Annotated in this window: 87 protein-coding genes (1 of these 87 cut by a window edge); 39 read left to right on the top strand and 48 right to left on the bottom strand. The window is 74.0% G+C overall.

The genetic code is table 11. The features are described 5' to 3' along the window. Positions 1 to 290 precede the first annotated feature (290 nt). The 4 genes from ACIA5F_RS15620 to ACIA5F_RS15605 form a co-directional block, all read right to left on the bottom strand. Positions 291 to 1,814 carry an aldehyde dehydrogenase family protein gene (locus tag ACIA5F_RS15620; protein WP_399353061.1) on the bottom strand — a complete coding sequence of 508 codons (1,524 nt, stop codon included), beginning with the start codon at positions 1,812 to 1,814 and terminating at the stop codon, positions 291 to 293. Positions 1,815 to 1,869: 55 nt separating this feature from the next. Next, positions 1,870 to 3,156 carry a GAF domain-containing protein gene (locus ACIA5F_RS15615; RefSeq protein ID WP_399353059.1) on the bottom strand — a complete coding sequence of 429 codons (1,287 nt, stop codon included), beginning with the start codon at positions 3,154 to 3,156 and terminating at the stop codon, positions 1,870 to 1,872. A gap of 199 nt (positions 3,157 to 3,355) precedes the next feature. Beyond that, complete coding sequence (locus ACIA5F_RS15610; protein WP_399353057.1) at positions 3,356 to 4,699, bottom strand: SWF or SNF family helicase; 1,344 nt, start codon at positions 4,697 to 4,699, stop codon at positions 3,356 to 3,358. Then, positions 4,696 to 7,824, bottom strand: a complete 3,129-nt coding sequence (locus ACIA5F_RS15605) for a DEAD/DEAH box helicase (RefSeq protein WP_399353055.1) — start codon at positions 7,822 to 7,824, stop codon at positions 4,696 to 4,698. The genes ACIA5F_RS15610 and ACIA5F_RS15605 overlap by 4 nt, the downstream gene beginning before the upstream one ends. 239 nt (positions 7,825 to 8,063) lie before the next feature. Here ACIA5F_RS15605 and ACIA5F_RS15600 point away from each other — a divergent pair, with 239 nt between their 5' ends. Further along, on the top strand, positions 8,064 to 8,978 hold the full coding sequence (locus ACIA5F_RS15600; RefSeq protein WP_399353053.1) for an oxygenase MpaB family protein: 915 nt from the start codon (positions 8,064 to 8,066) through the stop codon (positions 8,976 to 8,978). 69 nt (positions 8,979 to 9,047) lie between these two features. Here the strand turns inward: ACIA5F_RS15600 and ACIA5F_RS15595 are convergent, their stop codons facing one another. Next, positions 9,048 to 9,647, bottom strand: coding sequence for a class I SAM-dependent methyltransferase (locus tag ACIA5F_RS15595; RefSeq protein ID WP_399353052.1), 600 nt, complete (start codon positions 9,645 to 9,647; stop codon positions 9,048 to 9,050). A gap of 461 nt (positions 9,648 to 10,108) precedes the next feature. On the opposite strand from ACIA5F_RS15595, the gene ACIA5F_RS15590 reads away from it, so the two are divergent. Continuing rightward, positions 10,109 to 10,819: a GTP-binding protein gene (locus tag ACIA5F_RS15590; RefSeq protein ID WP_399353050.1), complete on the top strand. Its 711-nt coding sequence runs from the start codon at positions 10,109 to 10,111 to the stop codon at positions 10,817 to 10,819. A 61-nt stretch (positions 10,820 to 10,880) separates the two neighbouring features. Here the strand turns inward: ACIA5F_RS15590 and ACIA5F_RS15585 are convergent, their stop codons facing one another. Then, positions 10,881 to 11,309: a PPOX class F420-dependent oxidoreductase gene (locus ACIA5F_RS15585; protein WP_399353048.1), complete on the bottom strand. Its 429-nt coding sequence runs from the start codon at positions 11,307 to 11,309 to the stop codon at positions 10,881 to 10,883. A 107-nt stretch (positions 11,310 to 11,416) separates the two neighbouring features. Here ACIA5F_RS15585 and ACIA5F_RS15580 point away from each other — a divergent pair, with 107 nt between their 5' ends. Then, the gene (locus tag ACIA5F_RS15580; RefSeq protein ID WP_399353046.1) at positions 11,417 to 11,815 is read left to right on the top strand and encodes a roadblock/LC7 domain-containing protein; all 399 of its coding nucleotides are present in this window, start codon (positions 11,417 to 11,419) and stop codon (positions 11,813 to 11,815) included. Between the two features lie 116 nt (positions 11,816 to 11,931). Then, positions 11,932 to 12,813 carry a DUF6397 family protein gene (locus ACIA5F_RS15575; RefSeq protein WP_399353044.1) on the top strand — a complete coding sequence of 294 codons (882 nt, stop codon included), beginning with the start codon at positions 11,932 to 11,934 and terminating at the stop codon, positions 12,811 to 12,813. Here ACIA5F_RS15575 and ACIA5F_RS15570 read toward each other — a convergent pair. The 3 genes from ACIA5F_RS15570 to ACIA5F_RS15560 are packed head-to-tail and all read right to left on the bottom strand — an operon-like array spanning position 12,777 to position 16,698. Beyond that, complete coding sequence (locus ACIA5F_RS15570; protein ID WP_399353042.1) at positions 12,777 to 13,178, bottom strand: YchJ family protein; 402 nt, start codon at positions 13,176 to 13,178, stop codon at positions 12,777 to 12,779. The genes ACIA5F_RS15575 and ACIA5F_RS15570 overlap by 37 nt on opposite strands. Positions 13,179 to 13,187: 9 nt before the next feature. Further along, the gene (locus ACIA5F_RS15565) at positions 13,188 to 14,123 is read right to left on the bottom strand and encodes an acyl-CoA thioesterase (RefSeq protein WP_399353040.1); all 936 of its coding nucleotides are present in this window, start codon (positions 14,121 to 14,123) and stop codon (positions 13,188 to 13,190) included. A gap of 52 nt (positions 14,124 to 14,175) precedes the next feature. Then, the gene (locus ACIA5F_RS15560; RefSeq protein WP_399353038.1) at positions 14,176 to 16,698 is read right to left on the bottom strand and encodes a DEAD/DEAH box helicase; all 2,523 of its coding nucleotides are present in this window, start codon (positions 16,696 to 16,698) and stop codon (positions 14,176 to 14,178) included. A gap of 145 nt (positions 16,699 to 16,843) precedes the next feature. Here ACIA5F_RS15560 and ACIA5F_RS15555 point away from each other — a divergent pair, with 145 nt between their 5' ends. After that, on the top strand, positions 16,844 to 17,635 hold the full coding sequence (locus ACIA5F_RS15555; protein ID WP_399353036.1) for a metal-dependent hydrolase: 792 nt from the start codon (positions 16,844 to 16,846) through the stop codon (positions 17,633 to 17,635). 141 nt (positions 17,636 to 17,776) lie between these two features. Here the strand turns inward: ACIA5F_RS15555 and ACIA5F_RS15550 are convergent, their stop codons facing one another. From ACIA5F_RS15550 to ACIA5F_RS15535, 4 genes are all read right to left on the bottom strand, one after another. Continuing rightward, positions 17,777 to 19,558: an ABC transporter ATP-binding protein gene (locus ACIA5F_RS15550; RefSeq protein WP_399353034.1), complete on the bottom strand. Its 1,782-nt coding sequence runs from the start codon at positions 19,556 to 19,558 to the stop codon at positions 17,777 to 17,779. Then, the gene (locus tag ACIA5F_RS15545; RefSeq protein ID WP_399353031.1) at positions 19,555 to 21,417 is read right to left on the bottom strand and encodes an ABC transporter ATP-binding protein; all 1,863 of its coding nucleotides are present in this window, start codon (positions 21,415 to 21,417) and stop codon (positions 19,555 to 19,557) included. The genes ACIA5F_RS15550 and ACIA5F_RS15545 overlap by 4 nt, the downstream gene beginning before the upstream one ends. 88 nt (positions 21,418 to 21,505) lie before the next feature. Continuing rightward, complete coding sequence (locus tag ACIA5F_RS15540; protein WP_399353029.1) at positions 21,506 to 24,442, bottom strand: FAD-binding and (Fe-S)-binding domain-containing protein; 2,937 nt, start codon at positions 24,440 to 24,442, stop codon at positions 21,506 to 21,508. 42 nt (positions 24,443 to 24,484) lie between these two features. Then, the gene (locus tag ACIA5F_RS15535; protein WP_399353027.1) at positions 24,485 to 24,940 is read right to left on the bottom strand and encodes a MarR family winged helix-turn-helix transcriptional regulator; all 456 of its coding nucleotides are present in this window, start codon (positions 24,938 to 24,940) and stop codon (positions 24,485 to 24,487) included. 95 nt (positions 24,941 to 25,035) lie between these two features. Between ACIA5F_RS15535 and ACIA5F_RS15530 the strand changes: the two genes are divergently transcribed. Continuing rightward, on the top strand, positions 25,036 to 26,898 hold the full coding sequence (locus tag ACIA5F_RS15530; RefSeq protein ID WP_399353025.1) for an ABC transporter ATP-binding protein: 1,863 nt from the start codon (positions 25,036 to 25,038) through the stop codon (positions 26,896 to 26,898). Positions 26,899 to 27,057: 159 nt separating this feature from the next. Here the strand turns inward: ACIA5F_RS15530 and ACIA5F_RS15525 are convergent, their stop codons facing one another. The 3 genes from ACIA5F_RS15525 to ACIA5F_RS15515 all read right to left on the bottom strand — a co-directional run bounded on the left by ACIA5F_RS15525 (position 27,058) and on the right by ACIA5F_RS15515 (position 29,008). Next, positions 27,058 to 28,131 carry an NAD(P)-binding domain-containing protein gene (locus tag ACIA5F_RS15525; protein ID WP_399353081.1) on the bottom strand — a complete coding sequence of 358 codons (1,074 nt, stop codon included), beginning with the start codon at positions 28,129 to 28,131 and terminating at the stop codon, positions 27,058 to 27,060. Positions 28,132 to 28,206: 75 nt separating this feature from the next. After that, positions 28,207 to 28,704, bottom strand: a complete 498-nt coding sequence (locus ACIA5F_RS15520; protein ID WP_399353023.1) for a hypothetical protein — start codon at positions 28,702 to 28,704, stop codon at positions 28,207 to 28,209. Between the two features lie 13 nt (positions 28,705 to 28,717). Then, positions 28,718 to 29,008 (bottom strand): hypothetical protein, encoded by a 291-nt coding sequence (locus tag ACIA5F_RS15515; RefSeq protein ID WP_399353021.1) that lies wholly within the window; start codon positions 29,006 to 29,008, stop codon positions 28,718 to 28,720. A 428-nt stretch (positions 29,009 to 29,436) separates the two neighbouring features. Between ACIA5F_RS15515 and ACIA5F_RS15510 the strand changes: the two genes are divergently transcribed. The 4 genes from ACIA5F_RS15510 (at position 29,437) to ACIA5F_RS15495 (ending at position 33,622) form a co-directional block, all read left to right on the top strand. Next, positions 29,437 to 31,101, top strand: coding sequence for an SDR family oxidoreductase (locus ACIA5F_RS15510; RefSeq protein WP_399353019.1), 1,665 nt, complete (start codon positions 29,437 to 29,439; stop codon positions 31,099 to 31,101). Positions 31,102 to 31,168: 67 nt separating this feature from the next. Then, positions 31,169 to 32,545 carry a cryptochrome/photolyase family protein gene (locus ACIA5F_RS15505; RefSeq protein WP_399353017.1) on the top strand — a complete coding sequence of 459 codons (1,377 nt, stop codon included), beginning with the start codon at positions 31,169 to 31,171 and terminating at the stop codon, positions 32,543 to 32,545. Positions 32,546 to 32,618: 73 nt separating this feature from the next. Continuing rightward, a complete protein-coding gene (locus ACIA5F_RS15500) occupies positions 32,619 to 33,032 on the top strand; it encodes a MerR family transcriptional regulator (protein ID WP_399353015.1) in 414 nt (137 codons plus the stop codon). Continuing rightward, positions 33,029 to 33,622 carry a histidine phosphatase family protein gene (locus ACIA5F_RS15495; protein WP_399353013.1) on the top strand — a complete coding sequence of 198 codons (594 nt, stop codon included), beginning with the start codon at positions 33,029 to 33,031 and terminating at the stop codon, positions 33,620 to 33,622. Before ACIA5F_RS15500 ends, ACIA5F_RS15495 begins: the two co-directional genes overlap by 4 nt. A gap of 61 nt (positions 33,623 to 33,683) precedes the next feature. Here the strand turns inward: ACIA5F_RS15495 and ACIA5F_RS15490 are convergent, their stop codons facing one another. From ACIA5F_RS15490 to ACIA5F_RS15455, 8 genes are all read right to left on the bottom strand, one after another. Then, positions 33,684 to 35,372, bottom strand: a complete 1,689-nt coding sequence (locus ACIA5F_RS15490; RefSeq protein ID WP_399353012.1) for a glycosyltransferase family 39 protein — start codon at positions 35,370 to 35,372, stop codon at positions 33,684 to 33,686. Beyond that, positions 35,372 to 36,382: a glycoside hydrolase family 26 protein gene (locus ACIA5F_RS15485; RefSeq protein WP_399353010.1), complete on the bottom strand. Its 1,011-nt coding sequence runs from the start codon at positions 36,380 to 36,382 to the stop codon at positions 35,372 to 35,374. Before ACIA5F_RS15485 ends, ACIA5F_RS15490 begins: the two co-directional genes overlap by 1 nt. After that, complete coding sequence (locus tag ACIA5F_RS15480) at positions 36,379 to 37,959, bottom strand: glycosyltransferase family 2 protein (RefSeq protein ID WP_399353008.1); 1,581 nt, start codon at positions 37,957 to 37,959, stop codon at positions 36,379 to 36,381. The genes ACIA5F_RS15485 and ACIA5F_RS15480 overlap by 4 nt, the downstream gene beginning before the upstream one ends. Positions 37,960 to 38,342: 383 nt before the next feature. Next, a complete protein-coding gene (locus tag ACIA5F_RS15475) occupies positions 38,343 to 39,902 on the bottom strand; it encodes an NlpC/P60 family protein (protein ID WP_399353006.1) in 1,560 nt (519 codons plus the stop codon). Between the two features lie 533 nt (positions 39,903 to 40,435). Next, positions 40,436 to 41,890, bottom strand: coding sequence for a hypothetical protein (locus tag ACIA5F_RS15470; RefSeq protein ID WP_399353004.1), 1,455 nt, complete (start codon positions 41,888 to 41,890; stop codon positions 40,436 to 40,438). 78 nt (positions 41,891 to 41,968) lie between these two features. Continuing rightward, on the bottom strand, positions 41,969 to 43,525 hold the full coding sequence (locus ACIA5F_RS15465) for a CHAP domain-containing protein (RefSeq protein ID WP_399353002.1): 1,557 nt from the start codon (positions 43,523 to 43,525) through the stop codon (positions 41,969 to 41,971). A 57-nt stretch (positions 43,526 to 43,582) separates the two neighbouring features. Continuing rightward, a complete protein-coding gene (locus ACIA5F_RS15460; RefSeq protein WP_399353000.1) occupies positions 43,583 to 43,855 on the bottom strand; it encodes a hypothetical protein in 273 nt (90 codons plus the stop codon). Between the two features lie 7 nt (positions 43,856 to 43,862). After that, the gene (locus ACIA5F_RS15455; protein ID WP_399352998.1) at positions 43,863 to 44,039 is read right to left on the bottom strand and encodes a hypothetical protein; all 177 of its coding nucleotides are present in this window, start codon (positions 44,037 to 44,039) and stop codon (positions 43,863 to 43,865) included. Positions 44,040 to 44,322: 283 nt separating this feature from the next. Here ACIA5F_RS15455 and ACIA5F_RS15450 point away from each other — a divergent pair, with 283 nt between their 5' ends. Both ACIA5F_RS15450 and ACIA5F_RS15445 read left to right on the top strand, forming a co-directional pair. Beyond that, entirely contained in the window at positions 44,323 to 45,309 is a 987-nt protein-coding gene (locus ACIA5F_RS15450) for a LuxR C-terminal-related transcriptional regulator (protein ID WP_399352996.1), read from the top strand. Between the two features lie 697 nt (positions 45,310 to 46,006). Next, on the top strand, positions 46,007 to 47,497 hold the full coding sequence (locus ACIA5F_RS15445; protein ID WP_399353079.1) for an FUSC family protein: 1,491 nt from the start codon (positions 46,007 to 46,009) through the stop codon (positions 47,495 to 47,497). On the opposite strand, the gene ACIA5F_RS15440 is transcribed toward ACIA5F_RS15445, so the two are convergent. Then, the gene (locus ACIA5F_RS15440; RefSeq protein WP_399352994.1) at positions 47,487 to 49,814 is read right to left on the bottom strand and encodes a HelD family protein; all 2,328 of its coding nucleotides are present in this window, start codon (positions 49,812 to 49,814) and stop codon (positions 47,487 to 47,489) included. The genes ACIA5F_RS15445 and ACIA5F_RS15440 overlap by 11 nt on opposite strands. A 386-nt stretch (positions 49,815 to 50,200) precedes the next feature. On the opposite strand from ACIA5F_RS15440, the gene ACIA5F_RS15435 reads away from it, so the two are divergent. After that, positions 50,201 to 51,367, top strand: coding sequence for a nitric oxide synthase oxygenase (locus tag ACIA5F_RS15435; RefSeq protein WP_399352992.1), 1,167 nt, complete (start codon positions 50,201 to 50,203; stop codon positions 51,365 to 51,367). A 55-nt stretch (positions 51,368 to 51,422) separates the two neighbouring features. Further along, the gene (locus tag ACIA5F_RS15430; protein WP_399352990.1) at positions 51,423 to 52,490 is read left to right on the top strand and encodes a lactonase family protein; all 1,068 of its coding nucleotides are present in this window, start codon (positions 51,423 to 51,425) and stop codon (positions 52,488 to 52,490) included. 84 nt (positions 52,491 to 52,574) lie between these two features. On the opposite strand, the gene ACIA5F_RS15425 is transcribed toward ACIA5F_RS15430, so the two are convergent. Both ACIA5F_RS15425 and ACIA5F_RS15420 read right to left on the bottom strand, forming a co-directional pair. Next, positions 52,575 to 53,492, bottom strand: coding sequence for a sirohydrochlorin chelatase (locus tag ACIA5F_RS15425; RefSeq protein ID WP_399352988.1), 918 nt, complete (start codon positions 53,490 to 53,492; stop codon positions 52,575 to 52,577). 96 nt (positions 53,493 to 53,588) lie between these two features. Beyond that, a complete protein-coding gene (locus tag ACIA5F_RS15420) occupies positions 53,589 to 54,275 on the bottom strand; it encodes a uracil-DNA glycosylase (protein ID WP_399352986.1) in 687 nt (228 codons plus the stop codon). A 154-nt stretch (positions 54,276 to 54,429) separates the two neighbouring features. On the opposite strand from ACIA5F_RS15420, the gene ACIA5F_RS15415 reads away from it, so the two are divergent. The 3 genes from ACIA5F_RS15415 to ACIA5F_RS15405 all read left to right on the top strand — a co-directional run bounded on the left by ACIA5F_RS15415 (position 54,430) and on the right by ACIA5F_RS15405 (position 56,816). Then, positions 54,430 to 55,536 (top strand): NADH:flavin oxidoreductase/NADH oxidase, encoded by a 1,107-nt coding sequence (locus ACIA5F_RS15415; RefSeq protein WP_399352984.1) that lies wholly within the window; start codon positions 54,430 to 54,432, stop codon positions 55,534 to 55,536. Between the two features lie 120 nt (positions 55,537 to 55,656). Beyond that, a complete protein-coding gene (locus ACIA5F_RS15410; RefSeq protein ID WP_399352983.1) occupies positions 55,657 to 56,028 on the top strand; it encodes an ArsR/SmtB family transcription factor in 372 nt (123 codons plus the stop codon). A gap of 206 nt (positions 56,029 to 56,234) precedes the next feature. After that, on the top strand, positions 56,235 to 56,816 hold the full coding sequence (locus tag ACIA5F_RS15405) for an RICIN domain-containing protein (protein ID WP_399352981.1): 582 nt from the start codon (positions 56,235 to 56,237) through the stop codon (positions 56,814 to 56,816). A 64-nt stretch (positions 56,817 to 56,880) separates the two neighbouring features. Here ACIA5F_RS15405 and ACIA5F_RS15400 read toward each other — a convergent pair whose 3' ends face one another. Next, positions 56,881 to 58,287, bottom strand: a complete 1,407-nt coding sequence (locus tag ACIA5F_RS15400; RefSeq protein ID WP_399352979.1) for an FAD-dependent oxidoreductase — start codon at positions 58,285 to 58,287, stop codon at positions 56,881 to 56,883. 52 nt (positions 58,288 to 58,339) lie between these two features. Beyond that, entirely contained in the window at positions 58,340 to 59,008 is a 669-nt protein-coding gene (locus ACIA5F_RS15395) for a DUF305 domain-containing protein (RefSeq protein ID WP_399352977.1), read from the bottom strand. A gap of 73 nt (positions 59,009 to 59,081) precedes the next feature. Here ACIA5F_RS15395 and ACIA5F_RS15390 point away from each other — a divergent pair, with 73 nt between their 5' ends. Further along, a complete protein-coding gene (locus tag ACIA5F_RS15390) occupies positions 59,082 to 60,569 on the top strand; it encodes an LVIVD repeat-containing protein (protein WP_399352975.1) in 1,488 nt (495 codons plus the stop codon). A 24-nt stretch (positions 60,570 to 60,593) separates the two neighbouring features. On the opposite strand, the gene ACIA5F_RS15385 is transcribed toward ACIA5F_RS15390, so the two are convergent. The 4 genes from ACIA5F_RS15385 to ACIA5F_RS15370 all read right to left on the bottom strand — a co-directional run bounded on the left by ACIA5F_RS15385 (position 60,594) and on the right by ACIA5F_RS15370 (position 63,630). Then, complete coding sequence (locus tag ACIA5F_RS15385) at positions 60,594 to 61,226, bottom strand: TetR/AcrR family transcriptional regulator (protein WP_399352973.1); 633 nt, start codon at positions 61,224 to 61,226, stop codon at positions 60,594 to 60,596. A 102-nt stretch (positions 61,227 to 61,328) separates the two neighbouring features. Then, positions 61,329 to 61,976, bottom strand: coding sequence for a phosphatase PAP2 family protein (locus tag ACIA5F_RS15380; RefSeq protein ID WP_399352972.1), 648 nt, complete (start codon positions 61,974 to 61,976; stop codon positions 61,329 to 61,331). Positions 61,977 to 62,020: 44 nt separating this feature from the next. Further along, positions 62,021 to 62,959 carry a M56 family metallopeptidase gene (locus tag ACIA5F_RS15375; RefSeq protein WP_399352970.1) on the bottom strand — a complete coding sequence of 313 codons (939 nt, stop codon included), beginning with the start codon at positions 62,957 to 62,959 and terminating at the stop codon, positions 62,021 to 62,023. Between the two features lie 80 nt (positions 62,960 to 63,039). Next, entirely contained in the window at positions 63,040 to 63,630 is a 591-nt protein-coding gene (locus ACIA5F_RS15370; RefSeq protein WP_399352968.1) for a DUF5134 domain-containing protein, read from the bottom strand. 126 nt (positions 63,631 to 63,756) lie between these two features. Between ACIA5F_RS15370 and ACIA5F_RS15365 the strand changes: the two genes are divergently transcribed. After that, positions 63,757 to 64,296 (top strand): GNAT family N-acetyltransferase, encoded by a 540-nt coding sequence (locus tag ACIA5F_RS15365; protein ID WP_399352966.1) that lies wholly within the window; start codon positions 63,757 to 63,759, stop codon positions 64,294 to 64,296. A gap of 24 nt (positions 64,297 to 64,320) precedes the next feature. Here the strand turns inward: ACIA5F_RS15365 and ACIA5F_RS15360 are convergent, their stop codons facing one another. Continuing rightward, positions 64,321 to 65,013, bottom strand: coding sequence for a glycerophosphodiester phosphodiesterase (locus ACIA5F_RS15360; RefSeq protein ID WP_399352964.1), 693 nt, complete (start codon positions 65,011 to 65,013; stop codon positions 64,321 to 64,323). Positions 65,014 to 65,417: 404 nt separating this feature from the next. Here ACIA5F_RS15360 and ACIA5F_RS15355 point away from each other — a divergent pair, with 404 nt between their 5' ends. From ACIA5F_RS15355 to ACIA5F_RS15345, 3 genes are read left to right on the top strand one after another with little or no spacing between them, the layout of a single operon-like run. After that, the gene (locus ACIA5F_RS15355; RefSeq protein ID WP_399352962.1) at positions 65,418 to 66,833 is read left to right on the top strand and encodes a DUF6421 family protein; all 1,416 of its coding nucleotides are present in this window, start codon (positions 65,418 to 65,420) and stop codon (positions 66,831 to 66,833) included. A 26-nt stretch (positions 66,834 to 66,859) separates the two neighbouring features. Next, positions 66,860 to 67,621 carry an SDR family NAD(P)-dependent oxidoreductase gene (locus ACIA5F_RS15350; RefSeq protein ID WP_399352960.1) on the top strand — a complete coding sequence of 254 codons (762 nt, stop codon included), beginning with the start codon at positions 66,860 to 66,862 and terminating at the stop codon, positions 67,619 to 67,621. After that, positions 67,600 to 68,712, top strand: coding sequence for a threonine aldolase family protein (locus tag ACIA5F_RS15345; protein ID WP_399352958.1), 1,113 nt, complete (start codon positions 67,600 to 67,602; stop codon positions 68,710 to 68,712). Before ACIA5F_RS15350 ends, ACIA5F_RS15345 begins: the two co-directional genes overlap by 22 nt. Positions 68,713 to 68,964: 252 nt before the next feature. Here ACIA5F_RS15345 and ACIA5F_RS15340 read toward each other — a convergent pair whose 3' ends face one another. Next, on the bottom strand, positions 68,965 to 69,687 hold the full coding sequence (locus tag ACIA5F_RS15340; RefSeq protein WP_399352956.1) for a lysophospholipid acyltransferase family protein: 723 nt from the start codon (positions 69,685 to 69,687) through the stop codon (positions 68,965 to 68,967). A gap of 289 nt (positions 69,688 to 69,976) precedes the next feature. Between ACIA5F_RS15340 and ACIA5F_RS15335 the strand changes: the two genes are divergently transcribed. The 5 genes from ACIA5F_RS15335 to ACIA5F_RS15315 all read left to right on the top strand — a co-directional run bounded on the left by ACIA5F_RS15335 (position 69,977) and on the right by ACIA5F_RS15315 (position 74,570). Further along, entirely contained in the window at positions 69,977 to 70,276 is a 300-nt protein-coding gene (locus ACIA5F_RS15335; protein ID WP_399353077.1) for a TlpA family protein disulfide reductase, read from the top strand. A gap of 285 nt (positions 70,277 to 70,561) precedes the next feature. Further along, complete coding sequence (locus tag ACIA5F_RS15330) at positions 70,562 to 71,092, top strand: flavin reductase family protein (RefSeq protein ID WP_399352954.1); 531 nt, start codon at positions 70,562 to 70,564, stop codon at positions 71,090 to 71,092. A gap of 200 nt (positions 71,093 to 71,292) precedes the next feature. Further along, positions 71,293 to 72,078, top strand: a complete 786-nt coding sequence (locus tag ACIA5F_RS15325) for an electron transfer flavoprotein subunit beta/FixA family protein (RefSeq protein ID WP_399352952.1) — start codon at positions 71,293 to 71,295, stop codon at positions 72,076 to 72,078. A gap of 57 nt (positions 72,079 to 72,135) precedes the next feature. Next, positions 72,136 to 73,110, top strand: coding sequence for an electron transfer flavoprotein subunit alpha/FixB family protein (locus ACIA5F_RS15320; protein WP_399352951.1), 975 nt, complete (start codon positions 72,136 to 72,138; stop codon positions 73,108 to 73,110). A gap of 161 nt (positions 73,111 to 73,271) precedes the next feature. Further along, positions 73,272 to 74,570 (top strand): DUF6986 family protein, encoded by a 1,299-nt coding sequence (locus ACIA5F_RS15315; RefSeq protein WP_399352949.1) that lies wholly within the window; start codon positions 73,272 to 73,274, stop codon positions 74,568 to 74,570. A gap of 65 nt (positions 74,571 to 74,635) precedes the next feature. Here the strand turns inward: ACIA5F_RS15315 and ACIA5F_RS15310 are convergent, their stop codons facing one another. Further along, positions 74,636 to 75,622, bottom strand: a complete 987-nt coding sequence (locus ACIA5F_RS15310; RefSeq protein ID WP_399353075.1) for a LacI family DNA-binding transcriptional regulator — start codon at positions 75,620 to 75,622, stop codon at positions 74,636 to 74,638. A gap of 196 nt (positions 75,623 to 75,818) precedes the next feature. On the opposite strand from ACIA5F_RS15310, the gene ACIA5F_RS15305 reads away from it, so the two are divergent. Then, on the top strand, positions 75,819 to 76,856 hold the full coding sequence (locus tag ACIA5F_RS15305; protein ID WP_399352947.1) for an NUDIX domain-containing protein: 1,038 nt from the start codon (positions 75,819 to 75,821) through the stop codon (positions 76,854 to 76,856). A gap of 142 nt (positions 76,857 to 76,998) precedes the next feature. Here ACIA5F_RS15305 and ACIA5F_RS15300 read toward each other — a convergent pair whose 3' ends face one another. Further along, complete coding sequence (locus ACIA5F_RS15300; RefSeq protein ID WP_399353073.1) at positions 76,999 to 77,700, bottom strand: MBL fold metallo-hydrolase; 702 nt, start codon at positions 77,698 to 77,700, stop codon at positions 76,999 to 77,001. Positions 77,701 to 77,848: 148 nt separating this feature from the next. Then, on the bottom strand, positions 77,849 to 79,213 hold the full coding sequence (locus ACIA5F_RS15295) for a dipeptidase (RefSeq protein WP_399352945.1): 1,365 nt from the start codon (positions 79,211 to 79,213) through the stop codon (positions 77,849 to 77,851). Positions 79,214 to 79,468: 255 nt separating this feature from the next. Between ACIA5F_RS15295 and ACIA5F_RS15290 the strand changes: the two genes are divergently transcribed. Both ACIA5F_RS15290 and ACIA5F_RS15285 read left to right on the top strand, forming a co-directional pair. Beyond that, positions 79,469 to 80,689, top strand: a complete 1,221-nt coding sequence (locus ACIA5F_RS15290; RefSeq protein WP_399353071.1) for a geranylgeranyl reductase family protein — start codon at positions 79,469 to 79,471, stop codon at positions 80,687 to 80,689. A gap of 231 nt (positions 80,690 to 80,920) precedes the next feature. Continuing rightward, positions 80,921 to 81,916 (top strand): spherulation-specific family 4 protein, encoded by a 996-nt coding sequence (locus ACIA5F_RS15285; RefSeq protein WP_399352943.1) that lies wholly within the window; start codon positions 80,921 to 80,923, stop codon positions 81,914 to 81,916. 81 nt (positions 81,917 to 81,997) lie between these two features. On the opposite strand, the gene ACIA5F_RS15280 is transcribed toward ACIA5F_RS15285, so the two are convergent. Next, positions 81,998 to 82,762, bottom strand: coding sequence for a maleylpyruvate isomerase family mycothiol-dependent enzyme (locus ACIA5F_RS15280; protein ID WP_399352941.1), 765 nt, complete (start codon positions 82,760 to 82,762; stop codon positions 81,998 to 82,000). A 36-nt stretch (positions 82,763 to 82,798) separates the two neighbouring features. Here ACIA5F_RS15280 and ACIA5F_RS15275 point away from each other — a divergent pair, with 36 nt between their 5' ends. Next, entirely contained in the window at positions 82,799 to 83,500 is a 702-nt protein-coding gene (locus tag ACIA5F_RS15275) for an alpha-ketoglutarate-dependent dioxygenase AlkB family protein (protein ID WP_399352939.1), read from the top strand. Between the two features lie 111 nt (positions 83,501 to 83,611). Then, positions 83,612 to 84,865 (top strand): ROK family protein, encoded by a 1,254-nt coding sequence (locus ACIA5F_RS15270; protein ID WP_399352937.1) that lies wholly within the window; start codon positions 83,612 to 83,614, stop codon positions 84,863 to 84,865. Between the two features lie 108 nt (positions 84,866 to 84,973). Here ACIA5F_RS15270 and ACIA5F_RS15265 read toward each other — a convergent pair whose 3' ends face one another. Further along, positions 84,974 to 85,513: an ATP-binding protein gene (locus ACIA5F_RS15265; RefSeq protein WP_399352935.1), complete on the bottom strand. Its 540-nt coding sequence runs from the start codon at positions 85,511 to 85,513 to the stop codon at positions 84,974 to 84,976. Positions 85,514 to 85,711: 198 nt separating this feature from the next. On the opposite strand from ACIA5F_RS15265, the gene ACIA5F_RS15260 reads away from it, so the two are divergent. Together ACIA5F_RS15260 and ACIA5F_RS15255 are read left to right on the top strand one after the other, a co-directional pair. Then, positions 85,712 to 86,839, top strand: a complete 1,128-nt coding sequence (locus tag ACIA5F_RS15260; protein WP_399352933.1) for a PLP-dependent cysteine synthase family protein — start codon at positions 85,712 to 85,714, stop codon at positions 86,837 to 86,839. 341 nt (positions 86,840 to 87,180) lie between these two features. Continuing rightward, complete coding sequence (locus tag ACIA5F_RS15255) at positions 87,181 to 89,772, top strand: hypothetical protein (protein ID WP_399352931.1); 2,592 nt, start codon at positions 87,181 to 87,183, stop codon at positions 89,770 to 89,772. On the opposite strand, the gene ACIA5F_RS15250 is transcribed toward ACIA5F_RS15255, so the two are convergent. From ACIA5F_RS15250 to ACIA5F_RS15230, 5 genes are all read right to left on the bottom strand, one after another. Beyond that, positions 89,714 to 92,218, bottom strand: coding sequence for a right-handed parallel beta-helix repeat-containing protein (locus ACIA5F_RS15250; RefSeq protein ID WP_399352929.1), 2,505 nt, complete (start codon positions 92,216 to 92,218; stop codon positions 89,714 to 89,716). The two genes, ACIA5F_RS15255 and ACIA5F_RS15250, sit on opposite strands and share 59 nt — an antisense overlap. Positions 92,219 to 92,350: 132 nt before the next feature. Further along, positions 92,351 to 92,935: a hypothetical protein gene (locus ACIA5F_RS15245; protein ID WP_399352927.1), complete on the bottom strand. Its 585-nt coding sequence runs from the start codon at positions 92,933 to 92,935 to the stop codon at positions 92,351 to 92,353. 290 nt (positions 92,936 to 93,225) lie between these two features. Then, the gene (locus ACIA5F_RS15240; RefSeq protein WP_399352925.1) at positions 93,226 to 94,050 is read right to left on the bottom strand and encodes an MOSC domain-containing protein; all 825 of its coding nucleotides are present in this window, start codon (positions 94,048 to 94,050) and stop codon (positions 93,226 to 93,228) included. Between the two features lie 71 nt (positions 94,051 to 94,121). Beyond that, complete coding sequence (locus tag ACIA5F_RS15235; RefSeq protein ID WP_399352923.1) at positions 94,122 to 94,676, bottom strand: DUF6643 family protein; 555 nt, start codon at positions 94,674 to 94,676, stop codon at positions 94,122 to 94,124. 263 nt (positions 94,677 to 94,939) lie between these two features. Beyond that, complete coding sequence (locus tag ACIA5F_RS15230) at positions 94,940 to 96,139, bottom strand: glycosyltransferase (protein ID WP_399352921.1); 1,200 nt, start codon at positions 96,137 to 96,139, stop codon at positions 94,940 to 94,942. A gap of 353 nt (positions 96,140 to 96,492) precedes the next feature. On the opposite strand from ACIA5F_RS15230, the gene ACIA5F_RS15225 reads away from it, so the two are divergent. From ACIA5F_RS15225 to ACIA5F_RS15210, 4 genes are all read left to right on the top strand, one after another. Continuing rightward, positions 96,493 to 97,284: a glutamate racemase gene (locus ACIA5F_RS15225; RefSeq protein WP_399352919.1), complete on the top strand. Its 792-nt coding sequence runs from the start codon at positions 96,493 to 96,495 to the stop codon at positions 97,282 to 97,284. A 160-nt stretch (positions 97,285 to 97,444) separates the two neighbouring features. Continuing rightward, entirely contained in the window at positions 97,445 to 97,960 is a 516-nt protein-coding gene (locus ACIA5F_RS15220) for a hypothetical protein (RefSeq protein WP_399352917.1), read from the top strand. An 84-nt stretch (positions 97,961 to 98,044) separates the two neighbouring features. After that, positions 98,045 to 99,685, top strand: a complete 1,641-nt coding sequence (lnt, locus tag ACIA5F_RS15215; protein ID WP_399352915.1) for an apolipoprotein N-acyltransferase — start codon at positions 98,045 to 98,047, stop codon at positions 99,683 to 99,685. A 35-nt stretch (positions 99,686 to 99,720) separates the two neighbouring features. Then, a complete protein-coding gene (locus tag ACIA5F_RS15210; RefSeq protein WP_399352913.1) occupies positions 99,721 to 100,233 on the top strand; it encodes an NUDIX hydrolase in 513 nt (170 codons plus the stop codon). Between the two features lie 15 nt (positions 100,234 to 100,248). On the opposite strand, the gene ACIA5F_RS15205 is transcribed toward ACIA5F_RS15210, so the two are convergent. After that, positions 100,249 to 101,730: a hypothetical protein gene (locus tag ACIA5F_RS15205; protein WP_399352911.1), complete on the bottom strand. Its 1,482-nt coding sequence runs from the start codon at positions 101,728 to 101,730 to the stop codon at positions 100,249 to 100,251. Between the two features lie 321 nt (positions 101,731 to 102,051). Here ACIA5F_RS15205 and ACIA5F_RS15200 point away from each other — a divergent pair, with 321 nt between their 5' ends. Continuing rightward, the gene (locus ACIA5F_RS15200; RefSeq protein ID WP_399352910.1) at positions 102,052 to 102,387 is read left to right on the top strand and encodes a DUF6191 domain-containing protein; all 336 of its coding nucleotides are present in this window, start codon (positions 102,052 to 102,054) and stop codon (positions 102,385 to 102,387) included. A gap of 72 nt (positions 102,388 to 102,459) precedes the next feature. Here ACIA5F_RS15200 and ACIA5F_RS15195 read toward each other — a convergent pair whose 3' ends face one another. Next, a complete protein-coding gene (locus ACIA5F_RS15195) occupies positions 102,460 to 103,713 on the bottom strand; it encodes a Tm-1-like ATP-binding domain-containing protein (RefSeq protein WP_399352908.1) in 1,254 nt (417 codons plus the stop codon). 48 nt (positions 103,714 to 103,761) lie between these two features. Continuing rightward, positions 103,762 to 103,833, bottom strand: the final stretch of a protein-coding gene (locus ACIA5F_RS15190) for an NUDIX domain-containing protein (RefSeq protein WP_399352906.1). Its footprint extends 402 nt past the window's final position; only the last 72 of its 474 coding nucleotides appear in the window; its start codon lies off the right edge, out of view; it ends in the stop codon at positions 103,762 to 103,764.

Raw genomic sequence — 103,833 nt, 5'->3', positions numbered from 1 at the left:
CCCGCCCCCCCGCCCCCCCCCGCCCCCCCCCCCCCCCCCCCCCCCCCCCCCCCCCCCCCCCGCCCCCCCCCCCCGCCCCCCGCCCCCAAAGCCGACGATGAAGCCGAAGTCACCCATCCCCGCAAAGCCCAGTGCCGCCTCCCGGCCACCGGAGGGGACCTGCTGAACCTCAAGGGCGGCGCGGGTGGGAGAACCGGGAGCGACACTGAATTTCGACCCGCCGCGCAGAAGTGCGCCACTGAGGGCGCCTGACAGGGAACCCCCCTGGTCAGGCGCCTTCTTCTGGACTCCTAGAAGAAGCCCAGCTTCTTCGGCGAGTACGAGACCAGCAAGTTCTTCGTCTGCTGGTAGTGCTCCAGCATCATCTTGTGGGTCTCGCGGCCGATGCCGGACTGCTTGTAGCCGCCGAAGGCGGCGTGTGCCGGGTAGGCGTGGTAGCAGTTCGTCCAGACGCGCCCGGCCTGGATGGCGCGGCCCGCGCGGTAGGCCGTGTTGATGTCACGGGTCCAGACGCCCGCCCCCAGGCCGTACGCCGTGTCGTTGGCGATCCGCACGGCGTCGTCGAAGTCCTGGAAGGAGGTCACGGAGACGACCGGCCCGAAGATCTCCTCCTGGAAGATCCGCATGCGGTTGTCGCCCTCGAAGATGGTCGGCTCCACGTAGAACCCGCCCGCCAGCTCGCCCTCCAGTTCCTGCCGGTTGCCGCCGGTCAGGACCTTCGCGCCCTCCTGACGGCCGATCTCCACGTACGACAGGACCTTCTTCAGCTGCTCCTCGGACGCCTGCGCGCCGATCATCGTGGCCGTGTCCAACGGGTGGCCCGGCACGATCAGTTCGGTGCGGGCGACGGCCGCGTCGAGGAAGTCGCCGTACCGGCCGCGCTCGATCAGGGCGCGCGACGGGCTCGTACACACCTCGCCCTGGTTGAGGGCGAACATGGTGAACCCCTCCAGGGCCTTGTCGCGCAGGTCGTCGTCGGCCGTCCAGATGTCGTCGAAGAACAGGTTCGGGCTCTTGCCGCCCAGCTCCAGGGAGACCGGCTTGAGGTGCTCCGCCGCGTACTGCATGATCAGCCGGCCGGTGCTGGTCTCCCCGGTGAAGGCGATCTTCGCCACGCGCGGGCTGGAGGCGAGCGGCTTGCCGGCCTCCTCGCCGAAACCGTTGACGATGTTCACGACCCCCGGCGGCAGCAGGTCCGCCACCAGGCTCAGCCAGTAGTGGATCGACACCGGGGTCTGCTCCGCGGGCTTGAGCACCACCGTGTTCCCGGCCGCCAGCGCCGGGGCCAGCTTCCACGCCGCCATCAGGATCGGGAAGTTCCACGGGATGATCTGCCCGACCACACCCAGCGGCTCGTGGAAGTGGTAGGCCACGGTGTCGTCGTCCAGCTGGCTCAGCGCCCCCTCCTGGGCGCGCAGGGCGCCCGCGAAGTAGCGGAACTGGTCGACGGCCAGGGGCATGTCGGCCGCCAGGGTCTCCCGGACCGGCTTGCCGTTCTCCCAGGTCTCCGCGACCGCGAGGGCCTCCAGGTGCTGTTCCATCCGGTCCGCGACGCGCAACAGGATCGTCGACCGCTCGGTCACCGAGGTACGGCCCCAGGCGGGCGCCGCGGCGTGGGCCGCGTCCAGGGCCCGCTCCACGTCCTCGGCCGTCCCGCGCGCGACCTCGGTGAAGGTCTCGCCGGTGACGGGGGAGGGGTTGGCGAAGTACCGGCCACGGGCGGGTTCGACGTACTCGCCGCCGATGAAGTGTCCGTAGCGGGACGCGTACGACATGAGCGCCCCCTCGGTTCCGGGCGCAGCGTAACGGGCCATGGTGTTCTCCCCTTGCCGGGCGCCGCCCTCCGTCGGGCAGCGCTCGGGGGGAAGGCTAGGAGCGGACAGGTTGCGAAGACGTTGCACGCCCCCCGCCGAGTTCACGGTCGAGGGCGCGTACGCGGGCCAGCGCGGCCGGACGGGAATCCGGCGGCAGCGCCGCCGCCAGCGCCCGCCACACCTGCGGGTCGTCCGCGCCCCACGGGCTGCACACCCAGTCGGCCAGCATCCCGGGGTCCGCGCGGGCGATCACGGCGGCCCGCGCCTGGTCCTCGATCCGGCGCCGCAGCCGGACGATGCCGGGCGCGGTGGAGGAGGGCAGCAGCGGCCCGGCGTACCGGCCGAGCGCGGCCGAGATGGCTCCCGCCGCCAGGTGCCGGGTCACGGCGGTGAAATCGGCGTCCAGCGGAACGGCCGTACGGTACGGGCGCGAGAGCGGGGCCCGGGGACCCAGCAGGCCGCGGAGCCGGGACAGTTCGGCGCGCAGGGTGACCGGTGACACCGACTCGTCCTCGTACAGGGCGACCGCCAGCTCCTCGCCCGACAGCCCTTCGGGACGGTGCGCGAGCAGGGCCATGATCTCGCTGTGCCGCCGCCCGAGACGGATGCCCGGGCCGCCGCCGAGCAGCAGCGCCTCGTCCTGACCGAGGGCGCGCAGGCTCTCCCCGGCCACCGTGGGACCGGGGTCCCGTAACGCCAGCTCGGCCTCGGCCGCCCTGGCCACCGCCTGGACGAAGGCCAGGGAGCGCGGATGGGCGAGGCCGTCGCCGCCCGTGATGTCGACCGCGCCCAGCAGCCGGCCCGTCCGGGGGTCCCGCACCGGGGCCGCCGCGCAGGTCCACGGGTGCATCCGGCGGCTGAAGTGCTCGGCCCCGAAGACCTGGACGGGCGCGCCGACCGCGACCGCCGTGCCGGGCGCGTTGGTCCCCATCGCCGTCTCCGCCCAGCGCGCGCCCGGGACGAAGCCGAGCCGCTCCGCCCGCCGCAGGGTGGCCGGTTCGCCCTCCACCCAGAGCAGGCTGCCCCGGGCGTCGCAGACCGCCAGCAGGTGCGCCCCGTGCGCGGCGAACGCCCCGACCAGGTCACGGAAGACCGGGAGGACCCGGGCCAGCGGGTGCTGCTCGCGGTAGGACCGCAGTTCCGCCTCCGCCAGTTCCACGCGGGGCGCGCACTCCGGGCTGACCCGGGCCCGGGCACACCGCCGCCAGGACTTCGCGATCACGGCCCGGACCGGCGCCTCGACCCGCCCGTCCCGGGTGAACGCGGCATGGGCCCGCCGCAGTTCGCGTATGCGTTCGAGGGGATCGGTCCCGCCCGGCAGTGTCACCGAAGGACCGGCCATGTCACCCTCCCGTGGTGCGGTGGTACGCGGAGCGCCCCCATGGTCGTCCTGCTCCGGGCCCCCCGCAAGCGGTACGTCGGCCAGTCCGCGCCGAAACCCCGTCAGCCGGGCGGCCCCGCCCCCTGGAACGCCGCCGGGCCGCCCCCGACCCGGCGGCCCCGCACGGTGGCGGGGCCGACAGCTCCGACAGCTCCGGCGACTACGGCGGCTCCGGCAGCGCCGTCGCCGGGTCCGCGGCCGAGGGGCCCGCCGGGAGCCACCGGCCGTCCTCCCGGCGGTACGGCCACCAGCGCCCCTCCCGGCCCAGCCGCAGCTGACGGCCGGTGTCCGGCTCCGTCCAGCGGGCGCGGACCCGGCGGAACACCGGAGCCTCCTCGTCCGCCCAGGCCGCCGCGAGCGCCGCCCGCGCCCGGGTCAGCGTCGCCCGGTCCGGCGTCCAGTCGTCGTCCAGTGCCGCGAGGCCCGGGGCCTCGCCGTACTCCCAGGCCCGCACCGCCAGGGCCAGCCCGGCCCGGTCCCGGCCGGTGGCCGCCGCCAGCCGGGACCGTACCCGCAGGTGGCAGGCGCGCGCCGCGAGCCGGACGGCGTCCTCGGCGGCCGTGAGCGGGGCCGGCAGGGCGTGGTCGGCATGGCCCGGAGCCAGCGCCCGCGCCAGCAGCCCGTACGCCTCGGCCGCCGCGGCCTGTGCCAGGAACTCCACCGCGTCCACGTCGAGTCCGGCCTCGGCCCCGCCCTCGGTGTCCAGCGTCGGCGGCTGCCCCACCGCCTCCGGCAGCCGGGGCGGTCCGGGCAGCGCGGGCAGGGCGCCCTGGGCCGCGTACACCGCCTCCGCCGGGACGCCCACGTCGTCCGGTTCCCGCGGTTCCCGCGGTTCCCGCGGTTCCCGCGCCCGCGCCGCGCTGTGCTCCTCCAGCTCCTCCACCAGCCGCCGCCGCGCGCGTCCGCGCAGCAGCAGGAGGACGAAGGGGTCGTGGTCCAGCAGCCGGGCCACCTGGTAGCAGAGCGCCGCGGAGTGCGGGCAGTGGTCCCACTCGCCGCAGTCGCAGCGCGGGTCGAGTTCCCCGACGCCGGGCAGCAGTTCCACCCCGGCGGCCGAGGCGTCCTCGGCCAGCTCCGGCGGCACCTCCCGGTCCAGGAGCGCCGCGATGTACCCGGACTCGGCCGCCGCCAGCCCCAGCAGCCGGTCCCACTGCGCGTCCGTGAACTCCTGCACCAGCACGTCCGTCCGGTGCGCCGTGCCGTCCCGGTCGCGCACCACCGCGGTGAGCCCGCCGGGCCGCACCGAGACCGCGCCGACCGCGCCCGACCGCGCGTACCGGCGGCCCTGCCGGACCTGTTCGCCGTCGAGCGCGCTCTCCTCCAGGGCGCGCAGCCAGGCGTGACCCCACCAGGTACCGGCGAAGCCGCGGCCGGGGGCGGGCGGGAGCGCCGGGAAGGTCCGCTCGTACGGCTCGTGCCCCTCGTGCCGTTCGTTCCCCCCGTGCTCCTCGTGCTCCTCGTACGGCCCGTGTTCCTCTTCCCCGTACGGCTCGTGGGCGTTCACGCGCCGCTCCCCGGGGCGGGCCGGAACGCGACGAGTGCGGCCAGTTCGGCATCGGTGAGTTCGCTCAACGCGCCCTCGCCGCCGGAGAGGACGGCGTCCGCCAGGGCCCGTTTGCGTGCCAGCAGCCGCGCGATCCGCTCCTCGACCGTGCCCTCGGTGATCAGACGGTGGACCTGGACGGGCCGGGTCTGGCCGATCCGGTAGGCACGGTCGGTGGCCTGCTCCTCGACGGCCGGGTTCCACCAGCGGTCGTAGTGGACGACATGGCCGGCCCGGGTGAGGTTGAGACCGGTGCCCGCCGCCCGCAGGGAGAGGAGGAGCACGGGGACCTCGCCCGCCTGGAACCGGTCCACCAGCTCCTGACGGCGCGGCACCGGGGTGCCGCCGTGCAGGAGCCGCGAGGCGATCCCCCGGGCGGCGAGGTGCTTCTCCAGGATGCGGGCCATGGCCACGTACTGGGTGAAGACGAGCACCGAACCGCCTTCGGCGAGGATCGTGCCGAGCAGCTCGTCCAGCAGCTCCAGCTTGCCCGAACGCACGCCGGCGACCCCCTTGACCCCGTGCGCGCCCAGGAACTGGGCCGGATGGTTGCAGATCTGCTTGAGGGAGGTCAGCAGCTTGATCACCAGACCGCGCCGCGCCATCCCGTCCGCCTCCGTGACGGCGGCGAGGGTCTCGCGGACGACGGCCTCGTACAGCCCGGCCTGCTCGCGGCTGAGGGCGACGGCATGGTCGGTCTCGGTCTTGGGCGGGAGCTCGGGCACGATGCCCGGGTCGGACTTGGTGCGGCGCAGCAGGAAGGGCCGTACGAGCGCCGCCAGCCGGGCCGCCGCCAGCGGGTCACGGCCGCTCTCGACCGGTTCGGCGTAGCGGGCGCGGAAGGTGCCGTGGCGGCCGAGGAGGCCGGGCGTGGTCCAGTCCAGGAGGGCCCACAGCTCGGAGAGGTCGTTCTCCACGGGGGTGCCGGTGAGGGCCACCCGGGCCGCCGCCGGGATCGTGCGCAGGGCCTTGGCGGTGGCGGAGCGCGCGTTCTTGACGTGCTGGGCCTCGTCGGCGACGACCATCCCCCAGCCCCCGGAGGCGCCGGTGAACGCGGCGAGCGCGGGGGCGTCCAGGCGCATCGTGCCGTAGGTGGTCAGGACGAAGCCGCCGGTGAGCCCCGTGAGATCGCGGCCGGGGCCGTGGAAGCGGCGCACGGGGGTGCCGGGCGCGAACCGCTCGATCTCCCGCTGCCAGTTGCCCAGCAGCGAGGCCGGGCACACCACCAGGGTCGGCCCGGCGCCGGGGTTCTCGCGCACCCGGTGCAGGTGGAGCGCGATGAGGGTGACGGTCTTGCCGAGGCCCATGTCGTCGGCGAGGCAGGCGCCGAGACCGAGCGAGGTCATCCGGGCCAGCCAGCGCAGACCGCGCACCTGGTAGTCGCGCAGCGTGGCCCGCAGCGCGGGCGGCACCTCCAGGACACCGGCCCGCCACGGGCCGTCCGGACCGCCGGGGCCGTCCGTGCCGTCCGGGTGGTCCGTGCGGCCGGGCTGTCCGGGTGTCTCCGGGTCGGCCGTGAGCAGGGTGCGCAGCCGCTCCAGCCCACCGGTGGCCGTGACGTCGACCCGCGCGCCGTCGATCTCGGCCGACCCGGTGAGCACGGCCGCCAGGGCGTCGGCGGCCGGGATCTCACGGCCCTGCCGGGCGCGGGCCCGGCGGGCCTCGGCCGGGTCGATCAGGACCCACCGGTCGCGCAGCCGGACCAGGGGGCGGTGGGCCTCGGCGAGCCGGTCGAGCTCGGCGGCGGTGAGGTCGCCCTGGTCGCCGAGGGCGAAGCGCCAGTCGAAGGAGAGGAGGGAGCCGGGGGAGAGCAGCCCGGAACCGGACACCGGGCCGCCGTTCCCGCTACTCCCGTCGGTCCCACTGTTCTTGTTGCTCCCACTGCTCCCACTGCTCCCACTGCTCCCACTGCTCCCACTGCTCCCGCCGATGACGGCGCGGGCGGTGAGGGCCGGGGTGAGGCCGCGCGGCCAGTGCACCTGGACCCCGTCGGAGGCCAGGGCGCGGGCGGCCCGCCCGAGCAGTTCCGTGACGTCCTCGTCGGCGAGAGCGACGGCGTCCGGGACGGCCGCGCCCAGCAGCGGGGTGAGCGGGGGCCAGATCCGGGCGGCCCGGCGCAGGGCGCGCAGGGCGTCCAGCCGGGCCCCCGGCGGGAAGGCGGAGGAGGCGGCTCCGGAACCGGCCCAGACATCGGCGGCATCCGCGACGAGGGCGGCGTCGGCCAGGCTGTGCAGCTGGAGGACGGCACGGAAGGCCGGTGTGCCCCCCGGCCCGCGCCCGTGCCCGACCTCCTGCCCGTCCCCGGTCCCCTGCCCGTCCCGGGCCCCCTGGTCGGGCACGACGTCGCACTCGACCCGCAGGGAGATCCGTACGCCCGCGTCGTGCCCGGCGGCGACCTCGGCGGACCACTCGCGCAGCTCGGGCCGGAGCCGGGCCGCGCGACCGGCGAAGGCGCCGCCACCGGTGGCGGCGGGCGCGGCGGGGGAGCGCGGCAGCGTATCGGCGACGGCGTCGAGGAAGGCGCGCAGCAGCGGCTCCGGTACGGGCAGCCGGGGCGGACCGGCCGGGGTGAGGGGGACGCGGCGGGCCCCGGGCGGCATGGCCGCCGCCAGCTCCCGCACCGCCTCCAGGTCGGCGGCCTCCAGCGGGCCGAGCCGCCAGGCGTCATGGCCGCCGGGGCTCAGACCGGGCAGCAACAGCCCCCGGGCCACGCACCGCAGGGCCAGCAGCGCGGCGGCCCCCCAGAAGGCCGCCGGGGGCACGGGGGCGCCGGGTGCGGCGGCCGTCGCGGTGGCCGCGCGGGCCCGGGTGAGCAACGGCAGGGCCTCGCGGACGGAGAGCACGAGCGCGGTCACGGTGACCCGGCGCAGGTCGGGGGCGAGGACGGAGAGTTCCTCGACGGCGCCGGTGGCGGCGGTTTCCGTCGGGGTGCCGCGTCCGGGGCCGGCGCCGGGGCCGGGGCCGGGTCCCGTGGTGGTGGGAGGGCTGCCGTCCGGTTGCCAGAAGGCGATCCGGCCGTCGCGGGCGGGGTCGGCGGGAAGAAAGACGGCGGAGCAGTCGATGAGACCGGAGATCTCGGGGAGCACGCGTTCCTCAACCTTGACTACTTGGACGAGGTGGCCGAGATTATCCCACCGGGGTTGTCCGAAGACCGCTGTTCAAGTGTGACGCGGGTCACTTTCTGGGATGTCCGGGTCTCAAGGGGGCGCTGCGGTGCGGTGCGGGGCGAGGGGGCGCAAGGGGGTGCGAGGGGGTGCCAGGAGAGAGATTTCCAAGTCCGCTACCGAACCGTAGAGTTGGGTACCCGCCACAGAAGGGACGCCCGGTGCAGCGTTATGACCGGCTCAGGGAGATCCTCCGCCTCGATCCCGACAGGGACTTCCTCACCATCTACCGGCTGACCGCCACCTACGAGTTCCCCTGGGACTTCACCCGCGCCCTGGAACTCGCCCTGTTCCGGACGTACGCCGTGCCGAGCATCGGCCGTCTGCTGGCCGAGACCGCCGAGTTCACCGAACGCGCCCAGAAGCGCTACGACGACACCGCGCTGCTCCTCGACGCGGTCGTCGAGCACGGTTTCGAGAGCGACACCGCCCGCACCGCGATCCGCCGCGTCAACCAGATGCACCGCAGCTACGACATCGGCAACGAGGACATGCGCTACGTCCTGTGCACCTTCGTGGTCGTACCCGCGCGCTGGCTGGACTCCTACGGCTGGCGCCCGCTGACCCACCACGAACGCCGGGCCGCCGCGCACTACTACGCCACCCTCGGCCGTCACCTGGGCATCACGGACATCCCCGGTTCCTTCGAGGAGTTCGAAGCCACGCTCGATGCCTACGAGAAGGACCACTTCGGCTGGGACGAGGGCGGTCGCGCGGTCGCCGACTCCACCATCGGCCTGATGGCCTCCTGGTACCCGGCGCCGCTCGCCCCCGCCGTCCGCGCCGCGAGCCTCGCCCTCCTCGACGAGCCGCTGCTGGACGCCTTCCGGTACGAGTCGCCGCGCCCCCAGGTGCGCAGGCTGGTCCGCGGCGCCCTGCGGCTGAGGGGCCGCGCGGTACGGCTGCTGCCCCCGCGAAGAGCCCCGCACTACGCCCGCCAGAACCCGGAGATCAAGGGCTACCCCGGCGGCTACGACGTGGGCGAACTCGGCACGTTCCCGGTGCCCGGCACCGGCGGCTGCCCCGTCCCCCGGCCCCGCCGGCCCGCCGGGGCCGGGGCCCAGCCCCCGGCCTGACCCGCCCCCCGCAGGCCCCACCCGCAGGCCCCGGGCGCGGGGCCTGGGCAATGCGGTGGTGAGGGCGGGTCAGGAGTGACGTACCGCCAGGGCCATGAAGCGGTCGTCCTCGTCGGCGTACGAGGTCATCTCCCAGCCCGAACCGGCCAGCAGCGGGCCGAGGACGGGCTCGGCCCGCAGGTCCTGCGGGGTCAGGACGCGGCCCTGGCGCACGGCCAGGGCGGCCCGGCCGATCGGATGGAAGAGGGCGAGGCGGCCACCGGGGCGGACCACCCGGGCCAGTTCGCGCAGGTTCGGCCCCGGGGAGGGCAGGTGGGTGACGAGTCCGGCGGTGAACACCGCGTCCAGCGACCCGTCGCGCAGCGGCAGCCGTGCCACGTCCGCCAGCAGCAGCGCGCCTTCGGCGGCCCGTCCGGCGCGTCGCGCGGCGGCCAGCATCTGCGGGGTGAGATCGGCGCCGAGCACCGTCCCGGAAGGACCGACGGCCGCCCGCAACGGGGCCAGGGCCCGCCCGGTACCGCAGCCCGCGTCGAGCACGCGGTCCCCGGACCGCAGCCCGAGTCCGGCCACGGCGGTGCCGAAGGCGGGCCCGTCGTCGGGGAACTTGCGGTCCCAGCCGGCGGCGCGCGCCCCGAAGAACTCCTGCACGTGTGTGTGGTCCTCGCTCATGCGCCCATGATCTCCCACCCGTCGGAGGCTGCGGAATGTGCGCAAGATGGCACGTGCGGTGATCTCAGGCGGGCGCGTATCTGTCACAATCCGGCAGTTTCCATAGGTTTTGTGATGCGCCCCGCCCGCGCACCCTCTCGCGGACTAGCCTCCGGTGGCCATGGGACACCTGGACCACGCGCCCGCGGCCGGCCGCCGCGCTGCCACGGACGGAGGCACCGCGTGGCGCTGCCCCCTGCCGCGCCACGCCCTGCCCGCGTCCGCCGCGCTGCTGTCCCGGCCGGAGCGCACCGCGTCCCGCCCACCGGCCGGCCCGGCCGCACGTACCGCCCGCCCCGCTTGCCGGACGGACGGACTCCGCGTGAAGTCATCGAAGGATTGCGAGCGCTGTGATGTCACCGCACGACGACGGACCGGCTGCTGGCCCGGCCCCGCAACCGGTATCGGTATCGGTACCCGGCATGGAACCGGAGCCGTCCCCCGACCCGTATCGGGGTCGGGCCGCGGGCCAGGACCCCGGCCCGGAGGGGCTCGACCCCGGCCTGGACCTGGACCTGGACCTGGACCCGGAGGACGAAGCGGAACTCTCCGCGCTCGCACTGAAGATCCTGGTGGCCGGGGGCTTCGGGGTGGGCAAGACCACGCTGGTGGGCGCGGTGAGCGAGATCCGGCCGCTGCGGACCGAGGAACTGCTCAGCGAGGCGGGCGAGCTGATCGACGACACGGGCGGGGTCGCGCAGAAGACGACGACGACCGTGGCCATGGACTTCGGGCGGATCACCATCCGGTCCGGGCTCTCGCTCTACCTGTTCGGAACGCCGGGGCAGGACCGTTTCTGGTTCCTCTGGGACGAGCTGTCCCACGGGGCGCTGGGCGCGGTGGTGCTCGCCGACACACGGCGGCTGGAGGACTGCTTCCCGGCGGTGGACTACTTCGAGCACCGGCGGATTCCGTTCGTGGTGGCCGTCAACTGCTTCACGGACGCCCGGCGGTACGGGGTGCACGAGGTGTCGCTCGCACTGGACCTGGACCAGGCGACGCCCGTGGTGCTCTGTGACGCGCGGGACCGGGATTCGGGTAAGGAAGTGCTGATCAGACTGGTCGAACACGCCGGACGGGTACAGACCGCCCGGCTGCTGGAGTCGGTGGGTCCGCAGGCGGACACCGCGTGAACGGGCGGGTCCGGCGCGGCGGCCGTCGCGCCGGACCCGCGAGACGGTCCCCGATCGACGGTCAGCCGGCCAGGCCCGCCGCCGAGATCACCTTGTCGATCGGGACCCGCACGAGGAGCTCGCCGGGGACGGCGTTGCGGCGGCCGAAGTCCGCCGCGCGCTCCTCACCCATGTAACGGGCCCCGATCCTGGTCGCCCAGGTGAGCATCGCGCCCAGGTCCTCGCTGATCTCGGCGCGGCCCTGGAGCACGACGAACGAGAACGGTGGCCGTTCGTCGTCCACGCACAGGGCGACCCGGCCGTCACGGGCCAGATTTCGCCCCTTGACGGTTGCCCTGCCGGTGTTGAAGACGAAGGAGTCGCCGTCGAGAACGAACCAGATGGGAGCGATGTGCGGGCTCCCGTCCTCGCGGACGGTGGAGAGTTTTCCGGTGCGGGTGGAGTGGGAGACGAACGCCCGCCACTCCTCTTGAGTCATCTTCTTCGCCATGGGGACATCCTCCTTGCCCGAAAGCCGCTGGTGGGGAAGGCTTGCGGGACGACTACGCGGGGTGGGGCGCGGCCACGTCGGCGCGCGCCAACGGGGAGGGGCTCGGTATGGCACTGGACAAGCAGCTCGACTGGCTGCTGGACGACCTGACGCGCCGGGTCCAGCAGGTCCGGCATGCGGTGGTGCTCTCCAACGACGGCCTGGTGACGGGCGCGAGTGCCGGGCTGGAGAGGGCGGACGCGGAGCACCTGGCGGCCGTCGCGGCCGGTCTGCAGAGCCTGGCGAAGGGGTCGGGACGGCACTTCCGGGCCGGTGAGGTGCGCCAGACCATGGTCGAGTACGACGAGGGAGCCCTCTTCGTGATGGCGGCGGGCGCGGGCAGTTGCCTGTGCGTCCTGAGCGCCTCCGAGGCCGACATGAGTCACGTGGCGTACGAGATGACGCTGCTGGTCAACCGGGTCGGCGAGCACCTGGGCGTCACGGAGCGGCGGATCACCGGAGGCTGAGGCCGAGGGGCCGCGTGGGGGGCGGCCCGCGAAGTTGTCCACAGGTCTCGCGGAGTGTCGTTGCGGTGAGTTACTTTCTTCACACAGAGTAATCGTCGCTCGTGGGGGAGACCGTGATGATGCAGAGGGGAACCGCGCTGCGGGACGGCGCGGGTGTCGGCGCCGATGTGCGTGAGGGTGCGGGTGTGGGCGCCGGTCCGGGTGCTGGCCTCGCCGCTGGTGCTGAGGCGGGTGCGGGTGCGCCGGTGAGCGGCGCGGGGGCCGCCGGGGAGCTGGGGCTGAGCCGGAGCGAGTTCGCCCGTGCCGTCCAGCTGGGGCTCGTACGCGCCGGACCACGCCCGCCCGGCGGGGCGGCCCGCTACACCCGGGCGGAACTGGACCGGGTCAGGGCGGCCGGGGGTTTTCCGGAGACGCTGCGCGCGCGGGTCGAGACCGTGGCGGGAGCGGAGACCGCCGCCGGGGTGATGGGGATCAGCCCGAGCCGGTTCACCCGGCTCGCGCGCTGCGGGCACGTCGCCCCGGTCGGCTACCGGATCAACCGGTACCGGGCCGTGGTCTGGCTCTACCTGGCCCTGGAACTGAAGGAGTTCGCCGCCCGGGAGCCCGGGATACTGCGGGGGGTCGCGCCTCTGGCGGACCAGGCGGTGATGGCGGCCAAGGAGGACCTGCGCCCGTCCATGTGGCGCGGGCGCCATGTGGGACTGCTGCTGAGGCGGACCACCGCCCCCTGGGAGCACGCCGCGGTGCTCGCCTCGGTCCTCCCCGAGGAAGAGGTCAGGAGGGCCGTACCCGATCCGGCGGAGCGGATCGTGCTGGCCGCCCTCGCCCCGCCCCTGCCGTACGGGCACCCGCAGATCCCGGCCGCCGCGGCCGTGGCGGCCCGCCTGCTGCGGGCACAGTCACCGCAGGAGATCCGCCGCTACCGGGGCGGCCTGGCCTTCGCCCTGGCCGGGGCGCGGGGTCAGTCGAAGTCGACGGGGGAGAGGGGGCCGACGTAGAGCCAGGCCCCGTTCTCCCGGGAGAAGTCGCTGTGCTCACGCAGTGAACCGGTGTGCCCGCCCTCCCGGTAATGGGCCCGGAACTCCACCGAGCCCCGCGTCTCGAACAGCCCGCCGCGCTCGGTGGCCAGGATCTCCAGCCGGTCCCAGCGCTGCCCGGGATCGAGGTCGAGCCGGTCCGGGCGGGTCGAGGGGTGCCAGGACCGCAGCAGGTAGGCGGTGTCGCCGACGGCGAAGGCACTGAACCGCGAGCGCATCAGCAGCTCGGCGGTGGGCGCCTGCCGGGCACCGGAGTGGAACCGGCCGCAGCACTCGGGGTAGGCGGCGGGCAGACCGCAAGGGCAGGGGAGGGACGGGGCGGGCATGGTCGGGACTCAGCTCCTGGAGGCCGGCTCGGTCGGCATGGACGACTTGGGCGGCATGGGCGGCATGGGCGACTTGGGCGGATAGGGGCGGAAGAGGCCCTCCTGGACCACCGAGACCAGCAGCCTGCCCTCCAGGTCGTAGATGCGGCCCCGGGCCAGCCCCCGCCCACCGTGGGCGATGGGCGCCTCCTGGTCGTACAGGAACCACTCGTCCGCCCGGAACGGCCGGTGGAACCACATGGCGTGGTCGAGCGAGGCCATGTCGAAGCCGCGCATCCCCCACAGGGGTTCCACGGGGATGCGCACCGCGTCGAGGAGGGTCATGTCACTGGCATAGGTGAGGGCGCAGGTGTGCACGAGCGGGTCGTCCCCGAGGGGACCGACCGCGCGCATCCACACCGCGCTGCGGGGATCGGCGTCCTCGAACTCCTCGGGAGTCCAGCGGAGCCGGTCCACGTACCGGATGTCGAAGGGCTGGCGGCGGGCCATCCGCTCCAGCGCCTCGGGCAGGGCGCCCAGGTGCGCGCGGATCTCGTCCGCGACCTTCGGGAGCGTGTCCGGATGGGGGAAATCGAGACGAGGAGGCAGCTGGTGTTCGATGCCGCCCTCCTCCGGATGGTGGAAGGAGGCGGTGAGATTGAAGATCGTCTTGCCCTGCTGGACCGCGGTGACCCGGCGCGTGGTGAAGGACCGCCCGTCGCGGACCCGCTCCACCTGGTACACGATCGGCACCCCGGGAATGCCGGGGCGCAGGAAGTACGCGTGCAGGGAGTGGACCGGGCGGTCGCTCTCGGTGGTGCGGCCCGCGGCCACCAGAGCCTGGCCGGCCACCTGGCCGCCGAAGACCCGCTGGAGGGATTCCTGCGGGCTGGCGCCACGGAAGATGTTGACCTCGATCTGCTCCAGATCGAGGAGATCGACCAGTCTCTCGGCGGGGTTCGTCATCAGGGGCTCTCCACGGTCGGGTCCGGCGGCGCCGGTGGGGTGCGGGGTGCGGTCAGAGCTCGCCGAGCTCGCCGACCGAGGTCAGCCGGATGACTGCCCGGCCCTCTTCGTCGGAGGCCGCGAGGTCAACCTCGGCACTGATGCCCCAGCCATGGTCCCCCTGAGGGTCGGCGAAGGCCTGGCGCACGCGCCACAGGCCGTGCGCGGGGTCCTCCTCGATCTGCAGCAGCTTCGGACCGCGCGCGTCGGGCCCGGTGCCCAGGTCGTCGTACTCGTCCCAGTACCCGTCCATGGCCTCGCCCCAGGCGTCGGCGTCCCATCCGGACCCGCCGTCCAGCTCGCCCAGCACGTTGACGTGGTCGAGGGCCGCCAGCTCCACCCGGCGGAACATGGCGTTGCGGACCAGGACACGGAAGGCACGCGCGTTCGCGGTGACCGGCTTGACCTGGTCGGCCTTCTCCTGGGCCTGCTCCGCCGTCTCCACCTCCGGGTTCGCCAGCTGCTCCCACTCGTCGAGCAGGCTGGAGTCGACCTGCCGGACCAGCTCGCCCAGCCAGGCGATGAGGTCCTGGAGGTCCTCGGACTTGAGGTCGTCGGGGATGGTGTGGTCCAGCGCCTTGTACGCGCTCGCCAGGTAGCGCAGCACGATGCCCTCGGTGCGGGCCAGCTCGTAGAAGGAGGTGAACTCCGTGAAGGTCATCGCGCGCTCGTACATGTCGCGGATGATCGACTTCGGGGAGACCGGGTGGTCGCGGACCCACGGGTGGCTCTTGCTGTACACGTCGTAGGCGTGCAGGAGCAGCTCTTCGAGCGGCTTGGGATAGGTGACGTCCTGGAGCCGCTCCATCCGCTCCTCGTACTCGACCCCGTCGGCCTTCATCGCCCCCACGGCGATGCCGCGTTCCTTGTTCTGCTGGGCGGCCAGGATCTGACGCGGGTCGTCCAGCGTCGACTCGACGACCGAGACCATGTCCAGCGCGTAGGAGGGGGACTCGGGGTCCAGCAGGTCGAAGGAGGCCAGCGCGAAGGTGGACAGCGGCTGGTTGAGCGCGAAGTCCTGCTGGAGGTCGACGGTGAGCCGGATGGAGCGGCCCTCCGCGTCCGGGGTGTCGAGCTTCTCGACCACACCGCCGTCCAGCAGCGAGCGGTAGATCGCGATGGCCCGGCGGATGTGCCGCAGCTGGGCCTTGCGCGGCTCGTGGTTGTCCTCAAGGAGGTGACGCATGGCCTTGAAGGCATCGCCCGGCCGGGCGATGACCGACAGCAGCATGATGTTGGTGACCTTGAAACGCGAGGTCAGCGGCTCCGGGTCGGCGGCGATGAGTTTCTCGAAGGTGATGTCCGACCAGGCGACGAAACCTTCGGGAGCCTTCTTGCGCACCACCTTGCGACGCTTCTTCGGGTCGTCGCCCGCCTTCGCGAGCGCCTTCTCGTTCTCGATGACGTGCTCGGGCGCCTGGGCGACCACATAGCCCGCCGTGTCGAAGCCCGCCCGGCCCGCCCGCCCGGCGATCTGGTGGAACTCGCGGGCGCGCAGCGTCCGGACCCGGGTGCCGTCGTACTTGGTGAGCGCCGTGAAGAGCACGGTGCGGATCGGGACGTTGACGCCGACACCGAGGGTGTCGGTACCGCAGATGACCTTCAGCAGACCGGCCTGGGCCAGCTTCTCCACCAGGCGCCGGTACTTGGGCAGCATCCCCGCGTGGTGCACGCCGATGCCGTGGCGGACGTAGCGGGAGAGGTTCTGGCCGAACTTGGTGGTGAAGCGGAAGTTGCCGATCAGCTCGGCGATCCGGTCCTTCTCCTCACGGGTGCACATGTTGATGCTCATCAGCGACTGCGCCCGCTCGACCGCCTGGGCCTGGGTGAAGTGCACGATGTAGACGGGGGCCTGCCGGGTCTCCAGCAGCTCGGTGATGGTGTCGGTGATCGGCGTGGTGACGTACTCGTACGACAGCGGGACGGGCCGGTGCGCGGAGCGGACCACCGAGGTCGGGCGGCCGGTGCGCCGGGTCAGGTCCCCCTCGAACCGCTTCATGTCGCCGAGGGTCGCCGACATCAGGACGAACTGGGCCTGAGGGAGCTCCAGCAGCGGGATCTGCCAGGCCCAGCCACGGTCCGGCTCGGCATAGAAATGGAACTCGTCCATCACGACCTGGCCGATGTCGGCGTACTTGCCGTCCCGCAGGGCGATGGAGGCCAGCACCTCGGCGGTACAGCAGATCACCGGCGCGTCCGCGTTCACGGAGGCGTCCCCGGTCAGCATGCCGACGTTCTCGGTACCGAAGAGCTTGCACAGGTCGAAGAACTTCTCCGAGACCAGCGCCTTGATCGGGGCGGTGTAGAAGGTGACCTTGTCCTGGGCCAGCGCGGTGAAGTGCGCGCCCGCCGCCACCAGGCTCTTGCCGGAGCCGGTCGGGGTGGACAGGATGACGTTCGCCCCGGAGACGACCTCGATCAGCGCCTCCTCCTGAGCCGGGTACAGGGCGATGCCCTGGTCCTGTGCCCACGAGGAGAAAGCCTCGAAGAGGGCGTCGGGGTCGGCGTTCGGCGGGAGCTGATCAATGAGGGTCACACCCCCCATCTTGCCTGGCTTCCTCCCGGATGAGGGAACCGGCGGACGTAACGAAGATCATCGACGGTACGCTGTGCCGTCGATGCGGCCCCGGCGAAACCGTCGGCGGGGCCCGACCAGCACACCACCGGGGCGGGGAACGACCATGATGGGTCCGGCGCACTCACTGTCCGGGGCGGCGGCCTGGCTGGGGGTGGGCGCGGCGACCACGGCCGCCGGGCACCCCATGCCCTGGCCGGTCCTCGTCGTCGGCGCGCTGATCTGCGCCGGAGCCGCCCTCGCCCCCGACCTCGACCACAAGTCGGCGACCATCTCCCGTGCCTTCGGCCCGCTCTCCCGGGGCCTGTGCGAAGTGGTCGACAAGGTCTCCTACAGCGTCTACAAGGCCACCCGCGCCCCCCGGGACGCCCGCCGCACCGGCGGTCACCGCACCCTGACCCACACCTGGCTCTGGGCCGTCCTGATCGGCGGCGGCTCCTCCGCGCTCGCCGTCACGGCCGACCGCTGGGGCGTCCTCGCGCTCCTCTTCGTCCACCTGGTGCTGGCCGTCGAGGGCCTGCTGTGGCGGGCCGCCCGCATGTCCAGCGACGTCCTCGTCTGGCTGCTCGGCGCCACCAGCGCGTGGATTCTGGCCGGAGTGCTCGACCAGCCCGGAAACGGCGCCGGCTGGCTCTTCACCGGCCCCGGCCAGGAGTACCTCTGGCTCGGCCTGCCCATCCTGCTCGGCGCCCTGGTCCACGACATCGGGGACGCGCTGACCGTCTCCGGCTGCCCGATCCTGTGGCCCCTGCCCATCGCCGGCAAGCGCTGGTACCCCATAGGCCCGCCCAAGATGATGCGTTTCCGTGCCGGGAGCTGGGTGGAGCTCAAGGTCCTCATGCCGGTGTTCATGCTCCTCGGAGGGGTCGGCGGCGCGTCGGCCCTCGGCCTGATCTGAGCCCCCCCACGAGGACCGCACCGGCCGTCTGTCCACCTCCGCCCCCGGACGGACATCATGTGGGCCGGACACACGACGGCCCGCGCCCCGGGGCCCCGCGACAGCGGGACCGGGGGGCACGGGCCGTGAGCCCCGCACGGGTCACCCGTGCCAGGACCGCCACAGCGCCGCGTACGCGCCGTCGGCCGCCACCAGCTCGTCGTGCGAGCCCAGCTCACTGATCCGGCCGCCCTCGACCACCGCGATCACGTCCGCGTCGTGCGCCGTGTGCAGCCGGTGCGCGATCGCGATGACCGTCCGGCCGTCCAGCACCCGCGCCAGCGAACGCTCCAGATGCCGTGCGGCCCTCGGGTCCAGCAGCGAGGTGGCCTCGTCCAGCACCAGCGTGTGCGGGTCCGCCAGCACCAGCCGGGCCAGCGCGACCTGCTGCGCCTGCGCCGGGGTCAGCGCGGTGCCACCGGACCCGACCTCGGTGTCCAGACCGGCCTCCAGGGCCCGCGCCCAGCCGTCCGCGTCCACCGCGCCGAGCGCCGCCCACAACTCCGGGTCCCCCGCGTCCGTCCGGGCCAGCCGCAGGTTGTCCCGCAGCGAACCCACGAACACGTGGTGCTCCTGGTTGACGAGCGCCACCTGCTCCCGCACCCGCTCCGCGGGCATCCGCGACAGCCGTGCCCCACCGAGGGTGACCTCGCCGGTCCGGGGCGCGTAGATGCCCGCCAGCAGCCTGCCCAGCGTGGACTTGCCCGCGCCCGAAGGCCCCACCAGCGCCATCCTCGTACCCGGCGCCACCTCCATCGACACCCGGTGCAGGACGTCCACGCCCTCCCGGTAGCCGAAGTGGACCTCCCGCGCCCGCACGTCCCGGCCCTGCGGGACCACCTTCGCGTCCCCGGCGTCGGGCTCGATCTCCCGTACGCCCACCAGACGCGCCAGCGACACCTGGGCGATCTGCAACTCGTCGTACCAGCGCAGGATCAGGCCGATCGGATCGACCATCATCTGCGCCAGCAGCGCCCCCGTGGCCAGCTGTCCCACCGACATCCAGCCCCGCAGCACGCAGTAGCCGCCGACCAGCAGCACGGAACCCAGGATCGTCACATAGGTGACGTTGATGACCGGGAAGAGGACCGTCCGCAGGAACAATGTGTAGCGTTCCCATTGGGTCCACTCCCTGATCCGCCGGTCCGACAGCGCGATCCGGTCCTGCCCCAGGCGGTGCGCCTCGACCGTGCGGCCCGCGTCCACCGTCTCGGTGAGCACGGCGGCGACCGCCGCGTACCCCGCCGCCTCCGAGCGGTACGCCGAGGGCGCCCGCCGGAAGTACCAGCGGCAGCCGATCACCAGCACCGGCAGCGCCACCAGCGCGGCCAGCGCCAACGGCGGCGCGGTCACCGCGAGCGCCCCGAAGAGCAGCCCCGCCCACACCACACCGATGGCGAGCTGCGGCACGGCCTCACGCATCGCGTTGGCCAGCCGGTCGATGTCGGTGGTGATCCGCGACAGCAGGTCACCGGTGCCCGCCCGCTCCAGCACGCCCGGCGGCAGCCCCACCGACCGCACCAGGAAGTCCTCGCGCAGATCGGCGAGCATCTCCTCGCCCAGCATCGCCCCGCGCAGCCGCACCAGCCGGACGAACAAGGTCTGCAGCAGCAACGCCAGCGCGAACAGCAACGCCACGCGCTCCAGCTGGAGATCGCGCGCCCCCGCCGAGAGGTCGTCCACGACCCGTCCCAGCAGGTACGGGCCGACCATGGAGGCGATCACCGCGACCGCGTTGACCGTCACCAGCACCGCGAAGGCCCGCCGGTGGCGCCGGAACAGGCCGCTCACATATCCCCGTACGGTCGCCGACGTGCCCACGGGCAGGGTGGCGGCCGACTCGGGGGCCGCCGGATCGTACTCCGGTGGCGCCACGCCGATCATGCGGATTCCTCGATCTCTGTGAGTACTTCGGACAGCCGGTCCAGGCCGAGCCCCGCGAGCCGCTGTTCCTCGTCGGTCTCGCGGGTGACGACGGCCCGGTAACGCGGTTCGGTGCGCAGCAGTTCGCGGTGGGTGCCGACCGCCGCCACCGTGCCCCCGTGGAGGAGGACGACCCGGGCGGCGCGGTCCAGCAGCAGCGGGGAGGAGGACAGGACCACCGTGGTGCGCCCGGCCCGCAGCGCCGCGACCCCGTCCGCGATCAGGGCCTCGGTGTGCGAGTCGACCGCCGAGGTCGGCTCGTCCAGCACCAGTACCTCCGGGTCGGTGACCAGGGACCGGGCCAGCGCGAGCCGCTGGCGCTGCCCGCCGGACAGCGACCGGCCGCGCTCGGTGATCCGTGCGTCCATCGGGTCCTCGGTCCCGTCCGGGGACGACTGCAACAGCGCGTCCAGGACGTCCCCGCACCGGGCCGCGTCCAGCGCCTCCTGCGGGGCGACGGCACCGGAGGACGGCACCTCGAACAGCTCGCGCAGCGTCCCGGAGAGCAGCACCGGCTCCTTGTCCTGGACGAGGACCAGCCTGCGCGCGGTGTCGAGCGCGAGTTCGTCCAGCGCGACCCCGCCCAGCAGCGCCGAGGGACGCTCCCCGCCCTCCGGCTCCCCGTCGGAGTCGGCGGCGGTGGTGTGCACGGGGTGCCCGCCGAGGCGTTCCGCCAGCCTTCCCGCCAGGTCCGGGTCCCCGCACACGACGGCGGTGAACCGGCCCGCCGGGACCATCAGCCCGGTCCGGGGGTCGTACAGGTCCCCGCCCGGAGCCGGTTCCCGGGGCGGCCCGGCGGCCACCGAGGGCTCCTCCCCGGCGTCCGTACGGGTCAGTGCCAGCACCCGGGCGGCCCGCTGGGCGGAGGGGCGCGAGAAGGAGTACGCCATGGCGATCTCCTCCACGTTCCGCAGGGGGTAGAGCATCAGGGACACCGCGCTGAAGACGGTGACGAGTTCACCGACCGCGAGCCTGCCGTCCAGGACGAGCGCGGAGCCGTACCAGACCACCGCGATCAGCAGCAGACCCGGCAGCACCACCTGGATCGCCGAGATCAGCGCCCACATCCGGGCACTGCGCACCGCGGCCTCCCGCACGGCCTGCGACGCCTCGCGGTAACGGCCCAGGAAGAGTTCCTCCCCGCCGATGCCGCGCAGCACCCGCAGCCCCGCGACGGTGTCGGAGGCCAGCTCGGTGGCCCTGCCCGCCCGCTCGCGCTGGATGTCGGCGCGCCGGGTGGCCCGGGGCAGCAGAGGCAGGGCGGCGAGCGCCAGCACCGGCATGGAGAGGGCCACGACCAGGCCGAGGGACGGCGCGTAGAACACCAGGCCCACACAGACCAGGACGAGGGTGGTGGCCGCCGCGAGGAAACGGGAGACGGCCTCCACGAACCAGCCGATCTTCTCCACGTCCCCGGTGGAGACGGCGACGACCTCACCGGCCGCGACCCGCCGGGTCAGCGCGGCGCCCAGCTCGGCCGTCCTGCGGGCGAGGAGCTGCTGGACCCGGGCCGCCGCCGTGATCCAGTTGGTGACGGCGGTCCGGTGGAGCATGGCGTCACCGAGGGAGATGGCGATGCCCAGCGCCGCGATCAGCGCGCCCACCAGCAGCAGCCGGCCGCCGTCGCCGTCCACGACCGCCTCGACACCGAGGCCGACCGCGAAGGGCAGCCCGGCGATGCCGCAGTGGTGCAGCAGCCCCCAGCCCGTGCTCCTGGCCTGGCCACCGAGCTGTCCCCGCCCCAGCCACAGCAGGAAGCGCGGTCCGGAGCGAACATCGGGTACCCCAGGGTCCGGATACGGAAGATCGCTGATCTGCATGACGCCCCATGACTGGTCGTGACTGGTCGAGTGGTCCAAACCGTGCAAGGTTCGCCTTCCGGACCCGACCTGGGCAATCGAATTTCCGTCAGGGGCGGGTGGCACGCTCCAGTTCCAGCAGCACCGAGCGGTAACCGCGCCCGGTGGCCCGGTCCATGCCCACCTCGCACATCCGGTTCGCCGACAGGTGGGCGTCGAACTCCCGGGCCGTCACCTGTGCCGCCTCGCGCGCCGTCGCCGAGGCGGTCAGCTCCGGGTGCAGCATGCCCCGGTCGCCCGCGAAGGCGCAGCACCCCGCGTCGTCCGGGACCACCACCTCCCGGGCGCACGCCTCGGCCACCTCCCGCAACTGCGCGACGTCGTCCAGATGGTGCATGGAACAGGTGGGATGGAGCACCGCCGAACCCACCTTCCGCCGGATCTCCAGACGCGGCAGCAGCTCCCGCGCCGCCCACACGACCGAGTCCACGACGGTCAGTTCCGCGTGCAGGGCCCGGTTGCGCGCACTGAGGTACGGCACCACCTCCCGCGCGATGCCCAGGGTGCAGGACGAGGCGTCGACCACCAGCGGCAGCCGCCCGCCGTCCGTCCAGCCCCAGGCGGCCTCCACGATCCGGTCGGCCATCACCCGGTTCCCGGCGTCGTAGCCCTTGGAGTGCCAGATCGTCGCGCAGCAGGTGCCGCGCACGTCGCCGGGGAGCCACACCGGTCTCCCGGCCCGCTCCGACAGGGCCACCACGGCCTCCGGCAGCGAGGGCCCGCGAAGCCCGGCCGGGCCGCCGAAGATCCGGTTGACGCAGGCCGGGTAGTACACGGCCGCCGCGCCCGCCCGCCGGGTGTCCGGCAGCTTCCGCGCGGCGGCGCCGGGGATCTGCGGCAGCCACTGGGGGACCAGATCGGGACCCACGGCCTTGCGCGCGGCCCTGGTGACCGCCTCCAGCAGCCGGTCCCCGCCCAGGTCGCCCACGGCTCCGGCGGCGGCCACGGCCAGCCGGGCGGCGGCCTCGACGGCCCGGAACCGGCGGGCGGCCAGCGCGGCGGCCCGCTCCTCGCGCGGGCCGTGCCGGCGGTGGCGGAAATCCTTCATCAGCGCGCCCGTGTCGATGGAGACCGGGCAGGCGAGCATGCAGGTGGAATCGCCCGCGCAGGTGTCGACGGCGTCGTAACCGTAGGCGTCCAGCAGCCCGTCCAGTACGGCCGACCCCGGCTGCTGGCGCATCATCTCGCGGCGCAGCACGATCCGCTGACGGGGCGTGGTGGTGAGGTCCCCGCTGGGGCAGGTCGGTTCGCAGAACCCGCACTCGATGCACGGATCGGCCACCGCCTCCACCCGGGGAATCGTCTTCAGGCCGCGCAGATGCGCCCGCGGGTCACGGTCGAGCAGGATGCGCGGGGCGAGCACGCCGTCCGGGTCGACGACCCGCTTGGTGCGCCACATCAGCTCGGTGGCCCGGGGCCCCCACTCCAGTTCCAGGAAGGGGGCCATGTTGCGGCCGGTGGAGTGCTCGGCCTTCAGGGAACCGTCGAACCGTTCCACGGTGAGCCGGCAGAAGGCGTCCATGAAGGCCGCGTACCGCTCGACGTCGGCGGCCCGGGCGGCGTCGAAGGTGAGCAGGAAGTGCAGGTTGCCGTGGGCCGCGTGACCGGCGACGGCCGCGTCGAAGCCGTGCTGCGCCTGGAGCGCCAGGAGCGCCTCGCACGCCTCGGCCAGCCGGGAGGGCGGTACGGCGAAGTCCTCGGTGATCAGTGTGGTGCCGGAGGGGCGGGCCCCGCCGACGGCGGTGACGAACGCCTTGCGGGCCTTCCAGTAGCCGCCGGCGGTCCGCGGGTCCCGGGTGAAGGCGTTGGTGACCGAGGCCACCGGGGCGACCAGCTCCAGCCGGTCCAGGACCCGGGCCGCGCGCCGCTCGCAGGCGGCCAGGCCCCTCTCGTCCGGGGCCCGGAACTCCACCAGCAGCGCGGCCGTCCCCCCGGGCAGGCCGGCCCAGTCCGCGGGGACACCGGCGACGCTGACGCAGGCGCGCAGCGTGTTGCCGTCCATCAGTTCGACGGCGAGGGCGCCCGCCTCGGTGAAGAGCGGTACGGCGTCGGCCGCGGCGGGCAGGGAGGGGAAGAACAGCAGCGCGGTGGCGCGCTCGCGGTCCAGCGGGAGGGTGTCGAAGACGACCTCGGAGATGAAGCCCAGGGTCCCCTCCGAGCCGACCATCAGCCCGCGCAGGATCTCGACGGGGGTGGCGCCGTCCAGGTAGGCGTCGAGCCGGTAGCCGGTGGTGTTCTTGATCTCGTACTTGGCGCGGATGCGGGCCGTCAGCTCCGCATCGGCCCCGATCTCCGCCTTGATCTCCAGCAGCCCCCGGCACAGCACCGGTTCGGCGCGTGCCAGCTCCTCGTCGGCCAGCGGGTCCGCCGTGTCCACGACGGTGCCTCCGGGCAGCACGAAAGTGAGGGAGGAGAGCGTCCGGTACGAGTTCCGCGTGGTGCCCGCCGTCATGCCGGAGGCGTTGTTCGCGACGACCCCGCCGACGGTGCAGGCGATGGCGCTGGCCGGGTCGGGGCCGAGAACCCGGCCGTGGCGGGCGAGCGCGGCGTTGGCCCGGACGACGGTGGTGCCCGGCCTGATCCGTGCGCGCAGACCGTTCTCCAGCACCTCGGTCCCGGACCAGTGGCGGCGCACGTCGACCAGGATGTCCTCGCCCTGGGCCTGCCCGTTGAGCGAGGTCCCGGCGGCGCGGAAGACGACCTCGCGCTGTCTGCCGTGGGCGTACGAGAGGACGGCGGAGACGTCGTCGAGGTCCTCGGCGACCACCACGACCTGGGGCACGAAGCGGTACGGGGAGGCGTCGGAGGCGTAACGGACCAGGTCGGAGACGTTCCACAGCACCTTCTCGGCGCCCAGCAGCTCGATGAGATCGGTGCGCAGCGGTTCGGGGGTGCCGGCGGCCCGGTGGCCGGGGACCCGGTCCGGGGCGGGGCCCCCGGCGCCGTGCGGACGCGGGGCCCCCGGTCTCGGTTCCAGCAGCGGCATGTGCGACCCCTCGCCCGCTCGCGGGCCGTCACCGGCCCGGCCTCATCGGCAGTGGTGCTCCGCCGGGGCGTCCGCCAGAGCGTTCAGCAGGCCGCCGAGCACCTCGCGCTGATCGGCGGTCAATGGAGCCAGGATCTCCTCTGCGGCGTCGGTCCGCGCGTTGCGCAGACGGCGCAGTGTGGCGCGGCCGGTGTCGGTCAGCTCGATCCGTACGACGCGCCGGTTCGCGGGATCGGGGGCGCGACGCACGCACCCGGCCGCCTCCAGGCCGTCGACCAGGGTGGTCACGGCGCGGGGGACGACCTCCAGGCGCGCGGCGAGGTCCGCCATCCGGGGCGGCAGGCCGGCCTCGTAGTGCGAGACCAGTCGGAGCAGCCGACTCTGGGCAGGAGTGATCCCGAGGGGTTCCATGTGGCGTTTCTGGCTGCGGTGGAGCCTGCGGGTCAGCCGGAGCAGTTGCTCCGCGAGGAGCCGATCGGTGTCGGAAGCGGTGCTCATACGGGAACAATATCAGGACGCCGTTCATTGTGAGTATAGGTAACAATGAGCTATGCTCCGATGAACTTGACCGCCGACCTCCCGGGAGGGTGCCCATGCGTCGCGACGAACCGGAATGGACGCCGTCGAAGCGTCCCCTGGACCCCAGCCGCCCCGCCCCGGCGGACCAGCCGCGCGAGCTGCGCCGCATCATGGGCCTCTTCCACCCCTACCGCGGCCGGCTCGCCGTCGTCGGCCTCCTCGTCGGGGCCTCCTCGCTGGTCGGCGTGGCCTCGCCGTTCCTGCTCAAACAGATCCTCGACGTCGCGATCCCGCAGGGCCGTACCGGCCTGCTCAGCCTGCTCGCCCTCGGCATGATCCTCACCGCCGTCGTCACCAGCGTCTTCGGCGTGCTCCAGACCTTCATATCCACCACGGTCGGCCAGCGCGTCATGCACGACCTGCGCACCGCCGTCTACGCCCAGCTCCAGCGGATGCCGCTGGCCTTCTTCACCCGGACCCGCACCGGCGAGGTCCAGTCCCGCATCGCCAACGACATCGGCGGCATGCAGGCCACCGTCACCTCCACCGCCACCTCGCTCGTCTCCAACCTGACGGCCGTCATCGCCTCCGTCGTCGCGATGCTGGCACTCGACTGGCGGCTCACCCTCGTCTCGCTGCTCCTCCTCCCCGTCTTCGTGTGGATCAGCCGACGGGTCGGGCGCGAACGCAAGAGGATCACCACCCAGCGGCAGCGGCAGATGGCCGCCATGGCCGCGACCGTCACCGAGTCGCTCTCGGTCAGCGGCATCCTGCTCGGCCGCACCATGGGCCGCGCCGATTCCCTCACCCGGGCCTTCTCCGCCGAGTCCGAGAAGCTCGTCGGCCTCGAAGTGCGCTCCAGCATGGCCGGGCGCTGGCGGATGTCCACCATCGGCATCGTCATGGCCGCCATGCCCGCGCTCATCTACTGGGCCGCCGGCATGACCCTCCAGACGGGCGCCCCCGCCCTCTCCATCGGTACCCTCGTCGCCTTCGTCACCCTGCAGCAGGGCCTGTTCCGGCCCGCGGTGAGCCTGCTGTCGACCGGTGTGGACATACAGACCTCACTCGCCCTGTTCGCCCGCATCTTCGAGTACCTCGACCTGCCGGTGGACATCACCGAGCGCGAGGACGCGGTGCGGCTGGAACGGGCGAAGGGCGAGGTCCGGCTGGAGAACGTGGACTTCGCCTACGACGCCAGGAGCGGGCCGACCCTGTCCGGGATCGACCTCACGGTCCCGGCCGGCGGCTCCCTGGCCGTGGTCGGCCCGACCGGCTCCGGCAAGAGCACGCTCAGCTACCTCGTGCCCCGGCTCTACGACGTGACCGGCGGCCGGGTCGTGCTCGACGGGGTGGACGTGCGCGACCTCGACTTCGACTCGCTGGCCCGCTCCATAGGCGTGGTCTCCCAGGAGACCTACCTCTTCCACGCCTCGGTCGCGGACAACCTGCGCTTCGCCAAACCGGACGCCACCGACGAGGAGATCGTCGAGGCGGCCCGCGCGGCCCAGATCCACGACCACATCGCCTCCCTGCCCGACGGGTACGACACCCTGGTCGGGGAACGCGGATACCGCTTCTCCGGCGGCGAGAAACAGCGCCTCGCCATCGCCCGCACCATCCTGAGGGACCCGCCGGTCCTGATCCTCGACGAGGCCACCAGCGCCCTCGACACCCGCACCGAGTACGCCGTGCAGCAGGCCATCGACCACCTCTCCGCAGGCCGCACCACCATCACCATCGCGCACCGGCTCTCCACCGTCCGCGACGCCGACCAGATCGTGGTCCTGGACGAGGGCCGGATAGCCGAGCGCGGTACCCACGAAGAACTGCTGGAGGCGGACGGCCGGTACGCGGCCCTGGTCCGCCGGGACCGGGACGCCGCGCTCGCCCCGGAGGAGGTCAGGCTCACCGAACCTGCCCCGGTGAACGCGTGAACGCGTGAACGCGTGAACGTGATCGCATGACGGGCCGGACGGCGGTCACGGTCGCAGGCGCCCGCACCGGGTAGCGGCCCGCACCATGGCCCCGGTTGTCACTGTCGTCCCGGCGGGCCCGGTGGCCGGGGCGTCGTTGGCCAGGCCGTCTGGCGCGGGTCAGCGGGGGAGGGCCGGGGACGGAACCGCCCGTTCGCGGGTCAGGAGGCGGCGGATCTCGCGGACCGCGGCGCCGCCCGCCCGGTTGGCGCCGATGGTGCTCGCCGACGGGCCGTAGCCGACCAGGTGGACGCGTTCGTCACGGACGGCCCGGGTGCCCTCGACCCGGATGCCGCCGCCCGGCTCGCGCAGGCCCAGCGGGGCCAGGTGGTCGACAGCGGCCCGGAACCCGGTGGCCCACAGGATCACCTCCGCCTCCACGCGCCGCCCGTCCGCCCAGACGGCCCCCGAGTCCGTGATCCGCTCGAACATGGGCCGGCGGTCCAGCACCCCCGACTCCAGACCCGCCCGGACGGCCTCGTTCAGCGGCAGCCCGGTCACGCTGACCACGCTCTGCGGCGGCAGACCCCGGCGCACCCGCTCGTCCACCAGGGCCACCGCCGCGCGGCCCTCGGCCTCACCGAAGGAGCCGTCGCGAAAGACCGGGGGCCTACGGGTCACCCAGGTGGTCTCCGCCGCCACCTCGGCGATCTCCAGCAGGTGCTGCACCGCGGACGTGCCGCCGCCCACCACGATCACCCGGGCCCCGGCGAACTCCTGCGGCCCCGGATAGTTCGCGGTGTGCAGCTGGCGGCCCCGGAAGGACTCCTGGCCCGGGTAGCGCGGCCAGAACGGCCGGTCCCAGCTCCCGGTGGCGTTGATCAGGGCCCGCGCCGACCAGAGCCCGGCCGAGGACTCCACCAGCAGTCGCCCGTCGGCCGCGTCCCGCACCGCCGAGACGTCCACGGGGCGGCGCACACGCAGGCCGAAGCGGCGCTCGTACGCGTCGAAGTACTCGCCGATCACCTCGGACGAGGGCCGCAGCGGGTCGGCGCCGGTGAGTTCCATGCCCGGCAGGGCGTGCATGCCGTGCACCTTGCCGTAGGTGAGCGAGGGCCAGCGGAACTGCCAGGCCCCGCCCGGCCGGGGCGAGTGGTCCAGGACCACGTGCCCGAGCCCCGCCCGCGTCAGGTGGTGGGCGCTGGACAGACCCGCCTGCCCGGCGCCCACGACCACCACGTCCACCCGCTCCATATCGTTCACGGTTCTCCTAACTCGCGACGGCTGCGGGATCTTCCCGGCCCCCGCCGGAGCCGGTCAGCGGGCCGGTCAGCTCGCCGCGGCGATCCAGGACGCCAGTTGGGCGGGGGTGGTGGACGGGTCCGCGACCAGGGTGGCGAGTTCGTCCTCACGGAAGGTGGCCGTGGTGACGGCCGGGCAGCGGTGGCAGGCGTCCACGCCCGTCTGCCGCCACCACTGGCACCGGGCGCGCAGGTGGCACCGCGGGACCGCGCGGGTGTCCGCCGGGGACGGCAGGGTCAGGACCCGCTCCACCAGCGCGCAGTCCTCGCCCCGCCGGTTGACGCAGGCGGAGACGCAGTGCGAGGCGAACCTCAGGACCCGCGTCGGCTCGATCCCCTCGGGGACCGAGCCGAGCACCCCGGACGCCGGGACCGGGTCGGCGAGATAGGTCACCCTTCCGTCCCGGCCCGAACGGACGCCGAGGACGACGGACTCGGGGGCCCGCGCCTCGCCGCTCGGGCACCATGTCGTGGCCGGGGCGGCCACGGACCGCACGGTCGGCTGATCGGTTCCCACGGTGCTCACCGGCCCCGCCCCCTCAGCCGTCGATCGTGTCGTGCGAGAGGACCACCTCACGGCCGATGGGGTCGCCGAGCGGGCCCTGCGCGCCGAGGGCCCGCTCCTGGGCCACCGCCTGGGCGAGGGTCTCGTGCAGCTGCCGCACGGAGGTGATCCGCTCGGAAGGGGCCGGTGCGGCCTGGGCCGCGCCCGCCGCGGCGATCGCGATCCCCGCGGCCAGCATGATCGCGGCGCCGCCGGTGGCCAGCCTGCTCGTCCTCGGATCGCCCTTCGGGTTCGGGTTCGTCCTCGGGTTCGGGTTCGGGTCCATCGGGTCCCCTTCTGCTGCGTGCGCGGCGGCGGATGACCCGCCGCCGTCCTCGCCCGAGCGTAGGAGCGGCCCCCGCCCCGGAGCGGCAGACCCCGGCGGCAGTTCCGCCGCCCCGCCGCTGCCCCTCGCGGCCACCGCCGCGCCGGTCAGGGCCGCGCGGGCCCGCGCCGGCACGTGGGCCGCCGTCAGACCCGGAACACCCCCGCCGACCAGGGCCGTACACGTGCGTGATCGTCCTCGCCCGCCCGGTCATCGCGTCCCCTCCTCACCGCCTTGACTTCGGAGCAACAGGGGGTCTTGGACGTGTCCAGGTGGTGCGGGGCTCCAGCGGTGCGGGACATTCGAGTGCTACAGGACATGTGGTAAAGGACATGTGGTAGCAGGACATCAGGACATCCGGTACGGGACGAAGAGGAGCGGAGAGCGCCATGACGGGTACGCACTGCCTGGTCACCGGGGCCACCGGCTACATCGGCGGGCGGCTGGTGCCCGAACTCCTCGACGCCGGGCACCGCGTCCGCTGCCTGGCCCGTTCCCCGGAGAAACTGCGCGACCACCCCTGGGCCGGACGGACCGAGATCGTCCGGGGCGACGTCACCGACCCGGAGTCGGTGGCCGGGGCCCTGCGCGGCATCGACGTCGCCTACTACCTCGTCCACGCCCTCGGCACCGGCCCCGGCTTCGAGGAACGCGACCGCGAAGCCGCCCGGATCTTCGCCGCGCGGGCCCGCGCCGCCGGGGTCCGCCGCATCGTCTACCTCGGCGGACTCACCCCCGTGGGCGTCCCCGTCCGGGAGCTCTCGCCGCACCTGCGCTCCCGCGCCGAGGTCGGCGAGATCTTCCTCGGCTCGGCCGTGCCCACCACCTTCCTGCGCGCCGCCGTGATCATCGGCTCCGGCTCCGCCTCCTTCGAGATGCTGCGCTACCTGACCGAACGGCTGCCCGTCATGGTCACCCCCAGCTGGGTCGGCACCCGCTGCCAGCCCATCGCCGTCCGGGACGTCCTGCGGTACCTCGTCGGCAGCGCGGCCATGGCGCCCGGGGTCGACCGGGCCTTCGACATCGGCGGCCCGGACGTACTCACGTACGAGGAGATGATGCGCCGCTACGCCGTGGTGGCCGCGCTGCCCCGCCGGATCGTCCTGCGCGTCCCGATGCTCACCCCCAGGCTCTCCAGTCACTGGATCGGCCTGGTCACCCCGGTCCCGCGCGCGCTGGCCCGGCCGCTCGCCGAGTCCCTGCGCCACGAGGTGGTCTGCGCGGAGCACGACATCGCCCGCCACGTCCCCGACCCGCCCGGCGCCCCGGTCGGCTTCGACCAGGCGCTGGCGCTGGCCCTGCGCCGGGTGCGCGACGCCGAGGTGGTCACCCGCTGGTCCTCCGCCGCCCTACCGGGCGCGCCCAGCGACCCGCTGCCGACCGACCCGGACTGGGCGGGCGGCAGCCTCTACGCCGACCGGCGCGAACGCGCCGTCGACGCCCCGCCCGCCGCGCTGTGGCAGGTGGTCGAGGGCATCGGCGGGGACAACGGCTGGTACTCCTTCCCCCTGGCCTGGGCGGTACGGGGCTGGCTGGACCGGCTCGTCGGCGGCGTCGGCATCCGCCGGGGCCGCCGTGACGCGGCCCGGCTGCGGGTGGGCGACTCGCTGGACTTCTGGCGCGTGGAGGAGATCGAACCGGGCCGCCTGCTGCGCCTGCGCGCCGAGATGCGCCTGCCGGGCCTGGCCTGGCTGGAGATGTACGTGGAGCCGGGCCCGGACCGGAGCACGGCCCCGGGCACCGGCACGGCCGCCGCCGGGCGGTCGCGGTACCGGCAACGGGCCCTGTTCCATCCGCACGGACTGCTCGGGCACCTCTACTGGTGGAGCGTCTCGCCCTTCCACGCCGTGGTCTTCGGCGGGATGGCCCGCAACATCGCCCGCGCCGCCGAACACCTGGACCGCACCGGAGCGGTCCCGGGCCCGGGCGGAAACACAGCTCCGAGCCCCGGCGCGGGCGGGAGCCCCGGTACCGGGCCCGCGCGGCCCACCCCGACGCCCCCGCCCGCACCCACCGCGCCCCCGGCGGGCGCAGCACGGGACGACAGCCCTTGAACCGTCTCTTCCGCTCTTCCGGATCGTGCCCACCACCCGCCCCAGCCCTGCCCCGGAGTGAGAGCCCATGACCGTCGCGGTGGTCCTGTACACCTCCGACCTGCGCCTGCACGACCACCCGCCGCTGCGCGCCGCCCTCTCCTCCTGCGACCAGGTGGTCCCGCTCTTCGTCCGCGACCGGGCCGTCACGGCCGCCGGCTTCGCCCCGCCCAACCGGCTGGCCTTCCTCGCCGACTGCCTCGCCGACCTCGACGCCGGGCTGCGCGAGCGCGGCGGCCGGCTCGTCGTCCGCTCCGGGGACGTCGTCGCCGAGGTCTGCTCCCTGGCCCGGGAGAGCGCCGCCGCCGAGGTCCACCTGGCCGCCGGGGTCAGCGCGTACGCCCACGCCCGCGAGGACCGGCTGCGCACCGCGCTCGAAGCCGAGGGCCGACGGCTCCACGTCCACGACGGCGTGGTCACCGCCGTCGCCCCCGGGGCCGTGCGTCCGGCGGGCTCCGACCACTTCGCCGTCTTCACGCCCTACCTGCGCCGCTGGTCGGAGCTGCCCCTGCGGGCCGTCGCCCCCGCGCCCCGCGCCGTCCGGGTCCCCGAGGGCATCGGCTCCGAGCCACTGCCCGCCCGCGCCGCCGTCACCGGCCTCTCCCCGGGCCTCGCCCGGGGCGGCGAGGACGAGGCCCGGCGGCTGCTGGCGCGGTGGCTGCGCACCGGCGTCCAGGACTACGGGGCCGCCCACGACGACCTGGCCGGCGACGCCACCTCCCGGCTCTCCCCGCACCTGCACTTCGGCACCCTCTCGCCCACCGAGGCCGTCCACCGCGCGCGCGGTACGGGCGGCCCCGGCGCCGGGGCGTTCGTCCGCCAACTGTGCTGGCGCGACTTCCACCACCAGGTCCTCGCCGCCCGCCCCGCCACCGCGACCGAGGACTACCGCTCCCGCCAGGACCACTGGCGCCGCGGTCCCGCCGCCGAGGAGGAGACCGAGGCGTGGAAGGAAGGCCGCACCGGCTATCCGATGGTCGACGCGGCCATGCGCCAGCTGCGCCACGAGGGCTGGATGCACAACCGGGGCCGGCTGCTGGCCGCCTGCTTCCTCACCAAGACCCTGTACGTCGACTGGCGGACCGGGGCCCGTCACTTCCTGGACCTCCTCGTGGACGGGGACCTCGCCAACAACCAGCTCAACTGGCAGTGGGTCGCGGGCACGGGCACCGACACCCGGCCCAACCGGGTGCTCAACCCCGTCCGCCAGGGCCTGCTCCACGACCCCGAGGGCCGCTACGTCCACCGCTGGGTCCCCGAACTCGCCGGGCTCGACGCCCCGCGCGTGCACGAGCCCTGGCGGCTGCCGGGGCCGGAGCGGGCCCGGTACGCCGCCTACCCGGACCCGGTGGTGGAGCTCGCCGACGGGCTCGACCGCTTCCGGCGGGGACGGGGCACCGCATGACCCCCGGCCGCGCCGGAAGCCCCCGGTCCGTCTCCGTCCGGGCGCGGAAGCCCGCCGCGCGGCCCGTCGTACCGTGGGCGGGCGGAGCCCGTGCCGCCGACCGCACCACCGCAGGACATGCCCGCCGCCACGCCGAGCACCGGCCCCGCCACCCGCCGCCCCGGGGTCCCACCGGCCCACCCCGCGCTCCTGGGAGCGCCGGTACGCGATCGGCCCGGCCCGCCGGGAGCGCGGGCGCCACCGCCGCTGGACCCCGCAGGACGTCGCCCGCCTGGAGCTGATGTCCGGCCCACCGCGCGGAGCGTGCCCCCGGCGCAGACGCCGCCCGCCGCGCCCGGCCCCGGCGCTCCCGGCCCCCGGCGCAGGTCGTCCCGGGCGGGCCCGACGCCCTTCCGCCCGGCGAGGTCCGCCCGGAGTGCCGGGGCACCCGGAAGGCCGCGCGCCCCGCGCCGCGCGGCCGTCGGAGGGTTTAGGGTCCGGAACGTGAACGACCTGCTGCTGGTGAGGCACGGCGAGACGGCGTGGAGCGCCGGTGGACGGCACACCGGGCGCACCGATGTGCCGCTGACCGCGCGCGGGGTCGAGGAGGCCATCTCCCTGGCCCCGTTCTTCCGGGGCCGCCGCCCGGCCCTGGTGCTGACCAGCCCGCTGCGACGGGCCGTGGTCACGGCCGAACTCGCCGGGCTGACCGGCGGCCTGACCGACCCCGACCTGTCCGAGTGGGACTACGGCGGCTACGAGGGCGTCACCACGGCGGAGATCCGGCGCACCCGCCCCGGCTGGTCCCTGTGGACCGACGGCGTCCCGCCCGGTGACGCGGCGCACCCGGGCGAGAGCGCCGCCGAGGTCGCCGCCCGCGCGGACCGCGCCCTGGCCCGGGTGGCCCCGGTGCTCGCCGAGGGGAGGGGGAACGTGGTCCTGGTCGCCCACGGCCACTTCCTGCGCGTCCTGACCGCCCGCTACCTGGGCCTGTCGCCGCAGGAGGGCCGCCTCTTCCTGCTGCGCACCGGGACGGTCAGCCGGCTCTCCACCGAACACGGCCTCCCGGTGATCGCGGGCTGGAACACCCACCCGTAAGGGGCCCCGTAAGTGCTCCTGGGAGGCGCCGTGCCCGCGAGCCGCCGTACGGGCGCCCGGGTCAGCGCTTGGCCCAGATGCGGTACTTGCCCAGGCCGTCGCCGATGTGGAAGGGGATCTGCCCGACCAGGTGGTACTTCCCGCTGCCGGCGAGCGCGGCCTCGGCGGCCCGGCTCGCCCCGGGGGAGGTGACGTCGTCCAGCACGACCAGGTCGTACGCGCCCGAGTCGATCCCGGCGCGGACGGCGGCGGCCGGCCGGTCGGAGAGGGCGGTCCACCGGCTCCCGTCCGTGCGGTCCCTGAGGTAGTAGACCGCCACGTGCGGCGCGGAGGCGAGGTAACGCCCCTCGGCCCCGGGGGTGATGTGCTCCTTGAGCACCGGGGTGAGCAGCCTCGCGTCGGGCCAGGAGGCGAAACGCTGTTCCGACTGGGCGATGCCCAGGCAGAGCAGGGTGACCCAGAGCATGATCCCGAGCTGCGGGTAACGGAAGTGCTTGCCGACCAGACGGGTCAGGCCGATGCCCGCCATGGGCGCGGCGAACAGCATGCCGAACCCGAGGTGGGCGTAGAGGGCGGCCGGGGTGTCCGGACGGAGCTGGAAGGCGGGCGCGAGCACCGCCGTACCGCACAGCAGCACTCCCACCAGGGACCGCCTGCGCCGGCCGGGGCCGGACATCCGCAGCGACAGCGGCGACTCGTTCATCCGGCCGCGCCACGTGTAGGAGACGGCTCCCGCGCAGGCGCTGACGAGCATCAGAGCGCCCCAGAGCGCGGAGCTCCGCAGCAGCTCGGTGGTGGCGCCGGTGCCGGGCACCCGGCCGGCCGCCACGCCGCCCGGGAACCCGGGCAGCATCCACGCGGCGGCGCCCAGGAGGGCGGCCACGCCCACGCCGAAGACGAGGGTCCGCAGGAAGGCCGCCCGTCCGTGGTGCGGCCAGGCGGTCAGCAGGACGAGTCCGGCCAGGGCGGGCAGGAAGAAGACGGAGGCGTAGGCGGTGCAGACCGCCAGCGCGGCCACGGGCGCGGCGAGCAGCACGGCGGGCAGCGGCGCGCGGTCGGTCCGCCCGACGATCCAGGCCGCCGCGGTCAGCAGCAGCAGGGCGGGGGCGTCGTAGGTGGCGGAGAAGCCGAGGACGACGGTGGACGGCAGCACGGCGAAGAGCGCGGCGCCGATCAGGGCCACCCGTTCGTTGAACATGCGGCGGGTCAAGGAGTACAGCAGGGCCGTCGTGCCGACCATGCAGAGCAGGCCGAGCACGCGGACCCCGAGGAGTCCGGCCCGTTCGTCCACGAGCGCGGCGAGGAGCGGGTGGAGGAACGGCGAGCCGGACAGCAGCTCCGTGGGGTCGAGCGGCAGGCGGGCGCCGTGCGTCAGGCGCGCGAGCCGGTCGTGGCCCGAGGTGAGGGCGAGGGCCTCGTCCTGGGAGGCGGTGTTGGCGTCGGCGAGACGGGCGCAGAGCACGGCCTGGACGGCGAGGATTCCGAGCAGGATCAGGCGGCTGATCCGGTCGCGCCGGGGGCTGGCGTCCATGGCCCAGCCGGTCTCCCGGGGCTCGGGTATGCGGTAGCCGGGCCCGGCCGGCTCCGGGGCTTCCTGCGGCTCCGTGGGTTCGGCGGGTCCGGTGGAACCGCCGAACCCGGCGGGGACGGCCGGTGTTGCGGGGGCGCGTTGCCCGCGCCGGGGGGCGGGGACGCTCACCCGGGGGAGCGGCCTGGTGTCGTCGGGACGGTCGTCGGCAGGGGAATGCATCACAGTTTCCGCACGTCGAATCCGAATCGGTCGTCCGCCGCCAGCCGCTTGAACTCCTTCAGGGCCGACGGGTTGGCGGACAGCCGCCAGTCGGACCGTTTGGGCATGTCGAACCAGACGAACCCGACGATGGCGGGGTCCGCCGCCACCCCCGCGAAGAGGCTGTTGATGTCCGCGATGCGCCGCTCACCCGGCTCCGCGGCGGTCTCCAGGATCAGCACCGGCTTCTGGGTGAAGGTCCGCACCTTGGTGATGGTCAGGCCGAACATGTTCGGGAAGGGGTTGGCGTCGTTGCGGGTGTAGTACCCGATGACACCGACCCAGTCGACGTAGGCGTCGCCCGGGTAGTACTTCGCGATGTCCACGGTCCGGACCGGATTGATGATGTTGGGCGACCAGGCCCAGATCACATTGGCGGCGCCCACCTCGTGGAAGAGGTCGCGGACACGACGCCAGGCGGCCACGTACTCCTCGGGCGTGGTGGTCTTCGTGCCCCACTTCTCCCAGTGGCCGTTCATCTCGTCCGCGAAGCTGATCACCACGGGAAGGTTCAGCTTCCGCACCGCTCGCGCGTACTCCCTGACGTACGCGTCGGACCCGCCGGCGGCTATGTCCCTGAGCGGTGTGTCGAAGGGCTCCCAGGAGACGACGGTGAGCGTGCCGGCCTTCCAGGCGTTGCGCACCCCCGCGGCGTTGAACCCGTGGCCCCAGGCCGCGTAGTACTCGATGAGGTTGGGGTGCTTGCCGACCATCTCGGTGTACTCGTCGACGGGAGCCATCGAGGTCGGGGCGTCGCCCCGGGCCACGCCGAAGTACTTCTTCTCGGGTTTGACCAGGGGACGGACGTCGAAGGGCTGGGACGTCTTCGCGCCACCGAAGAAGCCGCCGCCGAGGCCGCTCCCGCCACCGTCGGAGGCGGCGTCCGGGGAGGCCGCGCAGCCGGTGAGGACGGTCAGCACGGCGGCGAGCAGCCCCGCCACGGCCGCGGTCCTGCGGGAAGGCTGTGTCATACGTGATCCACCCCTCGGGGTTGTACGAGGACCCGCCCGACGACCAGGGCGTAGAACAGCCCGGTGGACAGGACCAGTGCGAAGTCGGGAGCGTGCAGGGTGAACATCCGCCAGACCGCGACGCCGACCCACGCCACCGCCGTGCCGCCGCTCCACACCCACATGCCGATCCAGAACCGGCGGGTCCTGTTCTTCTTGGCCCCGGCCGACCCGGTGGCCTGCCAGCCCACGCGCTGCTTGCGCAGGATGTCCCAGATCGCGAAGACATGGGCCCAGCCGTACATCATCCGCGCCGCCCACGCTTCGAGCCGGTACGGGGTCCGGTGCCACAGGGGGAAGATCACCGTGGCGTAGAGGACGCTCGGCGCGACGAGCCACAGGTGCGCGACGCTGAGTTTCCCGGGGGCGGCGATCAGCAGCACGAGCGGGATCACCGGCATCGCGAACGTGAACAGCGCGGTGTGGATGTAGTAGAAGAACCCGGATAAATAGCAGAGCCGGCTGGAGAGTTTGATCCTGGCCCGCCAGAACTTGGCGCTGCCCAGCAGGCTCATCGACCCCGAGCACCAGCGGTACTGCTGGTTGAAGAACGCGTCCGCGTTGTCGGGGCAGACCCCGGTGGAGACGGCCACCGGCACGTAGCGCAGGTCCCAGCCGAGCTGGCGCAGGTCGAAGCCGGTGTGCACGTCCTCGGAGTGCTCGATGAGGGTGGTGCCACCGTTGCTCTCCAGCGCCGTACGGCGGTAGACGGCGCAGCTTCCGACGCAGATCGCGCCGTCGCTGCCCTGCCGGGAGACCTGGACGGACCGGTAGAACAACTCCTGGACGGCGCCCGCGCCCCGCTCGATCCAGTTCTGCGAGTCCAGGACCCGGAAGTACTGGGGGGACTGGACGATCCCGATCGACGGGTCCTCCTCCATGTACGGGAGCAGCTCGTTCAGCAGGTCCGCGCGCGGGGTGAAGTCCGCGTCGAGGATGAGGATGTAGGCGCCCTCGGACCGGCCGAAGCCGAAGTGGAGGTTTCCGGCCTTCTTGAACCAGCCGCGCTCGGGCCGGGTGCCGTAGCGGAACCCGAAGTCCCGCGCCATGGCCTCCAGCGCGGGGTCGGCGCCGTCGTCCAGGACGAACGGGACGCAGACCCCGGGGTAGTGGTCGGCCAGTTCGCGGACGTGCTTCCAGGTGTTGTGCAGCACCTCGATGGGTTCGCCGCACACGGGGAGGAAGATGTCGACGTCCGGGTGGACCTCGGGTCGCCAGGCGCGCACCAGCCGGCGGTGGCGCCGGATGTCGAAGTCCCGGCTGAAGGCGTTCACCCGCAGGGACGTCAGGTAGTAGACCACCGTGAAGAACAGCAGGGGAGCGTAGACCCACAGCAGCGGGGTGGACCGGGTCAGGTTGAGCTGACTGGCCGTCAGGCAGCAGAAGCTGATGAGGGAACTGAGGGTCAGCACCCACAAGTGGCGCTTGGCGTAGGTGTACTTCTCGCGGTCGGTCGGCGGCAGGGGCAACAGCCCCTGTGGTGCTCGCCGAACCTCTTCGCGGCCGCCGGCCACTCGCGTGGCGCCGTGTGAACCCATCAACACTCCAGGAGCGTCCGAAGAACGCAGATGCGGGACAGAACACGGATGCAGGACGGACGGGAGCCAAGAATAGGACATGTGTCGGACTGAATCCGGCATCGGCCGTAGGTCCACCGGGTCCGGGCCCTCGGACCCGGTACGGGCCGACCGCGCCACCGTACCGGCTCCTCTCCGGCGCGCCGCCATCACCCTCAGATCCGCTCCCGATCCATGGGCCCGATCACCTCTGACCGGACCCGTGCCGACTTGGCTGACGAGCCGACACGGGTGTGTGCGGCGTGCAGGCGATGGCGGAGCCGACTGCGGCGGTCTACGAGGTGCTGCTCGCGAGGCGGCTTCCCGTGGTGGGGCGGGGCACCGTTCTGCAGGAAAGCGCTCTCTCAGAGGTTGAGGTAGGGGCCATTACCCAGTTTGTTCCAGGCGGACCAGCCGTTCTGGTGGTAGATGTGCCAGATGGATCTGTCGGTGCCGAGGGCGAAGAGTTCGAGAGCGTTGGTGGAGGGGTTGAAGACGGCGGTGGGTGTGGCGCTGAATTTGTGGCCGGCGCCCATGACGCTCCAGCCTGACCAGCCGTTCTGGTGGTAGGCATGCCACACACTGCTGTCGGTCCCGAGGGCGAACAGCTCCAGCGCATTTGTCGCAGGGTTGAACTCGGCCACAGGCACACCCTTGAACTTGGCCGTGCCCATCACGCTCCAGGTGGACCAGCCGTTCTGGTAGTAGGCGTGCCACACACGGTTGTCGGCGCCGAGGGCGAACAGCTCCAGCGCATTCGTCGCAGGGTTGAACTCGGCGGAGGGCGTGGCGCTGAATTTGTGGCCGGCGCCCATCACGCTCCAGCCTGACCAGCCGTTCTGGTAGTAGGCATGCCACACACTGCTGTCGGCGCCGAGGGCGAACAGCTCCAGCGCATTTGTCGCAGGGTTGAACTCGGCGGTTGGCGTGCTGGTGAATTTGTGGCCGGTGCCCATGACGCTCCAGGTGGACCAGCCGTTCTGGTAGTAGGTGTGCCAGACACTGTTGTCGGTCCCGAGGGCGAAGAGTTCGAGTGCGTTCGTTGCGGGATTGAATTCGGCGACGGGTGCGCCCTTGAACCGGTTACTCGTTCCCAGAGTCGTCCAGCCGGACCAACCCGCGCCGTTGGTGTTCGAGTTGTGCACCATCGAACCGTTCTCCGCCACAGCGAAGATCTCCGCCGTCCTGGTGTGCGGGTTGTACACACTCGCCTGCGGCGCATCAGAAGTAGGCGCGGGAGCGGTGATGTCGTCGACGATGTTGTGGTAGCGGCGAGGGGTGAAGGTGCCGTTGCCGCTGAAATAGGGGTAGGGGATGTTCCTGCGTATGGCGCCGGTGCTGCCGGCCTGTTCCAGACCGTCGTAGGCCGTGTGTGCCGCGTTGGCCCAGCCGTTGAAGATGACGACGTGTCCGGTGGCACCTCCGCCGGGGTTGTTGAGGACGTCGCCGGGCTTCAGCTCCTCTTTGGCTATCACACGGGTGAAGTTGACCAGGGTGCCGGTGGTCTCTCCCCAGTTGTTGGCGCCGGAGGCCGGTAACTGCCAGGCCATTGAGACGAAGCCCGAGCAGTCGGTGCGGTACCGGCCGTTCTGGTCGGTGCGGTAGGCCGTCATGCTGTACGGGACGCGGGCGTCCACCCAGGTCTGGGCCCGTCTGATGACCTCGCCGCGGGTGACGGGCGAGGCGGTGGCGGACCGGTCCGGGCTCAGCAGGAGAGCTGACTTCCGGGCAGCGGATACGAGGTCCGCGTCACTCGCGGTGGTCGGGTTGGGGAGGGTCGGTGTGAACGGTCTCTGGAATCCGGCCCCGGCCCCTCCGGGTGTGGTCGCCTCACTGTTGAGCGGGGCTGACGACGACCGCGCCGCCACGGAGGCGGGCCGCCGCTCCGAGGGCGCGGCGCCCGCTTGCGCGGGAGGAACGGACAAGGTGACGAGGCCGACGATCGCTGTCACGAACGTTGCGAAGGCACGGACGGCGCTCCGTTTGACGGGCATGGCGTCTCCGTAGGTTGTCAGGCGGCCCGAAGGGGCCGGATGTGGCTGATGTGGTTCTGTCTTCCGTGGCGGACCAGGCCGGTGCGTCCAGGTCGTCCGGTCGCCGGTGCGGGTGTGCCGTTGACCGGCGCACCGTGGGCGTGGATCGCGCCGATACCGATGCCGATGCCGATGCCGCTGGTCGGGCCGTGCGATACGCCGGGACCTCCTGGACCGGCTCGCGGTGGGTCCGTCTGCCGCAGGCGCACGGTCAGGGAAGAGACACCGTTGCGCGAACACATCCCGTTTCCCCGACCGGCGACCGTGCCCGACAGCCCAGCTCCCGGAACCCACCGACCAGGTACGCGGACTTCGCCAGGCGCTTACCCCGCCCGACACCGTCATGGAGGAGGTCCAAGGACGGGGTTCTCAGCCCGGCACCCACTCCTTACGGCTCAGGTGCGCACGACTGCCGATGAGCGGAGTCAGGTGGTGATGGGGAGTGCGGTGAGGAAAGCGGTGGGGACGGCGATCACGTCGGCGAAGTCGAGTTTGCCGGGGCCGAAGTCGGCTTCGGTGAGGGCTTTTCTGGTGCCGTCGGTGACGGTGATCCAGACAGTTGGGTCGCCGGGGGAGAGGAGCAGGGTTCCGGGGTTCGGGGCGCCCTGGCCGGTTGCGGAGGTGAGCCAGGTGCCGGGTACGCGTTCCAGTGGCCTCTGGTCGTGTCCCATGCCGGTGTAGTCGGCATGGGACAGGGGTACGGCTGTTCCGCCGGCCATGACGAACACGGTGGGGTCGGTGCCGGAGATGTTCTTGACAACCGTTTTGTTCGCGAGGGGGCGGGCGACCTGGGTGTGCAGCCAGGTTCCGGGGACGCCCATCAGGGTCTGCCGTTCGTAGCCGTTGGCCGACCATTCCGCGCCGGAGATGGGCAGCGCCGTGCCATTCACCATCACATAGCGGCTGGGATCCGTACCGGCCTGGTCCATCACGATCAGGCCGTTCGACAGGGTGTTGCCCGTGGCACTGTCCAACCAGGACGTGGGGACGCCCATATCGGGGCGGGTGTCGTATCCGGCGGCCGACCATTCCGCGCCGGTGATCGGTAGTGCCGCGCCGTCGACCACGACATAGCGGCTCGCACCACCGCCCTGGTCGTGCACCACCGTTCCGCTCAGTGGCGCGCCGGGCAGGGCGCTGAAAGCCGCGTCGGTGACCGTCACCAGGCGGGACAGGTCGTAGCCGTCACGAGTGACGTCCGCCGCGGTGACCGGGATTCCCGCACCGGAGACGATGACCTTCACATCCGGCCTTCCCGGCCCCTTCACCAAGGTCCCGGCGGGCAGTGTGAGGGGGTTCGAGGTGTCCGGCAGCGTGATGATCGCGTCGACGATCTTCTGTGCGTCGGAGGCTTGCGGCTGGTAGCGGGAGGGGTAGGCGGAGCGCTGGACGGCCTGGCACACCACCCCGATCTGCTTGCTCGCCCAGGTTCCGTTCGGGTACCGCCTCAGCAGCTCGTTGAGGAACGCGTTGGTGGACCAGGCGGGATTGAGGCGGTTCGCCGTGCTGCCCCAGAAGTCCTGCTGCTGGAACAGTCCGACGCTGGTGTGGTCGAGCACGTTGGGGTTGTTCTCCAGGACGGACTCGACGATCGCCGTGGTGACGGCGATGACCGCGGCCTGGTTCGGCAGGCCACGGGCCTGCACCGTATGGACGATGGCGCGGGCGCAGGAAACCCGGTAGGAGTTCATCGCGTTTCGCAGACTGCCGGTGAGGGTCTGGTTCAGCCGGGTCGCGGCGGTACTGTCCGCGCTGACGATCGTTCCGCAGGAGACGTTGGGCGCGAGGGCATGGGCGGGAGCAGGGGCCATACCTATCGCACCGGTGAACGCGGTGGTGACGACAGCGGCGGAGACGACCTGTAGCAAGCGTCTGTTCATGGCGTGGTGTCCTTCGCGGAATCAGTGGCGAGTCGAAGGGCTGACGCCCCGGACCGGTGTCACGGCGACGAGCGGAGGTCAGCCGGCGCTGGGGATGTTGGTGATGAACGCGGTGGGGACCCGGACGACGTCGGCGTCGCGGTAGCCGCCGGAGTTCCATTCGGCGGCGGTGAGCGGGTGCCTCTTGCCGTTGGTGATGATCCAGACGGTGGGGTCGCTCGCGGTGCGCAGCAGGGTGCCGTCGGCAGGTGCCGACCCCAGGGCCGCGAAGTAGGAGGGGGCGATGGTGCGGACCTGGCCGAGGTCGTAGCCGAGTTCGGTGACGTCCGCGGCGCTGAGATCGGCCGCGGCACCTCCGGCCATGACCTTCACGGTGGGATGCCCCGGCTGCTTGACCAGCGTCTTGTCGGGCACCTGTCCGCTGACACCGGTGAAGAAGGCCGCCGGGACGGACTGGGTACGGCTCAGGTCGTACCCCAGAGCGGTGACATCGGCCCCGGTCAGGGGGATACCGGAGCCGTCCACCATCACCTTGACCGTGGGATTGCCGGGCTGCTTGATCAGGGTGCCGTTGTCCGGGGCGCCGCGCAGGCCGTCGAAGTAGGACGGCGGCACTTCGAGGGTCCTGCCGAGGTCGAGCCCCATGGCCTGGACATCACTCGCGGCCAGGGGCAGTCCGGCGCCGCTGGTCAGGATCTTCACGGTGGGGTTGCCGGGGGCCTTGACGAGGCTGCGGTCGGGGAGTCCCCTGCCTGACGCGGCCCGGAGGAACGAGGTCGGTACGCCCATCAGCGCGCGCTGGTCGTAGCCCGCGGCCGAGAACTCGACGCCGTTCAGCGGCAGCGCCACGCCACCGGAGAGCACGAACACCGTGGGATCGGAGCCGGACTGGTCCTGAACCACCGTGCCGTCGGGCGGAGTGCCCGGCAGGGCGTTGAAGCGCGCGCTGGTCACCGTCACCACATCGGAGAGGTCGTATCCGTCCCGGGTGACGTCATCGGCGGTGATCGGTATCCCGGCACCCGAGATGATCACCTTCACGGTCGGATTCCCCGCCGCCTTCACCAGGGTTCCGGCCGGAAGAGAAACGGGGTCGGGGTCGGCGGGCGGGGCGTTCCACACGGCGCCCACGAAGGCCCGGATGGGGCCCGAGTTCGTGGGATTGGTATTGGTCCGCCAGTTGAAGGTCCGTTTGCGCACGCCGCCGCTCTCGTTGCCGCCGACGGTGGTGATGCTGTCCCCGTCGACCGCGACGACGAGATTGACGTGGCTGGCCCAGGCGGACGACCAGTTGCCGGAGGTCGCATACACGACGGCATCGCCGACCTGTGGTGTGGAGTGCAGCGTGCCGCGCTGCTTCCCGTAGCTGTAGAAGGAGTACGCGGCGGCGCTCAGGCCCGCTGTCTGCGCCCCGCTCTGCCCCCATACCCAGCGCGCGAAATCGGCGCACCACGCGCTCGGGTATCTGCATCCGTAGTACGTGGTACAGGCCCCGCCCACCTGGGCGTTGGCCTTGGCGGCCACCGTGCCGGGGTCGGCTGCCGCGGGGCTCGCACCGGGTATGGCGATCAGGGACGCGGTCGCCACCACGGCCAGCGCACCGCGCAGGGGCATCGGCAACGTGGTCTTCGTCATGTCAGGTACTCCTCGGTGTGTGGGCAGGCAGGGAGGGAGGTGTGTGCCAACGGGGTGTCACGGCAGGGAGACGACGCGGTATCCCAGGGCGCCCAGCGGCGTCAGCGCGTTCGACAGCAGGCTGTGAGCCCGCGCCGCCGCGATCGCCTCGGTCTCGGCCCGTATGAAGAGGACGAGGTCGGCACCGTGCGCCGCGGCGCGTACCCGGAGATGTTCCAGACCGTGGCCCGGGAAGGCGTGTGCCCACAGCAGATCCTGCAGGAGGTGTGCGTCGCTCTCCGTGCCCGAGCCACCGGACGCGGCCTTGAGGGAGGCGTGTACCAGGTGCATGGAGAGGTCAGTCCCAGCCGATGCCGTCGCCGGAGGGGTCCATCGCGGTGGACACGCCGACGCTGTCCCAGCCGATGCCACCGGGGCCGTCGGCCGACGTCGTACGGAGGGCAGTTGGTGCGGTGAGCCCCGAAAGGGCGAGTCCGGCGGTGGCGACGACGAGCAGTGAAGCGATCCGAGACATGACGGTCCCCCTGAATGACTGGTGCGCCGGTACGGAAAGCCGATGTCGGTGGCCGAGCGGCCCGGCGGGGGATCGCCCCCCGTCCGCTTTCCGTGCTCGTATCCTGCGCGGGCCGAACTCGTCACAGAAGGTGTACGCCCTGGCAGCAAGGAGGCTGACAGCTTGGTGCCACCCCCGGCCGCCGGGTGGCGCGTCATCTCCTTGCGGAGGGCTTCCGCGCTTGGGAGGATCGCCTGGCGACAGTCTCGATAGCCTGTTCGATCCGCCTGGGGGAGATGAACACATGCTGGAAGTACTGGGCTTGGACACGGACACCGAAGCGGTCTACCGGGATATGCTCGCCGATCCCGCCGGCGGGGTGGCCGAACTGTGTCAACGGCTGCTGCTTCCGGAACCCACGGTGCGCGCCTGCCTCGACCAGCTCGCCGATCTGCACTTGGTACGGCCTTCACGCGAGGAACCCGACGCGCTGCGGGCGGTCAGCCCCGAACGCGGTCTGGAAGTGCTGGTGCGACGCCAGGAGGACGAACTCCTGCGCCGCCAGCGCGATCTGGCGCTGAGCAGAGCGGCAGCGGCACGCGCGGTCGCCGAGTACGCCGATCTGCGCCCCAACACCGCGGTCGGCACCACGGAACGGCTGGTCGGACTCGATGCGATACAGGCCAAACTGGAGGTACTGGCCGAGGAAGTGACCCGTGAGTGTCTTTCGGTGATGCCCGGGGGCGCGCAGTCCCAGCAGAGTCTGGACGCGTCCCGCCCACTGGACGACCAGGCCATGCGGCGCGGTGTCGCACTGCTGACGCTCTATCAGGACAGCGTCAGAAACGATTCCACGACCTACGGCTACGCCCAGTGGATGACCGGGCAGGGCGGCATGGTCCGCACCTGCCCCGTACTGCCTCCCCGGTTCCTGGTGTTCGACCGGGAGACGGCCGTCGTGCCGATCGATCCGTCCAACACCCGCCTGGGCGCGCTCTGCACGGGGGAACCGGGAATCGTCGCCTCGATGGTCGCCCTCTTCGAGCAGACCTGGAGTACCGCCGTCCCGCTCGGCGCGGATCAGCCGCAGGACGTCCGGACCGGTCTCGCTCCCCAGGAGAGAGAGCTGCTGAAGCTCCTGGCGGCCGGGATGACCGACGAGACGGCCGGTAAACGGCTCGGCATCTCCTTGCGCACCGTGCGCCGGCAGATGGCCGCGCTCATGGAGCGCCTGGACGCCTCCAGCCGCTTCGAGGCGGGTCTCAAAGCGGCTCAGCGAGGCTGGCTCTGACCCGGTGCACGCCGCTGCCCTGAGCCTGGGCCTCCTACGACAGAAGGCGCGCGACGAAGCGGCACACATCGAGTGAAGGTGAGAGACCTCCACCGCCGGGCCGTCACAGCGGGTTCCGGACCAGGTCCGGGAAGGCCCGGCACCGCGATGCGGCCGGCGCAGGACGCGCCCGCCGCCCCGTAGGGCCCGACGGGTACCCGGGCCGGGGCATCGACGGCCGTCGCGACAACGGCGGACGGAGGTTCCGGGCCGGACAGTCGTACGTCAGCGCTCGCGTCCCGGCGGGATCACCAGCGGGGTCCTGGACACAGGGTCCTCCAATGGCCCGGCAGGGCAGTCCGAGGACGTCCTCGGACTGCCCTGCCGGGGGTGTGTTCGTCGGGGTGGGCCGAGTGGACAGGTGGTGCGGGGTGGGCGTGGGACGGCGGTCGGGGTCGGACCGTCCGGTGGTCCGGAATTGTCCGGGTTGGCCGTGGCATCGGCCCGGTCCCCGTGATCGTGACTTGAGCGGGTGGGCTTCCGGGCGTTTATGCTTGGCGTATCCATGCATCATTGGGCGCCGTGCGGTGCCGGACCGGCGAAGAGGCCGGACCGGAGCGCGGCGCCTTCGCCGTGCCCTGGCGCCGCCCCCACCCCGGGCGGGCGCGGGGCGTCGCGAGCCCGTGTACGAGGGGGGCGGCAGACCGCCGTGAAGAGGATGTTCGTGGCTCCGGACCCGGGGCGTCTGAGACTGCGCACCTCGCTGCGCGCGGTGGTCGGTGTCGGCGCCGCCGTCGTCGTCGCCGAGCTGTGCGGGCTGTCGCTGACCGCGTCGATCACCGGGGGGCTGGCGGCCCTGCTGGCCCTGTTCACCGTCACCGACGCCACCGTGAAGGCCCAGCGGATCACCACCGCCCTGCTCCCGGTCGCCGGGTTCCCCGTCCTCGCGCTGGCCACCACCTTGCACGGGATGCCGCCGGTCCGCGACGCCGCGTTCCTCGCCGTCGTCCTCGCCGGGGTCTACGCGCGGCGCTGGGGCCCGCGCGGTCACGCCCTCGGGATCTTCGGCTTCATGATGTTCTTCGTCACCCAGTTCCTGCACGCCCTGCCCGCGCAGCTCCCGGAGCTGTACGCCGCCGTGGGGCTGGCCCTGGCCGCCGCCGGGGCCGTGCGGTTCGTGCTGTGGCCCATCGAGCGGCGCACCCCGCCCGCCGCCGCCCCGCCCGGCCTGCCGGGCACCGGACTCGCCCGGCCCACCACCCGACAGGCGTTCCAGGCCACCGCCGCCTGCGCCTTCGCCCTCGCCGTCGGCCAGGTGCTCTCCGAGGAACGCTGGTACTGGGCCGTCGGCACCGCCTGGTGGATCTTCGTGAACACCGCCTCGCGCGGCGAGACCCTCGTCCGGGGGTTCCGCCGGGTCGTCGGCACCGTCGCCGGCATCGCCGCCGGACTGCTGATCGCGGTCCCCCTGCACGGTGCGCCCGCGCCCACCGCCGCGCTGGTCGCCCTCTGCGTCCTCGGCATCTTCTACACCGCGGCCCCCTCGTACTCCTGGATGATGTTCTTCGTCACCGTCATGGCCGGGCTCCTCTACGGGCTCCTGGGCGTCCTCCACCCCGGGCTGCTGCTCCTGCGCTTCGAGGAGACCGCCGTCGGCGCGCTGGGCGCCGCGCTCGCCGTCGTGATCATCCTCCCGGTGACCACCCACGCCGCCAACGACGCCTGGATACAGCGCGCCCTGCACTGCGTACGGGCCGCCACCGCGGCCTCCCTCGACCGCCTCGCCGGGGACCCCGTCGCCGACCCCGCCCCGCACGCCGCCGAACTGGAACTGCTGATCGGCCGGGTCCGGATGGCCCTCGGGCCCCTCGTCCACCCGCTGAGCCCGCTGCGCGCCCGCAAGGCCCGCGCCCGGGAGGTGCTGCGGCTGCTCGACGACTGCGCCCGCGAGGTGCGCGGGCTGGTGGCCGTCGCCGCCGACCCGCAGGCATCGCACGACGCCCGGCTGGCCGCCGCCTGCTGGCGGGTGGAGGCGGCGGTGGAGACCCTGACCGCCCCGCACGGCACCTTCGGCCCCGCCGCCCGCCCGCACCCGCGCCCCGCCGCCGCGGAACCGGCCCTCGCCCACCTGCACGGCCTGGAACACGCCCTCCTCGCCCTCGCCGCCCCGCTGCGCACCCACCCGCGCGCGCCGCTCGTCAGCGCCTGAGCGGGCCGTCCGCCCCCGCCTCCGCGCCCGTACCCGCGTCCGGTTCCGGTTCCAGTCCCGCCGGCAGCCGGCCGGGGGTGTGCACCACGCCCAGGCTCTGCGTGGCCCGGGTCAGGGCCACGTAGAGGTCGCTCGGCCGGAACCCGGACGGCTCCACCACGATCACCGTGTCGAATTCGAGCCCCTTGGCCTGGCGCGGGTCCAGGAGGACCACCGGGCGGGTCAGATCCGGTTCCGCGCCCGCCCGTACCCCGGGGAGCACGGCCGCCAGGCGGGTGTGCAGCTCCCGTTCCGCGATCACCGCGAGCCGCCCCCGGGCCGGGAGCCGCCGCCGCACCGCCTCGCCGACCGTCCGTGCCAGGTCCCCGCTCCCGCGCACCCACGGCCGCACCCCGGTGGACCGTACCGAGCGCGGCGGTGCGAAGCCGGGGTCGCGCGCCCGCAGCACGGCCGTCGCCACCGCCATGATCTCGGCGGGCGTCCGGTAGTTCACCCCCAGCCGGACCAGCTCCCAGCGGTCGCCCACGTACGGGGCCAGCACCCGCTCCCACGTGCCGCAGCCCGCCTCGTCGGACGTCTGCGCGGGATCGCCGACCAGCGTCATCGACCGGGTCGGGCAGCGCCGCATCAGCAGCCGCCAGGCCATCTCCGACAGCTCCTGCGCCTCGTCCACGATGACGTGGCCGAAGGCCCAGGTCCGGTCGGCGGCGGCCCGCTCGGCGGCGCCCCTGTGGTCCGCCTCCTCGTGCCGCTCCGCCATCCGCTCGGCGTCGACGAGGTCGTGCGCCGTGAGGAACTCGCTCTCCTCGTCCTCGAACTCGTACGACTGCGAGCCCTCCGACAGGTCCAGCACCCCCTGGGCGTAGTCGACGCGGTCCCGGCGCTCCCGCTCCGCCGCCGCGCGCCGGGCCCGGTCGTCCTCCCCGAGCAGCTCGGCCGCCTCGTCCAGCAACGGGACGTCGGCCGGGGTCCAGCGGGGCTCCCCACCGGGCTCGCGCCGGATCAGCGCGGCCTCGTGCGCGGGCAGGTGGACCGGGTCCGCGAGGAACCCGCCCACCAGCTCCTCGGGTGTCAGCGGCGGCCAGAGCGCGTCGATCGCGGCGTGCACGGCGGGACTCGTCGCGATCTCCTTGCCGAGCTGGGCGATGTCGTCCTCGCCGAGCAGACAGGGGCCGCCGTACGGGTCGGCGCCGAGGCGGTCGGCGAGCTGCGCCGTGAGGGCGTCGACGATCCGGAAGGCGAAGAAGGGCCGCGCCCGGTTGTGCGGGAGCCCGGTGGCCCGCGCCCGGTCCCGCGCCCCGTACGCCATGGTGCGGTCCAGCCGCAGGGTCCCGTAGCCGTCGTGGTCGATCTCCAGGGCGGGCTCGGGGACCGTTGCGTACTCCTCGCCGCTGCCCGCCGGGACGCTCTGCGGCAGGCGCTGGTGGCCGGCGACGACCCGGGCCAGGACCTCCGCCATCGAGGCCCGCCCCTTGACCGCGGCGGCGCCCGGCCGGTCGGTCCCGGTGGCGCGGACCCCGGGGAAGAGCTCGCCCGGGGTGGACAGGAGCACCCCCGTCTCGCCGAGCGAGGGGAGCACCTCGCCGATGTAGCCCAGGAAGGCCGGGCCCGGCCCGACGATCAGCACCCCGCGCCGGGCGAGCAGCTCGCGGTGGGCGTAGAGCAGGTACGCGGCGCGGTGCAGGGCGACCGCCGTCTTTCCGGTCCCCGGACCGCCCTCCACGACCAGTACGCCCCGGTGCGGGGAGCGGATGACCCGGTCCTGCTCGGCCTGGACCGTGCGCACGATGTCGTGCATCCGGCCGGTCCGGGCGGAGTCGAGCGCGGCGAGCAGCACGGCGTCCGCGTCGGTCCCCTCGTGGCCGGTGCGCTCGGTGTCGGTCAGGTCGAGGATCTCGTCGTGCAGGGCGGTGACCAGCCGTCCCCGGCCGCTGATGTGCCGGCGGCGGCGCAGGCCCATGGGGGTGTGCCCGGTGGCGAGGTAGAACGGCCGGGCCTGCCCGGCGCGCCAGTCCAGGACCAGGGGCGTGCGCTCCGCGTCGTCCGCGCGGATGCCGATCCGGCCGATGTGGTGGTCCCGGCCGTCGGTGAACCCCAGCCGGCCGAAGCAGAGGCCGTTCTCCCCGGCGCGCAGCGCGGAAAGCAGCCCGGACTGCTCGGAGACCAGCACGTCACGCTCCAGCCGGGCCTGGAGACCGCCCCCGACACCGCGCGACGCCTCCTGGACCGCCCGTTCGGCCTGCTCGCGCAGGTCGTCGAGGCGACGGTAAAGGCCGGTGACGAATTTCTGCTCTTCCCGGAATTCATCGGTTGACAATTGCACTCCTGTAGCGATAGAATGTGGGAGTAACCTTCATGTATTCATTTCCCGTGAAGCCATGAATCGTCAAATATACGCACAGCAATCCCCCGTGAGTCAATGGGCGCGGAAGTCGAAGGACGCAGCCCGCCCGGCCGGGGGATTTCTCGTACCCGGGGCCCGTTACGCGCAGCCCGGTACGGGCGCGGATGATACGACTCACGAAACCCTTTCCGCAGCCGGATCGCGGGATATCACCCGGAGGAGTGTTCCCACGGCTCCTGCCGGACGGTGCTGACCTGCGACAGGTACAACAGGCGGTGGTTCATCGCACATTCATCCGGCACGTGCGGGATGAATCTGGTCGTACAGTCGCGCAGTCGTACAAGGGGTGGCGGGCCGGAATGGGAATACTGCAGCAGCGTCAGGACGGTCAGGACCGTCAAGAAGCAGCCCGGGTGTGGGAAGCGGCCGAGGAGTTCATCCGCCTCTTCCACCGGGAGAACAAGGACGCCGGTGACCCGGGAGCCCGGCTCGCCGCCGTCCGGGCCGAGCTGGACGGGACCGGGAGCTACCGGCACACCCCGCAGGAACTGGTCCACGGGGCCCGCGTGGCCTGGCGCAACAGCAACCGCTGCATCGGCAGGCTGTACTGGAACTCGCTGCGCGTCCGCGACCGCCGCGGGCTCACCGACGCCGACGCGATCGCCGACGAGTGCTTCGCGCACTTACGGGAGGCGACCAACGGCGGCCGGGTCCGGCCCACCATCACGGTCTTCGCCCCGGACACCCCGGCCCGCCCCGGCCCGCTGATCTGGAGCGAGCAACTGGTCCGGTACGCCGGCTACGGGGACCACCACGCCCTCACCGTCGGCGACGCCCGCAACGCCCCGCTCACCGAGGCCCTGCTCGCTCTCGGCTGGTCCGGCGGCCCCGGCACCCCCTTCGACCTGCTGCCGCTCGTGGTCCAGGGCGTCGACGACAAGCCGAGGTGGTTCGACACCCCCCGGGACGCCGTGCTGGAGGTACCCGTCGAGCACCCCGACGGAGACGCCGGCGGCGACGGCTGGGCGGACTGGGGGCTGCGCTGGCACGCGGTCCCCGCCATCTCCAACATGTGCCTGGAGATCGGCGGCGTCCGCTACCCGGCCGCCCCCTTCAACGGCTGGTACATGGGGACGGAGATAGGCGCCCGCAACCTCGCCGACACCGACCGGTACAACCTCCTCCCCGCCGTCGCCCGCCGCCTCGGCCTGGACACCTCCACCGACCGCTCGCTCTGGAAGGACCGCGCGCTCGTCGAGCTCAACCGGGCCGTCCTGCACTCCTTCGACCGGGCCGGGGTCACCATCGCCGACCACCACACCGAGTCCCGGCGCTTCCTGGACCACCTGGAACGGGAGGAGCGCAAAGGCCGCGAGGTGGGGGCGGAATGGGCCTGGATCGTGCCGCCCCTCTCCGGCTCCGCCACCCCGGTCTTCCACCGCACCTACGAGGACCGGCCGAGCACCCCGGCGTACGCGCACCTCCCCGGTGCGCGGGAGCGGGCCCAGGGAAGAGGCTTGGTCTAGACCTTCTGTTACCGTCTGCTCCGGAAAGATCCGAAGCGGCGGAGAGGGGCATCCTGTGGGCGGCGAGGAGAGCAGGGGCCGGGGCGGCGGACGGCGGGCCTACATAGGCTCGTTCACCTCGGCGGGCGGGCACGGAATCACCACGGCCGCGGTGGACGCGCCGACCGGAGCGCTGACCGTCCTCTCGGCCACCGACGCCGTCGCGGACCCCTCGTACCTCGCCCTCGCCCCGGACACCGGGCTGCTCTACGCGGTGAGCGAGACCGAGCAGGGCGAGGTGGCCGCCTTCCGGCCCACCGGGGAGGGCCTCGCGCTCCTCGCCCCGGCCGTCCCCTCCGGCGGCTCCGGACCCACCCACCTCAGCCTGGCCGGGGACCGGCTGCTGGCCGCCGGCTACACCTCCGGCACCGTCAGCAGCCTGCCGCTCGCCGCCGACGGCCGCCCGGCCGGTCCCGCCCGCGTCCTCGCGCACCGGGGCTCCGGCCCCGACCCGGAACGCCAGGAACGGCCCCACGCCCACCAGGTGCTGCCCGACCCCTCCGGCCGCTGGGTGCTCAGCGTGGACCTCGGCACCGACTCCGTACGGGTCTGCACCCCGGACCCGGCCACCGGGGCGCCGCGCGTGCACACCGAGACCGCGCTGCGGGCCGGGACCGGCCCGCGCCACCTGGCCTTCCACCCGGACGCCGCCGTGGTCTACGTCCTGCACGAGCTGGAGCCGCAGCTGACCGTCTGCCGCTGGAACCCCGAGGCCGGGCGGCTGGAACCGGTCGCCGAGGTCCCCGTCGCCCCCACGGGCGCCTCCGGGGCCCCGCGGGCCTATCCCTCGGCGGTCGTGGTCTCGCCCGACGGACGGTTCCTCTGGGCGGCCGTCCGGGGCGCCGACACCGTCGTCACCTTCTCGCTCGCCGACGGACCCGGGAAGCCGCGGCTGGCCGGCGCCGTGGACTGCGGCGGCAGGTGGCCGCGCGATCTGGCCGTCGACCCCTCGGGGCGCCGCCTGTACGCGGCCAACGAGCACTCCGGGGACGTCACCTGGTTCGACGTGGACCCGCTGACCGGCCTGCCGCGCGCGGCGGGCTCGGTGGCCGTGCCCGCCGCCACCTGCGTGGTCCTCGGCTGACCGGCCCCCTTCGGACGACACATGAGGGCGGGCCCCCGCAATCCCGGGGGCCCGCCCTCACGTGTGTCCGGCGCGGTGGCCGGGTCAGTGCGCGCCGACGCCCTGGGGGACCGGGATGCCGAGGGCCGCGGAGTACTGCGCGACGGCCAGCTTGCCGAGTGCCGGATAGGCGCCGAGCACCTCGGCGGCGGCGCAGCCGGCCTCCTTGCAGGCGGTGTCCAGCAGCCCTTCGGCGGCCTCCGGGCCGATCAGGTACGGGGCCAGCGCCAGTTGCCCGGAGCCCTCGCGGCGCAGCTGCTCGGCGACGAAGGCCACCGAGCCCTCCTGGTCGAGCGCGGCGGCCTTCACCGGCACCGCGAGACGGGCGGCCAGCAGCATGCCGGTGATCCCGGCGGCCTTGACGGCCTCCTCGCCGCCCGTGGTGGCCAGGACGATGCCGTCGGCGGCGGTGGTCACGGTGAAGAGCCGGGCCCGGTCGGCGCGGGCCAGCCCCGCCTCGGAGAGCCGTACGTGCAGCGCCTCGGCCAGCAGCGGGTGCGGCCCCAGGACGTCGGCCAGTTCGGCGGCGGCCGGGGAGTCCATCAGGGCCCGGCGGACGCGGCGCAGCAGGTCGCCGTCCGGACCGGCCAGCAGGGGCACGACCACGGCGTCCGGGCCGGTCGGCGCGGGCACCTCGTGACCGGTGGCGCGGGCGAACTCCGCGCGCGCGGCGCGCTCGGCCGCGACGGTGGTCAGCACACCGGACAGCGACGGGAACGCGGAGGCGTCGTCACCGTCGAGGAAACCGATGCGGGCGTCCAGGCCGGGCAGTTCGGAGCGGCCGATGCTGATGATCTCTTCCGCGAGCCCACGGGAGGCGGCCGAGGGGACACCGGGCACGGCGAGCACCAGCGCGGGCGCGCCCTCGGGCGCCACCGCGGGCTCGGGCCGGCGGTGCCGTCCGGTCTGACGGGGTCGCGGCATTCGTACGGGCAGGCCAGCGGGCCCAGTGGGGGAGCTCATGGCGCCGCATGCTACTGGCTCATCGGAACAGGGTGTTCGGGCAGGGCCAGTTGAGGCGGCATCTGTCCGTATTTATCCGGTGAATGTCAGATACGGTCAACTGACGGACGGCAACCGCCAGTCCACGGGCTGTGCGCCCTGACCCACCAGCAGCTCGTTGGTCCGGCTGAACGGCCGGGAGCCGAAGAAGCCGTAGTCGGCGGAGCGGGGGGAGGGGTGCGAGGACTCCACCACGGGCAGTTCGCCCAGGAGCGGGCGCAGGTTGCGGGCCGCCCGGCCCCAGAGGACGGAGACCAGCGGCCCGCCGCGCGCGGCGAGCGCCCGGATGGCCTGGTCGGTGACGGCCTCCCACCCCTTGCCCTGGTGCGCGTTGGGCCTGCGCGGGGCCGTGGTGAGCGAGCGGTTGAGCAGCAGCACGCCCTGCCGGGTCCAGGGGGTGAGGTCGCCGTTGGCGGGCCGGCCGGTGCCCAGGTCCCGGTGGAGTTCCAGGAAGATGTTGTCGAGGCTGGGCGGCACCGGCTGGACCTCGGGCGCCACCGAGAACGACAGCCCCACCGCGTGGCCCGGGGTGGGGTACGGGTCCTGGCCGACGATCAGTACCCTGACCTCGTCGAAAGGCTGCTGGAAGGCGCGCAGTACCTGGGTCCCGGCCGGGAGGTAGGTCCTGCCCGCCGCGATCTCGGCGCGCAGGAAGTCGCCCATCGCGGCGATCTGCTCCGCCACCGGCTCCAGAGCGCGGGCCCAGCCCGGCTCGACGATCTCGTTCAACGGTCGTGCTGTCACGGTGGATCACTCTACTGGCCCACCGTCGCGCCCCGCGCACACGGACCGGCCCAGTTGTACGAGAGATCTCGTAGTACGAGAGGAATCGTAGTACGGTGAATCTCGTACTAAGCCGCCGATCCCCGGCGCGCCCGGTGACCTCTGGAGAGCCCTGATGAGTGCTGCCGCCACCCCTGCCGCCTTCACCGCCCTGTTCGAGCCCCTCACCCTCCGCTCGGTCACCGTGCCGAACCGGGTGTGGATGGCCGCGATGTGCCAGTACAGCGCCGAGCCCTGCGGACCGGACGCCGGGGTGGCCGGCGACTGGCACTTCGCGCACTACGCCGCCCGCGCCGTCGGCGGCGCCGGCCTGATCGTCCAGGAGGCCACCGCGGTCTCCCCGGAAGGCCGGATCTCCCCCTACGACCTCGGGCTCTGGAACGACACCCAGGTCGCGGCGGCGCGCCGGATCACCTCCTTCCTCAAAGCCCGGGGAACCGTCGCGGGCATCCAGCTCGCCCACGCGGGCCGCAAAGCGTCCACCGACCGGACCTGGAAGGGCGGGTCCCCGGTCGGTCCCGGGGAGCACGGCTGGCGGCCGAGCGCCCCCAGCGCCGTGCCGTTCGACGAGAGCCACCCGGTCCCCCACGAACTGACGGCCGGTGAGATCGAGGAGACCGTGCGCCTGTTCGCCGACGCCGCCCGGCGCGCGCTGGCCGCCGGGTACGAGGTCGTCGAGATCCACGGCGCCCACGGCTACCTCATCGGCGAGTTCCTCTCCCCGCACAGCAACCGGCGCACCGACCGCTACGGCGGCTCCTTCGAGAACCGGACCCGCTTCGCCCTCGACGTCGTGGACGCGGTCCGGGCGGTGTGGCCCGCGCGGCTCCCGCTGTTCTTCCGGATCTCCGCCACCGACTGGCTGGGCGAGGCCGGCTGGACCGCCGACGAGACGGTCCGCCTGGCCCGGCTGCTCCAGGAGCGCGGGGTCGACCTCCTCGACGTCTCCACCGGCGGCCTCGCCCCCGGGGTGACGATCCCCGTCGGCCCCGGCTACCAGGTGCCGTTCGCGGCCCGGGTCAAGGCCGAGACCGGTCTCCCGGTGGCCGCGGCCGGCCTGATCACCGAACCGGCACAGGCCGAGAAGATCCTGGCCGACGGGGAGGCGGACGCGGTCCTCCTGGGCCGGGAACTGCTGCGCGACCCCTACTGGGCCCGCCGCGCCGCCGCCGAACTGGGCGCCGACATCCGCACCCCCCTGCCGTACCACCGGTCCTGGTGAACCGGGGCGGCCCGGAGCCCCCGGGCCGCCCCCGGGCACGGCCCCGCGCCGGTTCTACGACACCTCTCGTACGATTCGTACGACGGAGCCGCAGAACGGGCCGAACGAGCGGAGCAGGACATGACAGCACCGGACACGGTCCGCGCCCTCGCCCACCCCGCGACGGCCGAGATCCGCCTGGAAGGGGTGCTGCACGCCCTCTCCGACCCGGTCCGGCTCTCCATCGTGCGCGCTCTCGCCGCCTCTGACGCAGAACTCTCCTGCTCGCACTTCACGCTGCCGGTCACCAAGTCCACCACCACGCACCACTTCCGCGTCCTGCGCGAGAGCGGTGTCGTACGCCAGACCTACCGGGGCACGGCCAAACTGAACGGCCTGCGCCGCGAGGACCTGGCGGCCCTCTTCCCCGGACTGCTCGACAGCGTGCTCACCGCGGCCACCGCCGAGGAGACCCGGCTGAGGCCCCCGGGGAACGCCCAGGGCGTGTCGTGAAAGCGGCGCCCGGCTGACGGAAGGCCGCCGAAGTCCGCGAGGACGACGGCGACGGCGACGACGGCGAGCAGCGGCCCTTCCACCCCAGGACCTGGACCCGTTCATCGAACTTCCAATGATCGTTCATGCCCCGGACCTACGTTCTTCGACAGCGGGGGAACACCCCGCCAACCACCTTCCCCGCGTCGAAGAAAGCACGGTCCACCATGAAACTCCGCCTCGCCTCCGCGGGACTCGCCGCCGCCGTGGCCGCCACCGGCATCACGCTCGGCCTGACCGCGAGCCCCGCGTACGCCTCCGGAGCGCCCGGGGAGGTGAAGATCGGCGGACTCTGCCTCGACGCCCGGAACAGCGGTCCGTACGACGGGGCGCCGGTCCAGCTCTACCCGTGCAACGGCACCCAGGCGCAGTACTGGTACGAGATGATGTACGCCACCGGCCTGAACACCAAGGTCCAACTCGTCAACAAGGCGTCCGGGCGCTGCCTCGACATCCCGGACAACAACGCCCGCAGCGGCCAGGAACTCCAGGTGTGGACCTGCAACAGGTCCGACGCCCAGCGGTTCCGGTTCGAGGGCGGCAACCCCGACCTCGCGGGCGGGTGGCGCACCCTCGTCAACGACACCTCCCATCTCGTCCTCGACGCCCCCGGCGCCCTCTGGCACAGCGGCGCCCGCCCCTACCTGCATCCGCGCAACGGCACGGGCGCGCAGCGGTGGTACTTCACGCCGGGGGAGGAGTACGGCAGCGGCGGCGACCCGTGCGGCCCCAGGCCGTCCGTCTGCTGACGGCCTCCAGGCCGAAGGCCCGTCCGGCCGCGCCCCGGGCCCAGCGCCCCGGGCCTCCCGCCGGTCAGCCCGGCGCCGCACCGCCCGCCGCGGTCCCCGGCGCCGGGCCCGGCCGGGCGCCCGCCGCGCGCAGCAGGCCCGGCCGGTCCGGGATCTTCACCGAGCGGCGGCCCAGCGAGCGGCCCAGCTCCGCCTCGGCCGCCTCGACGGCCAGCCAGCCCGACCACTCCACCGGGCGCAGCCCCGCCGCCCGCAGCGCGTCCAGCGGGTCCCCGGGCAGCGCGCGCCGGGCCAGCGCCCCCGCGTCCTGGAGCAGGCAGGACACGGTCTCCTTGGCGCACGGCCGGTTGGTGCCGATCACCCCGGTCGGGCCGCGCTTGATCCAGCCCGCCACGTACTCGCCCGGCGAGGCGCGGCCCGCGCGCAGCACCCGGCCCGCCGCGTGCGGGACCGTGCCCGTCACCGGGTCGAAGGGCAGGCCGGGCAGCGGGACACCCCGGTACCCGACCGAGCGCAGCACCAGCTGCGCCTCCAGCTCCTCGTACACGCCCGTCCCGGTCACCGCGTCGGGGCCGTCCGGGACGGTCCGCTCGAAGCGCACCCCGGTGACCCGGCCGCCGGGCCCGCCCAGCACCTCCACCGGGCGCAGGTAGAACCGCAGGACGACCCGGCGCCGGGCGCCGCCCGGACCCCGCAGCGCCCAGCCGCGCAGCACCTCCAGGTTCCGCCGCGCCACCGCGGGCAGCTCCGCCGCCGCGTCCGGGCCGGCGGCGTACGCGGGGTCGAGGGCCGCCTCGGCGGGGTCCACCAGGGCGTCCACGCCGGGCAGTGCGCCCAGTTCCCGTAGCTCCTTGGTGGTGAACCGGGCCTGGGAGGGGCCCCGCCGGGCCACCATGGCCACCGTGCGGACCCCGCTGGCGGCGAGCGCGCCGAGCGCCTGCTGCGGCATGTCGGTGGGGGCCAGCTCCGGCGCGCCCCGGGCCAGCAGGCGCACCACGTCCACCGCGACGTTGCCCGCCCCGACCACCACCGCCGACCGGGCGCGGGCCAGCGCGAAGTCCCCGGCGGCGGCGTCCGGGTGCCCGCTGTACCAGGCCACGAACTCCGTCGCGGAGTGCACCCCGGCCAGCTCCTCGCCGGGGATGCCCAGCGGCCGGTCCCGCGCCGCGCCCACGCAGTACACCACCGCGTGGTACAGCTCCAGCAGCCGTCCGGTGGAGAGCCGCGGCCCGCCGACCTCCACGTCGCCGAGGAAGCGGACCCGGTCGTCCTCCAGCACCGCGCGCAGGTTCCCCTGGAGCGACTTGATCTTCTCGTGGTCGGGGGCGACCCCGTACCGGACGAGGCCGTAGGGCGTGGGCAGCCGGTCCAGCACGTCGACCCGCACGCCCGGCACCTCGCACTGCCCGACCAGGCCCTGGGCGGCGTACACCCCGCTGGGGCCCGATCCGACCACGGCCACACGAAGCACGGCGGAACTCCTCCCGCAGAGGGTTTCAGCATGGCACCCGGCCCGGGGGCCGTCAGCCCAGCGCGCGCATCCGGTGGATCTCGACGCTCTGGGTGGCCACGACCTCGGTGGCCATCTCCTCGACCAGCACGTTGTTGCCCCCGGCCAGCGCCTGTCCGGCCATCTTCAGCGCGCCCTCGTGGTGGGTGGTCATCAGCCTCAGGAAGAGCCGGTCGAAGTCGGCGCCCCGGGCCCGCGTCAGCTCCTCGATCTGCCCCTCGGTGGCCATGCCCGGCATCGCGCCGTGATCGTGGCCCCCCGTACCGGCCCCCGCGGGCGGCGCCGGGTGCTGTGTCAGCCATGCCTCCATCGCCCCGATCTCGGGCCCCTGCGCGGCGGTGATCCGCTCGGCGATGCGCCGGACCCCCTCGGCCGAGGCCCGCTGCGGAGCGAGCGCGCTCATCGTCAGCGCCTGCCGGTGGTGCTCGATCATGTGCAGGACGTAGGTGTGGTCGGCCGCGTTGGGGCTGTCGTCGGGCCGTGCCGCGGCGGCCTGTTCGGGGGAGAGCGTGCGGGCCGCCTCGCCCGGTCTGCCGGGGGCGATCACCACGGCCCGCCCGTCCCGGGCCTCGCCCTGGCCCCGCGCCGCACCGTCGTCCTGGCAGCCGGTGAGGGCGAGCAGGAGGCCGGCGGCCACGGCCGTTCCGGCAATTCGGCCGAGTATTACGTTTGCCATGTCCATGAAAAGGAAGATACTGCCGACGTGCCGGTTCCGTCGCCGGCGGAACGACCGGACTTCCCATGGGAGGGCTTCAGTGACCTCGTTGTACACCAGCAGAGCACGGCACAGGAAGACGGCGGCGGCCGTCTTCGCGGCCGGACTCCTCACCGCGCTCCTGACCGGCGGACCCGCCTCCGCCAGCCCGGACCCGGGCGACCTCACGACGGGCGCCGACGCCGGCGCCGCAGCGGCCCTGACCGGCGGCCAGGGCAGGACGCTCGCCCCCGGCGAGATCCCGGGCCAGGACGAGATCGTCCACAGCCCCAACGTCACCCACCTGGCCAACATCCCCAGGACGGGCACCGCCGTCAACTCCGACCTGGCCTTCCAGGGCAAGTACGCCTACGCGGGCAACTACGACGGCTTCACCGTCTACGACATCGGCAACCCCAAGAAGCCGAAGACGGTCAGCCAGGTGCTCTGCCCCGGCGGCCAGAACGACATCTCGGTCCACGGCGACCTGCTCTTCCTCTCCACCGACTCCTCCCGCAGCGACGACTCCTGCAACAGCGTCTCGCAGCCCGCCACGGAGAAGTCCTCGTGGGAGGGGATACGCATCTTCGACATCAAGGACAAGAAGAACCCCCGCTACATCAAGTCCGTCGAGACCGCCTGCGGCTCCCACACCCACACCCTGGTGCCGGACGACCGGGACATCTACCTCTACGTCGCCTCGTACGGGCCGAACGAGGCGTTCCCGGACTGCAAGCCCCCGCACGACGGCATCTCGGTCGTCAAGGTCCCGAAGAAGGCACCCACCCGGGCCGCGGTCGTCGGCTTCCCGGTCCTCTTCCCCGACGGCGGCAACCCGGGCGCGCCCGCCAACCCCGGCGTCACCCGGACCACCGGCTGCCACGACATCACCGTGCTGCCCTCGAAGGACCTGGCCGCCGGAGCCTGCCTGGGCGACGGCATCCTCTTCGACATCAGCGAGCCCGAGCGGCCGCGGGTCATCGACCGGGTCCAGGACAACGTCAACTTCGCGTTCTGGCACTCGGCCACCTTCAACGAGCGCGCGAACAAGGTGGTGTTCACCGACGAGCTGGGCGGCGGTGGCGGCGCCACCTGCAACGAGGCCACCGGACCGAACCGGGGCGCCAACGGCATCTACGACCTCACCGGCCGCGGCGACCAGCGCGAGCTCGCCTTCCGCAGCTACTTCAAGATCCCGCGCCACCAGGGCGCCACCGAGAACTGCGTGGCCCACAACGGCTCGCTGGTCCCCGTCGGCGGCGGTCGCGACATCATGGTCCAGGCCTGGTACCAGGGCGGCATCTCGGTCTGGGACTTCACCGACTCCGACCGGCCCCAGGAGATCGGCTACTTCGAGCGCGGCCCGGTCAGCACGCAGACGCGCACGACGGGCGGTTCCTGGTCGGCCTACTACTACAACGGGCACATCTACTCGAACGACATCACCAAGGGCCTCGACGTGCTGAGGATCGACGACCCGCGCACCGACAGCGCCCGGTGGGTCCGCACCGACCGGCTCAACGTGCAGACCCAGCCCGAGTACCGCTGACCCCCACGGACCCGCCACCGACCCTCACGAACCGGACGTCCCGCCGGGCGGCCCCCCGGCCGGCGGGACACCCAGCTCCCAGTCCAGCCCGTAACGCTGGAACAGCTCGGCCCGCAGCCGGGCCACCGGCATCGGCGCGCCCGGCAGCAGCACCGCCACCACCGCGCCCATCAACAGCGCCCGCAGCAGCGGGTAGTCCGTGTCCACGTCGGCCGAACCGTAGCGGGTGACGGTGTCCCGCAGCAGCTCCGCCAGCCGCTGCTGCTCGGGGCACTGCACGAACCCCTCGGCCGCGAGGATGCCCGCCATGTGGGTCCGCATCAGCAACGGCTGGTCACGGGCCAGCCCCAGGACCGCGTCGACCGCCCGCGCCATGCGTTCGCGCCCCTCGTGGACCCCGGCGGCGCGCGGCTCCCGCTCCAGCGCCGCGTGCAGGGTGAGGTGCATCAGCCGGTGCACCGCCGACTGCAGCAACTGCCGTTTGCCCGGGAAGTAGTACGAGATCAGGCCCCGCGCGGCGCCCGCCCGGTCGGCGATGTCCCCGAGGGTCGTGGCCTCGTAGCCGCGCTCGGCCACCAGCTCCACCGTGGCCTGGAGCAGCCGCTCCCTGGAACGCCTGCGCAATTCTTCATTGACCGATGCGCTGCGCGGGGACATGCTTACTCCTGCGTTGACTGGCTCCCGGCCAATATACTCAGCGCGCGGAGCGGCCTGCTCTGGGTGACACGGGGGATCGCCCAGGGCAGGCCCACCGCACCTTCACGCCCCGGCGGGGCCCGGTCTGCCGGTCCGTCCGGTGCCGGACGCCGCGAGAGCCACCACGGCCACGCCCAGCAGCCAGCCCGCGAGCACGTCCGACGGCCAGTGCACCCCCAGGTAGAGCCGGGTGAAGCCGACCCCGAGCACCGACACCCCGGCCACCGCCCACGCCGCCGCCACCAGGGCGCCCGGGGTCTGCCGGGGGAGCAGCCACAGCATCAGCCCGCACACCACGGTCGCCGTCAGGGCATGACCGGAGGGGTAGGACGCGAAGTGCGCCGAGTCCACCGGGTCCTGCCACACCGGACGCTCCCGGCCCACCAGCGCCTTCATCCCCTGCGACACCGCCGCGGCCAGCAACGTCGCCAGCGCGACCCGCACCGCCCGCTCGCGGTCACCGCGCAGCCACAGCCACACACAGGCCACGGCCGCCAGGGCCCGCATCGCCCAGGGGTCCCACGGCCAGTCGGTGAGCACCCGCATCAGGTGGGTGACCCCGGGGTGGCCGACGGCGTAACCGTGCAGCTCCCGCACGACGTGGCCGTCGTAGGACAGCAGCGGCGGCCACCCGGCCACCACCAGCACGGTCAGGACGGCGGCGAGCAGGGCGCAGCACAGCCCGGCCCACCTCAGACGATCGCTTCGCATGGGGAAGATCCTCGCACCGGACGGCGGGCCCGGGCGCCGCCGGGTCACGCGAGGGCGCTCAGCCCCGGCACGAAGGCCACCAGCAGCGGCACCGCCGGGACCAGCGTGGCCAGCGCCGTCAGCCGCAGCCGGCGCCCCGCCGGGAGGCGCGGCGCCGCCGACAGCAGCCGGCGCACCCGCTGCGGGACGAGGGCCTGCGGGGCCGGGCCCGGCCCGAACACCCCCCGGTCCTCGTTCAGCCCGACCAGGGCCAGCGCGGTCGTCAGCCGCCCGAACCGCCGCGAGGCCACGTCGTCGGCGGCCAGCTCCACCAGCCGGTCCATCTCCGCCTCGAAGGCCGCGAAGACCGGGATCTGCGGGAACCCCCGGGACAGCGCCCGCGCGCAGTGCAGCAGCCAGTCGTGCCGGGCCGCCGCGTGCCCCTGCTCGTGCGCCAGGACGGCGTCCAGCTGGCTGCCCTTCAGCCGGCCCAGCGCCGCCGTCGTGATCACCAGCTGCGGGACCGCCCCCGGCAGCCACCACGCGTCGGGCCGCGGCCCCTCCAGCACGACGAGCCGCGCCCCGGCCGGTTCCTCCCCGGGCAGCAGCGGGGCCCGCAGCAGCAGCTCGGTGCCCTGGGCGCGCCGCCGGGCCCGCGCCCGCAGCACCTCCCGCGTCAGCATCGCCGCGGTCCACAGCGCGCCGCCCGCCAGCGCCAGCGCGGTACCGGCCGCCCAGGGGCCGCCGGAGGCGCCCAGGGCGTAGGCGTCGGCCACCCCGTGCGGGGCGCCGGCGAAGAGCCCGCCCCGGACCGCCTGCCAGGCCGCCGCCGCGCTCAGCAGCATCGACAGGCCGAAGCAGAGCAGCACCGCGCCCACGACGCACTGCCACGCCCACAGGGCGAGGACGGGTTCGCGGTCGGGCCAGTCGGCCCGCGCCAGCAGACGGGGCGCGAGCACCGCGGTCAGGGCGCCGAGCGGCAGGAGAACGGCGAGGACCATCATGGGCGTCACCCTATGAGCGCGGACCCCGCCCCGGTACGGCCCCGGCCGCATTGGTGACGCAGGACACGTGTGCCGGTGCCTCACGCCATGAGGAGCATGGCCAGCATTCCCATCCCCATGGCCAGCCGGCAGGCACGTGTCAGCTCGGCCGCCTTCGCGGGCGGCCCGCCCCCGGCGACCGCCGCACCGCCCGCCCCGCCCGCCCCGGCCGTCACCAGCCGGGCCCCGCCGAGCAGGACGTACCCCGCGAAGTAGAGGAGCAGGGCCCCGGTCATGAGCGGCGCCCCCGCCCAGGCTCCCGCGCCCGCCCCCGCGCCGGAGCCGTGTCCGTGCCCGGCGGCCGTCGTCATCGTCAGCGCCATGTACAGCATGGCCGCCGAGCCGATCAGGTGGTGCGCGTGGTGGACCCCGCCCCGCAGCAGCCACAGGGCGTGCAGCGCCGCCCCGCAGAAGAGGGCCAGGAGAAGGACGGGACCCCAGGGCCCGATCCCCGGGGGCAGCGCCATCAGGGCCGTCCCGAAGCCCATCACCGCCTCGCCGGCCGCCGCGCCCCGTGCCTCGCGGCCGGATCTGGCCGCCTGCACCAGGCAGTACGCGCCGCTCACCGCGCACAGCAGGACGAGCAGCCAGGAGGAGACGGAGGCGGAGAGGGACAGGGCGGAACCGTGCACGGCACAACTCCCGGTTCGTCGGCGTCACCGGAAGAGATGCCCGCCCGCGAGGGCCCGCACGCCGCCCGGGTACGCTCTGCGTGCCGTACGGGCACGACACGTGCCACCGCGCAGAACGGAGCCCCGATGTCGACCACGAACCCCACCGCCCTGAGCTTCCGCAGCGCCGTGGAGGTGGACGTGCCGGAGCTGGTGGCCCTCGTCGAGTCGGCCTACCGGGGAGAGGCGAGCCGCGGCGGCTGGACCACCGAGGCGGACTTCCTGGCGGGGCGCCGCACCGACGAGGACGGGGTCCGCCAGGTCGTCGCCGCCCCGGACGGCACCCTGCTCGTGGTCGAGCGGGCGGGCGCGCTCGTCGCCTGCTGCCAGCTCGAACACCGCGGTGACCACGTCTACTTCGGGATGTTCGCGGTCCGCCCCGGGCTCCAGGGCGGTGGCCTCGGCAAGGAGATCCTGGCCGAGGCCGAGCGGCGCGCCCGCGAGACGTGGGGCGCCCGGGAGATGCGGATGAAGGTGGTGAGCGTGCGGGAGGAACTCATCGCCTACTACGAGCGCCGCGGCTACCGGCGCACCGGCGAGCTGACCCCCTTCCCCTACGGCGACGAGCGCTTCGGCGTCCCGCTCCGCGCGGACCTGGCCTTCGAACTGCTGGTGAAGACCCTCTGAGGGACGCCGGGCCGCGCGGCGCCGTCAGGCGGTGAAGCGGCCCGTGCTGCGGATCTCGGGGAAGCCGGTGGAGGCGCCGTCCAGCCCGAGCGCCCGCGCCAGGCGCAGCTGGTCCAGGGTGTCGACCGTCCATCCGGTCACCCGCAGCCCCGCCGCGTGCGCCGCCTCCACGGTCTGAAGGGTGAGCCGGCGCAGCTCCACGGCGAGCGTGGCCGCGCCCGCCGCCAGCGCCCGGTCCACGAGCCCCTCGGCCTCCGCCCCGCGCGGGCGCGCGTACAGGGCCGTACGGATGCCCGGTACCAGCCGGGCCGTCCCGGCGAGCACCGGGCCGTGGAAGGAGGCGACCTCCACCCGCGCGCCCAGGTCGCGGCGGCGCAGCAGCTCCGCGAGGACCGAGGCGGTCGCCAGGTCCCCCACCGAGACCTGGAGCGGGACCCGCACCGCTTCCAGGACCTCCTCGAAGAGGGGTACGCGCTCCCCCCGGCCGGCGTCCAGCCCGCGCAGCTCGGCCAGGGTGAGGTCGGCGACGGCCCCCGAGCCGTCGGTGGTCCGGTCCACCTCGGCGTCGTGCAGGGCGACCAGGGCGCCGTCCTTGCTGAGCCGGAGGTCCAGCGCGACGACGTCCATGCCGGAGCGTTCCGCGCGGACGAAGGACCGCAGGGTGTTCTCCGGCTCGGCGCCCATGACCCCGCGGTGACCGATGGTGAGGAAAGTCAAGGTTCTCTCGCTTCCGTCGACGGCGGCTCCGCGCGCGGTCGCGGTGTCCCGACCGGCCGCACGCGATGGAGGACGCATGCTAGTGGGCCGCGGGTGCGGGGGGACCGCCCGTGCAAAGCTCCGGAAGGGCCCTGCGGCCGTTTCCCGCCAGGGGCGTGCGGCGCGCGGCGGCCGTGCCGCGTCACCCGGCCGTGGGCGCGTCCCCGGCGGCTTGACGGGCCCGGCTCCCGGCCCCGGCCCGGCCGCTGTCCGACGGCGGAGTCACGGCCTCCCTCCGGTCGGACGGGAAAACTTCCGGCGAATACCGGGGTAAGGCAGGATAATTTCCCGAGTTACCACTTGAGTGGAGGAGCCCCACCCGCATACGCTGTCTTGACGTGAGGTTCTCCTGTGGAGGAAGTGACATGACGGAAACTCTTGTGCCGGGTGCCGGCGGTGCCGTGCGAACCGCCGGGGCGCGGGTGGTCGACCACCCCGCGTGGCCCGTGCTCAAGGCCGCCGTGGAGGAGATCCGCCCCTGGCAGGCCAAGGACGGCTCGATCGGCTTCGAGGCCGTGGGCGCTCCCGCCCGGGGCGAGGCCGAGGACGCCGTGGAACGCGTGATCGCCGCCGTGCGGGAGCTGTCGCCGCTGCTCCCGCACGCCACCGGGTACCACCGGGCCCTCGTCGGCGACCTGCGCAAGTGGGCGGCCGACGGCTTCGGGGTGCCGGACTTCCTCGACTCGCTGCTGGCCTTCCACCCGGCCGCCGGGCGCGCCGACGGCCTCCAGCACCTGGTCGTCTTCCCCATGTACACCCAGAACGGCAACCCCGACCGCAACCTTGAGGCCGTCGCGCTCAAGATGGTCTGGCCCGAATGGCTCGCCGAACTGGAGCGCACCCGGTACGACAACCCGCTCTTCCTCGGCATCACCTTCGAGGACTTCACCGCGGGCTACGACACCAACTCCGCCGTGCTCTTCCCGGAGACCATCGCCGTGCGCGAGGCCCCCGAGCGGTTCACCTGGGGCGGCATCTTCTGCGACCGCGAGGCCGCCCGCTTCCGCAAGGTCACCGAGGCCGCCGTCGACATCCTCGGCATCGAGCTGCCCGCCGACATCGCCGCCATGGTCACCGACCAGGAGCGCTGCGAGAAGGCGTTCGTCCTGTGGGACATGGTCCACGACCGCACCCACAGCCACGGCGACCTCCCGTTCGACCCCTTCATGATCAAGCAGCGCCAGCCGTTCTGGATGTACGGCCTGGAGGAGCTGCGCTGCGACCTCACCGCCTTCAAGGAGGCCGTGAAGCTGGAGTCCGAGGGCAACGAGCACGGCCGCGACGTGCAGTACGCCGTCCTCTTCGACCGGATGTTCCGCTTCCCGGTCTCCGGCGACCGCGACCGCAACTACGACGGGCTCGGCGGCCAGCTCCTCTTCGCCTACCTCCACCGGCACGGAGTCGTGCGCTGGACGGACAACAAGCTGAAGATCGACTGGATGCGCGCCCCGCAGGTCACCAACCAGCTCTGCGCCGAGATCGAGGAGCTCTACCGGGCCGGCATCGACCGACCCAAGCTCGTCCACTGGTTCAAGGCGTACGAGCTGGTCTCCACCTACCTCGCCCCGCACCCGGGCTCCCGCTGGGCCAAGGGCCCCGACGCCCTGGACCTGACGCAGCCGCCGCGCAAGCTCGTCGACGACGTGCTCGCGGACGAGTTTCCGCTCAGCATGTTCTATGAGGCGCTCGCCAAGAAGCTCAAGGCGGTGATCGCCTCCACCAAGGGCATCACCGCCCTGAACGCAGAGCACACCGACACGACGGCGCGGGTCGCCGCGTGAGCGCCCGTCCACAGGAGGCTGAAGCAATGAACGGCTCCGGGAACGGCAACGGAAAGCTCCACGGCGCGGTGGTCGCGGTGGCCGGGGCCGGCGGCCCCGCCGGCCGCGCCACCCTGATCCGCCTCGCCGAGGCGGGCGCCGTCGTGATAGCGGCGGACGCCGACGCGGCACGCCTCGCCGAGGCCGTCGACGCGGCCCGCTACGCCCACGGCGGCGCCACCGTCACCGGTGACACGGTGGACCTCCTCGACCTGGCGGCCACCAAGGCGTGGGCGGACCGGACCGAGAAGGAGTTCGGCCGCGTCGACGGGGTCGTCCACCTCGTCGGCGGCTGGCGCGGCAGCACCTCCTTCACCGACACCGACCTCGCGGACTGGGACTTCCTGGAGAAGCTCCTCATCCGCACCGTCCAGCACACCACGCTGGCCTTCCACGACGGCCTGCTGCGCAGCGACCGGGGCCGCTACGTGCTGATCAGCCAGTCCGGAGCGCACAAGCCCGTCGCCAACAACGCCGCGTACAACGCGGGCAAGGCGGCGGCCGAGGCGTGGACGCTCTCCCTGGCCGACTCCTTCCGCAAGGCGGGGGGCGAGGACGGTCCGGGCGCGGCGGCTGCGATCCTGGTCATCAAGGCACTGGTGCACGACGCGATGCGCGCCGAGCGCCCGAATGCGAAGTTCGCGGGCTTCACCGACGTCAAGGAGCTGGCCGAGGCCATCGCCGGCGTCTGGGAGCGGCCCGCCATCGATGTGAACGGACAGCGTCTGTGGCTCACTCCGCAACCGTGAGAACCGCCGCCACGGGGGCGTCGGGCGCCTCGGCGACCGATGCCCGCCGCCACCACGACCCGCAGGTGCGCGGCTTCGCGAGCGACAACTACGCGGGGGCGCACCCGGAGGTCCTGGCGGCCCTCGCCCTCGCCAACGGCGGCCACCAGGTCTCCTACGGCGACGACGAGTACACCGAACACCTGCAACGCGTCTTCCGCAGCCACTTCGGCCCGTACGCCCAGACCTACCCGGTCTTCAACGGCACCGGGGCCAACGTCACCGCCCTCCAGGCGCTGACCGACCGCTGGGGCGCCGTGATCTGCGCCGAGTCGGCGCACATCAACGTCGACGAGGGCGGGGCGCCCGAGCGGATGGCGGGCCTGAAGCTGCTCACCGTCCCCACCCCGGACGGCAAGCTCACCCCCGAGCTCATCGACCGGCAGGCCTGGGGCTGGGAGGACGAGCACCGGGCCATGCCCCAGGTCGTCTCGATCACCCAGAACACCGAGCTGGGCACGGTCTACACCCCGGACGAGATCCGGGCCATCTGCGACCACGCCCACGCCAAGGGGATGAAGGTCCACCTGGACGGCGCCCGCATATCCAATGCCGCGGCCTCGCTCGACATGCCCATGCGCAGCTTCACCAACACGGCCGGGGTGGACGTGCTGTCGTACGGCGGCACCAAGAACGGCATGATGTTCGGCGAGGCGGTGGTGGTGCTCAACCCGGACGCGGTCCGGCAGATGAAGCACGTCCGCAAGATGTCGATGCAGCTCGCGTCCAAGATGCGGTTCGTCTCGGTGCAGCTGGAGGCGCTGCTCGCCAAGGACCTGTGGCTGCGCAACGCCCGGCACGCCAACGCGATGGCGCAGCGCCTGGCGGCGGGCGTGCGGGAGACGGACGGGGTGGAGATCCTCTACCCCGTGCAGGCGAACGCGGTGTTCGCGCGGCTGCCCCACGAGGTGTCGCGGCGGCTCCAGCGCCGCTACCGCTTCTACTTCTGGGACGAGGCCGCCGGTGACGTCCGCTGGATGTGCGGGTTCGACACCGAGGAGCAGGACGTGGACGGCTTCCTCCAGGCACTGAAGGAAGAACTGGCCCGGTAGTGGGGGGGGGGGGGGGGGGGGGGGGGGGGGGGGGGGGGGGGGGGGCGGGCGCGGGGGCCCCCCCCCCCGCGCCCGCGCCCGCCCCCCGCGGCGGCCGCCCCCCCCCCCCGCCGCGCCCCCCCCCGGGGGGCGGGGGGGGCGGGGGGGGGGGCGGGGGGGGGGGGGGCGGGGCCCCCCCCCCCCCCCCCCCCCCCCCCCACCAGCCTCGTCCGGCCCCCTCGCCGGCGGGCGCGGGGGCCGGAGGCGCGGTCGTCAGCCCGCCTCGCGCACCTGCGCCGCCGTCGGCGCGGTGCCGCCCAGGTGGGCCGGGAGCCACCAGGAGTCCCCGGGGCCCTCGGGCTTGGCCGGATACGACTGCTGCGCCGCGTCCAGCAGCTCCTGCACGCGCTCGCGCACCCGGCGGGTGAGGGCGCCCGCGTACTGGTCCGTCGGCGCCTCCATCGGCTCGCCCACCCGCATCGTCACCGGGATGTGGCTGCGCCGCAGGTCCTTCGGGCGGCCCTTGGTCCACAGCCGCTGCGTGCCCCACAGCGCCACCGGGATCAGCGGGACCCCGGCCTCCTGCGCCATCCGGGCCGCACCCGACTTGAAGGTCTTCAGGGTGAAGGACTGGGAGATCGTCGCCTCCGGGAAGACCCCGATGATCTCGCCCGCGCGCAGCGCGTCGAGCGCCTGCTGGTAGGCGGACTCGCCCTGCGTGCGGTCCACCGGGATGTGCTTCATCGCGCGCATCAGCGGCCCGGACACCTTGTGCCGGAAGACCGACTCCTTCGCCATGAAGCGCACCAGGCGCTTTTGCGGGCGGGCCGTCAGCCCGGCGAAGATGAAGTCGAGGTAGCCGATGTGGTTGGAGACGAGGACCGCCCCGCCCTTGCGCGGGATGTTCTCCTCGCCCTTCATGTCGATACGGATGTCCAGTGCCCGGAACAGCGTGTGCGCGGCGCCGATCACCGGAGGGTAGACGAGCTCAGCCATGGTGGGGAGACCCCGCTTTCTGCCTGGGGAGGTGCTCCCGGCCGGAAGTTACGGCTGCGTAGGTACGCGGCCATGGGGATCGTGCCCCAAACGCGCGCCGCTGGCCAGCTCAGACGTCCGTGCCGGGGGAGATTCTCGTCACGCCGGGAATGCGGTGCGCGTGCCGGGTGCTGCGACCAGCGTACGGACAGCAGGGGCGGCGACGGGAGCGGGCGTGGGCGGGTACGGGGACGGGCGTGCCGGCGGGGCCGGGAACGGGCCCGGGGAAGGTCACCGGGACGGGGTACGGCTGGGCGCCGCGGAACTGGGCGCCCCGCCGGGTGAGCGGGCCAGCCTGGTCCAGTTCTCCAGCGCCTTCTGCCAGCCCTGCCGGGCCACCCGGCGCATCCTGGCCGAGGTCGCGGCGATGGTCGAGGGGGTCGCGCACATCGAGATCGACGCCGAACAAAGCCTCGGTCTCGTCCGGGTCCTGTCCATCGACAGGACCCCGACGGTGCTGGTCCTGGACGCCACGGGCCGGATCGTGCGGCGGGCGGCCGGAATGCCCCGCAAGGCGGACGTGATCGCCGCCCTGGGGGCCGCCGTATGACGCGCCGCGCCGCCGGGCGGGGAGGCGCCCGTACCCCGGGCCGCGTCCGGTGCGCGCCGCCCCGTGCGCCCGCGGACCGCGTGACGCGGCCTACATCTGACCGCCATGACTTGACTGTGTACACGGGAGATCGCCAGGCTGGCGGCATGCCGTACGAACTTCTGCTCTACGGGCGGGTCCATGTGGACCTCGTCCGTCACGCGAGCGCGCGCTGTCGGGATCACTGAACACCTCCGTCCCCGATCCCCGACCGTTTCGCGTCCCCGGCAGAAGGAAGACCCTCCCATGACGGTTCCGACGGCCTCGACGGCTGCCTCCCCCCGCTCCGGTGCCGGCCTGCCCGGCTCGCCGGAGCTGCTGCGTTCCGTCTTCCGGCGGCACGCCGCAGGGGTCGCGGTGATCACCGCGGCCTCCGGTGGCGTACCGGCCGGCTTCACCGCCACCTCGCTCAACTCGGTCTCCGCCGACCCTCCGCTGCTCTCCTTCACCATCGGTACCGGAGCCTCCAGCTGGCCCGCGGTACGTGACTCCGAGCACCTCGGGGTCCATGTGCTCGGCGAGCACCAGCAGGAGCTGGCCGCCCTCTTCGCGCGCAGCGGCGCCGACCGGTTCGGACCGGCCACCGGCTGGACGGTGGGACCGCGGGGCGTACCGGTGCTGGACGGCGTCCTGGCGTGGCTGGTCTGCCGGGTGGTGGCCCGGGTCCCGGCCGGGGCGCACCGGGTGGTCATCGCGGAGGCGGTCGCCGGGGACCCGGCGGGCCAGGGCCGTCCGCTCCTGTACCACGAGGGGCGCTTCAACGCGTTGCGCGACTGAATCGTCCCTGCCGGAGCGGTCCGGGCGGCGTTGGCAAGGTCACATCCGGGCGGCCTTGCCCCGGGGGGCACCCCGATGTCTACTGGCGAGTAACATTCCCGTCGGAGCGTGCACCGCCCCGACCGGGAGCGGCCCGACATGGCGCCTATGCTGCCTTTGCAAGGCGGTACCAGAAATGACGATGCGGTAGGAGAGCCGGCGTGAGCCTGAGGATCGTTGTCTGTGTGAAGTACGTGCCCGACGCCACCGGCGACCGGCAGTTCACGGAGGACCTGACGGTCAACCGTGAGGATGTCGACGGCCTGCTGTCGGAGCTCGACGAGTACGCCGTCGAGCAGGCGCTGCAGATCGCCGAAGAGGCCGACGACGCCGAGATCACCGTCCTGACGGTCGGCCCCGAGGACGCCAAGGACGCGCTGCGCAAGGCGCTGTCGATGGGCGCCGACAAGGCCGTCCACGTCGAGGACGACGACCTGCACGGCACCGATGTCATGGGCACCTCCCTGGTGCTCGCCAAGGCGATCGAGAAGGCCGGGTACGACCTGGTCATCACCGGCATGGCCTCGACCGACGGCGTCATGGGAGTGCTCCCGGCCATCCTGGCCGAGCGGCTGGGCGTCCCGCAGGTCACCCTGGTCTCCGAGGTCAAGGTCGAGGACGGCACCGTGACGGGCCGCCGCGACGGCGACACCGCGAGCGAGCTGCTCCAGGCGTCCCTGCCCGCGCTCGTCTCGGTGACGGACCAGTCGGGCGAGGCCCGCTACCCGTCCTTCAAGGGCATCATGGCCGCCAAGAAGAAGCCGGTGCAGTCCTGGGACCTGGAGGAGCTGGAGATCGAGGCCGACGAGGTCGGCCTGGAAGGCTCCTGGACCGTGGTCGACTCCGCGGTGCAGCGCCCGGCCCGCACCGCCGGGACGATCGTCAAGGACGAGGGCGAGGGCGGCAAGCGGCTGGCCGAGTTCCTGGCCGGCCAGAAGTTCATCTGAGAACTTCGGTCCCCCTCGACCGTCCCCTGATCACTTCGCATTCGCAGGAGCATCCCCATGGCTGAAGTTCTCGTCTACGTCGACCACGTGGACGGTGCCGTCCGCAAGCCCACCCTCGAACTGCTGACGCTGGCCCGCCGCATCGGCGAGCCCGTCGCCCTCGCCCTGGGCGCCGGCGCGGCCGACACCGCCGCCGTGCTCGCCGAGCACGGCGCCGTCAAGGTCCTCACCGCCGACGCCCCGGAGTTCACCGAGTACCTCGTGGTGCCGAAGGTGGACGCGCTCCAGGCCGCGTACGAGGCCGTGTCCGCCGCGGGCTCGCCGGCCGCCGTGCTCGTCCCCTCCTCCGCCGAGGGCAAGGAGATCGCCGCCCGCCTGGCCGTCCGCATCGGCTCCGGCATCATCACCGACGCCGTCGACCTGGAAGCCGGCGAGGAGGGCCCCGTCGCCACGCAGGCCGCCTTCGCCGCCTCCTTCACCACCAGGTCCCGCGTCTCCAAGGGCACCCCGGTCATCACCGTGAAGCCCAACTCGGCCCCGGTCGAGGCCGCCCCGGCCGCCGGCACCGTCGAGGCGCTCGCCGTCACCTTCGGCGCCCTGGCCACCGGCACCAAGATCGTCGGCCGTACCCCGCGCGAGTCCACCGGCCGCCCCGAGCTGACCGAGGCCGCGATCGTGGTCTCCGGCGGACGCGGCGTCAACGGCGCCGAGAACTTCGCCGTCATCGAGGCCCTCGCGGACTCCCTCGGCGCGGCGGTCGGCGCCTCGCGCGCCGCCGTCGACGCCGGCTGGTACCCGCACTCCAGCCAGGTCGGCCAGACCGGCAAGTCGGTCTCCCCGCAGCTGTACATCGCCTCCGGCATCTCCGGCGCGATCCAGCACCGGGCCGGCATGCAGACCTCGAAGACCATCGTCGCCATCAACAAGGACGCCGAGGCCCCGATCTTCGACCTCGTCGACTACGGCGTGGTCGGCGACCTCTTCGCGGTCGTCCCGCAGCTGACCGAGGAGATCCAGGCGCGCAAGGGCTGACCTGCGCATCCTCTGCCTCCGGGGCCGTGCGGTGATCTCCACCGCACGGCCCCGAGCCGTCCGCCCGGCGCCCCGGCGGACCATTGACGGAGGCCGACCCCCTCGCTAGGTTCTGCCCTGCGGATGTCACCTTCCGTCAAGCGGAAAGAGGAGTGGGTGCGATGGGTCAGCAGGAGAAGGTGGCGACGAGTCTCGCCGACACGGTCGGCGAGCGCATCGGCGCCTTTCTCGCACCGGTGGACGCGGAACTCGCGCGCCGCTACCCGGGCGACCCCGGCACCCGCCAGCCCGTCCACACCGTCTACGTGCCCGCCGACCTCCTCGCCCCGGACACCGTCCGCTCCTGGGGCGAGCAGGCCCTCGCCGCCCTCGACGAGCACGCCCCCTCCGCCACCGCCCTCGCCGCCGTCCTCGGCATCCCCGCGGAGCTGGCCGCCCCGGTCCACGAGCGCGTGCGCGCCAAGCTGGCGAACGAACCCGTCGAGGACCTCCGCGTCGACTTCGAGGACGGCTACGGCCTCCGCCCCGACGTCCAGGAGGACCAGGCCGCGGCCCGCGCCGCCCGCCTCGTGCGCGAAGCCCTCGCCGACGGCACGAACCCCCCGTACACGGGCATCCGCGTCAAGTGCCTGGAGGCGGGCGTCCGCGACCGCTCCCTGCGCACCACCGACATCTTCCTCTCCGGACTCCTCGAACACGGGGGCCTGCCCGAAGGGCTGGTCCTCACCCTGCCGAAGGTCACCTACGCCGAGCAGGTCAGCGCCTTCGCCACCCTGCTGGAGGCGTTCGAGACCACCCGCGGCCTGCGTCCGGGCCGCCTCGGCTTCGAGATCCAGATCGAGACCAGCCAGGCCGTCCTGGCCTCCGACGGCACCGCCACCGTGGCCCGGATGATCGGGGCCGCCCGGGGCCGCGCCACCGGCCTGCACTACGGCACCTTCGACTACAGCGCGGGCCTCGGCATCTGTGCCGCCCACCAGTCCAGCGACCACCCCGCCGCCGACCACGCCAAGGCCGTCATGCAGGTCGCCGCCGCCGGTACGGGCGTACGCGTCTGCGACGGCTCGACCAACGTCCTGCCGGTCGGCACCACCGACCGCGTCCACGAGGCGTGGCGGCACCACTACGGCCTCACCCGGCGCGCCCTGGCCCGCGCCTACTACCAGGGCTGGGACATGCACCCGGGCCACCTGCCGACCCGCTACGCGGCCGTGTTCACCTTCTACCGCGAGGGCCTGGACACCGCCGCCGCGCGGCTGAAGGCGTACGTCGCCAGGACCGGCGGCGACGTGATGGACGAGCCCGCCACCGCGAAGGCCCTCGCCGGCCACCTGGTCCGCGGCCTGGACTGCGGCGCCCTCGACGCCGAGGAGGTCACCGCCCGCACCGGGCTGACCCGCGCCGACCTGGACGCCTTCGCCCTCCCGCGCTCCCCGGCGCCGTCGGCGGCGACGGCCTGAACCCGCCCCCGCCCCCGGGGCCGTACACCGGACCGGGCCGCGCGCCCCGCGACGGCTCCCCGCGCTCAGTGCGCCGGAGCGATCTCGCCCGAGCCCCGGGCGATCAGCCGGGTCGGCAGCTCGATCCGGGCCGGGGACGGCCGGGAGCCCGCCAGACGCTGGAACAGGCGGTCCGTGGCCGCCCGGCCCAGCGCCGCCGCGTCCTGGGCGACCACCGTGACACCGGGCCGCAACAGGTCGGCCGGCTCGAAGTCGTCGAAGCCGACCAGCGCCACCGGCCGGACCCCGGCGGCCAGCACCCGTACCACCGTGACCGTCACCCGGTTGTCGGCCGCGAAGACGGCGGTCACCGGGGCCGGACCCGCCGGCATCGACCGCGCCGCGGCCGACACCCGCTCAGGAGCCGTCGCACCGAGGGAGACCCACGATCCGGCCACCGGCAGACCCGCGTCCGCCATGGCCGCCCGGTACCCCCGCAGCCGCTCGGTCGCCGTGTGGACACGGGGACGGTCGCCGATGAAACCGATCCGGCGGTGACCGCCCGCGACCAGGTGAGCCACCCCCTCCCGGGCACCGCCGAAACTGTCCGACAGCACCACGTCCGCCTCGATCCGCCCCGCCGGACGGTCCACGAAGACCGTGGCCACCCCGGCCCGGATCTCCGGCTCCGGACAGCGGTGGTCGTCCCCGGCCGGGACCACGATCAGCCCGTCCACCCGGCGCGCGCACAGCGCGAGCGCCAGCTCCCGCTCCCGGTCCGGGTCCTCGGCGCTGGAACCGTTGATGAGCAGCGCGCCGTGCGCGCGGGCCCCCTCCTCGACGGCCCGGTTCAGCGGCCCGTAGAAGGGGTCGGCGAGATCCTCCAGGACGAGTCCCACGGTGGCGGTGCGCCCCTTGCGCAGGACCCGGGCGCCGTCGTTGCGGCGGAACCCGAGGAGGCCGATGGCCTCCTGGACCCGCCTCCCGGTGTCCGGGGTGACCCCCGGCTCGCCGTTGACCACCCGCGAGACCGTCTTCAGCCCCACCCCCGCACGGGCCGCCACGTCCTTCATCGTCGGCCGCTTGCCGTAGCGGGTCTCGGGCGGGCGGTGGCTGTGCGGCACGGTACGAAGACCTCCGGAACGGGCAAGCGCGGGGCGGGGCACGGACCTTGAGGACAAGCACTCGGCCGATTAGTGGGTTTCCGGGGCAGGGTGGTGCGGGCAAGCCACTGGGGGCTCCGGACGAGCCAACGGGAGAGGGGTAGACGTGATTGTCTGGATCAACGGCACATTCGGCGCCGGAAAGACCAGCACGGCGCGCGAACTGACCGGAATCCTGCCGGACAGCACCCTGTTCGACCCGGAGACCATAGGCGACGCGCTGCGGGTGCTGCTGCCGCACAAACGGCTCGCGGAGGTCTCCGACTACCAGGACCTGCCCAGCTGGCGCCGTCTGGTGGTGGACACGGCGGCGGCGCTCCTCGCGGAGGTGGGCGGCGTCCTGGTCGTCCCGATGACCCTGCTGAGGCAGGAGTACCGGGACGAGATCTTCGGCGGGCTGGCGGCGCGACGGATTCCGGTACGGCACGTGCTGCTGGCCCCGGCGGAAACGATCCTCCGGGAGCGCATCGCGACCCGGGAGGAGCCCGGCGCGCCGCAGGAGGTCGACCTCAGGGTCCGCCGGTGGGCGTACGAGCACATCCCGGCCTACCGGCAGGCGCTCGGCTGGCTCACCGCCGACGCGCACGTCGTCGACAACGGGCCACTGACGGTGCGGGAGACGGCGCGGCGGATCGCCGAGGCCGTCCGCACGGACGCCGCCCCGGTCTGCGACATCGTCCAGACCCCGGAGCCGGTGCGGGAGACGGTGGCGGCGGGGGTACTGCTCTTCGACGACCGGGACCGGGTGCTCCTGGTGGACCCGACGTACAAGCCCGGCTGGGAGTTCCCGGGGGGCGTGGTCGAGGCGGGCGAGGCACCCGCGTGCGCGGGCGTGCGCGAGGTCGCCGAGGAGCTGGGCCTCACGCTGGACGGCTCCCCGCGCCTGCTGGTCGTCGACTGGGAACCGCCGCAGCACCCCGCGTACGGGGGACTGCGGCTGCTGTTCGACGGGGGCCGGCTCTCGGCGGCCGAGATCGCCGCGCTCCGGCTGCCGGGCCCCGAACTGCGCGCCTGGCGCTTCGTCACGGAACCGGAGGCCGCCGGGCTGCTGCCACCGCACCGCTACGAGCGGCTGCGCTGGTCCCTGCGCGCCCGCGAGCGGGCCCACCCCCTGTACCTGGAGGCGGGCCGCCCGTCACCCTGACCGTCCGGCCGGTCGGCCGGGCGGCTCCGGCCGGGGTCGCGGCGCGCGGGGCGGGACGGCGTCAGGGGGCGGCGGTACGGGCCGTCGCGGCCGCCCGGTCACCCCGGTCACCCCGGTCACCCCGGTCACCCCGGTCACCTGGTCAGCCGGTGGCCGACACGGCGTCGGCCGCCGCGCGCAGGGTCGCCGCGGTGTCCGTGACCAAGGGGTCGCCGTGCCCGAAACAGGCCACGGCCGGGGCCAGCGCGGCCAGCCGGCGGAAGGAACCGATCGCCTGGGCGCGGTCGGTGTTGAACACCCCCAGGATCACCTCCCCCACCGACGCGACGCAGTCCCCGGTGAACAGCACCCCGTGCCGGGGCAGGTGCACACCGATGCTGCCCGGGGTGTGCCCCGGGGCGTGCACCACCACCGCGCCGTCCCCGAAGGGCAGCACCTCGCCGTCCTCCAGCTCCTGGTCCACCCGGGTCGGCGGGGCCTCGGGGACCGTCAGGCCGTGCGCGTACAGCGGGAGTTCCCACGGCGCGAGCACGGGCTCCGGCACCGGCTGTCCGCCCCGCACCACCGGGGCGTCGAGCCGGTGCGCCAGCACCCGCGCACCCCAGCGGGCGGCGAGTTCACCGGCCGCGCCGACGTGGTCGCGGTGGCAGTGGGTCAGCACGATCCGCTCCAGCCGGTCCGGGCGCAGCCCGAAGGAGCGGATCGCCGCCTCGATCGCGTCGGCACTTCCGGCGTGACCGGCGTCGATCAGGGTCAGCGCCTCCCCGTCGCGCCACAGGTACGCCTGCCCGATGGGGAAGCGCAGGAGGTGGAGCCGGTCAGGGACGACCTCGGCCGTGTCGATGTCCGTCATGGCTCGAACGTACGCACCCCGCCCCCTTCCGGACCCCCGTTTCACCGGCAGCGGAGTCCGCCGTCGGCGAAGTCCGGGTGGGGAAAGGGGTGGGGAAGGGGGCGGGGGTGCGGGGGCGCACGGTCAGGACCGGCCGGTGTCAGGCGCGCCTGGACTCCGCGTAGTTGACGAGGAAGAGGGCCTCCGCCACCGACAGGCGCTCCAGCTCCTGCGGCGAGACGCTCTCGTTGACCGCGTGGATCTGCGCCTCCGGCTCGCTCAGCCCGATCAGCAGCATCTCCGCCTCCGGGTACAGCGACGTCAGCGTGTTGCACAGCGGGATCGACCCGCCCATGCCGCTGACCTGCATCTCCTGACCGGGGTACGCCACCTGCATGGCCGCGGCCATCGACGCGTACGCCGGGCTGGTGGTGTCCGCCCGGAACGGCTGGCCCTGGCCGACGACCTCCAGCTCCAGCCGCGCCTTCCACGGGGTGTGCGCCACCAGGTGCGCCTCCAGCAGCTTGATGGCGTCCGCCGTGTCCATGCCCGGCGGCACCCGCAGGCTGATCAGCGCCCCGGCGGACGCGTGCACCGACGGCGTCGCCCCGACCACCGGCGGGCAGTCGATGCCCAGCACGGTCACCGCCGGGCGGGCCCACAGCCGGTCCGCGATCGTGCCCTCACCGATCAGCCCGACCCCGTCCAGCACCCGCGCGTCGGCGCGGAAGTCGGCCTCCGGGTACTGAAGCCCCTCCCAGACCGCGTCCGAGGCCAGCCCGTCCACCGTGGTGGAACCGTCCGCCGCGCGCAGCGAGTCCAGCAGCCGGATCAGCGCGCCCAGCGCGTCGGGGGCGACACCGCCGAACATGCCGGAGTGCAGGTTGCCGCCCAGCGTGTCGATCTTCACCTTGACCAGGGCCATCCCGCGCAGGGTGGCCGTCACCGTCGGCAGGCCGAGCCGGAAGTTGCCCGCGTCACCGATGACGACGGCGTCGGCGGTCAGCAGCTCCGGGTGGGCCTCGGCGTACTGCTGGAGGCCGCCGGTGCCCTGCTCCTCCGAACCCTCGACGATCACCTTCACGCTCACCGGCACCCCGCCGTCGGCCTTCAGCGCGCGCAGCGCCAGCAGGTGCATGATGAACCCGCCCTTGCAGTCGGCCGTACCGCGCCCGTACCAGCGGCCGTCGCGCTCGGTCAGCTCGAAGGCGGGGGAGATCCAGGCCGCGTCGTCCAGCGGCGGCTGCACGTCGTAGTGCGCGTAGAGGAGCACGGTCGGTGCGCCCTCGGGCCCGGGCAGGAAGCCGTAGACCGACTGCGTGCCGTCGGGGGTGTCCAGCAGCGTCACGTCCTGGAAACCCTCGGCGCGCAGCGCGCCGGCCACCCAGGCGGCGGCGCCCTCGCTCTCGCTCCGGGGGAACTGGGCCCAGTCCGCCACCGACTGGAAGGCCACCAGCTCGGTCAGCTCCTGCTTGGCGCGGGGCATCAGCGAGGCGATGGTCTCGGCGATCGGATTCTGGGACATGGGCACGCTCCTCTTGGGTGCGACGTTGTGTACGTGTACGCCGCCCGTATCCGCGTGTGAGCGTATGCCGGGTACGGCGGAAGACAGTTCCGATCCTCGCACAGGAGGACGAGACGGACTGTCGCCCGTAGGATTTCCCCGGCATCGGAGCAACAGCATGATCAGGAGCAGCAACACATCGTGAGCAGCGACGACGTAAGCGACGACGTACGCGACCCCGCAGCGGGGAAGGCCACTCAGGGGGCGGACGAAGAGGTGGCCGGGGGGACCGGCGAGGTGTGGGACGTGGTCGTGGTCGGGGCCGGTCCGGCCGGGGCCTCGGCCGCGCTCGCGGCGGCGACGGCGGGGCGGCGCGTCCTGCTGCTGGAGAAGGCCGAACTGCCCCGGTACAAGACCTGCGGCGGCGGCATCATCGGCCCCTCGCGCGACGCCCTGCCGCCGGGCTTCGTCCTGCCCCTCCAGGACCGCATCCACGCGGTCACCTTCTCCCTGAACGGGAGGTTCACCCGGACCCGGCGCTCGAAGCAGATGCTGTTCGGGCTCGTCAACCGCGCCGAGTTCGACGCCGGGCTCGTCGCCGAGGCGCGGAAGGCCGGCGCGATCGTGCGCACCGGCACGGCCGTCTCCCGCGTCGAACAGCACGGTGCGGCGGTCCCCGACCGCCGCACCGTCGCCGTGGTCCTCGGGACGGGCGAGACGGTCCTCGCCCGCGCGGTCGTCGGCGCGGACGGCAGCGCGAGCCGCATCGGCGCGCACGTCGGGGTCCAGATGGACCAGGTGGACCTCGGCCTGGAGGCGGAGATCCCGGTTCCGCGGACGGTGGCCGAGGACTGGAAGGGGCGGGTGCTCATCGACTGGGGTCCGCTGCCCGGCAGTTACGGCTGGGTCTTCCCCAAGGGCGACACCCTCACCGTCGGGGTCATCTCGGCGAAGGGCGACGGCACGGCCACCAAGCGGTACCTGGACGACTTCATCGCCCGGCTGGGACTCGCCGGCTTCGAACCGGCCGTCTCCTCCGGGCACCTCACCCGCTGCCGCAAGCCCGATTCCCCGCTCTCGCGCGGCCGGGTCCTGGTGGCGGGCGACGCGGCCGGGCTGCTGGAACCGTGGACCCGGGAGGGCATCTCCTTCGCGCTGCGCTCCGGGCGGCTCGCGGGGGAGTGGGCCGTGAAGATCTCCGAGGCGCAGGACGCGGTGGACGCGCGCCGCCAGGCCCTCAACTACGCCTTCGCCGTCAAGGCGGGGCTGGGCGTGGAGATGGGCGTCGGCAAGCGGATGCTCACCGTCTTCGAGGCACGGCCGGGGACGCTGCACGCGGCGATCACGGGCCTGCGCCCGGCCTGGCACGCCTTCGCGCGGATCACCCGGGGCTCGGCCACCCTGGCCGACCTGGTGCGCACGTACCCCCTGGCCCGCAAGGGGCTGCACGCCCTGGACGCCCACCAGGCGGCCCGCAGGGCCCGCCGCGCCCGGTGACCCGGTAGCCCCGGCGGTTCGGTGGCCCGCCGGGGCCACGGGGTCGGCCTCCCGGCCGGCCCCCGCCGGGGCCTGAGGGGCGATCCGCGCGGTGGGGGCGATGATCCGGCCGCCCGCTCGTCGGACCAAAGAGGGCGGTTCAGCCTTGGGCGGCAGATCTTCCGTCTAGTGTTCGTCGGGTCGAACCCCCTGCCGTTGGTCGAACCCCTTGCCGTCACCGGAGGAACCGCCATGCCCCGGAGCCGTGCCGTGCGGGCCCTCTACGGCGTCCTGGCCGCCGCCGTGCTGGCCGCGCCCGCGCCCGTCGGCACCGCTCAGGCGCGCCGCGCCGCGCCGCCCCCGGTGGCGGCCCCCGCATCCCCGGCCGCTCCCGCCGCTCCCGCGCCCGCCCCGGTCCCCACCACGCCGCCCACCCCCAGGGCACCCGGCGTGCGGGGCCTGGAGATAGGCGTCCCCGCGTACGTCTGGGCCGACGACCCGATGCTGGCCGACCTCACCGCCACCGGCCCGGCCGCCTCCGTCGTCGTCCTCAACCCCGGCAACGGCGACTCCCCGTTCGACGCCCCCTGGCAGGCCCGCGCCGACGCCCTGCGCGGCGGGACCACCTCCACCGGCGAACGGACCAAGGTCCTCGGCTACGTCCACACCGACCACGGCAACCGCGACCCCGCCGCCGTCAAGGCGTCCGTCGACAACTACCTGAGGACCCCTGACGGCCGTCTCCACGTCGACGGCATCTTCTTCGACGTCGTCAGCCGCGACTGCGGCCCCGGCAACGCCACCCGCGACCACTACGCGCGACTGCGCCGCTACGTCCAGGAGACCCTGCACGCCGTCGACCCCGCCGCCACCGACCTGGTCGTCAACAACCCCGGCACCGCCATCGCCGACTGCTACCTGGAGCCCGGCCACCGCACCGCCGACGTCTTCGTCACCTTCGAGGACACCTACGCCGCGTACACCGGCGGCGGCTGGCCCGGCGGCAACGTCTTCGACGGACCGACCGGCTACCGGCCCGGCGCCGAACTCGACCCGGACGGAACGGCGTTCTGGCACCTCGTCCACGACGTCCCGGACCCCGAGGCCATGCGCACCACCCTCCGTACGGCCTTCGAACGCGGCGCGGGCTACGCGTACGCCACGGACACGGTCATGCCCAACCCCTGGAACACGGGCCCCGGCTGGAGCTACCGGACCCAGACCGGCTACGCCGCCACCCTGGGCTAGTGCTGTGACCGGGTGCATCACCTGGTGAGGTGGGAAAGCCCCGCGCGCCCCGTCCGTCGTGCGGGTGCGGGTGCGGTCCGGTCAGATCGCGGAGGCCGTGCTCCACAGCCGGGCCAGTGACAGGTCGCCCGTCACCCCCGGGCCCGTCAGCGGGAGCCGGTTCCACAGGGCCGCGTACAGCCAGGCCGCGTCACCGGTCACCTCGCAGTCGGGCGCGCCCGCAGGGCCGGACGGGTCCGCCGGGTCCGCGTCGCCCCGTACGGTCCGGGGCGGCTCCGAGGACAGGCGCACCGTCCACACCGCGCCCGTGTCGGCCGCCCGGACCCGCAGCACCCGGGGCTCCGGGGTGCGGACCCGGCTGCGCGGCCGGGCGTGGAAACCGGTCAGCAGCTCGTCCACGCCGTCCTGCGCGAACCCCGGTTCCACCGGGGAGAAGGCGACACCGAGCGCGGCCTGCGCGTCCATCCGGTGCACGGTGGTCTCGTGGGCCTGCCGCCGCGCCCAGAAGGCCGCCGCCGAGGGCGGGTCCGGGAGGAAGGTCCAGCACCGCAGGTCCGCCGGGGCCCCGGCCAGGGTCCGCACCAGGGCCGCGTGGCCCTCGCGGTACCAGGGGAGCACCTCGTCGTCGGCCGGCTCCGGAAGGTCCGGGAACGGCACCGGCTCCGTCAGGGCCTCCCGGACGAACCCGGCCGCCCAGCGGTGGACCGCGCCGGTGTGCCCCAGCAGGTCCCGGACCCGCCACCGGGGACAGGTGGGCACCGTGGCGTCCACGCCCGCCCGTCCGGCCGCCGCGGCGAGCAGCGCGCCCTCCCGCGCCAGGGTTTCCACGTAATCGGTGATCTTCATGCCCGGAGTCTGGCAGCGGCCCGTGACAATGGAGGGATGGACGGGGAACTCTTCCCGCGCGAGCGGACCACGATCGCCCCCGGCGCCGTGCACCTGCCCGACTGGCTCGGCCCGGCCCGGCAGGCGCGGCTGCTGGCGGCCTGCCGGGAATGGGCCCGCCCCCCGGCCGGCCTGCGGACCGTACGCACCCCGGGCGGCGGGGTGATGACCGCCCGGCAGGTCTGCCTCGGGCTGCACTGGTACCCGTACGGATACGCCCGCACCGCCGTGGACGGCGACGGCGCCCCGGTCAAGCCGCTGCCGCCGTGGCTCGCCGGCCTCGGCCGGGCCGCGGTGGCCGCCGCGTACGACCCGCCGCCGGACGGCGACGTCACGTACGACACCGCGCCCTATGACATCGAGCCCTATGACATCGCGCTGATCAACTTCTACGACGGGGACTCCCGCATGGGCATGCACCGTGACGCCGAGGAGCGGTCACCGGCCCCGGTGGTCTCGCTCAGCCTCGGCGACACCTGCGTCTTCCGTTTCGGGAACACCGCCACGCGCGGGCGCCCGTACCGCGACGTCGAGCTGCGCAGCGGTGACCTGTTCGTCTTCGGCGGTCCGGGCAGGCTCGCGTTCCACGGGGTGCCGAGGGTCCTGCCGGGCACCGCCCCGCACGGACTCGGGCTGACCGGCCGGCTGAACGTCACGCTCCGGGTCGGCGGGCTCACCAGCGGGCTCACCCGTGGGTAGGCCGTCCCTTTCGGGTCGTGCCGGTCGGCGCGGGCGGGGCACGATCCGAAAGGGACGGCCTGGGCCGTCGCGGGGCGTCCGGTGTCCTCCGGTCGTGCGAGGATCGCTGTCATGAACGGCAACGGGGCCCCGGCGCGGGTGGGGGATGTGACCACGGTGTCCACGCGGACCAGACTGGAACGGGGCCGCGGCGCGCTCGGCCCGGCGTTGGAGCTCGTCCACACCGGCCGGGCCCCGACCCGGGCCGTCCTGACGGCCGAACTGGGTGTCACCCGGGCCACGGCGGGGGCGGTCGCCGCGGAGCTGGAGGCGCTCGGGCTGATCCGCGTCGACTCCCGGCCCGGCGGCGCGGGCGGGGCCCAGGGCCGCCCCTCGCACCGGCTCTCCGTCGACGAGAACGGCCCGGTCGTGCTGGCCGCACAGGTGCACCCGGACGGCTTCCGGGCCGCCCTGGTCGGTCTCGGCGGCCGGATCGTGGCCACCGCCCCTGGCAAGGTCACCGTCTCCGCCGACCCGGCGCAGGTGCTCGGCGCGGTGGTCGAGGTGGGCGCGGCGCTGCTCGCGCGCAGCGGGCGGCGGTGCGTCGGCGCGGGGCTCGCGGTCCCCTCGGCGGTCGCGGAGCCGGAGGGCACGGCACTGAACCCGCTGCACCTGGCCTGGCCGGCCGGGTCTCCCGTACGGGCCATCTTCGCCGCGTGCGTGAAGCGGGCCGGGATCGACGGCCCGGCCCTGACCGGCAACGACATCAACCTCGCGGCACTGGCCGAGCACCGGCACGGCGCGGGCCGCGGCGCGCAGCACCTGCTGTGCGTGGCCACCGGTCACCGCGGGGTCGGCGGCGCGCTGGTCCTCGACGGCCGCCTGCACAGCGGCAGTTCCGGCCTGGCCCTGGAGGTCGGCCACCTCACCGTCAACCCGGAGGGGCGGGCCTGCCACTGCGGCAGCCGGGGCTGCCTGGACGTGGAAGCGGACCCGCAGGCGTTCCTGACCAGGGCGGGCCGTACGCCCGGCCCCGAGGTGTCGCTGCTCCAGCAGGCCCGCGACCTGCTGCGCGAGCAGTACGCGGACCCGGCGGTACGGGCCGCCGCCGAGGAACTCATCGACCGGCTCGGCCTGGGCCTCGCGGGCCTGGTGAACATCCTGAACCCGGACCGGATCATCCTCGGCGGGCTGCACCGGGAGCTGCTGCACGCCGACCCCGAACGGCTGCGGGCGGTGGTCGCGGACCGCAGCCTGTGGGGGCGGAGCGGCGGCGTGCCCATCCTGGCGTGCACCCTGGACCACAACAGCCTGGTGGGCGCGGCGGAGCTGGCGTGGCAGCCGGTGCTCGACGACCCGCTGGGTGCCCTGGGCGCGGCGGCCTGAGCCCGAAGGGGGACGAGGCCCGGGGCCAGCCCTTCCGGCCAGCCCTCCCGGCCCGGCGGAGCCCGTCGGCGGCCCCGGCACCGCCCCGCCCCCGGTGGCTTCCGGGACCTACCCGGGCCTGGCGCCCGCCGACGCCGCCACCGGCACGCCCAGCGGGACGGCTCCGGGGTCCACGGCGACCACCACCGCCGGCGCGGGTTCCCGTACGGGCCGGGACCCGACCCGGACCCGGCGCGGCGTCGTCGTCACGGGCACGGCCCGGAGCGAGAACCAGACCACCTTGCCCGGCCCGTCGGCCCGGTGCCGCGCGCCCCACGCCTCGCTGACCGCCTCGACGAGCGCGAGCCCGCGTCCGCAGGTCGCCAGGGTGTCCGCGGCCCGCCGCTCCGGGAGTCTCGGATCGCTGTCGTACACCGAGACCGTGAGCCGCCCGAGGCGGAGTTCGATCTCGACCGTGCACGTCTTGTCCGGCTGCGCGTGGCGGTGGACGTTGCTGAGCAGTTCCGTCACGCCGAGCGCGGCCCGGTCCATGAGCTGATCGAGCTGCCAGTGGCGCAATTGCGCGCAAACGATTCTGCGGATCTGACCGATCCGCGCGGGCAGGGCCTGCAGTTCCACGACGCAGTGCCTGCGGGAATGAATTATCACGGCTGCGACTCCCCGACATGAGTGTTACGGGTGCTGCACCCTCGGTAATGCTCCACCAGGGTCACCCACGGTTCCCGGCTGTGCAACCGAACGCGACCGAAAGCCCTGGGCATGGAAACCCAAAGAAACTGTTTGCGCAGGTGGGGGAGGTACATTGCGAAAGCAGGTGGCGAAGGAAAGCACGAAGGAGCACGGCGCATGAGCATCACCCGTACGACTGCCACGACCGTCGACGTCGACCGCAGCGACCCGGAGTACCGCGCCTGGCTCAAGGAGGCGGTCCGCAAGGTCCAGGCGGACGCCAACCGCTCCGCCGACACCCACCTGCTGCGTTTCCCGCTCCCCGAGGCGTGGGGCATCGACCTGTACCTCAAGGACGAGTCCACCCACCCGACCGGCTCCCTCAAGCACCGCCTCGCGCGCTCGCTCTTCCTCTACGCCCTGTGCAACGGCTGGATTCGCCCCGGCCGCCCGGTCGTCGAGGCGTCCTCCGGCTCCACCGCCGTCTCCGAGGCGTACTTCGCCAAGCTGATCGGCGTCCCGTTCGTCGCCGTCATGCCGCGCACGACCAGCCCGGAGAAGTGCCGCCTCATCGAATTCCACGGCGGCGCATGCCATTTCGTGGACGACCCGATGAAGATGTACGAGGCGTCGGCGGAGCTCGCCGCCCGCACCGGCGGGCACTACATGGACCAGTTCACCTACGCGGAACGGGCCACGGACTGGCGCGGCAACAACAACATCGCGGAATCCATGTACCAGCAACTGCGCCTGGAGCGTTACCCCGAGCCCGCCTGGATCGTGGCGACCGCCGGGACCGGCGGCACCTCCGCGACCATCGCGCGCTACGTGCACTACATGCAGCACGACACCCGCATCTGCGTCCCGGACCCGGAGAACTCCTGTTTCTTCGACGGCTGGACCACGAACGACCCGCACGCGAGCAGCGACTTCGGCTCGCGCATCGAGGGCATCGGCAGGCCCCGGATGGAGCCGAGCTTCGTGCCGGGCGCCATCGACCGGATGATGAAGGTCCCGGACGCGGCGAGCGTCGCCGCCTGCCGGGCCCTGGAGCGGGCCATCGGCCGCAAGGCGGGCGGTTCGACCGGGACCGGCCTGTGGAGCGCGCTGAAGATCGTCTCGGAGATGGTGGCCGAGGGCCGCACGGGCAGTGTCGTCACCCTGCTCTGCGACCCCGGCGACCGCTACCTCGACAAGTACTACTCCGACGCGTGGCTGGCGGAGCAGGGGCTCGACATCGCCCCGTACGCGCGGACGGTCGAGACCCTGCTGACCACCGGGGTCTGGCGCGAGCCCGGCGCCTGACCCCCGGCGCGGCCGGGCTCCCGGGCCCGTCGTCGCGGTGGAGTCCGGTCCCGGCGGGCCGGGTCGGCGGGCCGGCCGCCCCCGGTGGGTGGGGCGTGGAACGCATGTTCCCGCCGCTCCGGAGGGTTCTCTGTGTCAAATGTCCGCTCAGGGGCGGTTTCCCGTGGTGAGCTGCCGGGGCAGGGGTACCTCTGCGCGGGACGACGGGCCGCGCCGATCCCGCCCCGCGAGCGGAGGTCGCTGTGCCGGACACCCCCACTCCCACACCCGCTCCTCTCCCCAGGCCGTCCCCACCGCCCGGGGCCGTGCCCGCGACCGGGACCGGGGCCGCTACTGTGCCCGTGCCCGCGTCCGCTGTCGGGGGACCGCCGCTCTCCCTTGAGCTCCTGGTCCACGGAGTCGCCGGGGCCGCCCCCGGCGAGCTGCTCTCCGACCCGCACACCGTCCGCGTCACCGGGGACTCCACCGCCGCCGTCTTCCGCCGCGCCGAGGACGCCGACGCGGAGTCCCACCCCGAGCGCTACACCGACGGCCCCGTCGCCGAGGCGTACTGCTGGTCCCGGCTCACCTCCGGCAACGGCACCCGCGCCCTGTGGCTGCTGCTCCTGCCCTTCATGGTGGTCAACCTCGCCCACTGGGCCCGCCCGGCCGCGCCCGCCACCGGCCCCTGCCCGCACGTGGTCCGTGTGTACGGGCTCCTCGTCCGCATCCTCGCGCTCAGCCTCACCGTGCTGCTGATCGCGGCGGCCTGCGAGGTCGCGCTCGACCTGTTCGCCTGGCAGTGCGCGGGCTCCGGCGCCTGCTCCGGCTCCCGACTGTGGTCCCGCTTCCTGGCCCCCGGCCCGGACCCCGCCGACGCGGGCTGGTGGACCCAGCCGGGCCGCCGCCTCGCACTCGGCGCCCTGGTCCCGGTCGCCCTGACCTGGCTGCTCTGGTTCCTGTCCAACCGCACGTGGAGCGCGTACGAGTCCCAGCCGCCGCCCGCGGGCACCGCCGGACCCGACCGGCCGGACGACCCCACGCCCGCGCTCGGCCGGCCCGGCTTCTGGTACGGCCGCCGGCTCGTCGCCCGACTGCGCGCCGCGCACACCGCCGCCGGGCTGCTCACCGTCGCCGCCACCGTCGCCGCGCCCACCGTCCGCCACGACCGCCGGGCCGACGCCCCCGCGCTCGAAGCCCTGGGCTGGGCGGTCCAGGGGCTGCTCGCCGCCGGGGCCGTCACCGTCGTCTGGGTCGTCTGCCGCCGGGGCCGCACCGAGGACCGGGCCGACGACCGCCTCGACCGGGCCGCCATCACCCTGCTGCCCGGCTGCGCCCTGGCCCTCCTCGTCGCCGTCCTGCTCCACGCCTGCTGGTCACGGCCCGACTGGACCTCCGCCGGGCGGCTCCCCGGCGACCTCGCCTTCGGCCTGCTCATGCTCGGCCAGGGCTGCTGCGTCCTCGCCCTCGTCGCCGTCGCCGGATACCTCCACCACCGCGACCCCGATCCGGCGGCAGCCCTGAACGGTCTGGGCGGGCCCGCCGTCGCCATGCTCGGCTGCGCCCTCGGCGGGGTGATGTCCGGCGGGGTCGCCCAGCGGGTCGCCGACTGGCTGGACGGCGGGGCAGCCCCCGGATCTCCCGGGGCCCCGTTCCCCGGGCCGCCCGTGGTGCTGTCCTGGCAGGCCGCCGTCCTGCCCCCGCTGCTCCTGGTCCTCGCCCTGCTCGTCGCCTGGTTCGCGGTGCGCGGGGCCCTGGTCCGGCGCCGTCTGGCCCCGGCCGTGGCCGCCGAGTACCCGGGGGAGACCCCGGACCGGGACCGCAGCCTCCGGATCGCCGGGGCCCGCGCCGCCGCCGCGTTCACCGACTCCGCGCCCTGCTTCATGGCCACCGTGGCCGGCGCCACCCTGCTGCTCGGCGCGGGCGCCCTCGCCGGAGCCTGGTTCACCGGGAAGGTCCCGGGCGAGGCGGCCCGCGGCGCCCAGCCGCTCCTGGAGACCGCCGCCCGCGCCGCCCAGGGCGCCGGGTCCTGGCTCATAGGGTTCTGCTTCGTCCTCTTCGTCACCTGGGGCCGCCGCGCCTACCGGGACGCCGCCGCCCGCCGCACCATCGGCATCCTGTGGGACATCGGCACCTTCTGGCCCCGCGCCGCCCACCCCTTCGCCCCGCCCTGCTACGCCGAGCGCGCCGTCCCCGACCTGACCTGGCGGATGACCGGCTGGACCGAGCGCACCGGAGGCCGTCTGGTGATCTCCGGCCACTCCCAGGGCAGCGTGCTCGCCGCGGCGGCCGTCTGGCAGCTCGCCCCCGCCGTCCGCCGCCGGGTCGCCCTGCTCACCTACGGCTCCCCGATCGGCCGCCTCTACAGCCGCTGGTTCCCCGCCTTCTTCGGCCCCGGCCAGCTCGTCGCGCTGCACCGGGAGGTCGACTGCTGGCGCAACCTCTGGCGGGCCACCGACCCCATCGGCGGGCCGGTGCTGGCCGGTACCGGGGAGGGGGTGGACCGGGGCCCGCTCGCCGACCCGATCGCCTACGGGCGCAGCTCCCGCCACCCGCTGCCCGCGCCGATCCTCGGCCACCTCGACTACCAGGCCGACCCGGCCTTCGCCGCCGAACGCGACGCCCTGCTCGCCCGGCTGGGCCCGGCGGCCCGGACCGCCGCCCCGACGGACGCCCCGTCCACACCACCCGTCCCGTCCGCCGCATCCGTCCCAGCCGCGTCGGCGGTAGTCGCAGCGGAGGCGTCACACGCACCGGGCGCACCGGACACCCCGGCCGTCACGGACACCCCGGCCGTCACCCCGGCACCGGGCGCACCCGCCGCGCCCGGTCCCGTGGCCGACACACCGGGCACGGGCGACACACCGGGCGCGGGCGGGGTTCCGGCCCCGCGGCTCAGCAAGGCGCCGGCAGAGCAGGTAGAGCGGGCAGATCCGCCGGGAAGAGCAGGGTGAGTTCGTCCGTACTCGGCTCCGACAGCTGCGCCACCCGCCCCGCGTGCCGCTCGACCATCGACTCGAAGGTCTGGCGCGCGGTGCGGCCGTTGCCGAAGGCGGGACCCTTCGGCAACTCCGTGAAGTACGTCAGCAACGCCTCGGAGGCACCCTCCCCGAGCCGGTACTCGTGCTCCTCCGCCTGCTGCTCCACGATCCGCAGCAGTTCCTGCGGCCCGTAGTCGCCGAAGGCGATGGTCCGGGAGAACCGCGAGGCCACGCCCGGGTTGGCGGCCAGGAAACGGTCCATCTCCGCCGTGTACCCGGCGACGATCACCACCACCGCCTCCCGGTGGTCCTCCATCAGCTTCACCAGGGTGTCGATCGCCTCGCGCCCGAAGTCCCGGCCCGAGTCCTCGGGCGACAGCGCGTACGCCTCGTCGATGAACAGCACCCCGCCCCGCGCCCGGTCGAAGACCTCCTGCGTACGGATCGCCGTGGACCCGATGTGCTCGCCGACCAAATCCACCCGGGAGACCTCGACCAGGTGCCCCCGCTCCAGCACCCCGAGGGAGGCGAGGATCTCCCCGTAGAGCCGGGCCACGGTCGTCTTTCCCGTGCCGGGGGAGCCGGTGAAGACCAGGTGCCGGCGCGCCGAGGCCGCCTTGAGCCCCGCCTGCCGCCGCCTGCGGCCCACCTCGATCATGTCGGTGAGCGCGCGGACCTCGCGCTTGACGCTCTCCAGCCCCACCAGGGCGTCGAGCTGGCCCAGCACCTCGCCGGAGCCCCGCGCCGCTCCACCCCCGGGCGCGTCCACCGGGGCCTGCGGGCCCGCCGGGTCCTCTGCGGGGGCCACGGCCGGGCCCGGCGGCGGCGCGGGCCGTGACGCGGGCACACCGGCCGCCCGCTCCACGGGTCCCCGCGCCTCGGCGGCCGTGAGGATGCCCGCCCGGGCCCCGGCCGGGCCGACGCCCGGAGCGGGCCGCGCGGGGGGCCACACCCCGGACTCGTCACTCGTGCACTCCTCGGCGAGGGGCCCGTCCTCGGCGAACTCGTAGCCCCCGCGCTCGCACCGCTCGGTGTGACAGCGGGTGAGCGTGGTGCGGGAGCCGTCGATGACATGGAAACCGAAACCGGAACTTCCGCTCACCGTGCAACCGGTGAAGGTTCCCCGGCCTCCCGCGGAGACGTAGAAGCCCGACTCGGCGGGTGAGGTGACCGTGCAGCGCTCCAGGACCGGGTCGGCGCCCTTGGTGACGATCACACCCGTCTGCACCGCGTCGATGGTGCAGCCGGCGAGGGTTCCGCCGCTGCCGTGGTCGCGGAACCAGGCCCCGGTGGCCGCCTCCCGGATACGGCAGTCGTCGAGCCGGGCCGTCGCCCCGTCGGTCACCGAGACGGCGGTGTTGCGCACCTGGGACAGGTCGCAGTCGACCACATCGGCGCGCGAGCCCCGGTCCAGCACGAACAACGCGTCCGGCACGTCACGGACCCGGCAGGACTCCAGCGAGACGGTGGCCCCGTCGCTGACCCACACCGCGGGGTAGTCGCCCGTGCTGTCGTGGATCTCGCAGGACTCGGCGAGGACCCGGGTGCCCGGGTCCCAGACCGACAGACCGTTGCGGCCGAAACGCCGCACCGTGGTGCGGCTGAGGGTGAGCACCGAACGGGAGCGCAGATCCACCGCGTTCTCCGGGACGTCGTGGATGTCGCAGCCGGTCAGCGTCAGTTCCGCGTCGGTGTCGAGGGTGACCCCGTCGGCCGAGGTGCGGTGCACCGAGCAGTCGGTGAGCCTGGCCGTGGCGCGGGCGGCGATCCGCACCCCGGCGCCGTTGATCTCGTACACCTCGCAGCCCACCGCCTCCAGGACCGAGCCCTCGCCGGTGACCCCGATGCCCGCGCCCGTGGCGTGGTGTATGCGGCAGCGCTCCAGCCGCGGCCGGCCGCCGTCGCGCACCGAGACCCCGTTCTGGCCCGCGGCCACGACCTCGCACTCCTCGAACACCCCGCCACCGCCGTCCAGGACGGAGATCCCGACCCCGGTCGGGTTCTCCACCGTGCACCGCCGCACCAGGGGCCGGGCCCCGCCGCGCACCTCGATCCCGGCCGCCGAACGGGTGCTCACCCGCAGCCCGGTGAGCTCGGGGGCGCCGTCCTCCACGAGCAGCGCGGGCGCCGCCCGGTCCTGGCCCTCCAGGTGCAGGTCCTGGACCACCGCCGAGGCCCGCACCGTCAGCGCCACCCCGTCGGGCGGGGCGATCCGCACCGACCCCGGCGCGCCCTCGGGCCCGCGCAGGGTGACGGCGTGGAGCAGCACCAGGTTCTCCCGGTAGGTACCGGGGGCGATGGACAGGACGTCCCCGTCGCCCGCGACGGCCAGCGCCGCGGTCAGCGTCGGGTACTCACCGGAGCGCCGCCGCCACCGAGAAGCCCCACTGTGCGTCACCTGGACCGTGCCCTGAGCCATGGTGCTGTCGTGCCCCCGCCCTCGTACTCGCGCTGCCGGTGCGACGGACGTCACGCGAAGGAGACCGAAGCGACCGGAGCGAATGATCTGGCCGCTCCACCGTAGCGCGCGCGGGCCCGGTGGGACGCCCGCTCAGATGCCCGTGCCCGCCCGTCCCCAGTCCGGCCCGGCCGCCGCCCACGCGCGGTCCAGACGTATGTACCGCCGATGCATGAGCCTTCGTACGACCAGCCGCCGGACCGTCTCCACCAGTGCGGCGGCGCCGAGCGCGATGGCCAGCCCCGCCGCCCCCGCGTGGAAGGAGGCGGAGGACGGGTCGAGCGGCTGTCCCACGAGCCGGCCCCGCGGGTCCGTCCACACCCGGAACCGCTCGCCGGGGTGCGGGGGTTCCTCCGCGGCCGGCACCGTGCCCTCGTGGCTGCTGCCGTCGGGACCGGTCCAGGAGGCCACGATCAGGCTGCGCTGCGGGGTCTGCCGCGGTGCGCCCGGACCGTCGGACGGCTGCGCCCGGCCGGTCGACCCGGCCCGGTCGGCCGCCGGCCGGACCACCACCGCCGGGACGAGGTACCGCTCCTGCCGCTGCTCGTGAGCGGCGCGCTGCAAGGTGCCGTCCACCCTCAGGCCCGCGACCCAGCCGACGGCCGGAGCCACCACCAGGAAGCAGACCAGCGCCGCGAACGCCACCCACGCCTCGAAGAGATCGGTCGGCCGGCGCAACGGATTGCGCCTCCAACGCCACACACCCATCGCCGTCCGCACGGTCGGCACCCCCTCGCCTCCGTCTGTCCGCGCGCGCCCGGCCCGCCGCGTGCCCGGCGACGCGCGTTCCGGGCCACACGAGGACCCGTCCGACCCGGTCCGGTGCGCGTATCCCCGCGCACCTTCCGCCCCCGGGCTCCCACACGTCCTGACCGTTCCAACGGCCCGACCCCGCCCATTGGTTCCAGCGAGGCGCCAGAGCCCCTCGAAGGTGTTATTCCGCGGTGCCGCTCCACGATGTCACGATGTCACTCCAGGACCCGGACCTCGTCGCCGACCCGTACCGTTCCCACCCGCACCGGCACCAGCTGGCGCCCGAAGGCCAGCGACTTCCCGATCCTGCGGTGCCGGGCCAGCGTCTTCAGCGGCTCCTTGCCCCGTTCCGCCGTCGCCTGGTCGGTGGTGGTGACCACGCACCGCCCGCACTCGCGGGCCCCGCGGAAGACGGCGTCGCCGATGGCGACGCGCAGCCAGCCGTCCTCGGCCCAGGCGCCACCGCCCGAGACCACCACATTGGGGCGGAAACGATTCATCGGCAACGGGCCCTCCTCCGGGTGGTCCCCTCGCGCGATCAGCGCGTTGAGCGCGTCCAGGGAGGCGAGGGTGGCGAGCAGCAGCGGGTAGCCGTCGGCCAGGCTCACCGTCTCGCCCGGCAGCGCGTAGCGCGGGTCCACGGGCCGGCGCACGGCGGGATCGTCCAGGTGCACCAGCCGCGCCGGCGCCCCGAGGTACGCGCTGAACCAGTCGCCCGCCGCGCTCGCCGCGACGACGGTGTCGATCTTCTTCCCGAACAGCACGACGGGCTCCAGCGGCCCGGGTTCCGGCACCTCCACGACCAGTTCGGCCATGCCCGGCGCCGACACCGCGAACCCGCCGCCCTCCAGAGGACGCGCCGACGCCAGCGCCAGCCGGGGCCGCTGGCGCTGGGTGATGACCGTGCCCTCCGTGTCCACCAGCGCCCACCGCCGGTCCCCGGACAGGCCCCAGGGCTCCACGCCCACCTCGTCAGGAGCGGTGCCCGCCACCGATTTCAGGGGATGGACGTGGAGCGCCTGGACATGCAAGTTCGACATGGCAGCATCCTGCCAGGAGCCTTCCGCGCCGTTTCAGGGCGTCCCGGCGGAACGGTCGTCCCGGTGAACGGTCAGTAGCCCCGCCCCTGGTAGGGACGGCCGTACGGATCTTCGTACGGGGCGGTCGGGACCGCGACGGGTGCCTGCGCCGGGCGGGGCGCGGCGGCCGGGCGCATGGACTCGTACCCCGCGGCCGTGGTCACCGGACGCGGCGGCTGGTGCACGGGCTGCGGCAGGTACCCCGCAGGACCCGCGTGGGCCGGGAGCGGCTGCTGCTGCGGGACGTACGGGACGGGCGCGTGCGGGAGCGGCATCGGCTGGGGCGCGGGCTGCTGCTGCTGGTACGGGTACCCGTACGCCGGGGCGTGCTGGTGCTGGTGCTGGTGCTGTTGCTGCTGCTGGTGGTGCGGAGGCGCCGGCGGCAGCGCGGGGCGCGCCGCCGGGAGGGCCGGGAGGTACCCACCGCTCGCATATCCGGCGCTCGGGGACTCGTAGGCGGCGGGAACGCGGATGGGGGCGATCTGCGGGGTGCCGCGTTCGGCGACGAGGGAGTCGTAGATGGGGGTGTCCGAGAAGGAGGGCGCGGAGTAGTAACCGCCGCCATAAGTGGAGCGGGGGGAGGTCATGGGACCTAAGTTAAGCCCACGGCTTCACGGGGTCCATAGCGAGGTGGCGCGGACACCGCCCTGACCTGCATATTCGCAGGTCAGGGCCGTACCCTTCGCTTCCCGTTCACGTGAGGGATTCGCTCCTTCCGCCCCGCTTGTTCCTGCTTGTCCTCGCCCGGTGCGTGTTGCACCGACTTCACGCTGACAGAACGTCACCGCGAGTGACATCGGACGGCATCGCTCCGGTTCGCCGTCGCACCGGTCCACCCCCGCGCCCCGGTTCACGCGTCGCTGGGCCGGGCGTACGTACGGCCCTTCCACGCGGCCCCGCGGCCCCGGTAGTGCTGCACGGCCGAGTCGACGGTCATCAGCAGGTACAGCAGCGCCGTGAACGGCAACAGCGCCGCGAGCACGGCGGGCTGGCGGTAGTAGCGGAGCATCGGCAGATAGGTTCCCGCCATCAGCAGCCAGGCGAGAGCGCCCGCCCACGCGGTGGCCGGACGCCCGGCGGCCAGACCCACGAGGAGCGCGGCCGGGGGCACCAGGTAGACGAGCACGATCCCGGCGACCGTCCCGGCCAGCAGGAGCGGCTGGTGGCGCAGTTGGGCGTACGCGCTGCGCGAGACCATCCGCCAGAGGTCCCCGAGGGCGGGGTACGGGCGCACGCTGTCCACCCGCTCCGCCAGCCCGAGCCAGATCCGGCCACCGGAGCGCTGGACCGCGCGGGCCAGCGAGACGTCGTCGATGACGGCCTGACGGATCGCCTCCGGGACACCCGCCCGGACGGCGGCCCCGGTGCGCAGCAGCACGCAGCCCCCGGCCGCCGCCGCCGTCCGGGCGGTGGGGCGGTTGATCCGGCGGAAGGGGTAGAGCTGGGCGAAGAAGTAGACGAAGGCCGGTACGACGAGCCGCTCCCAGAAGCTGACCACCCGCAGGCGCGCCATCTGGGAGACGAGGTCGAGATCGGCGCCGGTCGCGGCGGCGACCAGTTCGCGGAGGCTGTCGGGCTCGTGCGCGATGTCGGCGTCGGTGAGGAGGAGGAACTCGGGCTCGGCGGCGTGGGCGCCGCGGGCGCACGCGATGCCGTGCCGGAGCGCCCAGAGCTTGCCGGTCCAGCCCGGGGCCGGGTCGCCGGGGCGGACGACGGTGAGGGGGAGTCCGGGCTGCTCGCGGGCGAGGCGGAGCGCGAGGTCGCCGGTGCCGTCGGTACTGCCGTCGTCGACCAGGATGATCTCGGCCTCGCCGGGATAGTCCTGGGCGAGGAGGGAGGGCAGGCTGAGCGGCAGCACCCCGGCCTCGTCCCGGGCGGGGACGACGATGGCGACGGACGGCCAGCGGTCGGGGCGCCCGTCCGGGGCGGCGGGCGGCGGAAGACGGACGTCGGTACGCCAGAACATGCCCTGGGCGAGGGTGAGCCAGAGCCAGGCGGCGAGGGAGGCGAAGGCCGTGCAGGCCGTGAGGGTGGCGGTGAGGGGGCCCATGGCGGCAGTGTGCCGCGCCCGGCGGGGAGTGTCGCGCACCCGGGCGGAACCGGGTGCGCCGGGCCCGGCCGGCCGGGCCGCAGGGGGAACCGGGGGCCGGTGGGGCGCGGCGGGCCGAGGGCGGGCCGTGGCAAGGGGTGCGCCGGCCGGTGCGCGACGGTACGGCGGTACGGCGGTACGGGTGGGACGCAAGGGGCCGGTGGAGTACGCGGGACCGGCCCCGCGCGGGGCCGGGCGGTGACGGGGCGGGGCCGGGCGGTGAGGTGGGCGGGCCGCCCGCGGACGGCTGGTTCCGCGCCCCCGGCCCCGGCCGCCCGGCGGGCGCGAGAGGGGGCATCGACTAAGGTGACCAGGTGAAGATCGCGCTCATGGACTCAGGGATCGGCCTCCTCGCCGCCGCCGCCGCGGTACGGCGGCTCCGGCCGGACGCGGAGCTGGTCCTGTCCTCCGACCCCGACGGAATGCCCTGGGGGCCGCGGACCCCCGACGACCTCACCCGCCGGGCGCTCGACGTCGCCCGCGCCGCCGCCGCCCACCACCCCGACGCGCTGATCGTGGCCTGCAACACCGCTTCCGTGCACGCCCTGCCCGCCCTGCGCGCCGAGCTGGAGCCCGCCATCGCGGTCATCGGGACCGTCCCCGCGATCAAGCCCGCCGCCGTCTCCGGCGGACGCGTGGCGATCTGGGCCACCCCCGCCACCACCGGCAGCCCCTACCAGCGCGCGCTGATCCGCGACTTCGCCGCCGGGGTGGCGGTCACCGAGGTGCCGTGCCCCGGGCTGGCCGACGCCGTGGAGGCCGCCGACGAGGCCGCCGTGGTGGCCGCCGTCGCCGCGGCGGCCGAACTGACCCCGGCCGACGTCACCGACGTGGTGCTCGGCTGCACGCACTACGAACTGGTCGAGACGACCGTCCGCGCCGCCCTGGCCGCGCGGACCGGGGGCGCCGAGCTCACCTTCCACGGCTCCGCCGAGCCCGTGGCCGTCCAGGCACTGCGCCGCCTCGGCGCACACCCCGAGCCCGCCCTGCCCCGGACGGGCGGCCTCACCGTGCTGCAGAGCGGACGCCCCTCCAGCCTCCCCGCCGCCGCGCTCGGCTACGCCGAGGGCCGCCTCCTCGCGGGCCGCACCACCCCCGTCGGCTGACCCCACCGAAACATCGCCCCCGCAGACCCCGCCAGCCCCACCCCAAGCCCCCCCGGCTTCACCCGGCCCCGCCGCCGGGAGCCGCCGGGTGGGTGGGGGTGGGGCCTGGCGGGGGTGTGGGGCGGTGGCGCGTGTGCGGAACGTGAGTACGCTGCTACGTATGACGGTTCACCCCCCGGGTCCGCTCTGGACGGGCCGGGCCTCCAACCGCGCACAGTGGCTGCTCGCCGCAGCCGGTGTGGCCTGTCTGGTGCTCGGCATCGAGATCGCCGTCGACTACGCCTGGACCTCCGGCGTCCTCGCGCTGCTCATGGCGGTGGTCGGCTGCCTCGCCGCCGGACTCCTCATCCTCTACGGCACCCTGGCCTTCGTCCACGTCGCCGTGCGCGTCGACGCCGAGGCCGTGGACGTACGGTGCGGCCACATGGGGCTGCCGCGCCGCACGATCCGGATGGCGGAGGTCACCTCCGCCGAGTTCCTGCCCCGGATCACCCCCCAGCAGTGGGGCGGCTGGGGCTACCGCTGGCGCCCCGACAAGGGCACCGCGGTCATCGTCCGCCGCGGCGAGGGCCTGGAGCTGCGCCTCGGCGACGGGAAGCTGTTCACGGTCACCGTCGACGACGCCGAGAACGCCGTCCGCGTCATCCGCGCCCACCTGCGGGCCGTCGCGCGGTGACACGACGCCCTGCGGCACCCCCGCAGAGCGGGCCCGGCCGGGCTCCTACCGGGCCCCGACGTGCGGGGACGTACACTCCGCCAGATGAGCAGCAGTGTCACCCGAGCGGCCGGTGACGAGCACCCGCGGTCCGCCGACGGAGCCCGAACCGAAGCCGCCGCACCCCCCGCCACCCGTACGCGCACCCCCGAGGACACCCCCGCGAGGCGCAGGGGGGCCCGGACGGCCCGCGCGGCCCTCGCCCTCCTCGCCGGTGTGCTGCTCTACCTCAGCTTTCCGCCCCGGCCCCTGTGGTGGCTGGCCCCCCTCGCGCTCGCCCTGCTCGCCGGATGCCTCCACGGCCGCCGCGCCCTCCCCGGCTTCGGCCTCGGGTTCCTCACCGGCCTCGGATTCCTGCTGCCGCTCCTCGTCTGGACCGGCGAGGAGGTCGGCCCGGTGCCCTGGCTGGCGCTCGCCACCCTCGAAGCCCTCTTCATCGGCCTCACCGGCCTCGGCATCGCCCTGGTCGGCCGGCTCCCGGCCTGGCCGCTGTGGGCCGCCGCGGTCTGGGTCGCGGGCGAGGCCCTGCGCGCCCGGGCCCCCTTCGGAGGCTTCCCCTGGGGCAAGCTCGCCTTCGGCCAGGCCGACGGCCTCTTCCTCCCGCTCGCCGCCCTCGGCGGTACCCCGCTGCTCTCCTTCGCCGTCGTCCTGTGCGGATTCGGCCTCTACGAAGCCCTGCGCGTCGCCCGCGGCAACCCCCGCCGCGCCACCGCCGCCCTCGCGGCCCTCGCCGTCGTCGCCCCGGTCGGCGCGGCCCTCGCGGCCCGCCCCCTGGTCTCCGCCGCGCCCGAGGACGGCACGGCCGTCACCGCCGTCGTCCAGGGCAACGTGCCCCGCATGGGCCTCGACTTCAACGCCCAGCGCCGCGCCGTCCTGGACAACCACGTCAAACGCACCCTCCAGCTCGCCGAGGACGTCAAGGCCGGTCGCGCCCCGCAGCCCGACTTCGTCGTCTGGCCGGAGAACTCCTCCGACCTCGACCCCTACACCGAGCCCGACGCCTACGCCGTCATCGACCGGGCCGTCAAGGCGATCGGCGTGCCCGTCGCGGTCGGCGCCGTCCTCTCCCCGGAGTCCGGCCCGCTGCGCAACACGATGATCCTCTGGGACCCCGTCGAGGGCCCCACCGAGACTTACGACAAGCGCAAGATCCAGCCCTTCGGCGAACGCATCCCGATGCGCTCCGTCGTCCGGCTCTTCAGCTCCGACGTGGACCGGGTCCGCCGCGACTTCGGCCCCGGCAAGGACCCCGGCGTCTTCGACATGGCCGGGAGCCGGATCGGCATGGTCACCTGCTTCGAGGCGGCCTTCGACGACGCCGTGCGCTCCACCGTCCGAGGCGGCGCCCAGGTCATCGCCGTGCCCAGCAACAACGCCACCTTCGGCCGGACCCAGATGACCTACCAGCAGCTCGCCATGGACCGGGTCCGCGCCGTCGAGCACAGCCGGACCGTCCTCGTCCCCGTCACCAGCGGGGTCAGCGCGGTCATCCGCCCCGACGGCAGGATCGTCTCGCGGACCGAGCTGTTCACCGCCGACGTGCTCCTCGACGAGATCCCGCTGCGCTCCACCACCACCCCCGCCACGCGCCTCGGCCCGCTGCCCGAGTACGCGCTGCTCGTCCTCGCCGCCGCCGGACCCCTCCTCGTCCTGGCCGGGCGGCTGCGCGCCCGGCGGGCCCGCTGACCGGCCCGGTCCCCGGGGCCTCGTAAGGTCGGGGGGTGACCACACCCGAGTTCATCCGAGCGATCCGCGCCACCGCCGGGCACCAGCTGCTCCTGCTGCCCGGCGTCAGCGCGATCGTCTTCGACGACCAGGGCCGGGTGCTGCTCGGCCGCCGCCGCGACACCGGACGGTGGGCCGCGATCGGAGGCATCGCGGAGCCGGGGGAACAGCCCGCCGACACCGTGGTGCGCGAGGTGTACGAGGAGACGGCCGTCCACTGTCTCCCCGAGCGGGTGGTCCTCGTCCGGATGCTCCCGCCCGTCACCTACGCCAACGGCGACATCTGCCAGTACCAGGACATCGCCTTCCGCTGCCGGGCGACCGGCGGGCGGGCACGGGTCAACGACAACGAGTCGCTGGAGGTCGCCTGGTTCGCGAGGGACGCGCTGCCCCCGCTGGCCCCCGGAGACCTGGACCTCATCGACCGGGCCTGCCGGGACGAGCCCACCTGGTTCGAGGCCGCGACCGTGGTCGTCGACCGACCTGGCGGGTCACTGTCCGGACCGTGACGCCCTGACGCGGCACTAGCGCCGCTCGTACACCGTCAGGCGGCGGCCCCGGACCTGGCGGTCCTCCACCACCGTGAAGTGTTCCCGGAGCACGGCCGCCTTGGCCTGGTCCCGGGCGGCCGACGGGGCCTTCGCCACCTTCGCCGCGTCCGTCACCAGCAGCACCCGCCGCCGGGTCAGCAGGGCCTCCCGGACGAGGGCCGGTCCGGCCTCCTCCCCCTTGAGGGTTCCCGAGGCGGCTGGGCTGCGGGTCAGCGCGACGTCCGCCAGGCCCGCGAAGGCCGCGGGGGAGACCAGCGCGGTGTCCCGCCGCGCGGCCGGTACGAACAGCACCGCGTCGCCCGGCCGTTTCAGCCGGTCCACCTCGCCCGCCACCGCCAGCACGTCGTCCACCCGGCTCGACGGGGCCCGCTTGCCCAGCTCCACCGGCAGCAGCGCCAGGACCGCGATCCCGGCCATGCCCGGCACCAGCAGCACCGAGGCCCTGGGGAAGCGGGGCGCGGCGACCCGTACGGCCGCGTCCAGGGCGGCGCCGATCAGCAGGGCCAGACCGGCCATGCTGAACAGCACGTACCGGTCGAGGAAGAGCGGCCGCACCAGCGACAGCCCGATCAGCCCGAGCTGGGGCACCGCCAGCAGCGGCAGTCCGACCGCCGCCACCGAGAGCCTTCCCGTGGCGCGGAACCTTCCCGTGCCGCGCCGGGCCGCCAGGGCGCAGAGGCCGCCGGCCGTCAGCAGGATGCCCGGACCGATCATCATGTGCCAGGTCAGCGGCGGTATCCAGGAGACCTGGTCGGACTGGCCCCGGCTGAACAGGACCAGCGGCAGAGCCCCCGCCACCGCGCCCGCGGCGTACGCCGCCCACCGCAGCCACACCCCCCGCCCGGCCCGCACCCACCACAGGGTCACGGCGTGGGCGGGCAGCACCAGCAGTGACAGCCAGTTCAGCAGGGCGCACACCAGCACGGTCACCCCGTACGCCGTCCAGCGCGGCCAGGTCCGGTCCCGGGCCGGTGGCGCGAGCAGTGACACCAGCAGCAGGGTGGAGAGTCCGGCACCGGCCGTCACCAGCGCGTACGGGCGGCCCTCCTGGAGGTGGAACTGCACGGCGGGCAGCAGCCCGAAGGCCAGCCCGCCGCCCAGCCCGGCCCAGGGCCCGGCCAGCCGCCGTCCGGTCACCGCCACCCCGGCCGCGGCTGCCGCGCCCGCCAGGACGGACGGCAGCCGCAGGGTCGTCGTACCGGCCCCGAAGAGTTCGAACAGGCCGTGCATCAGCAGGTAGTACAGCCCGTGCACGGCGTCGACCTGCCCGAGCATGTCCCAGATCTCGCCCGTCGAGCGCAGGGCCACCTGCCAGGTCGCCGCCTCGTCCCGCCACACGCTGTCCTGCCGGGAGATCCCCCAGAGGCCGAGAGCCAGCGTCCACAGGACCGGTACCGGCCATACGGGCCACCGGCGCAGGCCGGCGGGTATGTGGGAGGTCAAGGAGGTGTTCACGTCCTCGGGGTGCGGCGCGGACGACCGGTCGGTGCGCGGGAGGCGGACGGGCGGAAGGAGCCACAGTCTAAGGAGTGCCCCCGGACGGGCTTCGTCCACCCGGCGGACGGGACCGGGGGAGGACCGCGACCACGGCCCCCGGGGCGGCCCGCGACCGCTCCCCGAAGCGACCGCTGAAAGGACCAGGCAAAGGGGAAGAGGAGGGGGAAGGGAGGAGAAAGGGAGAGGAACCGGGCGCGGTGTCATCGGTGGGCGTCGGTGGGCGGGGGTGGGCGGGCCCCGGGGGTACTGCCCGGCGGGGGCGTCGGCTACGGTCGGCCCATGGGCTTCGTCATCTTCATGACCCTGCCGGGGCTGGCCATCCTGCTCACCGCGATGGCCTTCCTCGATCTGGCGCTGGTCCGTGCGGGCCGCGCGGGAATGCTGCCGTGGCGGTGGAACGGCCGGCAGGGCCAGATCTCCTCCACCGGCTTCGAGCAACTGCACGCCAGCTTCTCGCCGGGCAAGCAGAACGAGCTGAAGGAGCGGCAGAGCGCCCTCGTCATGCGTGACGACGAGGAGGACGGCGCCCCGCCCCACTCCCGTGTCGACCTCGACGGGGGCCGTGCCGTGATCCGTCTGCCCGGCGCACCCGTCCCGCTCCGCGACGCCACGTGAACCCGCCCGGCCGCGTCCCCTCGTAGGCTGCCCGGGGCCACGGCCCGGTCCCGGGGCCCCGTACCGTCGTCCTCAGGCGACCGCCCGTTGCGCACCGATCATGGCGTGCAGCCGGTCGGCGGCGGCCCGGCCGAAGGACGGGTCGTTGATGTGGGTGTCGTAGTCGTAGAGCCGGGCCGCGCTGCCCCGCAGCCCGTCGCGCAGCGCCGCGAACAGGGCCCGGTCCGCGGCGGGATCGTGGTACGGCCCGCCCGGCGCGCCGAGCGTGGACAGCCCGCGCAGCGGCACGCAGACGGCCGTGGGACCCCTCGACGCCCGGAGTCTGGCGGCCACCCGGCGGCCGAGTTCCGCGCACTCCGCCTCGGTGGTGCGGGTCATCGTGACGGACGCGTCGTGGATGCGCACCCGCCGGTACCGGGCCCGTTCGGGCAGGGTCTCCAGCGGGCCGAACCGCACCATGTCCAGCGCCCCCGGGCTCACCACCTGGGGCACCCCGGCCCGTCCGGCGGCTCTGAGCCGGCCGGGGCCCGCGGTGCGGGCGCCCCCGCACAGGTCGTCGGCGAGCTCGTCGAGCGTGAGGTCCAGGACGCCCGCGAAGACCCCCTGGCCCGCCAGGGCCTCCAGGGTGCGCCCGCCGGCGCCGCCGGTGTGGAGGACCAGGACCTCGTAGCCGAGCGCGGTCAGCCGGTCCCGGGCCGCGTCCACCCCGGCCGTGGTCACGCCCGCCACGCTCGCCGCGATCAGCGGACGGCTGCCCGCGCCCGGCCGGGCCGGGGGCCCGCCGCGCAGGGAGGACCGGGCGAACGCCTTGGCCATCGCGGCCACCGCCTCCACCGCGTTGGCCAGGACCGGCGCGGAGACGCGGTTGATCCCCGTCACCCCCACCACGCTGTGCATCATCGTGAGGTCCGAGGAGCCGACGTACGGGGCCACCTCCCCGGAGGCCACGGACGAGACCATCAGCTTCGGCACCCCCAGCGGCAGGGCCCGCATCGCCCGGGTGGCGAGGGCGGTGCCGCCGCCGCCCCCGACCGCGAGCACCCCGTGGAGCCGGCCCTCGGCGTGCAGCCGCAGGACGACCGCCTCCGCGCCCCGGGCCATCGTGGCCACGGCCGTGTCCCGGTCGGCGGCGCGCACCCGTGCCAGCTCGGTTCCCGCCGCGCGGGCCACCTCGTCACGCGACACGTCGGCGGGCACCCGGGGTTCGCCCCTGATCCCCGCGTCGACCAGTACCACCTCGACGCCGGCGCGCAGCAGCCTCTCGCGCAGCCAGCCGTACGCGACACCCTTGGTGTCCAGGGTTCCCACCAGCACGACGTTCGCCATAGGTGCAATGTCCCCGCGGGCGGGGTTCGTTGGCAAGCCAAGGGAGGGTCAACCCTCCAGCAGTGCCAGCAGCCGCTCCAGGAACGGGATCTGACCTTTCGTCAGCAGGGCGCGGGCCGC

Source organism: Streptomyces sp. NPDC051567 (assembly GCF_044454165.1).
GTDB lineage: Bacteria > Actinomycetota > Actinomycetes > Streptomycetales > Streptomycetaceae > Streptomyces.
The sequence above is the reverse complement of the archived record's forward strand: the minus strand, read 5'-3'. Positions and strand labels throughout refer to the sequence as shown.

Bases quoted from the DNA above. Each gene is read 5' to 3' on its own strand.
- ACIA5F_RS15595 (WP_399353052.1), bottom strand. From the start codon at position 9,647: ATGAGCGAGGACCACACACACGTGCAGGAGTTCTTCGGGGCGCGCGCC.
- ACIA5F_RS15340 (WP_399352956.1), bottom strand. From the start codon at position 69,687: ATGGCTGAGCTCGTCTACCCTCCGGTGATCGGCGCCGCGCACACGCTG.
- ACIA5F_RS15455 (WP_399352998.1), bottom strand. From the start codon at position 44,039: ATGTCTCGGATCGCTTCACTGCTCGTCGTCGCCACCGCCGGACTCGCC.
- ACIA5F_RS15545 (WP_399353031.1), bottom strand. From the start codon at position 21,417: ATGCAGATCAGCGATCTTCCGTATCCGGACCCTGGGGTACCCGATGTT.
- ACIA5F_RS15260 (WP_399352933.1), top strand. From the start codon at position 85,712: ATGAGCATCACCCGTACGACTGCCACGACCGTCGACGTCGACCGCAGC.
- ACIA5F_RS15485 (WP_399353010.1), bottom strand. From the start codon at position 36,382: ATGACACAGCCTTCCCGCAGGACCGCGGCCGTGGCGGGGCTGCTCGCC.
- ACIA5F_RS15365 (WP_399352966.1), top strand. From the start codon at position 63,757: ATGTCGACCACGAACCCCACCGCCCTGAGCTTCCGCAGCGCCGTGGAG.
- ACIA5F_RS15535 (WP_399353027.1), bottom strand. From the start codon at position 24,940: ATGAGCACCGCTTCCGACACCGATCGGCTCCTCGCGGAGCAACTGCTC.
- ACIA5F_RS15235 (WP_399352923.1), bottom strand. From the start codon at position 94,676: ATGACCTCCCCCCGCTCCACTTATGGCGGCGGTTACTACTCCGCGCCC.
- ACIA5F_RS15295 (WP_399352945.1), bottom strand. From the start codon at position 79,213: ATGTCCCAGAATCCGATCGCCGAGACCATCGCCTCGCTGATGCCCCGC.
- ACIA5F_RS15540 (WP_399353029.1), bottom strand. From the start codon at position 24,442: ATGCCGCTGCTGGAACCGAGACCGGGGGCCCCGCGTCCGCACGGCGCC.
- ACIA5F_RS15310 (WP_399353075.1), bottom strand. From the start codon at position 75,622: ATGAAGGACGTGGCGGCCCGTGCGGGGGTGGGGCTGAAGACGGTCTCG.
- ACIA5F_RS15480 (WP_399353008.1), bottom strand. From the start codon at position 37,959: ATGGGTTCACACGGCGCCACGCGAGTGGCCGGCGGCCGCGAAGAGGTT.
- ACIA5F_RS15280 (WP_399352941.1), bottom strand. From the start codon at position 82,762: ATGAAGATCACCGATTACGTGGAAACCCTGGCGCGGGAGGGCGCGCTG.
- ACIA5F_RS15620 (WP_399353061.1), bottom strand. From the start codon at position 1,814: ATGGCCCGTTACGCTGCGCCCGGAACCGAGGGGGCGCTCATGTCGTAC.
- ACIA5F_RS15590 (WP_399353050.1), top strand. From the start codon at position 10,109: ATGGAACCGGAGCCGTCCCCCGACCCGTATCGGGGTCGGGCCGCGGGC.
- ACIA5F_RS15510 (WP_399353019.1), top strand. From the start codon at position 29,437: ATGACGGGTACGCACTGCCTGGTCACCGGGGCCACCGGCTACATCGGC.
- ACIA5F_RS15565 (WP_399353040.1), bottom strand. From the start codon at position 14,123: ATGACGAACCCCGCCGAGAGACTGGTCGATCTCCTCGATCTGGAGCAG.
- ACIA5F_RS15415 (WP_399352984.1), top strand. From the start codon at position 54,430: ATGAGTGCTGCCGCCACCCCTGCCGCCTTCACCGCCCTGTTCGAGCCC.
- ACIA5F_RS15525 (WP_399353081.1), bottom strand. From the start codon at position 28,131: ATGGAGCGGGTGGACGTGGTGGTCGTGGGCGCCGGGCAGGCGGGTCTG.
- ACIA5F_RS15575 (WP_399353044.1), top strand. From the start codon at position 11,932: ATGATGCAGAGGGGAACCGCGCTGCGGGACGGCGCGGGTGTCGGCGCC.
- ACIA5F_RS15515 (WP_399353021.1), bottom strand. From the start codon at position 29,008: ATGGACCCGAACCCGAACCCGAGGACGAACCCGAACCCGAAGGGCGAT.
- ACIA5F_RS15195 (WP_399352908.1), bottom strand. From the start codon at position 103,713: ATGGCGAACGTCGTGCTGGTGGGAACCCTGGACACCAAGGGTGTCGCG.
- ACIA5F_RS15615 (WP_399353059.1), bottom strand. From the start codon at position 3,156: ATGGCCGGTCCTTCGGTGACACTGCCGGGCGGGACCGATCCCCTCGAA.
- ACIA5F_RS15550 (WP_399353034.1), bottom strand. From the start codon at position 19,558: ATGATCGGCGTGGCGCCACCGGAGTACGATCCGGCGGCCCCCGAGTCG.
- ACIA5F_RS15450 (WP_399352996.1), top strand. From the start codon at position 44,323: ATGCTGGAAGTACTGGGCTTGGACACGGACACCGAAGCGGTCTACCGG.
- ACIA5F_RS15580 (WP_399353046.1), top strand. From the start codon at position 11,417: ATGGCACTGGACAAGCAGCTCGACTGGCTGCTGGACGACCTGACGCGC.
- ACIA5F_RS15435 (WP_399352992.1), top strand. From the start codon at position 50,201: ATGGGAATACTGCAGCAGCGTCAGGACGGTCAGGACCGTCAAGAAGCA.
- ACIA5F_RS15530 (WP_399353025.1), top strand. From the start codon at position 25,036: ATGCGTCGCGACGAACCGGAATGGACGCCGTCGAAGCGTCCCCTGGAC.
- ACIA5F_RS15555 (WP_399353036.1), top strand. From the start codon at position 16,844: ATGATGGGTCCGGCGCACTCACTGTCCGGGGCGGCGGCCTGGCTGGGG.
- ACIA5F_RS15465 (WP_399353002.1), bottom strand. From the start codon at position 43,525: ATGACGAAGACCACGTTGCCGATGCCCCTGCGCGGTGCGCTGGCCGTG.
- ACIA5F_RS15585 (WP_399353048.1), bottom strand. From the start codon at position 11,309: ATGGCGAAGAAGATGACTCAAGAGGAGTGGCGGGCGTTCGTCTCCCAC.
- ACIA5F_RS15470 (WP_399353004.1), bottom strand. From the start codon at position 41,890: ATGAACAGACGCTTGCTACAGGTCGTCTCCGCCGCTGTCGTCACCACC.
- ACIA5F_RS15395 (WP_399352977.1), bottom strand. From the start codon at position 59,008: ATGGACATGGCAAACGTAATACTCGGCCGAATTGCCGGAACGGCCGTG.
- ACIA5F_RS15380 (WP_399352972.1), bottom strand. From the start codon at position 61,976: ATGCGAAGCGATCGTCTGAGGTGGGCCGGGCTGTGCTGCGCCCTGCTC.
- ACIA5F_RS15445 (WP_399353079.1), top strand. From the start codon at position 46,007: ATGTTCGTGGCTCCGGACCCGGGGCGTCTGAGACTGCGCACCTCGCTG.
- ACIA5F_RS15385 (WP_399352973.1), bottom strand. From the start codon at position 61,226: ATGTCCCCGCGCAGCGCATCGGTCAATGAAGAATTGCGCAGGCGTTCC.
- ACIA5F_RS15425 (WP_399352988.1), bottom strand. From the start codon at position 53,492: ATGAGCTCCCCCACTGGGCCCGCTGGCCTGCCCGTACGAATGCCGCGA.
- ACIA5F_RS15220 (WP_399352917.1), top strand. From the start codon at position 97,445: ATGACGGTTCACCCCCCGGGTCCGCTCTGGACGGGCCGGGCCTCCAAC.
- ACIA5F_RS15275 (WP_399352939.1), top strand. From the start codon at position 82,799: ATGGACGGGGAACTCTTCCCGCGCGAGCGGACCACGATCGCCCCCGGC.
- ACIA5F_RS15240 (WP_399352925.1), bottom strand. From the start codon at position 94,050: ATGTCGAACTTGCATGTCCAGGCGCTCCACGTCCATCCCCTGAAATCG.
- ACIA5F_RS15230 (WP_399352921.1), bottom strand. From the start codon at position 96,139: ATGGGCCCCCTCACCGCCACCCTCACGGCCTGCACGGCCTTCGCCTCC.
- ACIA5F_RS15460 (WP_399353000.1), bottom strand. From the start codon at position 43,855: ATGCACCTGGTACACGCCTCCCTCAAGGCCGCGTCCGGTGGCTCGGGC.
- ACIA5F_RS15505 (WP_399353017.1), top strand. From the start codon at position 31,169: ATGACCGTCGCGGTGGTCCTGTACACCTCCGACCTGCGCCTGCACGAC.
- ACIA5F_RS15270 (WP_399352937.1), top strand. From the start codon at position 83,612: ATGAACGGCAACGGGGCCCCGGCGCGGGTGGGGGATGTGACCACGGTG.
- ACIA5F_RS15200 (WP_399352910.1), top strand. From the start codon at position 102,052: ATGGGCTTCGTCATCTTCATGACCCTGCCGGGGCTGGCCATCCTGCTC.
- ACIA5F_RS15410 (WP_399352983.1), top strand. From the start codon at position 55,657: ATGACAGCACCGGACACGGTCCGCGCCCTCGCCCACCCCGCGACGGCC.
- ACIA5F_RS15285 (WP_399352943.1), top strand. From the start codon at position 80,921: ATGCCCCGGAGCCGTGCCGTGCGGGCCCTCTACGGCGTCCTGGCCGCC.
- ACIA5F_RS15320 (WP_399352951.1), top strand. From the start codon at position 72,136: ATGGCTGAAGTTCTCGTCTACGTCGACCACGTGGACGGTGCCGTCCGC.
- ACIA5F_RS15405 (WP_399352981.1), top strand. From the start codon at position 56,235: ATGAAACTCCGCCTCGCCTCCGCGGGACTCGCCGCCGCCGTGGCCGCC.
- ACIA5F_RS15490 (WP_399353012.1), bottom strand. From the start codon at position 35,372: ATGCATTCCCCTGCCGACGACCGTCCCGACGACACCAGGCCGCTCCCC.
- lnt (WP_399352915.1), top strand. From the start codon at position 98,045: ATGAGCAGCAGTGTCACCCGAGCGGCCGGTGACGAGCACCCGCGGTCC.
- ACIA5F_RS15330 (WP_399352954.1), top strand. From the start codon at position 70,562: ATGACGGTTCCGACGGCCTCGACGGCTGCCTCCCCCCGCTCCGGTGCC.
- ACIA5F_RS15350 (WP_399352960.1), top strand. From the start codon at position 66,860: ATGAACGGCTCCGGGAACGGCAACGGAAAGCTCCACGGCGCGGTGGTC.
- ACIA5F_RS15355 (WP_399352962.1), top strand. From the start codon at position 65,418: ATGACGGAAACTCTTGTGCCGGGTGCCGGCGGTGCCGTGCGAACCGCC.
- ACIA5F_RS15375 (WP_399352970.1), bottom strand. From the start codon at position 62,959: ATGATGGTCCTCGCCGTTCTCCTGCCGCTCGGCGCCCTGACCGCGGTG.
- ACIA5F_RS15315 (WP_399352949.1), top strand. From the start codon at position 73,272: ATGGGTCAGCAGGAGAAGGTGGCGACGAGTCTCGCCGACACGGTCGGC.
- ACIA5F_RS15250 (WP_399352929.1), bottom strand. From the start codon at position 92,218: ATGGCTCAGGGCACGGTCCAGGTGACGCACAGTGGGGCTTCTCGGTGG.
- ACIA5F_RS15570 (WP_399353042.1), bottom strand. From the start codon at position 13,178: ATGCCCGCCCCGTCCCTCCCCTGCCCTTGCGGTCTGCCCGCCGCCTAC.